Genomic DNA, 115,343 nt, shown 5'->3' on the forward strand with positions numbered 1-115,343 from the left:
TGGATCAGGGTAACAACCATTTTGATGTTGTCACCAGGCATTACCATCTCTACGCCTTCCGGCAGTTCGATGGTTCCGGTCACGTCAGTTGTACGGAAGTAGAACTGTGGACGGTAGCCTTTGAAGAACGGAGTATGACGGCCGCCTTCGTCTTTAGACAGAATATAAACTTCTGACTCGAACTGGGTGTGTGGTTTGATTGAACCTGGTTTAGCCAGAACCTGACCACGTTCGATCTCTTCACGCTTGATACCACGCAGCAGAACACCAACGTTCTCACCCGCCTGACCCTGGTCCAGCAGTTTACGGAACATTTCAACACCGGTACAGGTTGATTTCGCAGTATCTTTGATACCAACGATCTCAACTTCTTCACCGACTTTGATGATCCCGCGCTCTACACGACCGGTAACAACTGTACCACGACCGGAGATTGAGAATACGTCTTCGATTGGCAGCAGGAACGGCTGATCGATAGCACGCTCTGGCTCAGGGATGTAAGAATCCAGGAAGCCAGCCAGCTCCAGAATCTTCTCTTCCCACTCGCCTTCACCTTCCAGTGCTTTCAGCGCTGAACCGCGAACGATTGGCGTGTCGTCACCTGGGAAGTCGTACTGTGACAGCAGGTCACGGACTTCCATTTCTACCAGTTCCAGCAGCTCTTCATCATCAACCATGTCACATTTGTTCAGGAACACGATGATGTAAGGAACGCCTACCTGGCGGCCCAGCAGGATGTGCTCACGGGTCTGAGGCATAGGGCCGTCAGTTGCAGCAACAACCAGGATAGCGCCGTCCATCTGTGCAGCACCGGTGATCATGTTTTTAACGTAGTCGGCGTGGCCCGGGCAGTCAACGTGTGCATAGTGACGGGTCGGGGTTTCGTATTCTACGTGTGAAGTATTGATGGTAATACCACGTGCTTTTTCTTCTGGCGCGTTATCGATCTGCGCGAAGTCACGTGCAGCACCGCCGTAGTGTTTAGCCAGTACGGTAGTGATTGCTGCAGTCAGAGTGGTTTTACCNCCAGCAGGATGTGCTCACGGGTCTGAGGCATAGGGCCGTCAGTTGCAGCAACAACCAGGATAGCGCCGTCCATCTGTGCAGCACCGGTGATCATGTTTTTAACGTAGTCGGCGTGGCCCGGGCAGTCAACGTGTGCATAGTGACGGGTCGGGGTTTCGTATTCTACGTGTGAAGTATTGATGGTAATACCACGTGCTTTTTCTTCTGGCGCGTTATCGATCTGCGCGAAGTCACGTGCAGCACCGCCGTAGTGTTTAGCCAGTACGGTAGTGATTGCTGCAGTCAGAGTGGTTTTACCATGGTCAACGTGGCCGATAGTACCGACGTTAACGTGTGGTTTGTTACGTTGAAATTGCTCTTTCGCCATGGCGATATTCCTTACGTTATGCCTTCATCATCCGATGAAGGCATCTGTTCAAAATTAAACCGTGGTATTATTTACCACGAGCTTCAATAACGGCCTGCGCAACGTTGTTTGGCGCATCGTCATACTTCAGGAACTCCATGGAGTAAGAAGCACGACCTTTGGTCAGTGAACGCAGCTGAGTTGCATATCCGAACATTTCAGACAGCGGAACTTCTGCGTGAATCTCAACGCCAGTTGCGTTGGATTCCTGCCCTTTAAGCATACCACGACGTCTGCTCAGGTCACCGATGACATCACCGGTGTTTTCTTCCGGAGTTTCAACTTCAACCTTCATGATTGGCTCAAGCAGAACCGGAGTTGCTTTCTTAAAGCCATCTTTAAAGGCGAGAGAAGCCGCCAGTTTAAACGCCAGCTCAGAGGAGTCAACGTCATGGTAAGAACCAAAGTGCAGACGAACACCCAGATCAACTACCGGGTAACCCGCCAGTGGACCTGATTTCAGCTGCTCCTGGATACCTTTATCAACCGCAGGGATGTATTCCGTAGGGATTACACCACCTTTGATGTCGTTGATAAATTCGTAACCATCCGGGTTCTTACCTGGCTCCAGCGGGTACATGTCGATAACAACATGACCATACTGACCACGACCACCAGACTGCTTGGCGTGTTTACCTTCGATATCGGTGACTTTAGCGCGGATAGCTTCACGGTAAGCTACCTGTGGTTTACCCACGTTCGCTTCAACGTTAAATTCACGCTTCATACGGTCAACGATGATATCCAGGTGCAACTCACCCATACCAGCGATGATAGTCTGGTTAGATTCTTCATCAGTCCATACGCGGAAAGATGGATCTTCTTTAGCCAGACGACCCAGAGCCAGACCCATTTTTTCCTGGTCAGCTTTGGTTTTTGGTTCAACGGCGATAGAGATTACCGGCTCTGGGAATTCCATACGCTCCAGGATGATTGGCGCGCTTGGATCACACAGGGTATCACCAGTAATAACATCTTTCAGACCGATAGCTGCGGCGATATCGCCCGCACGAACTTCGCTGATTTCTTCACGCTTGTTAGCGTGCATCTGAACGATACGGCCGAAACGCTCACGTGCAGATTTCACTGAGTTCAGTACGGTGTCACCGGAGTTAACAATACCGGAATAGACACGGAAGAACGTCAGGTTACCTACGAACGGGTCGTTAGCAATTTTAAATGCCAGTGCTGAGAACGGTTCGTTATCATCAGCGTGACGCTCTGCAGGAGTATCTTTACCGTCATCCAGCATACCTTTAATCGCAGGTACGTCAGTCGGAGATGGCAGGTACTCGATAACAGCATCCAGCATCGCCTGAACACCTTTGTTCTTAAATGCAGAACCACAGGTAACCAGGATGATTTCGTTGTTCAGAACGCGCTGACGCAGAGCTTGTTTAATCTCTTCTTCAGTCAGTTCTTCACCGCCGAGGTATTTCTCCATCAGCTCTTCAGAAGCTTCTGCGGCGGCTTCAACCAGGTTCTGGTGCCACTCGTCAGCCAGTTCGACCAGATCAGCAGGGATTTCTTCGTATTCGAAGGTCACACCCGCGTCTGCTTCGTTCCAGTTGATGGCTTTCATTTTCACCAGGTCAACAACACCGGTGAAGCCTTCTTCTGCACCGATTGCCAGCTGCAATGGAACAGGGTTAGCACCCAGACGGCTTTTGATCTGGCCAACAACTTTCAGGAAGTTCGCACCCATACGGTCCATTTTGTTAACGAACGCGATACGTGGAACTTTATATTTGTTCGCCTGACGCCATACAGTCTCAGACTGAGGCTGAACGCCGCCGACCGCGCAGTAAACCATTACTGCACCATCCAGAACACGCATTGAACGCTCTACTTCGATAGTAAAGTCAACGTGTCCCGGGGTATCAATGATATTGACGCGGTGTGGTTCAAATTGTTTTGCCATACCAGACCAGAAAGCGGTGGTAGCAGCGGAGGTGATAGTAATACCACGTTCCTGCTCCTGAGCCATCCAGTCCATGGTTGCAGCACCATCATGTACTTCACCGATTTTATGGTTTACACCGGTGTAGAACAGGATACGCTCGGTAGTTGTAGTTTTACCGGCGTCGATGTGTGCACTGATACCAATGTTACGGTAGCGGGCAATGGGTGTTGTACGAGCCATTTGATTCCTCTGATTCTCGGACGTTCATTGTAAGTAAACCACGGCGGGTTTGCTTCAGAAGCGTCCGCCGGGTTAACAACTACACCGTGGTGATTACCAGCGGTAGTGAGCGAACGCCTTGTTGGCTTCAGCCATACGGTGAACGTCTTCACGTTTCTTAACTGCAGTACCTTTGTTTTCTGCAGCATCAGAAAGTTCGTTCGCCAGGCGTAAAGCCATAGATTTATCACCGCGTTTACGAGCAGCTTCTACGATCCAACGCATTGCCAGAGCATTACGACGAACCGGACGGACTTCAACCGGAACCTGATAAGTAGAACCACCGACACGGCGGGATTTAACTTCTACTGTAGGACGCACGTTTTCGAGAGCTACATCGAATGCTTCCAGTTCAGATTTACCAGAGCGCTGAGCCAGGGTCTCAAGCGCAGTATAAACGATAGATTCTGCAGTAGATTTTTTACCGTCTACCATCAGAATGTTTACAAATTTGGCCAGTAATTCAGATCCGAACTTAGGATCTGGCAGGATTTTACGTTGACCAATAACACGACGACGTGGCATGGAAATTCTCCGTTGATAATTCAGGATTGTCCAAAACTCTACGAGTTTATTCTGACATTTATATTAAAACGTTTGGCCTTACTTAACGGAGTTCCATTAAGCCTTTGGCTTCTTCACACCGTACTTAGAACGCGCTTGCTTACGGTCTTTAACACCTGAACAGTCAAGTGCACCGCGAACAGTGTGGTAACGCACACCTGGCAAGTCTTTTACACGACCGCCACGGATCAGGATCACGGAGTGTTCCTGCAGGTTATGACCTTCACCACCGATGTACGAAGTCACTTCGAAACCGTTGGTCAGGCGAACACGACATACTTTACGCAGTGCGGAGTTCGGTTTTTTAGGAGTGGTAGTATATACACGAGTACAAACACCACGTTTCTGCGGGCAGGCTTCCAGCGCAGGCACGTTGCTTTTTGCAACTTTGCGTACGCGTGGTTTGCGAACCAGCTGGTTAACTGTTGCCATTAAATAGCTCCTGGATTTAGCTTTTGCTTCGTAAACACGTAATAAATCGCCTCGTATTTCTACGAGGACGCAGAATTTTAGGGCCACGTCTAAAAGGTGTCAAGAAATAACCAATACTTCTGTGCTACCAGACGAGCTGTTGTGGGTGACGAATCGTCAATTCAACGAATCCATTATAGCCTACTTTGCACATGTTGGCTGAAATTTGTTCAGTCAGCCCGCGCGCCAGAAGGTCTTCCTCTAACACATAAATTGTTGCCGGTGACTGCAGTAGCATTTTCGCGAAAGGGTTACCTTCAAGGGCCGCCAGCACGCCATCCTGCAATAATAGCACGTCATCATCTTCGCTCAGCAATGAGATACGTCCCGCAATATCACTCTGCCAGGGCGAATGCATTAATGTATGTAACATCAGTCGTTTTATCTCAGAAGGTGACGATTCTGTCATAGTCATTCAGACAACGTCGTAATGCCATAGGTTCCAGGATTTCCGCATCCAGTATCCATGGGGTATCCACAGGGATCCCACGGATATCCAGTGAGGCTTTACACAAATAGCATTGCTCAATGTCGTAAAGTGATAATACGCCAAATGTTGCCGCGTAATGTCGTGACAGAATATTTTCAGGCTGCTGGCCCGGGAATAACTGCAGAACACCGTCTCCCAGAAAAAAAACTCCGCACTGATCATTCAGAGCGGCGGTGGCCAGCAAGGCATCAAGACCTTCCCGCCCTGCACTGCTCCCATGAGGAGCAGAGGTAAAAATAAAGGCAACACGATTCATCAGAACTGTACCAGCCGATCACAGGTTAATGCGGCTTCAGCAAAAGCGCCAAGGCCTGCCAGCAAAAATCCCTGTTGCAGATTCGCAACAGGTAACTGTAACCGGGCCGCTTCTGCGGAATCAACGACGCCGCGCCGAAGCGCTGCAGCAACGCAGATATGTAACCCGATACCATGTTGCTCCTGTAACTTCTGCCATTCCCGCACAATATCCAGCTCATCACTGGCAGGCGCGGTCAGCAGGTTGGCATTCTGAACACCCTCACGATAGAAGAAAACACTGTCCAGATGCTGGCCGGCCGCCAGGAGCGCGCGGGCAAACAGGAGTGCACTGGTCGATTGCTGCGTCCCGTAAGGCGCACCGGTCACCAGCAATGCATAATGCATCAGCGATCGCCTCCCTGATACTCACCGTTTTTAAACTGCCGGATATAGAGATAAACCGTATGCTTGGAGATATCCAGACGGTCAGCGACCTGATTAATGGCATCTTTGATATCGAAAATACCTTTTTCGTACAGGTTCAACACGATCTGTCTGTTCTTCGCATTATTTGCGACATTTCGATCGTTAGTGACTTCTTCTATCGTGAACTCCAATGTCTGAGCCACCAGATCATCTACTGAACTGGCGAAATTCACGCTTGAATCTACCTGATGTAGCTCCGGAGGCATAAACGTTGACATTATCTGAGAGAACGGCACATCCAGATTCATGTTAATACACAATAAACCGATGACCCGCTGCTCCCGATTTCGGATAGCAATGGTCACCGATTTCATCAATACCCCGCTTTTCGCACGGGTAAAGTAGGCGCGGGAAACATTACTGTCCTCACCCTGCAGGTCATGCAACATCCGCAGAGCCAAATCAGTAATGGGTGAACCGACCTGTCTGCCGGTATGCTCGCCATTTGCAATACGAATGGCAGAGCACGTCAGGTTATCCAGAGAATGCAGCACAATCTCACAGTGTGAACCAATCAACATTGCCAGACCATCGACGACGGATTCGTAGGATTTCAGGATCTCGTAGTCTGACGGTTCAAAAGATGGATGCTCCGGGATTTCATAAACGGAAGCATCGCCAGGATTAAAAGGATTAGACATCACAGATATTACCCTACATAGCAGGAGCCTGTCATAAGCACTGCCGGGCAGACTCAAATAGTAAAAACATCAGAAGGGTCAGTCTGGCAAATGTCGATGACATAAACCAGCGTTTTTATTCTACGCGGGGAGAAGACACCGCCGCAGAGCGCGGCGGTGCAAGGTATTACTGGGCTGCTTTAGTCTGGCTGTCTGCTGTCGGTGCTTTGGCCGCATCGTCAGTTTTTGGTGCCTGTTTCACATCCAGTAATTCAACCTGGAATACTAAGGTTGAATTTGGCGGGATACCCGGAACACCATTCTGGCCGTAAGCTAAGTCTGGCGGGATAACCAGCTCAATTTTACCGCCTTTCTTCACGTGTTTCAGACCTTCGGTCCAGCCCGGGATCACACCGTCAAGACGGAATGTCAGAGGCTCACCACGCTTGTAAGAGTTATCAAACTCAGTACCGTTGACCAGAGTCCCTTTGTAGTTAACGACAACAGTATCACTGTCGACCGGGGCCGGACCCGTACCTTCTTTCTCTACTTTGTACAGCAGGCCGCTGGCGGTTTTCTTCACGCCGCTTTCTTTTGCAAATTTCGCTGCGAATGCATCACCTTTCTCTGCATTCTCTTTCGCGTCTTGTTCCATTTTAGCCTGAGCTGCCGCTTTTACTTTAGTTTCAAACCCTTTCAGGGTTTGTTCAATTTCAGCATCGGATAATTTGCTCTTACCTGCAAATGCGTCCTGTACACCGGCAATCAGGAGTTTTTTGTCAAGCTTGATACCAAGCTTCTCTTGTTCCTTCAGAGAGTTGTCCATGTAACGACCCAGAGAGGCTCCCAGTGCATAGGCCGATTGCTGAGACTGATCTTTAAATGCAGCATTGGTCGGAGTCTGTTCTGTGGTGGTGGTTGCTGAGGTTGCAGCCATAACTGCAGGTGCATTCAGCGCAACAGCCAGGGTGGTCGCTAACAATGAGACTTTAAACAATGATTTCATCCATATCTCCCAACCGAAGTCTCTGACCCCGGTGATTGTTGTGTTTTAATTGCTCACACTATAACGGTATATGACAGGGTTACCACTGCCATCACAATGATTCTCTGTTAACTTCCGACCTTTTTTGCATCAGGAAGTTTCATTGATTATTGGGATATAAGAGTAAATTTCAAGGTTACCGCGTGGCTGACCTGCAAAATTCAGGCGATTTCCCTCCACCGGGACTCGAATAAAATGCCGAGATCGCGCATCATGGCGCGCAAAGAGACAGTGAGGAAAACTAATGCAGATAACCGAATGGGAAAAACATCTGGAAGCGCTTGAAAGCAAAATTGCTTTTCAGGAGCTGACTATTGAAGAACTGAACCAGACTGTGGTCAGGCATGAACTTGAAATGGCAAGATTACGTGAACAGTTCCGTTTATTAGCGGATAAGCTTAAAACAGCGGCACCGTCACTGCTGGCTTCACAATCTGAAGAGACACCGCCTCCTCACTATTGAGAGGCTCAACATAAAGCCGCTCGTCAGCGGCTTTATGTCTCAGGACAGCTTAGTGGTGGCAGCCACAGCCGCCAGTCCCGCAACCTTCCTGACCATGTTCATGGTCGTGGCCATGATCATGGCCATTTTCGCCGTGGACATGCCCGTGAGCCAGTTCTTCCGCCGTCGCTTCGCGAATAGCAATGACTTCGACATTAAAGCTCAGGTTCTGGCCTGCCAGCATATGGTTACCATCAACCACAACATAATCATCACCGACTTCGGTGATTTCTACCGGTACCGGACCCTGATCGGTCTCAGCCAGGAAGCGCATGCCTACCTGCAGTTCATCAACACCGACAAAAACATCTTTCGGTACGCGCTGAACCAGATTGTCATCATACTGACCATAAGCATCGTTGGCCGGGATGTTAACGTCAAACTTATCACCTGCTTCATGGTTTTCCAGTGCTTTTTCCAGACCAGAAATCAGGGAACCATGACCGTGCAGGTAATCCAGCGGTGCATTTGCAGGGGATTCATCAACTAATACCCCATCTTCTGTACGTACCTGATAAGCAAGGCTGACAACCAGGTCTTTTGCTACTTTCATGATATCTCCTAACCGTTGAGAGCTATATTCCCGTCTCATTGGTCTATTTTTGCCTGCAATAACACCAACCAGAAAGGTCCTGACCGGGAAAAACATAAACTGATTTCCTCTCCGGTCTTAGTGGTGGCAATTGTAACGAAATTCAATCCCCCTGTAAGTTACCGGGGAAAAAAAACCTGATACCCGCCTATTCAGGAGTAAACACCCCTATAATTTTACCAGGTCCCGCGTGTTTATCCGGCAACCGTTTATCCGCTTCACGCATCTGATGACCACATTTGACACATTCCACGACATCTACATTATTTTCACGCCACATCGCCAGCGTATCGGTTTGCTGACAGTGCGGGCAAACGGCCCCGGCTATAAATCGTTTCGCCATCCTGCACTCCTGTCTTTTGAAAGCCCCTCGATAGCACTCTCACAGGGGAGGGTTATTCAAACTCATCCCAGCCATCCAGCTGTTGCTTTTCCTGCTGCATTTCACGGTTGAAGATGTCTTCCAGCTCACGACGGGCTTCCCGGACACGGGAGATTTGTCCGCTATCATCATGATTTGGCATCAGTTCTCGTAACATACGCATATCCAGACGACGGAAATGCAGCTGCGCCCGCATTGCCTGATGAGGATGCATCCCCACTGAGACCAGCGTTTTACGGCCAAGCTCCAGCGCACTGGAGAAGGTTTCGCGGCTGAACTGCGTCACCCCTGCCTGCAGGAATTCGTGTGCTTCTACACGTCCGCGGGCGCGGGCAAGAATTTTCAGGTGCGGGAAATGGTGCTGGCACAGCTGAACAATCGCCATCGCATCTTCCGGATCATTACAGGTGATGACGATGGACTCGGCCCCCTCTGCACCGGCTGCCCGCAACAGTTCCAGTTCCGTCGCATCGCCATAATAGACTTTATAACCGTACTTACGCATCAGACTGACGGCGCTGATATCCTGTTCCAGGACCGTTATCCGTGTATTATTTGCCATCAGCAGACGGCCAACAACCTGGCCGAAACGACCAAAGCCCACCACGATCACTTGCGGCTGATCATCCTCAACATAGTGCTTTTCACCGTGGTCATCCTTTGAGTTATTGAAGCGACGAATCAATATCTTATCGATACCCTGCATCAGTAACGGTGTCGTCATCATCGATAACGTCACGGTCACGAGTAACATAGGCAGTTGTTCGCCGGTAAAAAGATGCACCGAGGATGCCGCCGAAAAGAGGACAAACGCAAATTCTCCGCCCTGACTCAATACCCCCGCAAACTGCAAACGCTCCGAACTGCGTAAGCCATACACGCGGGCCAGGATGTACAGAACCAGCGTTTTGACAGCAACCAGCACCAGTACGGCGATAATCACCTCAACAATGTGGGTGTAGAGCACGCCAAGATTGAGTGCCATACCGACCGAGATAAAGAATAGCCCCAGCAACAGTCCTTTAAAGGGATCAATCGCGACCTCAAGCTCATGCCGGTATTCACTTTCGGCCAGCAGGATACCTGCGATAAAGGTCCCGAGCGCCATCGACAGTCCCAGCGCATCCATAAACAACGCCGAACCGATCACCAATAATAATGCCGCCGCCGTAAAAACCTCACGCACTGCCGAACCGGCAATAAAGCGGAAAATCGGACGCAGCAGGAAGCGGCCGCCAATCAGCATGCCCGCAAATGCCAGCACCTTCATGCCTACTTTTATCCAGTCCGTCGCCTGTCCGCCATCACTGCCACCGGCCAGAAGCGGCACCAGAGCCAAAGCCGGGATCACCGCCAAATCCTGGAACAGCAGGACAGAAAATCCCAGCTGACCGGACTCACTACGGTTCATTCCTTTATCGCGCATCAGCTGAATAGCCATCGCGGTAGAGGACATCGCCAATCCGATACCGCCGATGACCGCGCTCTGCCATGAAAAGTTTGTCAGCCAGAGCAGCCCGCCCAGAATTGCCGCCGAAAAGATGACCTGGGCCGCACCGACCCCAAAAATAGAGCGCCGGAGTTGCCAGAGTTTGGCCGGGTTCAGTTCCAGACCGATGATAAACATCAGAAAAACTACACCCAGTTCCGAGAAATGCAGTATTTCGTCGACATCACTGATAAGCCCGACACCCCAGGGGCCTATAGCAATCCCCGCGAGCAGATAGCCCAGTACCGCGCCAATACCCAATCGGGCAGCAATAGGGACAGCAATGACCGCTGCCCCAAGATAAATTACACCCGCAGTTAACAGGCCAGGTCCCTGCATTAAATTACCCCCTGTGGTAATGGCTGGGCTAACCAGTCGCTGTAAGCACTGGCATACGTTGTCATCGCCTTGCCCGTCTGGCGCCTGGCGGAATAAATAATCATCGGTGTTAACCAATGCATACGACAGGCCTGTGCTGTCAGTTCAAAGGGCCGCATAATATCGCTCATCGGATACCTGTTCAGGCCGTGCTGGTGATACGCGGTTTCCGGCTCACCGGTCGTGATCACACTTCGCCAGTACTTGCCAGCTAATGCCTGCTCACCGTGACCGATCGCAAATCCACGGGTCAGCACCCGATCGAACCACTCTTTCAGTAACGCAGGACAGCTATAAGTATAGAGTGGATGCTGGAAAATGATGATGTCATGTTCCCGTAACAGTTGCTGCTCGTAATGAATATCTATAAAAAAATCAGGATAAAATGCGTAAAGGTCATGCACAGTGACGTTTTCCTGACGTTGTGCAGTTTTCAGCAGGATCCGGTTAGCGACTGATTCCTGTGATTCAGGATGGGCATAAAGCAGCAGGATTTTGGGCTGTGTCGACATTGTTCCCCTCCAAATCATCGTCACGGATAACTATTTCAGCTACCATGCAGCACATAACGAAATTTTCTGTTTAATCATTAGTTCACTTTAGCTGATAATTTAACATATTCTGACGAAACGGCGCTTATGATTGTCTTTTCTTCGCTACAAATACGACGCGGTACCCGCGTGCTACTGGACAATGCTTCCGCCACCATCAATCCCGGGCAAAAAGTTGGCCTGGTCGGGAAGAATGGCTGCGGAAAATCCACACTTTTATCCCTTCTGAAAGGGGAAACTACCAGTGATGCCGGAAATGTCAGTTTTCCTGCAAACTGGGCTCTGGCCTGGGTAAATCAGGAAACTCCGGCCCTGGATCAGCCAGCGATCGAGTATGTCATCGACGGTGACCGGGAATTCCGCCATCTGGAATCGCAGCTGGCTCAGGCCAATGCAGAAAATGACGGAAACCGTATTGCGCTGCTGCATGCACAGCTTGATACCGTTCAGGCCTGGACAATTCAGGCCCGTGCTGCCAGTCTGCTAAATGGGCTGGGATTTACCCAACAGCAATTACAGGCTCCGGTAAAAGATTTTTCGGGGGGCTGGCGTATGCGTCTGAATCTGGCCCAGGCACTGATCTGTCGTTCAGACTTACTGCTTCTTGACGAACCGACAAACCACCTGGATCTCGATGCAGTGATCTGGCTCGAACGCTGGCTGAAAAGTTATACCGGCACGCTGATACTGATCTCTCACGATCGCGATTTTCTGGACCCGACTGTCAATAAAATCCTGCATATCGAGCAGGAAAACCTGTTTGAATACACCGGTAATTACAGTGACTTTGAACGGCAGCGAGCCACCAAACTGGCACAGCAACAGTCGCTTTATCAAAGCCAGCAGGCGAAAGTCGCCCATCTGCAACATTATATCGACCGTTTTCGTGCAAAGGCGACAAAAGCCCGTCAGGCCCAAAGCCGGATTAAAATGCTGGAACGCATGGAACTCATTGCCCCGGCACATGTGGATAATCCTTTCAGCTTCAGTTTCTTACCACCGGAGAGCCTGCCCAACCCGTTACTGAAAATGGAAAAAGTCACCGCCGGCTATGATGACCGGGTGATCCTGAATTCCGTAAAACTTAATCTGGTTCCCGGTTCACGCATCGGGTTACTGGGCCGTAACGGCGCAGGGAAATCTACGCTGATTAAGTTGTTAGCCGGTGAGTTATCCCCTCAGCAGGGCGAGGTTGCTCTGGCGAAAGGCATTAAAGCGGGCTATTTCGCACAGCACCAGCTGGAGTACCTGCGTGCAGAGGATTCACCATTACAACACCTGCAGCGTCAGGCCTCTCCTCAGGTCAGCGAACAACAGTTACGGGATTACCTGGGCGGCTTCGGTTTTCAGGGAGATAAAGTTACAGAGATGACACAACGCTTCTCGGGGGGAGAAAAAGCCCGACTGGTGCTGGCGTTGATCGTCTGGGAACGTCCTAACCTGCTATTGCTGGATGAACCGACCAACCATCTCGACCTGGATATGCGTCAGGCACTGACAGAAGCATTAATTGATTATGAAGGGGCTCTGGTCGTCGTTTCGCATGACCGGCATCTTATCCGTGCAACCACTGATGACCTGTATCTGGTCGATGCCGGTAATGTGGATGTATTCGATGGCGATCTCGAAGACTACCAGCAGTGGCTGACAGAACAGCAGAAAAACAGCGTGGTCAAAGAGGCCCCTGCCGCAGCTCAGGGTAATTCCGCCCAGGCACGCAAAGACCAGAAACGTCGTGATGCTGAACTCCGGGCCCTGACACAACCGGTCAGGAAAAAGATAGATAAAATCGAAAAGCAAATGGCGTTATTACAGAATACCCTCAGCGAGAATGAAGCGTTGCTTGGTCAGCAGGAACTGTATGATGCTGCACGCAAAGATGACCTGACCGCTGCCCTGAAAGTACAGGCGGAAAGCCAGTCAGCTCTGGAAACCTGTGAAATGGAGTGGCTGGAACTTCAGGAGCAACTGGAACAGATGCAGTCAGCAGAATAAGGCTGACCCCTTAATTTTTCATGCGTTATAGCCGGTATAGTACCGGCAACATGAGGTTCGCGGTGAGTCAAACGCGATAACCAGGACAGTCACCGGCCACTCACTGCGTAGCCGGTGCTGTTAACAATTCAGCCGATTCGATGAATAAAGACTTGCCTGTCTGCCGGGAAAACAATAAATTTGTCGCCGGGTTTTCAGGGAATATTCTGCATTATCAGCATACGATCCCCTGATATAATGGTTCAGTCAATTGTCTCCGCTGAACCCGGGTCATGACTGCCTGCCGGGCCGATGAGTGTCTAAAGCCAGATCAGAATGACACAGGATGCGGTGAGCAGCCCCATAAAGATATTAAAGATTTTCCATGCCTGCGGGCTTTTAAGCCAGCGGCCAATCATCGTCCCAAAGCCCAGCCAAATGATACCGGCCACAAGGTTGACCAGAAACATCGCGAAACTGATGGCAAGTACAGACGAACGATATTCTGCTCCGGCAAGGCTGAAACTGGCAACTGCGCCTAATGACATCAACCAGGCTTTAGGGTTGATCAACTGCAGCAGACCTCCCTGCCAGAATGGCATGGCTTTCCCTCTGTCCGGAGAAAGGTCTACCTCAAGCACTTCATAAGGGGCACTGCCGATTTTCCATGACAGCCAGAGTAAATAGAGGCTGCCCGCAATTTTGAGCAATAAGTGAAGCGCCGGATAAATCAGAATGAGGCCGCCGATACCAAAAGCGACCAACAGCAGCATGAGTTGCATACCCAGCATGATGCCAAGCATGAGCGGAATACTGCGAAAAAAACCAACGTTGGCGCCGGATGCAGTAAGTAACATATTATTAGGGCCAGGTGTGATCGCGGCAACCCATAGGAAGCCAAGTAGTGAAAGAAATAACCCCATTTCCATGCGTGGCACCTTTCCTGTCTTAGGATGAAATTAAACCGTTTAAATATACAGTGAGTTATGGATCAGACAAGTCCCGACAACATGAATAATTGTCGTATCACAGATGAGCATTTCACACCGATTGCTCAACTGAAAAACCCTCACCTTCAGACGCTCCTGCCCAGGATCCTGAGACGTATTGTCCGGATCAAACCCTGCTGGCAGAGACTGGAATTGCCTGATGGTGATTTTGTCGATCTTGCCTGGAGCGAAGACCCGGAACACGCACGCCACAAGCCCCGAGCCGTGATTTTTCACGGCCTGGAAGGCAGTATTAACAGCCCTTATGCCCATGGCCTGCTTTCTGCGATTAAAAAGCAGGGATGGCTGGGTGTTGTGATGCATTTTCGCGGCTGCGGCAAAGCACCTAATCGCATGACGCAAAGCTATCATTCCGGTGAAATTGGCGATGCCAGCTACTTTTTGCAGTGGTTGCAGGAAACCTACGGAAAAGTGCCCACTGCAGCGATTGGGTTCTCCCTCGGGGGTAATATGCTGGCTTGTCTGATGGGTTCTCAGGGAAGTGACTGTCTGCTGGATGCGGGAGTCATCGTCTCTGCCCCGCTGATGCTTGAGCCCTGCAGTTCTAAACTGGAACAGGGCTTCTCACGCTTTTATCAGTTTTACCTGTTGTCACAGCTGAAGAAGAGTGCCCGCCGGAAAATGAAAGCTTACCCGGAATTACTGTCGGTTTCTCCTGAGCGATTGAAGCAGATCCACCGGTTACGAGACTTTGATGACGAAGTTACCTCGAAAATACACGGTTTTGCCGACGCGACCGACTACTACCGGCGAGCCAGCGGTATGCCGATGCTTTCAGGTGTTGAAAAACCGCTGCTGATTATCCATGCTCAGGATGATCCCTTTATGGTACCGGACGTTATCCCGAACCCGGAGCATCTTTCGCCCAGCATTACCTATCAGCTCAGCCAATATGGCGGGCATGTCGGTTTTGTCAGCGGAACATTAACCCGTCCGGTCATGTGGCTGGAGAAACGGATCCCCCAATGGCTTTCAACCTGGCTGGATAAAAAAGCATGATTATTCCCTGGCAACAACTCAATCCTGAGACGCTGAATAACCTGATCGAATCGTTTGTCCTCCGTGAAGGTACCGATTACGGTGAAGAAGAACGAACGCTGGAGGAAAAAACACAGGATATTCATCGTCAGCTTACGGCCGGTGAAATCGTGGTGGTCTGGTCTGAACTGAACGAATCAGTGTCGTTAATGCAGGCCAGTACCTTCAGACAGAACAGATAAATTCTGCTCACCTGAGTGATGACAGGTCCCGGCAGACATGCTAACAATGCAGTCAGCCGAACGAATTCAGGGAGCACAGCCTAATGTCCGCCAGACATCCAATCATTGCCGTCACAGGCTCTAGCGGGGCCGGAACCACCACCACCAGTCTGGCATTCAGAAAAATCTTCCAGCAGCTGAATATCCGGGCCGCCGAAATTGAGGGGGACAGCTTTCACCGTTATAGTCGCCCGGAAATGGATGTTGCCATACGCAAAGCCAGAGATTCCGGCCGGCATATCAGCTACTTTGGCCCTGAAGCCAACGATTTCGCAATGCTGGAACAGACCTTTGTTGAGTACGGAACTCAGGGAACCGGCCGCTCCCGCAAGTATCTCCATACTTATGATGAAGCTGTGCCCTGGAAGCAGGTACCGGGCACGTTTACGCCCTGGCAACCTCTGCCTGATGATACCGATGTTTTATTTTACGAAGGGTTACATGGCGGAATTGTCACGGATCAGTACAACGTCGCAGATAAAGTGGATCTGATGGTCGGTGTCGTCCCGATTGTCAACCTGGAGTGGATTCAAAAACTGGTCCGGGATACCCGCGAACGTAGCCATTCCCGGGAAGCGGTGATGGACTCAGTGGTTCGCTCCATGGATGATTATGTTAACTACATAACACCGCAATTCTCCCGTACCCATATCAATTTTCAGCGGGTTCCGACCGTCGATACCTCTAACCCATTTGCTGCCAAAACCATCCCTTCATTAGATGAAAGTTTTGTGGTAATTCATTTCCGGGGACTGGAAGCCATTAACTTCCCCTACCTGCTGGCGATGATTCAGGGGTCTTTTATTTCGCACATTAATACACTGGTCGTGCCGGGCGGAAAAATGGGGCTGGCAATGGAGTTAATCATGACACCACTGGTGAAGCGGTTAATGGAAGAAAAGCAGTTTCAGTAGACCGTATTGAGTGCCATGATGGCACTCAATAGGCTTTCAAAGGCTTATCACCTCAAAGCTATGCGTAATTTCCACACCTTTCCCCAGCATCAGTGCCACTGAGCAATACTTATCAGCAGACAATGTGACAGCTCGTTCAACCACAGCATCCGTCAGACTGCGCCCCGTGACGACAAAATGCAGATTAATATGCGTAAACAAACGAGGTGCCTCTTCCCGGCGCTCAGAGGTCAGTTTAACTTCACAGTCCACCACATCCTGACGCCCCTTTTGCAGGATTGAAACCACATCGATGGCGCTGCAACTTCCGGTGGCCATCAGCACCATTTCCATCGGGCTTGGCGCTTTATCGCCCGAGTTTCCATCCATTAATACCTGATGTCCGGAAGCCGATTCTCCGATAAAGCTGAGTCCCTCAACCCATTTTACGCGTGCCTGCATTATGCTTACTCTCTGCTCTGAAAAAACAGGTTTCAGATTACTCCTTCAAAGGATAAACAGCAATCTGCTGGCATTCGTTACAGTCTGAACATACAACAGGAGACAGTTGCGCCAGTGTGTGCTACAAACAAAGAGTGAGACATTTTTTTATCAGATTACAATTATGGTGAAACGGTAGAAAGCTCCGGAACAAAATCTGCTTTTCTGCGGTAATTGCCAATAAAAATACCCTATGACTTCCTTGCCTGGCAGGAGCTTACCCCTGTATTTCCGGCACGATTACAACAGAGGATAAAAGAGAATGGTTCTCGGTAAACCACAAACAGACCCTACACTCGAATGGTTCCTGTCCCATTGTCATATTCATAAGTATCCTTCCAAAAGTACCCTTATCCACCAGGGTGAGAAAGCAGAAACCCTGTACTATATTGTGAAAGGCTCCGTGGCTGTTTTAATTAAAGATGAAGAAGGAAAAGAGATGATCCTTTCTTATCTTAACCAGGGAGATTTCATCGGTGAACTGGGACTTTTTGAAGAAGATCAGGAACGCAGCGCCTGGGTACGTGCCAAAGTGGCATGTGAGGTTGCTGAAATCTCTTATAAAAAATTCCGACAACTCATTCAGGTGAACCCCGAAATTCTGATGCGTTTATCTTCACAGATGGCGCGCCGGTTACAGGTAACGTCCGAAAAAGTCGGTAATCTGGCATTCCTTGATGTCACAGGCCGTATTGCCCAGACATTGCTGAATTTAGCACGTCAGCCTGATGCTATGACCCATCCGGACGGGATGCAGATTAAAATTACCCGCCAGGAAATAGGACAAATTGTCGGCTGTTCACGGGAGACCGTCGGACGAATTCTTAAAATGCTGGAAGATCAGAATCTGATTTCTGCTCACGGCAAGACGATCGTCGTCTACGGGACCCGTTAACTTCCCATCCACACGGTAGCCTGCCGCTACCGTGTTCTGTTTTACTTTTTATCAGCGATTGTATTCGATGTGGCGCCGACTGATTTATCACCCCGAAGTTAACTATGCATTGCGCCAGACACTGGTCGTTTTCCTGCCTGTTCTGATTGGCGGGCTAACAGGCAACCTGCAGAAAGGTTTGCTGTTTTCCCTTATCCCTGCCTGCTGTAATATCGCCGGACTGGATACCCCACACCGCCGTTTCTTTGAGCGAATCGTCCTCGGAGGAATGCTGTTTGCCTTCAGCAGTTTCCTGTTGCAGTGGTTATTACTGCGACATGTTCCGCTACCCTTTATCGTTTTTACCCTGCCCTTATTGATTGGCGTGTGCGGAGAGATAAGCCCCCTGTATGGCCGGCTGTTACCCGGTGCGCTTATCGCCATGACCTTCACACTCAGCCTGACAGGGCGGATGCCTCTCTGGGGGCCACCGTTACTGTATGGCGGCGGAACCCTTTGGTACGGGCTTTTTAACTGGTTCTGGTTCAGATTGTCGAAAGATCAGCCCCTGCGCGAAACGCTCAGTCTGCTCTATCGGGCGCTGGCCAGCTATTGCGAAGATAAATATCACCTGCTGACCACAACAGACCCGACAGACACGGAAAAATCGTTGCCTGCGCTGTTAAACCGGCAGCAAAAAATCGTCGACCTGATCACTACCGCCTACCAGCAGATCCATATGTTGTCTGCCGACAAAAACAGCCGCGAGAAATATCTGATCCGCACCTTTATCATGGCTGAAGATTTACAGGAACATATTTCCGTCACGCTGGGTGAAACGGACGATGTGCGCACATTGATCCAAAAAAGTGGTTCTGCCGCGATCATTAAACAAAACGCCGATGAAATTTGTACGCAGCTGAGGAGTACCGCAGATAATATTCTTTATCATCAAATTCCCGGACATTTTTCAATGGCAGGATCACTGGCAGACTTGCAAAATATTGCCCGTGAACACCCGGATAATCCGGTGGGGTCTTTCTTCGGATATCACTTCTCTAAAATTGCAAAAGTACTGCAGTCACGGGCTCCGCTTTACCGCCGTGATGTAATGGCTGACAGTAAACGCCGGTTACCTTTCCTGAGTGCATTACGCAGTTATCTGTCATTAAAATCGACGGCATTACGCACAGCCGGTCGCTTTTCGGTAATGCTTCTGGTGGCCAGTACCCTTGCGCTGTCGCTGAACATGCCCAAGCCTTATTGGGTACTGATGACCATTATTCTGGTCAGCCAGAACAGTTATAACGCTACCCGTGTGAGGATACAGCACCGGGCCTTAGGGACGTTTGCCGGGCTGATTATTGCCGCGCTTTCCTTACAGCTCGCCACACCGGAACCCGCCATTTTACTGACTATGCTGCTGCTTACCCTGTTCAGCAACCTGTTCTCACGGCAATACTACGGCTGGGCCACTATCGGTACTACCGTGACCGCAGTGTATAGCCTGCAATTGCTCGCACTGAACGGTGCACACTTTCTGGTACCGCGCCTGCTGGATACCCTGCTCGGTTGCCTGATTTCTTTCGCCGGCATGCTGTGGTTATGGCCACAATGGCAGAGTGCCTTACTGAGGCAAAATGCTCAGGATGTCCTGTCCACCTATCAGAAAGCGCTGCAAGTCCTTCTCGGGCCGTCCCCCGGGGCAGAAGAGGCCGAAGCTATCAGGATAAAAGCTAACCAGCAACACAATGCACTGTTCAGCTCCCTGAACCAGGCTATGCAGGAACCGGGCTTTGATACCGAATACCTTAGCGAAATGCACCTCTGGGTGACACACAGTCAGTTTATTGTCGAGCATATCAATGTGCTGACGACGCTTTCACGTGAGCATACGATGCTGACGCCTGATCTGGCGGAAAAGTATTTGCAATCCTGCGAAGTGGCCTTACAGCAATGTCAGCAACGACTCGATTTTCACAGCGAGGAGGATCACAGCAGGAATGTGATGGATGAAGAGATTAAAATTCCTCTGGGGCCGGTTACTATTGTGGAACGACAACTGAACCAGATATTAAGCCATCTGAAGGTGATGCGGACGATTTCCTCCCTGGTCTGGCGTCAGCGCCCTCATCACGGTCAATGGCTGCTCAGCAAAAAAAGCAGCCCTAAGTAAGCCAGGTGACAGCAATACCGCTGTCACCTGACAGCTTCCCGTCTCAGCCAAAAAGTTTTTCTGCGGCGGTGGCTAACCGGGCCATTCCTTCACGAATATCCTGCTCTGAAATGACCAGTGAAGGTGCAAACCGGATCACGCCGTTACCGGCCGTCAGGATCATCACACCTGCATCGGCTGCAGCGTGTAGAAGATCCCGTGCTTTCGGTTTGTACTCATCTTTCAGTTCTGCGCCAATCAGTAACCCTTTACCACGGATTTCGGTAAACAGGGAGAAGCGCTGGTTAATCTTCTCCAGTTCTTCATAAAACCATTGGCGGCGTTGTTCTACGCCCGCAAGGACTTCCGGTGTATTGATGATATCCAGTGCGGTTTCTGCAATCGCACAGGCCAGCGGGTTCCCGCCATAGGTTGTCCCGTGTGTCCCCGGAGTCATTGCAGAAGCGATTTCCTGTGTGGTTAGCATCGCACTGACAGGGAAACCGCCACCCAATGCTTTGGCGGTTGTCAGAATATCCGGTTTCACGCTATAGTGCTCATAAGCGAAAAGTTTACCGCTACGTCCCATCCCGCTCTGAACTTCATCCATCACCAGCAAAGCCTGATGCTGATCGCACAGCTCTCGTAATCCCTGCATAAATTCAGGCGTGGCCGGCGTAATACCCCCTTCGCCCTGAATAGGTTCCAGAACAATCGCACAGGTATGATCATCAATAACAGCTTTTACCGCATCGAGGTCATTAAAAGGGACATGGATAATATCGGCCGGTTTAGGGCCAAAACCGTCGGAATATTTAGGTTGCCCTCCGACCGTGACCGTGAACAACGTCCGGCCATGAAAGGCATGATGGAAGGCAATAATTTTAGTTTTATACGGACTATGGCGGACGGAAGCATAGTAACGGGCTAATTTAAAGGCAGCTTCGTTTGCTTCTGCTCCGGAGTTAGCGAAGAAAACCCGCTCCGCAAAGGTCGCTGAGATAAGTTTGCTGGCTAAACGGAGTGCCGGTTCGTTAGTGAATACATTACTGGTATGCCATAACGTTTCACCCTGCACTTTTAGTGTATTCACCAGCGCCGGGTGACAGTGGCCCAATGCCGTTACTGCAATACCGCCGGAAAAGTCGACATATTCTTTATTCTGTTGATCCCAGACCCGGCTTCCTTTTCCCCTGACCGGAACAAACTGCGCCGGTGCATAAACCGGTAAAATAACCTGATCAAAGGTTTCCCGGGTTACTGCCATATTCTCTTGTGCCATATCCTGCCCCGCCTGATTAATTCACTGACTGATTAAATAATAATCCATAAAATATGCATAAAAAATCACTTAAAGGCAATCTTTAGCCGGCCTGAGTCACAAAATTTTTTAATAATTCCACTCCCTGCTCACTCAGAATACTTTCCGGGTGGAACTGTACCCCTTCCACAGGCAGTGTTTTATGTCTGATAGCCATAATTTCGTCGGGCTCACCGTTCACCTCAGTCCAGGCCGTGATTTCCAGACATTCCGGCAGTGAGGCTTGCTCGGCGATCAGTGAGTGATAACGTGTTACCGTCAGTGGATTATTCAACCGACGGAACACGCCGATACCGCGATGGATAATCGCTGATGTTTTACCATGTATCGGCTGGCGTGCACGGACTACCTTACCACCAAAGACACTGACTATCGCCTGGTGCCCCAGGCAGACCCCGAGAATAGGAATTTTACCAGCAAAATGGCGAATGGCCGCCATAGAAATACCGGACTGATCCGGTGTACATGGTCCGGGAGAAATCACCAGGTGAGTCAGAGGTAATCGGCACATCTCCTCAAGGGTGATCGCATCATTCCGAACAACGCGGACATCCACTCCGGTCAGGCTGAAATACTGAAATAAATTCCAGGTAAAGGAGTCGTAGTTATCGATGAGGAGCAGCATGAAAGTAATCTCTGTCTGGCAGTTACCGGGGAGGTAGCGGATCGCATCAATGCAAATGCACCACTCTCTGCTGACTGTGGCAGAGAATGGTATCGGAGTAAAGTCAGTGCAATAACCCTGTACTCCACTGACCGCATCAGATTATGGTAAGACTTTTGCTGAAGTGATCACAATCGGTTTAGCAGGAACATTTTCGTAAGGACCACTCGACGTGGTAGCCACCTGCGAAATCTTATCCACCACATCCATGCCTTTGACAACGCGACCAAAGACCGCGTACCCGAAATCACGCTGACCGTGATTCAGGAATGCATTATCCGCCACATTAATAAAGAACTGACTGGTTGCACTATCTTTATCCGCAGTACGGGCCATGGCAATGGTGCCACGGACGTTCTGCAAACCATTGTCAGCTTCATTACGGATAGGCGCACCTGCGGTTTTCTGCTGCATATCTGCAGTAAACCCGCCGCCCTGGATCATGAACCCCGGGATCACCCGATGGAAAATAGTATTGTTATAAAAGCCGCTGTTGACGTAGCTGACAAAATTCTTAACGCTCACCGGTGCTTTCTGATCATTAAGATCCAGCTCAATATTACCTGCCGTCGTAGTCAGTAATACATGGGTATCGGCCAGTGCCGATACAGAGACAGAAGAGAGAGCTAACAAAGTGAAAGCTGTCGCCAAAGTACGTTTCAACATAAAAACTCCCTGATTAGATAGATAGTGCAAAAAATCCGACTAATTGTAGTGATATAAACAGGTAAGAACCAGACGTTTACCGGGTGATGGCACGGTTAACCACAGGAAAAAATCACTCTGCCGGGACAAACATTTGAAGAACATCACACATTTAATGCAATAAAGGTATGATTTTGCATTGATTATTTTTGCAGATCACGGTTCACTCTTTACCTGTGCCGTTATAACCAGTATTTCTCTTCTTATTAGGGTGTCGACAATGACAAAGACCAACAGAATTGGCCTGACCTGGATTAGTTTTTTTTCTTATGCACTAACGGGTGCATTAGTTATCGTGACAGGGATGGTCATGGATAATATTGCCCGGTACTTTAATGTGCCGGTGTCCAGTATGAGTAATACGTTCACTTTTCTTAATGCGGGGATCCTGGCCGCTATTTTCCTGAATGCCTGGCTGATGGAAATTATCCCTCTGAAACGCCAGCTGATTTTTGGCTTTATCCTGATGTTGCTGGCAATTGCGGGGCTGATTACCGGGCACAGTATTGCAATATTCTCCGTCTGTATGTTTGTCCTGGGTGTGGTTAGCGGTATTACCATGTCGATTGGTACTTTCCTGATCACCCATCTTTATGAAGGCCGTCAGCGCGGTTCGCGCCTGCTGTTCACTGACTCCTTCTTCAGCATGGCCGGAACTCTGTTCCCTATCATCGCGGGTATTCTTCTGGCCCGTCACCTGCCCTGGTACTGGGTATATTGCTGTATCGGACTCATCTACGTGGTTATCTTTGTACTCACACTGATGATGGAATTCCCGGTACTGACCAAAAACAGCGACAAAGAACAGACCGGAAAAGAAAAATGGGGAAGCGGAGTATTCCTGCTGGCACTGGCTGCCCTATGCTACATTCTGGGACAACTGGGCTTTATTTCCTGGGTACCGGAATATGCGACTAAAAACCTAGGTATGCAGATTTCTGATGCCGGCCAACTGGTAGGTAATTTCTGGACGGCTTATATGGTAGGAATGTGGGTGTTCAGTGTCGTACTGCGCTTCTTTGACCTGCAGAAAATTCTGGTGGTGCTCACCGCTCTGGCAACACTGCTGATGTACTGGTTTACTCATGACCAGGCAATCCCGATGCTCCACCTGATTATTATGGCATTAGGTTTCTTCTCAAGTGCCATTTATACCACCATTATTACTTTGGGTTCACAGCAAACCAAAGTGTCATCACCGAAGCTGGTTAACTTTATCCTGACCTGCGGCACTATCGGTACAATGCTGACCTTTGTTGTAACCAGTCCTATCGTAGAACACAGCGGGCCACATGCTGCGCTGCTGACTGCAAATGGTCTGTATGCGGTCGTGTTTATCCTTTGTATCGGCCTGGGATTTGTGACCAGACACCGGCTGCATAGCACATCTGCATCCCGCTAATCATCACTGCGGTTCACTCCGGCGCCGGGATACCGGCGTTATCTGACTAAAAAGCCACCTGACGGTGGCTTTTTAGTCTTTTATGACTGCGGGTATACTTTACTGAGGACGGCCAACAAATCCTACAGCCTGATACACCTTATCCAGCGTTTCACGGGCTCTGCTGCTGGCCTTTTCCGCGCCTTCTTTCATAATCTTATTCAGTAAAGCTTCATCATTACGATAGTGTTCAAACCGCTGTTGCAATTCGCCGACCATTCCGGCAACAGCTTCTGCTACCGCGCCTTTAAGATGACCATACATTTTACCGCTGAATTCCTGTTCCAGCTCAGGGATAGACTGACCGGTAACTCCGGAAAGAATATCCAGCAGGTTAGAAACGCCGGCTTTATTTTTCACATCATAACGAACTACCGGTGGCTCATCAGAGTCGGTCACTGCACGTTTAATCTTCTTCACGACCGATTTCGGGTCTTCCAGCAGGCCGATCACATTATTGCGGTTATCATCCGACTTCGACATTTTACGGGTCGGTTCCAGCAATGACATCACGCGCGCACCTGATTTCGGAATGAAAGGCTCCGGAATACGGAAGATATCGCCGTAAATGGCATTAAAGCGCTGAGCAATATCCCGGCTTAGCTCCAGGTGTTGTTTCTGATCTTCGCCTACCGGCACCTGGTTGGTCTGGTAAAGCAGGATGTCTGCGGCCATTAACACCGGATAGTCGAACAGACCGGCGTTAATATTTTCAGCATAACGGGAAGATTTATCTTTGAACTGTGTCATGCGGCTCAGCTCACCAAAATAGGTGTAGCAATTAAGCAACCAGGAAAGCTGCGCATGTTCCGGCACATGAGACTGGACAAAAATGGTCGATTTTTCAGGATCAATACCACAGGCCAGGTACAGTGCCAGGGTGTCCAGTGTTGCTTTGTGCAGCGCTTGCGGATCCTGACGGACAGTAATCGCGTGCTGGTCAACAATACAGTAGATGCAGTGGTAATCATCCTGCATCTGTACCCATTGACGAAGAGCCCCCATGTAATTACCAATGGTTAGTTCACCTGAAGGCTGTGCGCCACTAAAAACAATGGGTTTACTCATAAATTTCTTCCTGATTCCTTACAGCCCAAGTACGGGCAAAAGTTGGTCAAACGTATTCAATACCCGATCCGGCTTACTGTCCGCGATGGGCTCTCCGTAGTTATATCCATAGGTCAGACCGGCACAGGGGACACCTGCAGACTTCGCTGCCTGAATATCATTTCGTGAATCACCAACAAACAATAATTCATGCGGATGAAGCCCGAATTTACCTAAAACCAGGTAAATTGCCGCCGGATGTGGTTTTTTCACTACCACATCGTCCCCGCCGATAACCAGTGAGAACATATCGGCAATCCCCAGTGATTCCAGCAAGGGGGCAACAAATGGCGTCGGCTTGTTGGTCACAATGGCCATCGGCAGCTGTTGTTGATGTAATGTCCGCAGGGTTTCCTGTACGGCCGGGAACAATTCACTGCCGTGTTCAGCCGTTTGTGCATAATAACTATTAAATAACTGCCGGGCTTGTTCAAACTCAGTGGTGGCAGGCGTGTGACCAAGAGCATCCGTCAGGGCACGCTCCACCAGAACATCTGCCCCGTTTCCTACCCAGGTCGCGATCCGGCCCACACCGGCGGCAGGAAAACTCAGTGTTTTCAACGTGAGATTGATAGCCTCTGCCAGGCCGGGAATGCTGTCAGTCAGCGTGCCGTCGAGATCGAATGCAACAGCCCGTATATCAGTGAAATGATCCATTAGCACTCTCCAGTTCCCGACGCATTTCTTCGATCACTTTTTTATAGTCAGGCTGACCAAAAATCGCTGAACCGGCGACAAACATATCGGCTCCGGCCGCGGCAATCTGAGCAATATTGTCAGTTTTTACCCCGCCATCCACTTCAAGGCGGATATCAAAACCACTGTGGTCGATACGTTTACGCACATCACGGAGTTTATTCAGTGTCGACGGAAGAAAACTTTGCCCCCCAAAACCAGGGTTCACCGACATTAACAGAACCACATCAATCTTATCCATGACGTAATCAAGATAGTTCAGCGGTGTTGCCGGGTTGAATACCAGACCTGCTTTGCAGCCATGTTCTTTAATCAGCTGTAAGGTACGATCGATATGCTCTGAAGCTTCCGGGTGGAAAGTAATGATGCTGGCACCCGCTTTCGCAAATTCAGGGACCAGACTATCAACAGGTTTCACCATCAGATGGACATCTATGGGAGCCGTGATACCGTAATCACGCAGAGCTTTAAGCACCATCGGCCCCATGGTCAGGTTAGGCACGTAATGGTTATCCATTACGTCGAAATGAACAACATCTCCCCCGGCAGCCAGTGCTTTTGCGGTGTCCTCTCCCAGCCTGGCGAAGTCAGCCGACAAAATCGAGGGGGCTATCAAATAGTCTTTCATTCTGTTCTCCCGAGGGTTGTGCCCGGTTAAATTACCTGAGAAATAGACCTGACTATGCTCAGCTTAGCGGTAAAGCGCCAGTAATTCGTTAACCTTAGTGCGCCCGTTTATATTGCGGCTGATAGAACGGCGAGCCTTCACTACATACTTTACTGCTTCACCGTACCACTGCTGAGTTAACTCAGTATCATGATTAGAGATTAACACAGGGACTGCATTTTCCCTTGCCAGTTTTGCCGCCAGTTCAGCCAGATGTACCTGTTCAGCAAGATTGAAACTGTTCGTGTGATAGGCGGTAAAGTTTGCCGTCGCCGAAAGTGGTGCGTAAGGAGGATCACAATACACGACTGATCCGGAGCGCGCCTGACTCATTGTTGTGCTGTAAGACTGACAAACAAAAGTCGCCTGCTGTGCACGCTCAGCAAACCATAACAGTTCGGCTTCGGGGAAATAAGGCTTACGGTAACGGCCAAAAGGCACGTTAAACTCTCCGCTCAGGTTATAGCGGCATAGGCCGTTATAACCGTGGCGGTTCAGATAGAGGAACAACAGTGCCCGTTCATAAGGGTCTCTGCTTTGATTGAAAATTATCCGCTGGGCATAGTAGACATCAGGGTCATTAAACTCCGCGGTAAACAACCGACGGGAGTCTGCAATAAACGCCGTACTATTGGTCTTGATAATGTTGTAGAGATTAATCAAGTCACTATTAATATCAGCCAGCTGATAACTTTTGTAATCTGTATTCAGAAATACTGAACCGGCACCTACAAAGGGCTCGATTAAACAATCGCCCTCAGGTAAGTATTGCCGAATATCATCCAGCAGGTGGTATTTACCCCCTGCCCACTTCAGGAAAGCGCGGTGTTTTTTCATGCTGTCGTAGTAAAAATTATTTCATTAATGGCTGCGGATAGACCGACAGCAGATCTGCGCTTATCAGTGGGGCTGCCTGTTGCAGCCCCGATAATTATCACTTAGCAGCCTCTTTCCTGACCTGACTTAAAGGTTTAACCCATGGACTTTTCGCCCGTACAGCTTCAGGAAGGGTACTGATAGCCTGCTTAGCTTCAGCAGAGGTTGCATAAGAACCTCTCACTAACACATACCAGGGCTGCCCGTTACGCTGCGTTTCATAAACATGGTAACCGGTAAGGTTTTGTTGTCTGGCCCATGCATTCAGGGATCCTCTGTGTGTCGCACCACTCAGCTGTATTGTGTACTCACCCGAAGGTATCTGAGCTACCGCCTCAGAGGCATTTTTACGCGCCACGCTGACAGGTTTCGATTCATGCATGGCCGGTTCGGAAGCTGTGACCGTTTTGCGGGGCTCTTTCACCGTATGCTCAGTAACGCGACGCGGTTCCGCTACACGACGCTGCTCAGCGACCCGACGTTGTTCTGTGACACGGTGCTGTTCTTCCCTGCGGCGTTGTTCGGTAATGCGCGCCTCACGCTCACGACGTTCTGCCGCGACGTTATGCTCGCTGACATGGGGTTTCTGCATTGCATGGTGTGGAACAGAAGGTACCGACGCCGGTGAAGATGGCGAGGTATTGGCTGAACGATTACCCGATGCCATACCGTTATTTTTTCCGCTCAGTCCCAGTGTCGCTGGCGCGGTCGGCAACGTTGTCTGACTGGCGACCGGTGCCGTCATCCCGTCAGCACTGATACCGTTCTGTGCTGTGTCAGGCTGTGCCGGAGTAACCGGCGCGGAGGTCGGGGCAGAAGGCGATACAGATTGCCCATCAGACTGAGACGCAGGCTTCCCTTCCGTATCGCTACCCGCGACTGGCGGTGGTGGCGCATCGGTGGTTGATCCCGGTGTGTTATTCATCACAGAGGAACCGGAAAGATCAATAGACTTCCCTTCTCCTCCGGAAGATGTCGTGTTTCCTGATACCGGGGACTGAGAAGGGCCTTTCAGGGCAGCGCCAATACCGAGGATGAGGAGCAGGAGAACCAGAATACCGATAGCAATCATAATATGCTGCTTCGATACCGGTAACTGCGGGAGCTGCGGTAGTTTCGGTAACTTTGGCTTGGGTGATGATTTACGGGTTCGCGCAGCAGGACGATCACTGGCGTCAGGTTTTAACTCATCTTCCGGCTGGAACTCATCCATTAAACCACCTCGTGCTTAACCGTTAGTATCCCGCTACCTGTGTGCAGCAGAACAAGCTCTGTCGTATATCAGTCTGGCTGACAATCATTGATCGCCGCTAAAACAATATCATGTGCTACACCACTTCTCACCTCTGCCTGGCCTGTTTTACAAGGCAGTACCAGACGTAACTCTCCGCCCAGCACTTTTTTATCACGCAGCATGTGAGGCAAATATTGTTCTGCGCTCATTTCAGCCGGCCCACGGGTCGGAAGTCCGGCCCGCGCCAGCAGCGCAATAATGCGCTCTGTTTCGGCTGAGGTAAAACCATTACAACGTTCGGCTGTTTTCGCAGCCATCACGATTCCGGCGGCGACCGCTTCACCGTGTAACCAGTTGCCGTAGCCCATATGCGCTTCAATCGCGTGCCCGAAGGTGTGTCCCAGATTCAGCAAAGCCCTGACCCCGGACTCACGCTCATCCGCTGCAACAACTTCAGCTTTGAGTTCACAGCAACGGCGGATACAGCGGGCAATCGTCGGTTCATCCAGGGCCATCAGCTTATCCATATGCTGTTCAAGCCATACAAAAAAGTCATAATCCAGAATGATACCGTATTTAATGACTTCCGCCAGTCCGGACGACAACTCACGTAGCGGCAGCGTTTTCAGACAACGGGTATCAATAATGACCGATGCGGGCTGGTAGAAAGCCCCAATCATATTTTTACCTAACGGGTGGTTTACTGCAGTTTTTCCACCGACTGAAGAATCAACCTGTGAAAGTAAGGTGGTAGGGATCTGAATGAAGCGGACGCCCCGTTGATAACATGCCGCGGCAAAGCCGGTCATATCACCGATCACCCCGCCCCCGAGAGCCACCAGAGTGGTATCCCGGCCATGGGGTTTTTCCAGTAAAGCGGTAAATATCTTCTCCAGGACATCCAGCGTTTTATATTGCTCGCCATCCGGAAGAACCACCTGGTCAACCGCAATACCTGCATCAGATAATGTCTGTGTCACAGACGCCAGATAGAGTGGTGCCAGCGTTTCATTGGTCACCACCATCGCGGTATCACCGGCACTGAGAGGCCAGTAGGAGGCAGGGTCATCAAATAAACCTGCAGCTATGGTAATCGGATAACTACGTTCTTCAAGTGAGACCGAGATCTGCTCCATAATGATCGATACCCTGCGACTGAGTCTGTTTTACGCTAACAAATTAATTACTTTCCAGCATATGAATAATCTGGTTTGCGACCACTTTAGCACTCTGCTCATCGGTTCTGATGGTCACATCTGCAATTTCTTCATACAAAGGATTACGTTCATCGGCCAATTCTTCCAGAACTTCCCGCGGAGGAGAGTCAACCTGGAGTAACGGACGTCGTTTATCACGCTGTGTGCGTGCCAGTTGTTTTTCGATGGTTGTTTCCAGATACACAACAACACCACGAGCGGAAAGACGATTACGGGTATCCCGTGATTTTACTGAGCCACCACCCGTCGCCAGGACAATTCCCTGTTTTTCAGTGAGCTCGTTGATGATTTTTTCTTCACGATCACGAAAACCATCTTCGCCTTCTACATCAAATACCCAGCCAACATCAGCTCCGGTACGTCGCTCAATTTCCTGATCGGAATCGTAAAATTCCATATTGAGTTGCTGAGCTAACTGACGACCAATAGTGCTTTTGCCGGCACCCATAGGCCCAACCAGAAAGATATTTCGTTTCTCTGCCATTTTATCGGTATTACTAAGAATTCGTTGATGATACCCCGCGTTCAGCCTTGCTGACAGTCGGGACAGAAACTGAGACCTCATAAGCGTTAACAAGAGTCAGACGAAAAATTATCTCAACACTCTGGGCTGTTTGGCAACCAATTAAATGATCTCAGGGGTAGCTTTCTCTTCCGGAGCAAGATGAGATTGTATAGTCTGCCTGTTTTTCCGGCAATTATTCATGCAATCACAAAAATAACCTGACCATGCCTCTGTTTTTTTAGTATTTGGCCCCGGACTTAAGGAATCGCTCAATCTTTTATGCTAAATGCAGGGCCGCGTCAACGCGCATTCGGTCAGCGGCCACCTTCAGAGAGAGCGATCAGGGGAATATTAACCGCGGGGTAATAAATATCACAAGCTCACGTTTATTCTGCTGACGTGCATCATGACGAAACAATTGACCAAAAAAAGGAATTTCTCCCAACAATGGTACCTTATTCCTCTGGTTATTCTGATTTTGCTGAAAAATCCCCCCCAACGCCAAAGTCTGCCCATCACGTACCGTAACCCGGGTAGAAATTTCCTGCTTATCGATACTTATCGGTACGTTACTCCCTTTTTGTAAGGCTTTTCCCGGAACATTCTGGCTGAGCTGTATCGTCAGGCGAACATTTCCTTCTCCGAGCACTTCAGGTGTGATCTGCATTCCTAAGACGGCTTCTTTAAATTCCACGGTTGCCGTTTCGTTTTTGCCCTGGGTGGCGACATAAGGTATTTCCGTCCCCTGTTTAATGGACGCCATATTGCCATGCGAAGTAATCAGACGCGGGCTGGCAATAATTTCTGCCTGATGCTCCTGCTCAAGCGCACTCAGCTCCAGACTCAACAGTTGTCCATTAATTCGTGTCAGTGTCATACCGGCGGTGAAAGATGCGGGGGTCACTGACAGCGGAATATTCAGCACAGAGAGCGTTCCCGGGTCTGTCTGCAGGCGTTCTCCCTGATACCCCCAATCCACTCCTAGTTCACGTAAGCTTTCCTCACTGATGGTGATGATATGTGCCGTGATTTCTACCTGAGGGATCGCGACATCATAGCTGTCTAACCACTCAGAAATTTTCCGGACTGACTCCGCGGTATCCTGAACAATAAGCATGTTTGCCCGGCTGTTCGCACTGATGCGGCCTGAAGCACTCAATAAACCGGCACGATCACTCATCAGTAATGGTTTGATTGATGCGACATCGGTATTACGCAACGTAAAACGTCGGGTGATCACAGGCGAAGACGAACGATTGTTCCGGCGTCCGGCATCGTCTTCTCTCAGCCCTTCCGGGAAAACCCGTAAAATGTTTTCGTCCAGAACTGTCCTTACCCCTGCCATTTCCGATACCAGTGATATCGCCCGGGGCCAGGCGATATCGTGTAACCGCAAAGACAATGTCCCGGTCACCCCGGGGGCAATAACCAGATTGAGATCCCGAAACCCGGCAAGATAATAAAAAATCCGCGTGACCGGTGCTTCCTCAAAGTCCAGAGTCACAGGAGAGTCCGATACAGCCGCTCGCCCCGTTCCGGCAGTAAGAACAAGCATCAATAACAGGATATTACTCCTCATAAGTGCTCTCCCGGGTCAGTGATAACTGCCATAAAGGCTTTTCGCATGCCGAGGTATTACGGAACAACACCTTGCCGCGACCGATCCTTTCGGCTTTCCATTCGCTCCCCGGCAGGTACTCTCCCGCCTGCAGGAAATAATGCCCGCCGCCGGGCCCCGTAATATAGGCGGCCTGGTGAGTCTGATCAGATAAAGTCCCCTTTAATTGCCACTGACGCAGATCTGCTTTCTCCGGTAACTGGCATTGCGGGCGGATTACCGGAGGCTGAAAAGGGTCCCGGTCTTCTGCCTGTGCTGTACTGAGTAACAGGCTAAGGCACCACAGCCCACGTCTAGTCACCGGTATGCAGCCATAGTGTCATTTCCAGCACATCGTTCTGGCGACCAAGAGTAAAATCGCCAGCGGACCAGGCCGGATACAGCGAGGCAATACGTCCGAAAATATCTTTAACCTCAGGCCAGTTCAGCCATAACTGTATCTGTGCCGGAGAACCATTTTTCCAATGGCGGATCCTGACATTCTGTCGGGTCAGTAGCGCCACCGGTGTTATCCGGGGAGCTTCAGGCATTGTCGCCTCATGGCACCACTCCCGCAGTTGTGCCAGGGGAGGCAGAGATGCCAGTTTTTTCCGTTGCTGTTTCAGCGCTGTCGTTTGCTGCAGATAACGGACTTCACTCCGCTGCCAAAGTCGCCAGGCAGGGAAGTCCAGAACCGCAACCTCCGCAACCAGACTACCCATGCCAAGCAGAACAAACAGCAGCCATTGCTGACTCCGGGGGCGGTATAAAAAAGAAAGGATAAACTCAGGCATTTCCGCCCCCTGTCTCGTGAAGTTCGGGGGTCAGACGGGCCGTCAGCGTAAAGCGATATCCGCCTTCTGCTACCGTGACCAGTTCCTGCACAGCCGATGAGTATAAAAACGGATGCCCTTTAAGTTGCCGGTTAAAGCGTAACAGTTGCGAAACGCTGTCGCTCTGCCCGCGAAAAATGAGCACGCCTTCGTGGCGGCTGACAGAAAATAACCAGACCGATGCAGGCATCAGCTCCGGTAAGTCAGCCCAGAAGCGACGCCATTGTATCAGTTGCTCCTGTTGTAACCGGCGGGCTTCCCTTTTTTGCCTCAGGCCCTCCAGGCGCAGCGAAAGCTGTTGCTGCCCGGTAATGAGCCGGTTTATCCGTAAATGATCTTGCTGTTGCTGCTCATCCAGTAAAAGCATCTGCTGCACCTGATTGTGCAGCATGATACGACCACCCGCACAAAGAAGAGTAAGAACTATCAGCAACGTGCTGTAGCGAATGATCCAGTGGCGCGCCCGTTGTTTTATCGCGGTTTCCCGCCAGGGCAACAGATTCACCCGGGTCATACGCTATCTTCCGGCCGTAAAGCAAGGCCGGTCGCCAGTACATAGCCATTATCATTGGCCGGTAAAGGCGGGTACCGATGCGCAATCATCTGCAGAGGATGACATAACGTAAACCCGGGCAGTGGTTGCCGGAGATCTTCTCCGCAACAGAGACGGAATGCTGCCTCCGGACACTGCTGCCGGCAGAGGGTATCGGCATCAGTCATTTGCTGACGAAACTGCCAGCCGTAGCTGATTTTCCCGTGCCGGCGGGCAGCCCATAACCAGAAGGCATCACTGCAGTGAAGTAATATGCCATCCCTTTCCGGCTGCTGCGCTTCCATAATGATCGCCAGACTGGCCGGCGAGAGATCAAACACCTCAGGGCTCAGTCCTGCCTGTCGGAATAATGCCTGCCACTGATCAAGCACCTCCTGGTTTACAACCGTCACCGTCAGTCCTCCCGAAGAAAGCGGCTCAGAGGTGTAATCAAGCCCCAGAGGTCCGGTACCTTCAGGAAACCAGCGACGCGCCGCGGTCCGAATATAACGCCCGAGTTGCGGCTCGCACATAACGGTCGGTGGTAGTGTAAGTTCACGGCGGGAGACAAGATGCGGAGGTAAACCGACCCTCAGCGAAAACCGGGCAGGCAACAGCCGACGCCACTGGCGCAGAAGAGACAACAATACTGATCGCTGCCCTTCGATATCCACAGTGCCGGTACCTGCTGAAGGTAACCTGTGCTGCCACCAATGCCGTAATTGCCAACCTCTGCGCCGGGCCTGTACCCCCAGGGCAGTAATACAGCCCGGCTGAATATCAAGCCCGACATTCCAGCGCTGAAAATTCATAAATGACACCTCCGCTGTGTCTGTTGCGCAAAATGACGTATCAAACCAATCTTCTTGCCTTTATACTACGCGGAAATTGTTTATAAACTATGCAGTTGACCTTTGGTGGGATATTTCAGGTGAAGTTCTTAAAGTATTTATTTATTTCCGCAATTTTTTGCGTATTTCTGGGAGTCGGCTCTGTCTATGGCCTCTATAAGTATATTGAGCCACAGCTGCCCGATGTAAACACACTGAAAGATGTGCGGCTGCAAACGCCGATGCAAGTCTACAGTGCCGACGGAGAATTGATGGCTCAGTTTGGCGAAAAACGCCGTGTCCCCTTAACGCTGAATCAAATCCCGCCTGAAATGATAAAAGCGTTTGTCGCCACAGAAGACAGTCGATTCTACGAGCATCATGGCATTGACCCGGTCGGGATCTTCCGTGCTGCCAGTATCGCGCTGATGACCGGTCATGCCTCTCAGGGGGCCAGTACGATCACCCAGCAGTTAGCGCGTAATGTCTTCCTGAGTCCGGAAAAGACATTTATGAGGAAGGTTAAAGAAGCCTTCCTTGCGATACGTATTGAGCAGTTACTGAGTAAAAATGAAATTCTGGAACTGTATCTGAATAAAATCTATCTGGGCTATCGTGCATATGGTGTCGGTGCCGCCGCTCAGGTCTATTTCGGCAAAACGGTGGATCAGCTGACCCTGAGCGAAATAGCCATGATTGCCGGGCTACCGAAGGCCCCCTCAACCTTTAACCCGCTCTATTCACCGGATCGCGCCCTGGCCCGGAGAAATGTCGTTCTGTCGCGCATGCTGGACCAGCATTACATTACTCAGCAGCAGTATGATGACGCCAGGAAACAGACGATTGATGCCAGTTACCATGGTCCGGAAGTCGCCTTCACTGCACCGTATATCACCGAAATGGTGCGTCAGGAGATGGTGAAGCGTTATGGCGATAATGCTTATACCGACGGATTTAAGGTCTATACCACTATTACACGTCGCTTACAGACCGCCGCGCAGGCGGCAGTACAGAAAAATGTTATCGACTACGATATGCGTCACGGCTATCGCGGCGCACAGAAAGTGCTATGGAAATCCGGCGATAACGCCTGGGATGCAGCAAAAATTAGCCGGGAGCTGAATACACTCCCTGTGTATGGCCCGCTTATCCCGGCCATCGTCACCGCCACAAATGCCAGCTCTGCCAGTGTGACAATGAAAGGGGATAAAGTGCTGTCACTCGACCTTGCCTCTGTTCGTTGGGCAAGACCGTTTAAAACAGACACGCAGCAAGGTGCTACTCCGCAAGCGGTTAATCAGGTCCTGCAACCCGGGCAGCTTATTTGGGTACGGCAATCAGAGAACCAATGGTTACTGGCACAGGTGCCGGATGTGAATTCAGCGCTGGTTTCTCTGAATTCCAAAACCGGGGCCATCATTGCGCTGGTTGGCGGCTTTGATTTTAACCAGAGCATGTTTAACCGGGCCACCCAGGCCTTACGGCAGGTCGGGTCAAACATTAAACCGCTGCTGTACACCGCAGCCATGGATAAAGGTCTGACATTAGCCACTCTGCTGAATGATGTGCCCATCTCCCGCTGGGACGCCGGTGCCGGTACAGACTGGCGTCCGCATAATTCTCCGAATACTTATGACGGCCCTATCCGTTTACGTCAGGGATTGGGGTTATCTAAAAATGTGGTAATGGTCAGGGCGATGCGGGCCATGGGTGTGGATTATGCCGTGAAATATCTGCAGCGGCTGGGCTTCCCGGAACAGAATATTGTCCATACGGAATCACTGGCGCTGGGTGCGGCATCTTTTACGCCGTTACAGGTGGTCAGAGGCTATGCCACACTGACAAATGGCGGTTTTCTGGTGGACCCATGGTTTATTCAGAAAATTGTCAATGATGCCGGTGATACCGTCTTTGAAGAACAACCGAAAATTGCCTGCCCGCAATGCAATATTCCGGTGATCTATGGTGAGACCCCGAAATCCGCAGCACTGAACGAAGACAGTATTGAGAATGTTGCTCCATCCGGCCCGGACGCTGCGGCCAATACCTCAGCCCCGCAAACGGATCTGGAGCAACCTGAAGTCCCTCCGGCAGCGGATCAGGCATATGCACCTCATGTGATCAGCACCCAGCTCTCCTTCCTGATTAAGAGTGCCCTGAATTCGAATGTCTTCGGGGAACCCGGCTGGCAAGGGACAGGCTGGCGTGCCGGCAGAGATCTGAAACGGAATGATATCGGTGGTAAAACAGGCACAACCAATAGTTCGAAAGACGCATGGTTTTCCGGATTCGGCCCGGATATTGCCACCTCGGTCTGGGTCGGCTTTGATGATGCCCGCAGGGATTTAGGCCGCAGTACTTACTCCGGTGCCATTAAAGATCAGGCCGCCGGGTATGAAGGTGGCGCAAAAACCGCCCAGCCTGCCTGGGATGACTATATGAAAGTTGCGCTGGAAGGTGTGCCGCTGCAGCCGCTGGTACCCCCGGAGGGTATTACGACGGTGACGATTGACCGCACCACCGGAAAACTGTCTAAAGGCGGGCCTAACTCACGTCAGGAATACTTTATTACCGGGACGGAACCGACCGGGTATTCAGTGCAGGATACCAGCCCTGAAATCATCAATAACGGGCAGAGTCACGACCTGTTCTGACCCCTAAAGTAAAAGACCACCGCCAGGCGGCGGTGGTCTTTTAACAAGTCCTGGCGTCGGCGACGGACATCTTCTGCCCGCAGCGCTCATGGCATTCATCTGATGCCACTTATCACTTCCTGAGACGTTTTCATTCACCCTGATCCGGGGATAGCACTACCGGCTTTTTTATGACGGGTCCGGCAGTTTATTGTGCTTTATCAGCCATTCCCGTAGCAAAAACAGCGCACTGATATTCCGGGCCTCACTGAATTGTGGTTTTTCCAGCAAGCCGGTCAGATTATTGAGCGGCCAGCGGTGTACGATCAGCGGTTCAGGCTCATCACCCTCCAGTTTTTCCGGGTACAGATCCTGCGCGACAATAATGTTCATACGGCTGGAGAAATACGAAGGTGCCATGGTCAGACTGGCCAGTAACTCTGTGCTCCGCGCGCCAAATCCCGCTTCTTCTTTCAGCTCACGTTGTGCTGCTTCCGGGGGGGTTTCGCCCGGGTCTATCAGACCTTTAGGAAAACCCAGTTCATAACTCTCCAGCCCGACCGCATATTCTTCGATCAGCAACACCGAATCACCTTCCAGTGCGAGGATCATCACGGCTTCACGTGATGAGGGCTTCATACGCTCATATGCCCGACGTTCACCGTTACTGAATTCCAGGTCGACCTGCTGGATAGTAAATAGCCGGGAACGGGCAACCTCTTTGATATTCAGAATTTCTGGTTTTTTCAGGGAACCCATCGATAACCTCGAACAGTACGTTGTAATCAGCATTGGTAATAAACGTATAAACTCGCTGTTCGTATTGAACCACAGCTCACCCCGCAGCTCAAATCCCCGGTTCAGCCTTCACAGGAGCATCGGCGTCAGGCATTATCTTCACGCCGGGGATCATACAGAATATAAATATTAAGATTAGACCGATATCCTTATTGTGCTGCCCGCAGTAGAATAGTGATGAGCGAAATCTGAATTTAATCAATGACTCCTGAATAGTGACCTGACTGCAATAGGATCATAATTCGTTGCATTAGCAGCACACACCGGGCCGGTACCCGGAACCACTGAGAATCATCTTTTATTATATTTCCGGAGTAAATAACTGCTGCGGAGTTGTCTGTAGCCAGGCTGAACATTACATGGGTATGATGATCACGATTTTAGCATTAGCAATATTATTGTCTGGTGCTTCAATGATTTATTTCAGAAGGTACCGCTTCTTTCCGGAGAGGCTTTCTTTATTGATCCCGGCAACTAAACGCTCTCTTTCTTCTGAAGAAAAACAAGCCGCGGTTGCGTACTTATCTGCTGTATCATCATCACGTCACCCTTTTCTCGCGCTGTTTAATCGTTCCAATGTCAGTAAAGAACCGGTTTTTACGTTACGGAGCCATAAGGTTTACTCCCTCAACTATCCGATAACGCGCTACGGGCTTTCGACCAGTTCCCCCCAGCAATGGCGATATTATCTCGATACCATTGAAATCCATCTGCCACCGTTGTGGGAACAATTCATTACTGCTGAAAATACCATTGAACTGATCCCCGCCGGGAATATTTTACTGGTCATCGCACTCAACGGACATCAGCTGGCTGACTATTTTCAGGAGACATCAGAGAGCACCCGCCATCTGCCACTGAACTCCCCGGCTTCCATCCGTAAAGAGAAAAGCAGCAATATTGAGCTTCTGCAGATACGCAGAGAAACACCGGAAGAACACCAGCTTTCCAGGCCCGACGGCACCACGGAAGCCTTCATTATCTGTCTGGCATTACTGGTATTGTTCCTGAGTCAGCTTGTTCCTCCGGGGCTACTGTTATGGCTGGTCGTGCCGGCGCTATTGGTGATCACCGGATGTCTGTGGAGTATGTTCCGGCCTGCCAGACTCAGTGATTTTAAAGAAATCCACTGTATGCGTGGGTTACCGAAACGTTGGGGGCTTTTCGGCGAGTCGAATCAGGAACAAAGTAATATTTCGCTGGGCGTTATCGATCTGCACTATCCCGATTACTGGATGCCTTATATCCAGCACGACCTGGGAAAAGAAACTGAGATAGATATTGATACCGAACGTCGGGTGATCCGCCAGGGCAGATTTCTTTCATTACATGATGAGTGCCGCGAATTTCCGGTACAACGCTGGCGTAAAAATGCTGTGCTGGCTGGCGGTGCATTGCTGGTATTAATCATGATGGCGAGCTGGGTCCCGCTGGGAATGCCTTTTAAACTGAGTATGGCCTGGCTGCAGGGTACTCAGCGAATTGAAGTGACCTCACTGAAGCAGTTAACCGCCATGAGATTACAGGTGGGTGATTTACTGGACGTCAAAGGGAACGGAATGTGTTCGGTTCCGGGCAGTTATCAGGGGAACCGTATTTATGGCTATATGCCTTTCGACTGCTCTGCCATTTACTGGAATAACGCCTCTCCTCTTCCATTGCCACAGTCTGAAACCATTGATGAAACCACAGCACTACTGGATACGGTTCAGCGGCAGCTGCATCCTGACTCCATCGATGATTTAAAAATTAACCCCCAGCTGGCGTTAGCTATCCAGAAATCGGGGATGATCCTGCTGGATGACTTCGCCGATATCGTACTAAAGACCCATCAGCTCTGTGGCCAGGCGATGGATTGTGTCCGTCTGAAAAATGCCCTGGTCAATCTGGGGAATGCGAAAGACTGGCCATCTCTGGTGGCCCGGGCGAAGTCCGGTCAGCTGAATGGGGTTAATGTCCTGCTGCGTCCGGTCAGTGCCGGCATGCTGGAGAACCTCGTCAACAGTGCCGCAGCAATATTTTTTACCAGTGAGACCCGTAAAGCGATAGAAACCCTGAACAGCCCGCCGCCGGGAGGTTACCTGTTGATCAGTGACCAGGGCCGGCAGCTGGTCAGACAGCCACAGCCCGATGTCTCTTTATTTGATCTCAGTGCACCCGAGCAATGGAATGAGTTGCAGCGTATTTCCGCTATGTTGCTCCATACGCCATTTACCGCGTCCGGGATCATTACAGCGCTCTCCGTCGATGCAAATGGTACTACCCATGTATCATTACATGAAGAACCGGGAGGGATCTCACTCTGGCGCTATCTGGGAACATCTCTTTTCTTAGTCGCATTGGTGGCCTGCCTGCTGGTGAATGTTGTTCTCGCCCTCCGCGGAGTGCGTAAAGACCACCAGCGACAGATAGCCATTCAGCAATATTATGATAAATGTTTTAATCCGACCCTGGGGAGCGGACAAGAGCCACGCTCATTGTTTTGATCCGGATGACCGCTTCAGCCATCTGCCCGGAGTTGCCGGTCATGCTCCCGCTCCGGGGCCAGGCATGACCGCCACTACAGCATTTCATGGTACTGCCATCGCAATACATCCGGCCGGAATTACGTTATAATAGGACATCACTGATTGGTGCTGCACGGAAAATACTGTCACCTGTAACGTCCCCCTTCTGCCTTGAATTATTCGTATTCACCCATATTTACTCAATTCCGGCACAGGACGGTCACGCACATTAATGCCTCTCTGCCGGGGGCAGGTCACCGGTGATTCTGATAACAGGAGCCAGTATGAAAAAACAAACGTCTCCGCAGGATGTCAGGCTGGATAAATGGTTATGGGCTGCCCGCTTTTATAAAACCCGGGCCATCGCCAGAGAAATGATTGAAGGCGGAAAAGTCCATTACAACGGACAACGTACCAAACCCGGAAAACATGTAGAGCTCAATGCCGGGCTGGTGTTACGTCAGGGAAATGACCTGCGTACCATAGTGATCACCGGCATTGCCGGGCAGCGAGGCAGCGCGACGGATGCCAGTCTTCTCTATCGCGAAACGCCGGAAAGTATTGAAAAACGTGAGGCACAAGCCGTTGCACGGAAACTCCATGCATTAACGATGCCGCACCCAGACAGACGGCCGGACAAAAAAGAGCGCCGGCACCTGATAAAATTTAAATTAACGGGCGATGAATAATCTCCCGTCACCAAAGAGAGACACTTATGCCTGTACACGATCAGCTTCATCGCTTTATTTTTAACAACGCCGAGGTCCGCGGAGAACTCGTGAATGTTTCACAGACCCTGCAGGATATCCTGCGGGATCATGACTACCCGCAACCGGTGCAGGCATTACTGGGCGAGTTGCTGGTCGCGACCAGTCTGATGACCGCGACACTGAAATTTGAAGGTGATATTACGGTTCAGCTGCAGGGGGACGGTCCTCTGTCCATGGCCGTGGTCAATGGTAACAACCACCAGCAGCTTCGTGGTGTTGCCCGCATGCGTGGCGATATTACTGACGGCGCAACATTGAAAGAGATGGCAGGTAACGGGTATCTGATCATTACTATCACTCCGGCGAAAGGCGAGCGTTATCAGGGCGTGGTCGGGCTGGAAGGTGAGACGATTGCTGAGTGCCTGGAAGACTACTTTGCCCGTTCAGAGCAATTACCGACCCGACTCATTATCCGCCAGGACGCACAAGGTGCCGGGGGTATCCTGCTTCAGGTTCTGCCTTCCCACGGTGCCGGTAACGAGGAGTTTGAACATCTGGTAACGCTGGCTGACACCATCAAGGCCGAAGAACTGACCTCACTGTCGGCCACCGATGTGTTATGGCGTCTTTATCACCAGGAAGAGGTATCTGTCTTTGACCCGGTCACGGTTGAATTCAAATGTACCTGTTCACGTGAGCGCTGTGGCGACGTACTGAAAACCGTGGCGGCTAATGAGATAGATGAGATCCTGGCCGAAGATGGCAAGATTGATATGCATTGTGACTACTGTGGCGCTCATTACATTTATGATGCGGTCGATGTGGAAAATATTCGCAATAATGCTCTCGCAGGTAATAATTCCGTCCACTGATCCTGAACTCCGGCCTTCTCTGTTGAGGCCGGCGTACCCGGTATTGCTACAGGACTACCTTTTCTATTGAAAGAAAGGGTAGTCATTACAGTGAAGTATAACCCGCCTCACACTTTTCTCCGGACTCCCTTCCTGCCCTTATCATCCGCTGTGTACACTGCCCGTGACTATCAGGTTAATACCTCTTGGGGTCATTATCATTGCCTCTGGCCGCGGCATATCCACTTGCAGACTCAGGTTCGAAAGGAGCAGATATATGTCTTCCAGAAACAGGAAGTTGCCCGAACTCTCATCGTTAGGTATTCAACATACCCCCTGCATTATTTATAACCCGGACTACGATACCCTGTTTAACGAAGAGCTACGCCCGGAATTACAGGGCTTTGAGCGGGGAACACTGACCAGTAACGGTGCCGTGGCGGTGGATACCGGTATTTTTACCGGCCGCTCCCCGAAAGATAAATACATTGTCCGCGATGAAACCACCCGCGATAACCTCTGGTGGAGTGACAACGCGAAAGGCAGTCACGGAAATCAGCCACTCAGCACGGATACCTGGCAGGCATTGAAAGAGTGTGTGACAGATCAGCTCTCAGGTAAGCGTCTGTTCGTGATCGATGCCTTCTGCGGGGCCAATACAAACAGCCGGCTCAGTGTCCGCTTTGTGACTGAAGTGGCATGGCAGGCTCACTTCGTCAAAAACATGTTTATCCGGCCGGACGAGGAGGAGCTGGCACAGTTTACCCCGGATTTTGTGGTCCTGAATGCCTCAAAATGTACCAATCCGCATTGGCAGTCCCAGGGTCTCAACTCAGAAAATTTTGTGGCATTTAACCTGACCGAGCGTATTCAGCTGATCGGGGGGACCTGGTATGGCGGTGAGATGAAAAAAGGCTTGTTTGCCATCATGAATTATTTACTGCCATTGAAGAATATTGCATCCATGCACTGCTCCGCTAATGTCGGTAAACAAGGGGATGTGGCCGTATTTTTCGGCCTTTCCGGAACCGGGAAGACCACACTTTCTACCGATCCCGCCCGGCAGTTAATCGGCGATGATGAACATGGCTGGGATGATGGGGGCGTTTTCAACTTTGAAGGCGGGTGCTACGCAAAAACCATTAATCTCTGCGCCCGGGCGGAGCCGGAAATCTACCAGGCTATCCGTCGTGATGCTTTGCTGGAGAATGTGGTTGTGCTCCCTGATGGAAGCATAGACTTTACTGATGCCTCAAAAACCGAAAACACCCGTGTTTCTTATCCAATAAGCCATATTGAGAATATCGTGACTCCGGCCTCAAAAGCCGGACATGCACGTAAAGTCATTTTTCTCACTGCCGATGCCTTCGGGATTTTACCCCCTGTGTCACGATTGACGCCGGAGCAAACCCAGTATCATTTTTTGTCCGGCTTCACGGCCAAACTTGCCGGGACAGAGCGGGGTATTGTCAAACCGTTACCCACGTTTTCGGCCTGCTTTGGTGCGGCGTTTCTTACCCTGCACCCGACCCGTTACGCAGAAGTGCTTCTGAAGCGGATGCAGGCTGCTGGTGCAGAAGCCTATCTGGTTAATACCGGCTGGAATGGTAAAGGTGAGCGTATTTCGCTGAAAAATACACGGGCACTGATTAATGCCATTCTGAACAATGAATTACGGCAGGCTCCGGTACAAATACTGCCGGTCTTTAACCTGCAGATCCCTCTGATGCTGAAAGGTGTGGAGAGCCAGATACTCGACCCGAGGAATAGCTGGGCGTCAGAGAGCGAATGGCAAACACAGGCCGAAGTGCTGGCACAGAAGTTTATTGATAATTTCGGGCAATATACGGATACGGAAACCGGCAAAGCACTGGTGCTCGCCGGTCCTGAGCTACATTAATCCACAACCACAGACAGGGCTCTCACCCTGTCTGTTCCACACACTTAATGAGTCACGGTATTGACCACTGGCGGTTCTGTGGCCGGAACCGGTAACCAGGCCCGGATGCGTAACCCGCCCTGCTCACTTCTTCCGATTTCCAGCTCACCCCGATGCGCGTCAATAATTCGCTGGACGATAGCCAGCCCTAATCCGGTCCCACTGGTACTGCGGGCACTGTCTCCCCGGACAAAAGGCTGAAGCAGGTGCTCAATTTGCTCAGGTTCAATCCCGGGACCATTATCTTCCACCTGAAACCAGGCCCGGTTCAGCTCACGACCACTACTGACTTTGATCCAGCCATTACCATACCTGGCGGCATTCACCACCATGTTAGCGACGGCACGTTTGACAGAAAGCGGATTGATGTCCAGCAGCAATTCACTGTCCATCACAGCATTCTCTATCTCGCGCTCATAACCGCTTTCAGCCGCGACAACTTCCCCAAGTACCGTGTTAAGATCAACACGTTCGGTCTGCATTTCCTGCCCGGTGCGCAAATAATCGATAAACTGTTCGATGATGGCATTGCACTCTTCAATATCTTTGTTGATGGATTCGGAAAGATACTTTTCTTCTTCCCCCATCATCTCCGTGGCCAGGCGAATGCGTGTCAGCGGTGTCCTGAGGTCATGACTGACCCCTGCCATGAGCAACGTACGGTCATCTGCCAGCTGTTTAATTCCGGCAGCCATCTGATTAAACGCCCGTGTCACTGAGCGTACTTCCGATGCTCCATACTCCCTTAACGGTGGTGGTATAATCCCCTGCCCCACCTGCAGAGCGGCATGTTCCAGCTCCACCAGTGGCCGGTTCTGCATACGGATAAACAACCAGGCTCCGCAAATCGCCAGCAGCATAATAGCGAGGGTATAGCGGAACAGCGGGGAGAAATCTCCCTGATGAATTTCTGTCAGAGGGACACGCACCCAGATGTCGGGTGATAACCAGGTCTTTAGCCAGACCACCGGAGAGTTTTTGTTAACCTCCACCCGGACATCTGTCGGTCCTCCCAGTTGTTGCGCCATCTGATCGCTCAGAAATTCATAATGCTGTGCCCAGCGTAACCCGCTTTCCTCTGCCGCTGCATTGGTATACAGTGAAATACCTAATTCCCGATAGATTTCCCGACGGAAAGCTGGCGGAACTTCTAACTGTGTGCCGTCTTCCAGCTGCAGTTTATCGGTCATCAGCATTCTGACTTCATACGCCAGAACTTTATTAAACTGCTGAAGACTCGGTAAAATCGCAAAATTCAGCACCACCAGATAGGTCGTGACCAGGCTGACAAACAGCAGAGTCACAATCAATAGCAACGTACGGGCAAAGGAGCTCCGTGGCGAAAAGCGGAATCGCTTCATGCTTTACTGCCGTCCGGCACAAAAACATACCCCAGACCCCAGACTGTCTGGATATACCGGGGGTGTGCAGGGTCTTCTTCTACCATACGGCGCAGACGTGAAATCTGAACATCGATGGAACGTTCCATTGCACTGTATTCACGGCCACGGGCCAGATTCATCAGTTTGTCGCGGGATAAGGGTTCACGCGGGTGGCTGACCAGCGCTTTCAGTACCGCAAACTCACCGCTGGTTAATGGCATAGGTTCATCTTCACGGAACATCTCGCGGGTGCCGAGGTTCAGTTTAAACTTACCAAATGCGATAACCGCTTCTTCCTGCGAAGGTGCACCCGGCAATTCATTCGCCTGGCGACGTAATACCGCACGGATCCGGGCCAGTAATTCACGCGGGTTAAACGGTTTAGGAATATAATCATCAGCACCGATTTCCAGTCCGACAATACGATCGACTTCTTCGCCTTTGGCCGTCACCATAATAATCGGCATCGGATTACTTTGGCTGCGTAAACGGCGACAGATAGAAAGCCCATCTTCGCCCGGCAGCATCAAATCAAGGACCATCAGGTGGAAGGATTCACGGGTCAGTAAACGATCCATCTGTTCAGCATTCGCTACGCTGCGAACCTGGAAACCCTGCTCAGTCAGATATCTTTCCAGCAATGCCCGCAGTCGCATATCATCATCAACGACCAGAACTTTGTAATTTTCCTGCATTTCTTCACTCCCAAAGGCACAATTGCCTGATGCTGTATTGTTAAAAAAGATATATTACAGTGACAGTTTATAATGGTTTATATTCTAGCCGAAATTGTTACAAAGCATATTAAACAGCAAGTTAACTCTGTTTTTATCGCCCGATGCCCGCGGAGTCTGTTGAATTTCCTCAAACTTTCTATCCGGATTTCACCACAGGCGATAATGGCTGTTTTACGCACAGAAGGGGGAATTTCTGGCTATCCTCCGCAGAAAGCGGACTTTCACACCCGCATGAGCGACATACACTGACAATGACTGACATTTATTGACTGTTACGGGAAGCGGAATGAGAACGCCACTGATTACACGCGAAGGCTATAACAAATTAAAACAGGAACTTGACTATCTGTGGCGCGAGGAACGCCCGGAAGTCACCAAAAAGGTTACCTGGGCTGCCAGCCTGGGTGATCGCAGTGAAAATGCCGATTATCAGTATAACAAAAAGCGGCTCAGAGAGATTGATCGCAGGGTCCGGTATCTGAGAAAAAGCCTGGAAGCATTACGTATTGTCGATTACTCTCCGCAGCAACAGGGCAAAGTCTTCTTCGGCGCACAGGTCGAGGTCGAAAATGATGCCGGAGAAATTAAATCTTTCCGCATTGTGGGCTATGACGAGATTTTTGGCCGTAAAGACTATATTTCTATCGATTCTCCGATGGCCCGGGCCTTGCTTAAAAAAGAGGCCGGTGATGCCGCGCGGGTAGAAACACCGGCCGGGATTGCTACCTGGTATATCAACGAAATCCATTACCCGGATGCAGATTAGGAATATAGCCCAAAGGCAGCGGTGCTACTGGCATTTTAACGGCTCAGTCCGTATAACTGTCCGCTGGAAACCAACCTCGCAGAAATCTGATGCTAAAGATGAAAAATTCGCTAAGCCAAATTATTGCCGGTGAACTTCAGGTGCGTGCAGAGCAGGTCAATTCTGCAGTGCATCTGTTGGACGAAGGGAATACCGTGCCATTTATTGCACGCTATCGTAAAGAAGTTACAGGCGGGCTGGATGATACACAGCTACGCCAGTTAGAATCCAGGCTGGGTTATCTCCGTGAGCTCGAAGATCGCCGCCAGACCATCCTCCGGTCCATTGAAGAACAGGGCAAGCTGACACCGGAACTCTCCGATGCGCTGAACACAACCCTGAGCAAAACTGAACTCGAAGATCTCTATCTCCCTTATAAACCGAAGCGCCGCACCCGTGGACAGATAGCCATTGAAGCCGGTCTGGAACCCCTCGCGACCCTGTTATGGCAGCAGCCGGATCAGGATCCTGAGAGCGTGGCGCAGTCTTATGTGAATGCGGATAAAGGCATCGCAGATACCCGGGCAGCGCTGGACGGTGCACGTTACATACTGATGGAAAAGTTTGCGGAAGACGCCGTTCTGCTGGCGAAAGTCCGTAATTATCTGTCTAAAAATGCCCACCTGGTATCGAAAGTCGTGGCAGGAAAGGAAGAAGAAGGCGCGAAATTTCGCGACTACTTTGATCACCACGAACTGTTATCGTCAATCCCTTCTCACCGTGCGTTGGCCATGTTCCGCGGGCGTAACGAAGGTATCCTGCAGCTTTCTCTGAACCCGGATCCGCAAAGCGATGAGCCACCGCGGGAGAGTTATGGAGAGACACTGATAGCAGAACATTTACAGGTCATTTTCAATGATGCGCCAGCAGACCGCTGGAGAAAGGCTGTTATCAGCTGGACATGGCGGATAAAAATTCTGCTGCATCTGGAAACCGAACTGATGGGCACACTCAGAGAGCGGGCTGAAGATGAAGCGATCAATGTCTTTGCCCGTAACCTGAATGATCTGCTAATGGCGGCTCCGGCCGGTATGCGCCCGACTATGGGGCTCGATCCCGGCCTGCGTACCGGCGTAAAAGTCGCCGTTGTCGATGCTACCGGTAAACTGGTAGCCACCGACACGGTATATCCGCACACCGGACAGACGGCCAAAGCCGCTGCCAGTGTGGCGGCGTTATGTACCCGCTATCAGGTTGATCTGGTGGCTATTGGTAATGGTACCGCCTCCCGGGAGACAGAACGCTTCTTCCTCGAGCTGCAAAAACAGTATCCGCAGGTAACGGCTCAGAAGGTTATTGTCAGCGAAGCGGGTGCCTCAGTGTACTCAGCCTCTGAACTGGCCGCCCTTGAGTTCCCTGATCTTGATGTCTCACTGCGTGGCGCCGTTTCCATTGCCCGCCGCTTACAGGACCCGTTGGCGGAGCTGGTGAAAATTGAACCCAAATCTATCGGGGTCGGACAGTATCAGCATGATGTCAGTCAGAGTCAGCTGGCGAAAAAACTGGACGCCGTGGTGGAAGACTGTGTTAACGCCGTCGGCGTTGACCTGAATACGGCATCCGTTCCCCTGCTGACCCGCGTTGCCGGACTGAGCCGGATGATGGCACAGAATATTGTCGACTGGCGGGATGAAAATGGCCGTTTCAGAAACCGTAAGCAGTTACTGAAAGTCAGCCGTCTGGGGCCAAAAGCCTTTGAACAGTGTGCCGGCTTTCTGCGGATCAGCCAGGGTGAAAACCCGCTGGATGCGTCTACCGTTCACCCGGAAGCCTATCCGGTGGTTGAACGCATTTTGCAGGCAACCGCGCAGAGTCTGCAGGAATTAATGGGTAACAGTCAGGCCGTTCATGCCCTGAAGCCTTCAGAATTTACCGATGAACGCTTCGGGTTGCCGACCGTTAACGATATCTTAAAAGAGCTTGAAAAACCGGGCCGGGATCCCCGTCCTGAATTTAAAACAGCGACCTTTGCTGAAGGTATCGATACGATGGCTGACTTACTGCCGGGGATGGTACTGGAAGGCTCGGTCACCAATGTGACGAACTTCGGGGCTTTTGTGGATATCGGCGTCCACCAGGACGGTCTGGTGCATATCTCGTCCCTGTCGGATAAATTTGTCGAAGACCCGCACAAGGTCGTGAAAGCCGGGGATATCGTCAAGGTCAAGGTCATGGATATCGACCTGCAACGTAAACGTATCGCCCTGACAATGCGTCTGGATGAGCAACCCGGCGAAACACGCAAACCGGGAGGCGGTGCCGCACCTGCAGGTCAGCCACGCCCTGCAGCCCGTCAGAACAACGGGAAAACACGTCCTAAAGCCACAGGCAACAGCGCAATGGAAGATGCTCTGGCCGCTGCATTTGGCAAAAAACGTTAATCTGATAAGCTCCCGTTCAGGGAGCTTTTTTCCGCTATTCAGCCCGCACTGACTTCCTGCGAGAGAATAACGTCCAGCGAAGCACGGTTATTCAGTGCTGCAGCCAGCTTCTGAAATGCCGGTGCTTTCTCATGTTCATCCAGGTGCTGACGTGAACTCCAGCGCTCCAGCATAATAAATTGTTGCGGCTGGCTGATATTTCGATGTAAGACATAAGATTCACACCCAGGCTCACCCTGCACTTCTTTCTCAGCCGTTTTTAAGGCTTCAGCGACCACTTTTTCTTCGCCCGATTTTGCTGTAATTGATGCAATAACTGTTATTACCTGGCTCATATCTGACCTTCTGATGGTTAATACGGGACCCCGGCAAACTGGCCGGCAGACAATGAATCTGTCTGAAAGTATGCAACTGCAGGCAGAAAAAAGACACCCCGACCGCATCAGAAGATAAACGGTAAAGCACAGACGGCTGAAGGCCGCCTGTGTAAAAGACACTATTTATAAACTTCCGCCGTGGCACTGATACGGCCATGTTCACGTCCGGAAATGACTCTGAAATAACGCCCCCCTTTCTCATCGGCCTGCCTGGATAACTCTGCTTTGGCATCCAGCGGAGAAGTCGCTTTCGAGGTGGTCGTAATCGTTCCTATCTTCTCCAGATGCTGACTGTCCACTTCCGCTTTGGTCACCTCTTCTGCAGCCCATGCTGAAAAAGACATTGCACCCGCGACGAATGCAGTTAACGAAAATTTCAATATATTCATAGGGTAAGCCTCTTACTTTTGGTTTTATAAAATACGTAAGAACAGGCAGCCCCTGACACATCAACCATGTCAGGAGCAGTCAGACAGTATCAGACAACAGAGGTAAATGAGGTTGTCCGACCGGATTATGCGCAAACGTCTAAAAAACAGACTGTTCACCGGGTCAAACTTTTACAAATCAGATGAAAAATCGATCAACTGTTGGCAGAAGAGCTCAGGATGAGAAATAAAAGGCGCATGTCCGGCCTTAGGAATGATCAGTGACTGGCCGTGTCCGGTGTACTGGTCCACCTTAGGGACTATCGCTACCGGCACCAGCGCATCCAGCGCACCGTAGATACGCAGCACCGGAACCTTCAACGCGGAGAGTCCGGCCCGGAGGTCTGCGGATTGCAGAATAGAAAGCCCCCCGTTAAGTACATCGGCTGACGGTAAAGGTTGCGACAGGATAACTTCCCTGAGTTGCCGCGCATCCTGTCTGGCGGAGCCGGTTCCCAGGGTTTGTAACGCCATAAAACGTTCTACGGTTTTTTCAAAATGCAGACTCAGTTGTTGTCTGAACCCTTCCAGCACGGTCGGCTTTATCCCCGGCCACTGCTCCCGTTCACTGAAACAGGGGGAAGAAGAGATAGTGACCAATCCGCGTACTTTCTGTGGCGCGATCTGCACCACCCGGGTCGCGACCAGGCCGCCTAAAGACCAGCCGGCAATGAGCGCATTTTCCGGTAAATGTGGCAGTAATGTCCCGGTCATCTCCTCCAGCGTCATCGCAGAATAGCCCTGACTGCGGCCATAGCCAGGCAGATCGACGAGGTGTAACCGGAAATGCGGTCTTAATCTCTCCAGGACGCCAGACCATACTTCGGCATTCAAACCCCAGCCGTGCAATAGCACAAGATCCGTTTTTCCTTCTCCGCAACGGTGCCAGTAAAGCGACATAATGAAGTACTCCGGTTAAAAGTAAGAGGTTAGCATTTTCACTTTAAAAGGTAATTGCTGGCTGTGCCAGCTACCCGTGTCTTCACCGGGGCGCGGGATCTGTAGTGCCTGTCAGCGCCGCTTGCCCCCACTCCCGCCGTTATGCTATCGCTGTGGTTTACCTGCAGCACCGGGGACGGAGGCCTGTGGCCGCTGTTTACTCAACCCTCCGCCCTGGCACCGGCTGGTCTGCGTCAGTGATTATCTCCCGCCGCTCAGCCGGTTACTGCATAAGTTCAAGTTTTCAGGATGTACCGCACTGCAGGTGATGTTTGCCAGACTGATTTTGCTAAGCTGGTTACAGCAGCGCAGAGTCTGTGGCCTGAGAAAACCGGATATTCTGGTGTGTTCACCATTGTACAAGCAGCGGCGATGGCAGCGGGGATTTAATCAGTCCGCATTACTCGCGCAACCCTTAGCCTATTGGCTATCCTGTGAGTATGCGCCGGAAGCGCTGATACGTACCCGGAAAACGGCATTACAACACCGGCTGAGTATTCAGCAAAGAAAGCGTAATCTGCGTCATGCATTTGCCACGGAGTTCGACTTTTCCGAACGCCATGTGGCGCTGGTGGATGATGTTGTCACCAGCGGCAGCACAGCAGGCGAAATATCACTCTTGCTCACCCGTGCAGGGGCGGCCAGTGTCCAGGTCTGGTACCTGTGCCGCACCTTGTAGAGTCACGGTGATGGGCGTATTATTACCCACTGTTTCAGTCAACTATTGAGCCATACTATGATCCGTATTACTGACACTGCCCAGGAGCATTTTTCGAAACTGCTCGCTAAACAGGAAGAAGGCACCCAGATTCGTGTTTTCGTGATCAATCCGGGGACGCCCAGTGCAGAGTGTGGTGTTTCCTATTGCCCACCCGATGCGGTGGAAAGTACCGATACAGAGCTTAACTATGAGCGCCTGACCGCGTATGTCGATGAACTGAGTGCCCCTTACCTTGAAGATGCCGAAATCGACTTCGTGACAGATAACCTGGGCTCACAGCTCACGCTGAAAGCACCGAATGCCAAGATGCGTAAAGTGGCGGATGATGCCCCGTTGATTGATCGGGTGGAGTATCTGTTACAGGCACAGATTAACCCACAGCTTGCCAGCCACGGCGGTAAAGTCTCGTTGATGGAAATTACCGAAGACGGGTATGCGATTTTACAATTCGGCGGCGGATGCAACGGCTGTTCAATGGTTGATGTCACCCTGAAAGAAGGGATCGAAAAAGAGATGCTGGCTGCCTTCCCGGAACTGAAAGGGGTGCGTGACCTTACTGAGCACCAGCCGGGTGAACACTCTTACTACTGATTATCGTTATCCACCGTGTAAACACGGTGGATATTTGAATCAATCAGCACAGCACCAGCTGGACATCATGCTGCCGGATAACCCTGAGTAGTTCTTCCGGCGGTTTACGGTCAGTATACAGGCTGTCCAGCATACTGATATTCCCCAGATTCACCATCGCATTGCGTCCAAACTTTGAATGGTCGGTAACCAGGATCACATTACGTGAATTTTCAATGATCGCACGCTTCGTCCTGACTTCATGGTAATCAAACTCCAGTAACGTACCATCCATATCAATGCCACTGATCCCAAGAATGCCATAGTCCAGCCGGAACTGAGAGATAAAGTCCATCGTTGCTTCACCGATGATCCCTCCATCACGTGTCCGGACATCTCCGCCGGCAATAATGACTCTGAACTCCGGTTTTGCCATCAGCAACGTCGCCACATTCAGGTTATTGGTGACCACCTGCAGATGCTGATGGTTCAGTAAAGCATGGGCTACCGCTTCGGGTGTGGTGCCGATATCGATAAACAGCGTCGACCCTTCAGGGATCTGTGCGGCAACGCTGCGGGCAATACTGGCTTTTTCTTCGGAATACATCATCCGGCGATCATGCCATGCCGTATTCTCTGCGCTGGAGGGTAACGCCGCGCCACCGTGATGCCGCTGGATCTGGTTCTGCTCTGCAAGATCATTCAGATCCCGCCGGATTGTCTGCGGGCTGACCGAGAAATGTTCCACCAGCTCTTCAGTACTGACATATCCCTGCCGTTTAACCAGCTCAATAATGACGTCATGCCGCTGAGTCTGCTTCACTCTACCCTCCTCTGCAGGTTTTCCCTGACTTCTGTGTTCATCGTCAATGTTGTTTTCTGCGGGCCTGAGTATCGGCAAACGCCATCGCTAGCCCCACCAGTAAACCTGTAAAGTGCGCCATATTGGCGATATCCATCCCGAACAGACCGTAATACCCGACCACCAGCCATAAAATAGAGAACACAATTAATCCGCGTTCCAGATATACCCCGCTCTGCGGGTCTCTTTCACCCCGTAACCAGCAATATCCCATCAGTGCATAGACCACACCGGACAGGCCACCAAACCAGATCCCGCTGAATTTAGCCTGCATCCAGCCACTTAACAGGGCTGAAATGACAGTGATCACAAATAACTTTCCACTGCCCAGCCGTTTCTCAACCGCGCCGCCCAGATACCACCACCAGAGCAGGTTGAAGACGATATGCAGCAGAGAGAAATGAAGAAAAATATGGCTGACCCAGCGCCAGACCTGAAAATATTGTCCCGGTCCGTCAGGCCAGGATAACCAGCTTAAAACGGTTTCATCGCCGGCAATCTGCATCAGAATAAAAACGGCGATGCAGATCACCATCACACTCATCGTCAGCGGGCCAGCCCGTTCACGAAGATTGGTCAGAAACTGCCCCCGCGGATATTCCATACGTAACCGGGTCGTACCGCTTTGCCAGCTCGCGGCCTGATAACGGGGATGATTGGGATCGCGCATAAACTGACTGAGTTCACTTTCGGTTAATGTCAGCTGATCTTCATCGTCCAGCCAGAGCTCGTAACTGTGCTGCTGCTGTTCAATATGCAACCTGACGCCGCGGGTTGCCATATAATCCACGAAAGCCTGTGCCATTCGCGGGTTCGTAAACTGCGTAATACATTTCATGACCTATCCCCAGTGCCGGACATTACCCCTGACAGTTATCGGTACGGATTTGTGCAGGAAACGCCATCCGCCAGGCATCAAAACCTCCGTCGACGCTATAAACCTGATCAAACCCCTGATTAATAAGATATTGAGCTGCACCTTTACTGCTGTTTCCGTGGTAACAAAGGACTAATACCGGCTGGTCAAATTCCGCTTCTGCCATAAAATTGTTCAGAGTCCCGTTGGTCAGATGGAAAGCCTCCGCAACATGGGCCGCTTCAAAACTTTGCGGGTCGCGAATATCGACCAGAATAGCGCCCTGTTGTAACTTCTCCATTGCCTGCAGAACGTTAATGCACTCATAGGTTTCCATATCACTCTCTCTAATCAATCAGCTCACAGCCGCACATTGTAACCTGATCTTTGTTCTCCCGATAATCCGATAAATCACGAGCATCGGCGCTATTGCCCTCCGATTTTGTTATCTGCATCACGCTAAAATGTTTTCATCGGGTTAAATATTGGCATCAATGTTTGTTTTCGCCTATGCTAATGTTCGAAAACGAACATTGACTGATTATTCCGAACTCCGGAGGAAAGCGCGTGGAAACCAAAGATCTGATCGTCATCGGTGGTGGCATCAATGGTGCCGGAATTGCGGCAGATGCTGCGGGACGTGGCTTGTCAGTGCTGATACTGGAAGCCCGGGACTTTGCCTGTGCGACGTCCTCTGCAAGTTCGAAACTCATTCATGGTGGCTTACGCTATCTGGAACATTATGAATTCCGTCTGGTCAGCGAAGCGCTGGCCGAACGCGAAGTTTTGCTGAAAATGGCTCCCCATCTCGCCTTCCCTATGCGTTTCCGCCTGCCGCACCGGCCACACCTTCGTCCGGCCTGGATGATCCGTATGGGATTATTTCTGTATGACCATTTGGGAAAACGAACCAGTCTGCCCGCCAGTAAAGGGATCACTTTCGGGGCCGATTCTGTACTGGACCCGGCCATTAACCGCGGCTTTGAATACTCAGACTGCTGGGTGGATGATGCCCGTATGGTGATTGCGAACGCTCAGGCGGTCGTCAGCCACGGGGGTGAAGTCAGAACCCGCACCCGGGTCACCCGGGCATGGCGTGAAAACGGTTTATGGATCGTCGAAGCGGTGGACAGTGACAGCGGTGAACACTTCCGCTGGCAGGCGAAAGGCCTGGTCAACGCTGCCGGCCCATGGGTGAAAGAATTCTTCGATAACGGTCTGGCGCTTAAATCACCTTACGGGATCCGGTTAATTAAGGGCAGTCATATCGTGGTTCCCCGTGTCCACCAGGGGAAAGAAGCGTATATCCTGCAAAATGAAGATCACCGTATTGTGTTCGTGATCCCGTGGATGAATGAGTTTTCAATTATCGGCACGACCGATGTGGAATACCACGGTGATCCGAAAGATGTGGCGATAGATGATAACGAAACAGACTATCTGCTGAAGGTATTCAATGATCATTTCCGTCATCACCTGACGCGCGAGGATATTGTCTGGACCTATTCCGGTGTCCGCCCGTTATGTGACGATGAATCCGACTCCCCTCAGGCAATCACTCGTGACTACACGCTGGATGTGCATGATGAGCATGGCAAGGCACCCTTGCTATCGGTGTTTGGCGGCAAGCTGACGACGTACCGCAAACTGGCTGAGCATGCGATGGAGAAGCTGGCTAAATATTATCCGAAGGCCGGGCCGGCCTGGACCAAAGAAAGTGTGCTGCCCGGCGGCCATTTTTCCGGCAGCCGTGAGGACTTTGCCGCCAGCCTGCGTCGCCGCTATCCGTTTATCACCGCGAATATGGCTATGCACTACGCCCGGACCTATGGCAGCAATACGGAAAAGGTACTGGGTGATGCACAGCGACTGGAAGATTTGGGCGAAAACTTTGGTCATGAATTTTATGAGGCAGAACTGCGCTATCTCGCCGACCACGAATGGGTTCATGAGGCGCAGGATGCGCTCTGGCGCCGGACAAAACAGGGGATGTGGCTGACAGAAGAACAACAGACCCGGGTCGGTGAGTGGCTAAAGACCCGGTATCGCACTCCTTCTGTACTTCCCGCATCTTTACCGGTTGCCGGGCTGTAATTTTCAGACAGTATAAAAACAGGAAGGCGGCCTGGTGGCCGCCTTCGTTTTGCCTGCATTCTTTGTCAGGCAACCCTGTTATCTCAGCCTGCTAACTGACGTAACATTCTTCTGAGGGGTTCCGCGGCTCCCCACAGTAGCTGGTCACCCACGGTGAAGGCCGACAGATATTGCGGCCCCATATTCAGTTTACGTAACCGCCCGACCGGTGTAGTCAGCGTTCCGGTCACTGCTGCCGGTGTCAGTTCACGCATAGACAACTCCCGATCATTAGGGACAACCTTCACCCATTCATTATGGCTGGCCAGTAATGATTCGATCTCCGGCAGAGAAATATCTTGCTTCAGTTTCAGGGTGAATGCCTGGCTATGGCAACGCAGTGCACCGACACGTACACAGAGCCCGTCGACCGGGATCGTCGATGACGTCGACAGAATTTTATTAGTCTCTGCCTGCCCCTTCCACTCTTCACGGCTCTGACCGTTATCCAGTTGTTTATCAATCCATGGGATCAGGCTGCCTGCCAGAGGAACACCGAAGTTATCGCCCGGCAAGGTGCCTGAACGCGTCAGTTCGGTCACTTTACGCTCAATATCCAGGATAGCGGAAGCCGGATCTTGCAGTTCTTTGGCAACATGATCATGCAGCATGCCCATCTGAGTGAGTAATTCACGCATATGACGCGCGCCACCGCCGGAAGCGGCCTGATAAGTCGCCACAGAGGCCCACTCAACCAGATCATTGGCGAACAACCCGCCCAGCGACATCAGCATCAGGCTGACGGTACAGTTCCCGCCGACGAAGGTTTTGATACCTTTTTCTAATCCACGCTGGATAACACTCTGATTCACCGGGTCGAGAATAATGATGGCATCGTCTTCCATGCGCAATGTGGACGCTGCATCAATCCAGTACCCCTGCCAGCCTGACGCCCGCAGCTTCGGATAGATATCGCTGGTATAGTCACCGCCCTGGCAGGTAATAATAATATCCAGCGCGCGCAGTGCTTCAATATCACTGGCATCCTGAAGTACGCCATTCTGACGGCCACCGAAGGCCGGTGCCGGCTGCCCATGCTGAGAGGTAGAAAAAAAGACCGGATTGATCGCATCAAAATCGCGCTCTTCACTCATTCTGGACATCAGTACGGAACCCACCATGCCGCGCCAGCCAATAAAACCTACATTTTTCATGTTGTGCCTGCTTATCCTGTATTCTGAGTTCTTTTACGCCGCATTGTCAGGAACCTTGACAACCGATCGTGAGATTATACGATCTGCAGGAAAATAATATCCCGCTCCGGAACTGATCACTGATGAAATACATCTTTTCCATCACCTCAGCCGGCCTGCATGTAATAATCAGATTTACCTATGACCCCCAACTCTACAAAATGCACACGCGCTGGCAAGTAAATAAATTCGATACGCCAGGCTTTTTTAATCATTGAACTAATATCAGCGCTGACCAAAGGATAAGACTGCCCCATGACAGAGATGATTTCCGTTACCGTACTCCTTTTATTGATCATGGATCCGCTGGGTAATTTACCCATCTTCATGTCAGTACTCAGACATCTCGAGCCAAGGCGGCGGCGGATCGTGATGATCCGCGAGCTGTTAATCGCTTTGGTTATCATGCTGCTGTTTTTGTTCACCGGGGAAAAAATTCTGGCCTTCCTGAATCTGCGCACAGAAACCGTGTCGATTTCCGGGGGAATTATTTTATTCCTGATCGCGATAAAAATGATTTTCCCCGGACCAGAGCACAGTGGCTCCGGCAACGGATTACCTGCGGGTGAAGAACCTTTTCTGGTTCCTTTGGCTATCCCTCTCGTCGCCGGCCCCTCATTACTGGCCACATTGATGCTGATGTCTCATCAATATCCGGGGTCTTTGGGCATGCTGGTTCTGTCTCTGCTCCTCGCCTGGGCGATTACCTCGACCATTTTATTACTTTCCGGGGTGTTCCTGAGGTTGCTGGGTGACAAAGGAGTTAATGCGCTGGAACGGCTGATGGGGTTGATCCTGATTATGCTGGCCACACAGATGTTTCTTGATGGTGTGCGGGCCTATCTTAAACTCTAGAAACCGGGCGCAGCAGTCTGCACTGCTGCGCTTTTATCAGTCATACGTCTGATTAGCTTAACAACGTAAAGGCTATCATGCCGATAATTCCCCCGGTGGTACCCAGGATAGTTTCCATCAGCGTCCAGGTCTTCAGTGTTTCTGCCTCAGTTGCTCCGGTAAAGCGGCCAAACAGCCAGAATCCTGCATCATTCACATGACTACAGATAATTGAACCGCCACCGATACAGACGGACAGTGCAGCCAGTTGTGCACCGTTGTAATGTAAAGGGCCGATGACCGGCATAATCAACCCCACTGCGGTCAGACAGGCCACCGTTGCTGATCCCTGAATAATCCGCACCGCCCCCGCAAGAATAAAGCAGGCCAGAGCTACCGGCATGCCAGCCCCGGCAATGGCATGACCCAGTGCAGGGCCTACACCCGAATCCACCAGCACCTGCTTAAAGACCCCCCCGGCACCGATCACCAACAGAATAATGCCCGCCGGTTGCAGAGCTTCCCCGCAAATCTGCATCACACGGGACTTATCCATTCCCTGACGCCGCGCCAGACCATAAATAGTGATCAGACACGCCAGTAAAATCGCAATAAAGGGATGGCCTACGAACTCCAGGATGTTATAGAGACGGGAACCCTGTTCCACAAAATGGGCTCCGATAGTTTTCAGGCCAACCAGCACCAAAGGGAAGAGGATCAGGGACAGGCTGAAACCAAATGACGGCAGCGTCTGCTGATCAGTCGGTGGCCGGAAGCTCTCTTCCGGCAAAGTGAAATGCACATGACGGGCAATAAAACTGCCAAATAATGGCCCTGCAATCAGCATACCCGGGATCGCAGCGCACAGACCTAACAAGATCATCCAGCCGAAATCGGCATGCATCTGCGCTGCCAGTAGCATCGGGGCGGGACCGGGAAGAACAAAAGCCGCCGCCGCTGCAACGCCCGCAAACAACGGTATCACCAGTCTGACCAGGTTTCCGCCGGTACGTTTTGCCACGGCGAAGGCAATGCTTATCAGCAGTACGACGGCAACTTCGAAGAACAGTGGCAGTGCACAAATGAATCCGGCAATGCCCATAGCATAGTGTGCGCGCTGTTCACCAAAGGTTTTCAACATACGCATGGCTATCTGATCGACCGCACCGGTTTCATGCAGTATTTTGCCGAACATGGATCCCAGCGCCACGACAATGGCCAGAAAGCCTAGCGTGCCGCCCATTCCCTGCTGCATAGTTTCGGTAATTTTTTCCAGAGGCATCCCGGACAGGATCCCGGCACCGACCGATACCAGCATCAGGGCAACAAACGCATGTAAACGGGCCTTCATCACCAGCAGTAACAACAGAAGAACTGACCCCACCGCCGTAAGAACAAGTGTTGCGGTACTCATCATTGTCAGTCCTTAGTGAATTGCGTCTTTAATCGCTCCGACAGTCGCCGAAACCACCTCGTCAATGGACTGCCGGATATCCACCGCCACGACATCGGTCTCTTCCGCATCAGGCTCTTCCAGCGTCGAGAACTGGGTCACCAGCATTGAGGGTTTAAAGAAATGTCCCTTACGGGCTTTGAGGCGCGATTCGATAGTATCGAAGTCCCCTTTCAGGTAAATGAATTTCAGATTGCTGTTACCTTTACGAAGGATGTCCCGATAACTTTTTTTCAGCGAGGAACATACAATTAACGATACAGCCTGAGTCCTTTGCATGGCAAAAGCTGCATCATTAATGGCCTGCAACCAGGGCTGACGATCCTTGTCATCCAGCGGATGCCCGTCAGCCATTTTCAGAATATTTGCACGGGGATGCAGGAAATCACCATCCAGGAAGGCTGTCTGCAACTGCTGTGCAACCCTGTTGGCAACAACTGATTTCCCGCTACCTGAGACGCCCATCAGAATAAAGACATAATGTTTTGAAGAGGGTGTAGACATTGTTCGCTCCGACAAATGTTACCGATAACAATTAATCAAAACATTGTCATGAGTCGTTCATTTTCTGGCAACACATTAAGTGTGAAAAATATCAAACTGTGAACTGAATCATAAAAACAGGTTAAATACTGCTCCCGGTATCAATCTTAAAACCAAGATCACGGACAGGCTCTGTGACCTCTTCTCCTCTGAGTCGCTGCAATAACATGGCTGCAGCTTCTTCACCGATCTGCTTACGTGGAGTGACTACTGTTGCCAGTGCGGGGGAGACAACACGGGTAATGTCATGTCCATGAAAACCGCTAATCGCAATCTGTTCCGGTACACGCAGCCCCAGACGCTGGCATTCAAACATCGCCCCGACCGCCAGATCATCATTGGTACAGCACAGGCTGTCCATCTGCGGAAATCGCCGTAACGCTTCTTTCAGTAATATCGCCCCGGTGGTAAACGAGGAGGCAGTTGCACTCATGACTGAAAGGGGTTCAAGCCCGGCCTCTTCCATCGCCCGCTGATATCCCTGCTGTTTCCGGAGGGTTCGTTCATCGAGGCGAGCCCCCAGATAAACCGTTGAGCGGTATCCGCGGCGGATAAGTGTCTCTGCCATTTGCCGTGCGGCTTCAGTGTTATCAAAACCCACCGCCATATCCAGACAGGGCGAGACAGAGTCCATAATTTCTACCACCGGAATCCCCGCCGTTTCCAGCATTCGTAAAGTGGCTGGTGTATGGGTTCTCTCTGTCAGGATCACCCCATCGACATTCCAGCCCAGCAGGGAGCGCAACTGTCGCTCTTCTTTTTCGGCCTGATAGCCGAAATGAGCCACCAATGTCTGATAACCGGCGGCATCGTTGACGGTTTCTATGCCCTTCAGGACATCCGCAAATACATGATTGGTCAGTGAAGGAAGTAATACACCAATGGCCTTGCTGGTCGCATTCGACAGCATCTCCGGGACCCGGTTAGGGATATACCCTAACTCATCCAGCACAACAGCAATGCGCTGGCCTAATGCGTCGGAGACTTGTTCCGGATTACGCAGAAAACGGCTGACCGTCATTTTAGTGACACCCAGTTTGTCTGCAACATCCTGAAGTACCGGTCTTTTTTTCTTCATGGTCATAGGAACTCATTCCCGTCTGGAGTCGCCTGAGTTTACCATTAAACACCGGTACAAAAATGCCCTGTGAGCGATCCAGCTCACAGGGCATAACTTTTTATCGTGATTGATCAGACCGGCGGTAAATCGAAGATAAGGACTTCAGCGTCCTCTTCCGCCTGCAGTGTCAGAGAAGACTCTTCTGTCAGCGCAAGTGCATCACTGGCTTTCATCAACTGGTCATTGATGGCAAGCTTACCTTTCACCACCTGAACCCAGTAATTCCGCCCGCTATCCAGCGAAATATGCTGTGTCTCGCCGGCCGGCACGACCTGCCGGGACAGTGTCATATCCTGCCAGACTTTTAATGAGTCTTCCCGGCCATCAGGAGTTAAAACCCATTGCCGGCCCCGGGGGTCGTCAAAGCGTTTCTGCTCATAACGGGGCTCAACACCGGCCCGCTGAGGAATAATCCAGATCTGATACAGATGCAACGGCTCCGTCGCGCTCGGATTATATTCCGAATGGCGGACACCGGTGCCTGCGCTCATGATCTGGAATTCTCCTGCCGGGATCTGTTCTTTGTTCCCCATGCTGTCCTGGTGCTCTACCGTACCGGACAGCACATAAGTCAGGATTTCCATATCCTTATGGGGATGTGTCCCGAACCCCTGACCCGGGGCGATAATATCTTCGTTAATAACCCGTAAGGCCGAAAAACCCATAAAGTCAGGGTCATAATAGTTGGCGAAAGAAAAGGTATGCCAGCTCTTCAGCCAGCCATGCTGTGCGTGACCACGATCTTCTGCTTTGCGTAAATAAATCATCTCAGACTCCTTAATTTGTTACAGTCTGACGCTGATCACGCAGAAAAAATAGCTGAAAAAGTTCACGCCTCTGTTCAAAAAAAATGAATGATATTCCACGGCGGGGGCCCGGGTCGCGGTAAAAAAAAGCCAGCCCCGAAGGCTGGCAAATTAATACCGGAAGCAATGTGAGCAATGTCGTCTCTCCACCGGATGTCCGCAAAGGATGACCGGTGAAGATGTGGTAATAATAATCATTATCATTACTATTTGTAAAGCAGGATCTCTGCTTTTTTATCTTTATGCCTCATCAGACTATGCTGAAAACCACCGACGTCACACTCCCGCCCTTCCGGTTCGTTGCCCGATAGCGGAGGCAGACCTATACTTTACTGATGTGATATCTGAAGGGAGAACATCATGCTCAAACCGCTGCCAGTAATCACGGCCCTGGTCCTGGCTCTGCCGCTGCTTTGCTTCGCTGACGTCAGTAGTAACCCGTTAAACCCGACACAACCCGGGGCGGTATATAATCCGTCACAAAAACGGATGCAGGACCAGATGGAAATGCAGCAACAAACGGAGCAGATGAAGCTGCATAACGAACAGCAACAACAATCACAAAAGATCCAGCAAACGATCACCCGGCAGCAGGAGCAGGCGAGACAACGACTCAGCAGTACCCAACCCTGAGTGCTGCAGATGCCCGCCCGCTGGCGTCTTATGCAGTGAAACCGGGACCAATAACATCAATACAGTCGGTACAGATCATATCGACACCCCACTCCAGAAGCTCCCGGGCTCGCTGCGGGTCATTTACTGTATACACCAGAATACGTAATCCGGCGGCTTTGATCTGCCGGGTGCGCGCTGCATCCAGCAACCGGTGATTAAGATGGAGGGCAACGCAGCCGAGCTCATCCGTCAGAGCCTGCCAGTCATCCTGCCATTCATCCAGTAACAGGCCACGGGGCAGTTCCGGCACCGCATCACGGGCGGCCGCCAGCGCCTGAGGTGAAAATGACGACAGCAAGGGAGCAACCTGCCCCAGCCATAACGTTCTGGCTGCCAGGGCAACTTCACGACCGGTCAGTTCGTCCTGCCCGGTGGTGGGCTTAATTTCAATATTGGCTTTCATCCCGTACTGCCGGCAACGTTCAGCCACCTGTGTCAGCAGCGCCGGGGGTTCATTGATGAAGGTATCGCTGAACCAGCGACCGGCATCCAGTGTCGATAAGGCTTGCCAGTTCTGTTGTCCGGCAATGCCCTGGCCATTGGTTGTTCGTTCCAGGGTGTCATCGTGCAACAAAAAGATCTGATGATCTTTTGAGAGCTTTGCATCAAACTCGATCATGGTGTGCCCGTAATGGTGCCCGACGTCGATAGCCGCCAGGGTATTTTCCGGTGCCAGTTTTCCGCCGCCGCGATGAGCCACAATGTGCGGGTAAGGCCAGGGCTGAGTTTTCATACCAGGCGTTGTCCTGTAGTGGTGTCAAAATAATGTCGTGCGGTCAGCGGAAACTCCAGCCACAGTAATGACCCGGGCTGCGGACGTTGCTCATGAGGCAAACGGACCACCAGACGATGTTCCCCGATTTTACCATGGACTAAGTTATCTGCGCCGAGGATTTCCAGTGTATCAACCTGCATCGGTACTCCACCTGCTTCCCGGGAACAAACCTTAATATGTTCCGGGCGGACCCCTAACGTTATCTGCCGGTTGGCCAGGCCGGGTTGCTGCTGACTTAGAGGAAGGTGACACTGCGGGTCAAGGATAATATCCCGTCCATCAGCACTGACTTTCCCCGGCAACAGATTCATGGCCGGCGAGCCGATAAATGCCGCAACAAAAGTGGTTGCCGGTTTCTCATACACTTCCACCGGTGTTCCGACCTGCTCAACAATGCCTTTATTCATCACCATAACGCGCTGAGCCAGCGTCATAGCTTCGACCTGGTCGTGGGTCACATAGAGACTGGTGGTTTTGAGCCGCTGATGAAGTTGCTGCAGCTCCAGACGCATCTGCACCCGCAATCGTGCATCCAGGTTAGAGAGGGGTTCATCAAACAGGAACACCGATGGCTCCCGTACAATGGCCCGTCCCATCGCAACGCGCTGACGTTGTCCTCCCGATAATTCACGCGGATGACGGGTCAGTAAGGCATCCAGTTCCAGGCTGCGAGCCGCTTGCAGGACCTTCTGGCGGATCTGCTCTTTACCCATCCCCCGGATGCGGAGTCCGTACCCCATATTCTGCTCAACCGTCATATGCGGGTATAACGCATAATTCTGGAACACCATCGCAATACCGCGATCTTTCGGTTCAAGCGTGGTGACACACTGATTATCAATATAAATATCACCGGAGCTCACCGTCTCCAGACCTGCCACCATTCTCAGTAAGGTCGACTTTCCGCAACCGGAAGGACCGACCATCACCATAAATTCGCCTTCTTCAATCGTAATATTCAGCGGCTGGATAATCCGGTTTTTACCATCATACGATTTTGTTACTGCCTGAAAATGTACACTTGCCATAACTTATTTCTCACTTTCTACCAGGCCTTTCACAAAGGCACGCTGCATAATAATCACGACGAGTAACGGTGGGATCAGGGTAAGAAGCATCGCTGCCATTACCAGGTTCCACTGTGTCACGCCATCCCCCAGCGATATCATTCCACGTATGCCCGCCACTGCGGTGCTCATCCGTGAATCACTGGTGATGAGCAGGGGCCAGAGATACTGGTTCCAGCCATAGATAAAGGTGATCACAAACAGGGCTGCCAGATTGGTTTTAGATAACGGCAATACAATGTCAAAGAAGAACCGCATCGGGCTGGCACCATCAATACGGGCAGCTTCAATCAGCTCATTCGGTAACGACAGGAAGAACTGCCGGAACAAAAAGGTGGCCGTGGCCGATGCCATCATCGGCAATATCAATCCGTTATAACTGTTGAGCATATGCAACTGTGACACTACTTCCACGGTCGGAAAGATACGGACTTCGACAGGTAACATCAGCGTGATGAAGATCATCCAGAAAAAGAACTGACGCAGCGGAAAACGAAACCAGACCAGCGCAAATGCAGAGATGATTGAAATGGAAATCTTACCTACCGTGATACCTAATGCCATAATCGTACTGTTCAGTAACATATGTCCGATAGGCGGGCTCCCGGGGCTGACACCTTGCGTCCAGATAGTATGAATGTTTTGCCAGAGATGGCTCCCGGGCAACAACGATATCGGGGATTGGAACACTTCATGGTTATCCATGCTCGCCGCAACCACCGCGACATAAATAGGGAACAAAATGGTCAGGATACCCAGCCATAGCATGATGTGACTGAAGATATCCAGGCCACGACGATTTTCTATCATTGGTAGCGCACCTTACGTTCGATATACCGGAACTGAACGACCGTCAGCAGAATGACAATCACCATTAACACCACTGACTGAGCTGCCGAGGCACTCAGGTCCAGCCCCGTGAACCCTTCACGATAAATTTTATAAATCAGGGTCGTCGTGGACTGTACCGGACCGCCCTGGGTCGCCGCATCAATGACAGGGAAGGTATCAAAGAAGGCATACACCAGATTGACGACCAGCAGGAAGAAACTCACCGGGGTGATCAATGGCAAAGAAAGATGGATAAACCGGCGCACGGGCCCGGCACCGTCCAGTGCGGCGGCTTCGACCAGAGAACGGGGGATTGCCTGTAATGCTGCGAAGAAAAACAGGAAGTTATAACTTAACTGCTGCCAGACGGATGCCAGGACAACCAGGACCATGGCCTGACCACTATTTTGTGCATGATTCCAGTTATAGCCCATTAATTGCAGCGCATGGCTTAACACCCCCATCCCCGGGTTAAACAGGAACATCCAGAGTACGGCGGCTATCGCCGGGGATACGGCATAGGGCAGCAACAGTAATGTCTGATAAAACTTCTTCAGGCGCAGAACATGATCCACCAGTGCCGCAAATAGCAGTGAAATTACCAGGCCTATCCCGGTCACCAGGCCACTGAAAATTATTGTCGTACGGAATGAGTCCAGGTAATACGGGTCCCGGAACAGTTCATAAAAGTTTTCAAGTCCGACAAAGCGGGAAGAGAATCCGAACGGGTCCAGATTCTCGAGTGAATACCATAGCGCTTCACTGGCCGGCCAGATGAAAAAAATAAGCGTGACCGCCAGCTGTGGCAACAGCAGCAGGTAAGGCAAAACACGCTGATGAAATACGGGGCGGGAAGATGACATTGTTCGAAGACCTCAGGCGGTAATACGATAAAAGCTACCCTCCCGGACCTGCCTGACGGTAAGGCCTGAGAGGGTATTGCGGATGCCGGGGTTACTGAACCTGCTGTTGGAAACGTTCCAGCAACAGATTTCCACGTTGAACCGCGTTATCCAGCGCGACTTTCGGGGTTTCTTTACCCGTCCAGACGCTTTCCAGTTCTTCATCAATAACCGTACGGATTTGCGGCATATTGCCAAGGCGTAAACCTTTGGTGAATGGCAGTGGCGGCTTGTTCAGCATCTGTTTCATCGCAATATCTTCGCCGGGGTGCTTTTTATAGAATCCCTGCTGGCGGGTCAGGTCATAAGCCGCCACTGTGGCAGGCAGATAGCCGGTTTTCTGATGCCACTCAGCCGCAATCGCAGGCCCGGCCAGGAACTTCATAAATTCGGCCACGCCTTTATACGTCTGAGCGTTCTGACCGCGCATCACCCACAGGCTGGCTCCGCCGATCATGGCATTCTGCGGTGCTTTTTTGTCCGTTGCATCGTAAGGCAGCATGCCGACACCAAAGTTAAATTTGGCATACTGGCGAATATCGGCCAGAGAGGCAGACGAAGCGGTCGTCATACCGCATTCACCACTATAGAATTTCGCGGTAGATTCATCCTTACGACCGTAATAGGTGAACGTCCCGGCTTTATTCATCTGTTCCAGCATTTCGATATGACGGATCTGTTCCGGCCCGTTAAACACCAGTTTCGCGTCAGTGCCATCAAAACCATTATTCTCTGTCGCGAAAGGCAGACCGTGCCAGGCGCTGAACTCTTCGAGCTGGATCCAACCCTGCCAGCCACTCGCATAGCCACAATTCATTCCGGACTTACGTAATGCAGCCGCATCTGTTGCCAGTTCCTGCCAGGTCACCGGCGGCTTTTCAGGATCCAGCCCTGCTTTTTTGAAGGCATCTTTGTTGTAATAAAGCACCGGGGTCGAACTGTTGAAAGGCTCAGAGAGGAGCTGTCCGGTTTTCGCATCGGAATAATAACTGGCAATGGTCGGAACAAACTGTTTTTCATCAAACGGGATACCGGCATCTTTGAATACCTGATAAACAGGTTTAATGGCGTGGGATGCCATCATGGTTGCTGTGCCGACTTCATAGACCTGTAATATTGCCGGCGCATTTCCGCCACGAACAGCAGCGATGCCCGCAGCAAGACTTTGTTCATAATTCCCTTTATAGACAGGGACAATTTTATAGTCAGGATGTTGCTGGTTAAAACGCTGAGCCAGAGAGTTAACTTCTGTCCCCAACGCACCATCCATGGAGTGCCAGAAAGGTATTTCAGTAACTGCAAACGCATTACTACTCAGGCCGGAGGCCAGTAACAACCCTGCTGCATAGTGACGTATTTTTATTGCTGACATAGTTTTATCCTGTGGCATTAACTGTCCGCTAAGAGATTCGCGAGCTAAAATGACACGGAAAAATGACAGAAAAATTAATTGAAGATGTCAGTTATATGACCAAAGAATGACAGGGTGACCGGTTGGCCGGGGAAGAAGTTAAACATCAGGCATGATAAATGGCGCTGGCGCGGCTTTCAGCCCATAAAAAAGGGCGGCTACCAAGGCCACCCTTCTGAAAAATATCCGGATCAGGCTTCGATAGCCACCCGGAGTTTTTTCATGGCATTTTTTTCCAGCTGGCGAACACGTTCTGCAGAAACACCGTACTGATCGGCCAGTTCCTGCAGCGTTGTTTTACTGTCTTCATCCAGCCAGCGGGCACGGATAATGTTCTGACTGCGTTCATCCAGCCCCTGCATAGCATCACTTAACTTATCCGCCGCATGGGCTTCCCAGTTATCTTCTTCGATACCATCAGCGAAGTCAGACGCTTTATCCTGCAGGTACAGCATAGGAGCCATCGATTTCCCTTCGCTGCTTTCATCTTCCGGCGTCGGGTCAAATGTCATATCCTGAGCAGCCATCCGTGATTCCATTTCACGCACATCTTTGCTGCTGACGCCCAGTTCGCGGGCAACCATTTCGACTTCATCCTGATTAAACCAGCCGAGGCGTTGTTTAGTTTTACGCAGGTTAAAGAACAGCTTACGCTGAGCTTTCGTCGTGGCCACTTTCACGATGCGCCAGTTACGCAGTACATATTCGTGGATTTCTGCTTTGATCCAGTGGACAGCAAAGGAGACCAGGCGCACACCCACTTCCGGATTAAAACGACGTACCGCTTTCATCAGGCCGATATTACCTTCCTGAATAAGATCCGCCTGGGGCAGGCCATAACCTGCATAATTACGAGCAATATGAACCACAAAGCGCAGATGTGACAGGATCAGCTTTTTAGCTGCATCCAGATCGCCCTGGTAATGCAGCCGTTCAGCCAGCGCTTTTTCCTCGTCGGCTGTCAGCATCGGGCAGCCATTAGCGGCCCGGATATATGCATCCAGATTACCCAGAGGAGCAATAGCTAAAGCATGCATTTCTTTGGTCATTCAAACCCTCTCAGAATTATTAAAAAATATTGCCTGATCCTTACCACAACCGGCACCTACATTATGTCAGCCGTGCCCAAAGATCGAAAGCAATGCGTGCTATTAATCAGTAAGACACTAAAGTTATCCACAGGTTCATTCTTTGTTGTGAATAATTCCGACGGAGATACCGGAGGTACTGCGGGGAAATTATCCTCTGCTCCCCGACACATGGCAACAGAGGATAATTATAGCAAAAAAACATTACTCCGGATTACTGGGGTGTAAAACGGCGTAAATGTTGTGCAGTCGCAAGCCAGGCGGCAATCCAGCCAACAATGGCAGAGACCAGCAGCAGCAGCAGGGCTTCGTCGAACGAAAATCCTTTTAAATCAAAGGAGGTACTGAAGACACTTGCCACATGTGACACAACCGACTCAAGGCGAAACACCAAAAACTCGGAGAGGATCAGCGAAACAAAAGCCCCTGATAAGCCCAGCATGGCACCGCCATAGACAAATGGCCGTAAGATAAACCCATCCGTTGCACCAAGAAGTTTCTGTACATTGATGGTATCTCTGCGGGCAAAGATACTGAGCCTTACGCTGTTGCCGATAACGAGGAACACCGCCACCACCATCAGCAACCCAATCATCAGAGCCACCTGGCCGACCAGCCCCGTTAAGGCAGACAAGCGGGCAAACCAACTGTCATCCATACGTACCTGGTCAATACCACTGACCTTCGCCACCCGATCACGCAATGTATTCATGGTGTCTGAGTTCTGGAAGTTAAGTTTCGGTGTAATAATCGCCACCGCAGGTAATGGGTTCTGCTCAAGCATATCCATCGCGCCACCGAAACCGGACCAGTTGCGGAACTCGTTCAAGGCTTCTTCGCGACTCAGATAATCGACATGTTCCACACCCTCGGTCTGTTTCAGCTGATTAATCACATTTTGCGCAGCATCATCATCGAGTGTCTTCGACAAATAGACCGTCAGCTGAGGCGCCGGATACCATTCGTTCGCCGCCTGGTCGACGTTCTTCCAGACGATATAACACACACTTGGCAGCGTCAGTGAGATAGCGATGACCGTGACCGTCAGTAGTGTAGCCAGTGGCTGACGTAACATATCAGACAACATCCCGCGCCAGGCATAGTGCCATTGCTCCTGCCAGCCACCGCGCAGTGCTTTCTCTTTCGAAACCCGCTTTGGTTTTGGCTTCGTCCGGGGCCTGGCGGCCGCGGCCGGTGCCTTTTTAACCCGGCGGTTTACCTGATTACCCTTGCCAAACTTCATGCCACTCCCCCATGTAATCGTCCCTGACTGAGGGTCATAACACGATAATTCCTACGGGAAATAAGAGACATATCATGAGTTGCCATCAGGACAGTGACACCAACGCGATTAAATTCTTCAAATAAACGCAGTATATCTTCTGATAATGCGTGATCGAGGTTACCGGTCGGTTCATCGGCCAGCAATAATGCTGGTTTATTAACAACGGCTCTGGCAATACCGACACGTTGTTGTTCACCGCCGGAGAGCTGAATCGGGAAACTCTTCGCTTTATCGAGCAGGCCCACTTTATCCAGGGCAGCGGAAACCCTGCGGCGAATATCTTCACCGCTGGCGCCGGAGATAATTAACGGGATAGCAATGTTGTCATACACGGTTCTGTCCATCAGCAGATGGTGATCCTGGAAGATCATACCAATCTGACGGCGCAGGAACGGCACCTCGCTATTGCGTAAACGCGTAATATTATGTCCGCTAAACCAGATTTGTCCGGCACTGGGGCGTTCGATCCCGCAGATAAGTTTGAGTAAGGTACTCTTACCTGCCCCGGAATGACCGGTCAGAAACGCCATTTCTCCCTGACGCAGATGAAAATCTACGCCCTGAAGCGCCTGGCGTCCTCCCAGATATGCTTTACTGACCTCTTCAAAGCGAATCATCCAAATTAGTCCTCTCGGGCAAACAATGCCTCTATAAAATCGCCGGCCTTAAATGGCCGTAAATCATCGATGCTTTCTCCGACACCGATGTATCGGATAGGAATACCGAACTGGTCTGCCACAGAGAAAATCACTCCCCCTTTCGCCGTACCGTCCAGCTTAGTCAGTGTAATACCGGTCAGACCAACCGCTTCATGGAACAACTTTGTCTGGCTGACGGCATTCTGCCCTGTGCTGGCATCAATGGTCAGCATCACTTCATGCGGCGCACTGTCATCCAGTTTACCCATCACGCGGGTGATTTTTTTCAGCTCTTCCATCAGGTGCGATTTATTCTGCAACCGGCCTGCGGTGTCCGCAATCAACACATCAACTCCACGGGATTTAGCGGCCTGAATCGCATCAAAAATCACCGAGGCTGAATCCGCACCGGTATGCTGGGAAACGACCGGGATATTATTGCGCTGTCCCCAGACTTCCAGTTGCTCTACCGCGGCTGCACGGAAAGTATCCCCGGCGGCCAGCATTACCGATTTTCCTTCCGACTGATACTGACGCGCCAGCTTACCGATAGTGGTTGTTTTACCCACACCATTAACACCGACCATCAGGATAACAAACGGTGTTTTTCCTTCAATATCCAGCGGTTGCTCAACCTTATCCAGAATAGCAGACATTTCCTGCTTCAGAATGCCATACAGCGCTTCAGCATCACGCAGCTGTTTGCGGCTTGCCTGAGCAGTGAGGTTACTGATGATTTTACGGGTGGTATCGACGCCAACATCTGCGATAAGTAGTTGTTCTTCAAGCTCTTCGAACAGTTCATCGTCGATTTTTTTTCCGCGAAATAACCCGATAAAACCGGTACCGAGGTTCTGTCGTGTTTTGACCAGACTGCGTTTTAAACGGGCGAAGAATCCTTCGCGGACAGGTCGTTCCTGCTCGGTAATAATCCCCGTTTCTGCAACCGTTTCTTCGCTCTCTTCCGGACTAATCTTAGGCGTTTCCGCCGGGGTTTCCGGCACGTCTTCGATCAGTTCCGGCTGTTCCGCCAGTTGCTCTGCTTCAGTTTCAGTCGCAGGAGGAATTTCCGGGGCTGGCTCCGGGGTTGGCTGTTCAGCTTCCACGCGTTCAATCGCCGGCGCGGTAATACTCTGAGTGACCGGGGCTACCGACTGCGGTTGTTCAATAATAGTCCCCGGTAACTCCGGTTCTACCGGCTCAGACAGTGCCGCTTTATCGGCGTCAGAGACCAGCGGTTTGCTTTCCGGCACCTCTGCTTTTTCAGGTTCGGTCTTGTGAACCGTCTCAGCCACATCAGGCACTGGCGCCGCGTCGTGCACCCGGTGCTCGCCATCGGTCTCAGTGAGTCCGGATGTCTCCTCCACAGGCGTTTCTGACCCGGCTGCCGTCTTCAGTACGCTTTCATCTTCCCCGGCAGTCTCTTCCTTTGTCGGGAGATCCGCTACATGTTCAGGTTCTGCGGGGACGCCTGGTTCAGCGGTAACGTCCGCTGTTTCCTTTTGTTGTTCTTCAGGCTCTGCATTTTTCTCTTCATCACGGCCAAAGCCCAGCCAGGAGAAAAAGCCCCGTTTTTTTTCTTTTGCCATTATGCAGCAACGCTCCTTTCGGCCCGAACCAGGAAGATAATCCCTTCCGTACAGAGATATTCGGGACTTCTGTTTAATTTATCAGATACCTGCCGGTCTTATACGGCCGCCAGGTATCGCGAATGCATGGTCAGATAGTCTACCATTTTCCAGGCATTGCATTACAGCACCCTTTTTTACCGTTTCTTATCACGTCAGTGCCCGCTAAACTAGGCAACAAATTATGAAGAGTTATGATGAATATGAATAAACATTCCCGGGGGCCGGCAGGCGCCGGACAAGTACGCATTATTGGCGGGCAATGGCGCGGCAGAAAACTGCCTGTACCGGTGAGTGCCGGGCTTCGCCCGACGACCGATCGGGTGCGGGAAACGCTATTTAACTGGCTGGCCCCGGAGATGGCACAGGCTCGTTGTCTGGATTGTTTTGCAGGTAGTGGTGCTCTGGGTATTGAAGCCCTTTCCCGCTATGCTGGCCACGTCACATTGCTGGAACTGGATCCTGCTGTCGCCCGGCAGCTTTCCGCAAATCTGCAGACCCTTAAAACGACACAAGGTCATGTGGTTCAGGGCAATACATTACAGTGGCTGAACACCCCCGGAGAACCTTACGATATCGTCTTTGTGGACCCGCCTTTCCGTAAGGGGTTACTAAGTGAAACGCTCACGCTGCTGGAAAACAAAGGCTGGCTGTCCGGAGAGGCCCTGATTTATATCGAATGTGAGACCGAACATGCGCCCCCTGAGGTGCCTGCCAGCTGGCGACTTTATCGTGAAAAAGTCGCCGGTCAGGTAGCTTACCGGCTGTATCACCGTAGCGTCTCAGACAGGCAAGGAGAATAAATATGTGGGTTATTGGCGGACGTATCCTGATGGTTTTCGTGTGGCTTTTTTTGCTGATGAATATTGTTCATCCGGCACCTAAGCCGCTGAAATATTTTATTGATGTGGCATTATTTTTTATGGTGGTCATGCATGGCCTGCAACTGGTACTGCTGCGAGCCACGCAGTCTAAAGATGCCCCGGCCCTCAGCGGATATACCCAGTTAAAGATCTTCTTTTTCGGGGTCTTCGAACTGCTTTCCTGGCAGAAGAAAAACTACCCCGGCAAGTAAGTTCACCCGGGGCCCGTCGGGGGTTAATGCGTCCCCGGCGTAAAGCTGATAAAGCGCGTTCCCTGCATACGTAAAGCGCCGGTTGTGCCGGGAATGCAGTCGTTATATTGCCCTTCGCTCACCGGCACGGTAAACGTTTCGCCGACCGGTTCGCGACGGAAGGTAATCTCATAACGAAGAGTTTCTCCGGCGATCACCTCACGTTGCCGGGAATGACGGTCCGGATAGGGATATTCGCGCTTACTGACGATCACCGCCTGCTGAGTGACGATCGGGGAAGCATCATTGTTAGCGGTGTCATCCCGTTGTTTGAAGAACTGATGGCCGGCCAGTAGCACAATGGCGACAATGACAATAATAAAAATCAGCGGCGGTCTGGTCATCCGGTGATCCTCACAAAATCGTTTTCTGAAAAATCCGCATCATTTGCCTGCATTTTTTGCCGATCACAGTAATAATCGTTGAGCAATGTCAGTGGCGAAACGGGGCCGTAGTCATCACAGTATTCCTCGCTCCTGGCCAGATTTAAAGAAGATTAAGGAAGAAAATATGCTTTGGTCATTTCTTGCAGTGCTGTTTTCCGGCTGGCTCTATATAGATGCATCCTACCGGGGGCCCCGCTGGCAACGCTGGTTATTTAAGCCTGTGACATTCTTACTGATGCTGGCCTGGGCCTGGCAGGCACCGACCCGTTCAGTTGTCGATTATTTTATTCCCGCAGGGTTGATGGCAGCGATGGCCGGGAGCCTGCTGGCGATGCTTTCCCGCCGGCAACTGTTATATGCCTTCGGCGCGATGTTCCTTTCTTCTTTGCTGTATACCCTTAACCTGACCCGCGGGATTTCTTTTGGTGTCTGCTGGCCGGTACCGCTGACGTTGCTGGTTATCGGCCTCGTCGTATTAGGGATTATCCGGAGCCGGCTGGAAGAATTGCGCTGGCCGGTATGTACCATGCTGACAATGACACTGGTGATGTGCTGGGCTGCGTCATTGCAATACTTCAGCCATCAGACCGACGAAACGTTATCTCTGATGGCGGGAACGGATTTACTGTTACTGGCACATATTTGCGGGCTGGTAAGCCTTTTCCGTCGCCGTTTTGCCGGAGACAGAGCTATCTGCGAGGCATTATTTATTATCGGACATTTTATGATAGTCCGCTCACTGTGGGTCTTTTAACTCCCGGCCAGCAAAGAGAACCCTCAGGCAGAGGATGACACGCCCTTGCGGAGCAGATAGCGAAACGGTGACTGTGCGGTATCCTGCGCCAGTAAAGTATGTTCCATAAACCGGCAGAATCCCGGGATGTCGCGTGTGGTCGCCGGATCGTCAGCAACGATGAGCAGGGTTTCACCTTCCTGCATATGACGGATAGTTTTGCGTACCATCATCACCGGCTCGGGGCAGCGTAAACCCAGCGTATCCAGGGTATGGTTGGCCTGACTGAAAAGCTCACTCATGGGGTTCTCTGTTTAATGTCATGAAGGGTTATTCTACCTCCGGTCACGAGGACAGACAATTCCCGCAGCCCCGACCCCTTGCATTACCCGGTTAAGCAGGTAATATGCGCCGCCTTGTGGCTCCGCCACTATTCCATGAGCGTCCGTTCATCGGTACACTCATCTTTGTATTAATGGGTTCCCTCACCCCCACCTAAAAAGGCCTGAAATGATTACGTTTAACTCCCGCCAGCGTCTGCGTGCGCGTATTGTATTATCGGTTTTTCATTTACTTATTATCACTTCCAGTAATTATCTGGTGCAGCTGCCTATTAATATCTTCGGACTGCATACCACCTGGGGAGCTTTCAGCTTTCCGTTTATCTTTCTTGCCACCGATCTGACGGTAAGGATCTTCGGCGCACCACTGGCCAGACGCATTATTTTTCTGGCAATGCTGCCCTCCTTGCTGATTTCCTACCTGATCTCGTGCCTGTTTTATCAGGGAAGCTGGCAAGGGTGGGATTCACTACAACATCTGAATGTCGTCGTTGCACGGATAGCCCTGGCCAGTTTTATGGCCTATGTCCTGGGTCAGTTGCTGGATATTCATGTGTTCGACCGTCTGCGCCGTCTGTCTCGCTGGTGGCTCGCCCCGGCGGCAGCCATGTTTTTCGGCAATATCAGCGATACCTTTGCGTTTTTCTCCATCGCGTTTTATCACAGCAGCGATCTGTTCATGGCACAACACTGGGTCGAAATAGCACTGGCGGACTATAGCTACAAGATATTGATTTGCCTTGTTTTTTTCCTTCCTGCTTATGGTATCTTACTGAATGCCTTGCTAAAAAAGCTTTCCGGAAAAATACAAGACCAGACGGCAGGATTCAGCCAATGCTGAATGCCTCTGCCCGTCAGAGCAGCTAAGATTTGGTGACAAACAACAGATTGATTTTCTTTTCTGTTTTCGTTGTGATCACTGATGTGAACTATTAAAAGGAATTCAGATGCGTAAATTTATCAGATATCTCAGTGTCGGATTGCTGGTCATCGGCCTGGCCGCCTGTGACCAGAAGAAAGACAATACCTCTGACACTCATAGTGCAGCGGCTTCTCAGCAGGCAGCGCAAACCATTACTCTGCCCGGAGGTAAACTCAGCTTTACCCTGCCGTCAGGTATGTCTGATCAAACAGGCAAACTGGGGACAACAACCAACAATATGCACGTATATGCCAACAGTAATGGTCAGCAGGCGGTCATCGTTATTGTCGGCTCCGCGACCAATGACGGACTGGACGTGCTGACACAGCGCCTTGAAGATCAGCAACGCAACCGCGACCCACAGTTACAGGTTGTTTCTGATAAAGCGATTACTCTGAGCGGTCAGCCGGCACAACAGCTCGACACCGTGATTTCTGCGAAAAATCAAACTAACTGGTCAACCGTCGTTATGACCAAAGTGGATGGTAAGCTGGTGACCCTGCAGATTTCATTACCGGCCGATAATCAGGCACAGTCACAAACTATTGCTGAGGATATTGTTAAGACCATCACCCTTAACTAACCCTTACCGTGTTTATCACGCTTTCTTATGATGAAGCGTGATAAACATGCTCTGCCTCTCCGCTCCGGGCGGTATCCCCCCGTTTCAGCCTGCCCCCTGCCAATAAATAAAACCCAAATAATCAATTAAATATATAAAAACAGCGTGTTTACGAAATGCCGGAACACCCTCTGCCACAATGACCTGCTTTCAGGCCCCCTATGACTTTAGCCATAAATTAAAGTTATACTTACGCCTTCATGACAATAAAAGAGCTGTCAATTTATTGTCCAGTCAGGATGTGCTGAAACGCCGATTAGCATCTATGCTTATTGTCTGGTGTAACATTTTATTACATTTAGACCCGGACGTTCCTCCTGACAATTTATGAACAAAATACAGGTATGCATATGAAATTACGTAGGAAGCGTATAAAACCTATTGAGATTGATGACGTCACCATTATTGATGACACCCGGCTACGTAAAGCAATTACGGCTGCATCGCTGGGGAATGCTATGGAGTGGTTCGATTTCGGGGTTTACGGATTCGTCGCCTATGCCTTAGGGAAAGTCTTTTTCCCTTCCGCATCACCCGGCATTCAGATGATTGCGGCCCTCGCCACGTTCTCCGTACCATTCCTTATCCGCCCGTTAGGGGGATTATTTTTCGGCATGCTTGGTGATAAGTTTGGCAGGCAAAAAATTCTGTCAGTGACCATTGTTATCATGTCTGTCAGTACCTTCTGTATCGGTCTGATCCCCTCTTATGCCTCGATAGGGATCTGGGCCCCCATCCTGCTGCTGCTGGCAAAAATGGCGCAGGGCTTCTCTGTCGGGGGTGAATACACAGGTGCCTCTATCTTTGTTGCAGAATACTCCCCTGATCGTAAGCGTGGCTTTATGGGGAGCTGGCTGGATTTCGGTTCTATCATCGGATTTATCCTCGGGGCCGGTGTCGTGGTATTAATTTCTGCCATTATCGGTGACGAGCGATTCACAGAATGGGGCTGGCGTTTGCCTTTCTTTCTGGCGCTACCGCTGGGGGTTATCGGATTATATCTGCGCCATGCCCTGGAAGAGACGCCGGCATTCCGCCAGCATGTGGAAAAACTGGAGGAAGGAGACCGTGAAGGCCTGCGTGATGGACCTAAGGTTTCCTTTAAGTCTATTGCGGTACGGCACTGGAAAAGTCTGCTGGCCTGCGTAGGGCTGGTAATATCAACAAATGTGACCTATTACATGTTGCTGACCTACATGCCGAGCTACCTGTCACATAACCTGCACTATTCCGAAGACCACGGTGTGCTGATTATTATTGCGATTATGATCGGTATGCTGTTTGTCCAGCCCGTGATGGGTATGCTCAGTGACCGTTTCGGACGTCGTCCGTTCGTGATTATTGGCAGTATTGCGCTGTTCATCTGCGCCATCCCGGCATTTATGCTGATCACCAGTAATGTTCTGGGCCTGATTTTTGCGGGTTTACTGATACTGGCGGTGATCCTCAACGCCTTTACCGGGGTAATGGCCTCCACCCTGCCGGCGATGTTCCCGACCCAAATCCGTTACAGTGCTCTGGCAAGCGCTTTTAATATTTCTATATTAATTGCCGGTCTGACGCCCACCCTCGCCGCCTGGCTGGTCGAGGCGAGTAATAACCTGATGATGCCTGCTTACTATCTGATGGTGATTGCCGTGATCGGATTATTCACCGGGGTCTTTATGAAAGAAACGGCTAACAAGCCCTTAAGCGGTGCCACCCCGGCAGCTTCGGACCTGGAAGAAGCCCGGGAAATTCTTCAGGAACACCACGATAATATCGAGCATAAAATCGAAGATATCGACGAAGAAATCGCACGTCTGGAGGCCAAACGTAAAAATCTGGTTCAGCAGCATCCGGATATTAACGAATAATGTATGTTTCCTCCCCCCGGCAGTGTGCTGAGGGGAGGTTTGCCAGGCAATTGGCACACAGAGCATCGTCCCGCCGTGATAAAAGGAGTACACTGAATCAACATTTCTAATCAGTGCAGAGTGAAAAATGTCCGACTTTTCTATTGTACAGCGTCCAAGAAGACTGCGTAAAAACGCCTCCGTCCGTGAACTATTCAAAGAAACTTCCCTGAGCCTGAATGATCTTGTCCTGCCTATCTTCGTTGAAGAAGGGCTGGATGACTATCAGGCAATCAACGCGATGCCTGGTGTGGTACGTATCCCTGAAAAACGACTGGCTTACGAAATTGAACGCATCGCTAACGCGGGTATCCGTTCAGTGATGACTTTCGGTATCTCACACCATCTGGATGATACCGGAAGCGATAGCTGGGCCGAAAACGGGCTGGTCTCACGGATGTCCCGTATCTGTAAAGAGACGGTGCCGGAAATGGTCGTGATGTCAGATACCTGTTTTTGTGAGTACACTTCGCATGGTCACTGCGGTGTGATCTGTGACGGAGCGGTTCATAATGATCAGACGCTTTATAATCTTGGCAAGCAAGCCGTGGCCGCCGCACGTGCCGGGGCTGATTTTATTGCCCCCTCCGCGGCAATGGACGGGCAGGTTAAAGCCATTCGGCAGGCACTGGATGCGGCCGGGTTTACGGACACCGCCATTATGTCTTACTCGACAAAATTTGCGTCCTCCTTCTATGGCCCGTTCCGTGAAGCCGCCGGTACCGCGCTGAAAGGGGACCGTAAAACCTATCAGATGAACCCGATGAACCGTCGCGAAGCTATCCGTGAGTCCTTACTGGATGAGGCGGAAGGTGCTGACGCATTAATGGTAAAACCGGCAGGCCCTTATCTGGACATCATCCGGGATATCCGTGAACGCACAGACCTGCCTCTGGCGGCTTACCAGGTCAGTGGTGAATATGCGATGATCAAATTCGCGGCTCAGGCGGGCGCCATTGATGAACAGAATGTGGTACTGGAGAGTCTCGGGGCCATCAAACGTGCCGGTGCAGATATTATCCTGAGCTATTTTGCGCTGGATTTGGCCGAGAAAAAAATTCTGACCCGCTAACGTCACATATCCGGGGAGGCTGGCTACGCTCCATAGGTAAAAAGGCGTCCAAAGGACGCCTTTTTTGCAGGGATAACCCGTGATTATTTATTATTTTCGGGTTCGTAATACTGCACTCCAATCGTAATACGTTCACGGCCTGTCGCGACGCGGTGACGGTTGGTATCACGTAACGAATAGATACAGCCGCAGTATTCCTGCTGGTAAAAGCGCTCACGCTTGCTTATCTCAATCATTCGCGCGGAACCGCCGCCTTTACGCCAGTTGAATTCCCAGTACATCATTTCCGGGTAATTCGCGGCAGCACGAACGCCACAATCATTAATCTGTTTCATGTCTTTCCAGCGGGAAATCCCCAGTGACGAGGTGATCACCGGAAAGCCATTTTCATGGGCATAAAGCGCCGTACGTTCAAAGCGCATATCAAAGCACATGGTGCAACGTTCTCCGCGTTCCGGAGACCATTCCATGCCTTTTGCACGCTCAAACCAGTTGTCGCGATCATAGTCAGCATCGACAAACGGTACGCCGAACTTCTCTGCAAAACGAATATTCTCTTCTTTACGCAGTTCATACTCTTTCAGCGGATGAATATTCGGATTATAGAAAAAGATAGTGTACTCAATTCCCGAAGCCAGCATGGCTTCCATCACTTCTCCTGAACATGGCGCGCAGCAGGAGTGCAGTAAAACTTTATTATGACCACCCGGCAGCGGTAGTGGTTTTCTTTCGAAAGCGTCAGACATACTCAGATTTCCAAAACGTAGCAACAGCGAAAATGCATCATCCGGGACGTGCCCGGATGCAAAGTGTACAGCATATTGTTATCGGATTCTGTTCAATACGCCAGTCCGCTGTTTCTGAATCTCAATTTTTACACAAACGAATGAAAAAACTGGCCATCACTTCAGGCGACACCCGGGCGGGAAACGGAAATAACAGAATGCCAGACGGTATTTTATCATCGTCCGGCAGAATGATCAGCCGGTCAGTGCGGCCGGTAACGGAACCTTCAGCCGACGGATAGCCTGCAGGAAAGTATCAAGTTCCTTATTCAGTCGTCCGGTGATCATGTCATCTATCCGGGCCTGAGCCCCGACCTGGGTAATTTGGCTGTCATCGGCGAAGACACCCTGTAAGACATCCCGTGCTTTCAGTGTACTCAGTACCGGTTTCAGGGCGTAATCAATTGCCAGCATATGCGCCTGGCTGCCTGCGGTAGCCAGAGGGAGTACCACTTTATTTTCCAGGGCTCGTTCCGGTAACAAATCCAGTACGGTCTTCAGAACACCGGAATAGGACGCCTTATACACTGGCGTTGCGATAACAATACCACTGGCACTGGCCAGATCTTCTTTAAACAAAGAGATCGCCGGCGCATCAAACCGGGCCTGAATCAGATCATCCGGTTCGAAATGCTGAATATTCCACGGGATGACCTCAATACCGTGTGATTCCAGAATATGCTGGCTGTATGTCAGTAAGGACGTGGAACGTGACGGGAACCGGGGGCTCCCGGCCAGAGTGATCACCCGCATCTTTTTCCCCTTTTCAATATGCTATTACCCGCAGGAAAACTTAAGCGAATAATGGCAGAGAGAAACGGGCAGGAAAAATAATATATCCGGCAAAGCTATTGCCGGTTTTTGCTAACCCTATGGATTACCGAAGGTATCCGGAAAGGCGGGAGCCTGCCGGCAATATCAGAGCTGGTAGTCCGGAGCTTTAATCAGTTCTGCCATTTCGGGGGCAATTTGAGTTTCCCAGACCGACGATTTCCACTCCTCCCGGGGAACATATTTCAGCGCAATACTGACAGCACCTTCCCGGCATTCCAGATACTGTTGCATAAGTTGTGTCATCGCCTCTGCGAATTCTTTTGTCTGCTCCGGCGTCAGTTCACGGGGAAATGATTTAATTTCAATATGTGGCATCGGTTATCCTTCTGTCAGAAAAGCCCCTGCTGGATTGCTGTTCTGATAATGACACCGGAAATTTTGAGAAGAAAGAGAAATTACAACGCCTGCCGCGGCGGGCAGGCGAAAGCGGGAGAGGAATTAATATTCATCACCACGAACACGGTCACGGTAGCTGTCCCAATCAAAACGTACCCACATACTGTTTCCCAGTCGCATCCTGTCCATCACCCTGTCGCCTAATAACGCGTTCATACCTTCATGGTTCAGGTTAGATAGCATCCCTGTCGGCCGTTTGGATGACGAGCGGCGGTCAACAATCTGGTTAATGATGACTTTTTCGTAGCGGGATTCGGTCTGCATACCGATTTCATCAATCACCAGCAGATCCACACTGCTCAGGTCATGGATTAAGCGTTCTTCCGTCAGCGTACTGCCCCCGCTGAATGTCCCTTTCATATTAGACATCAGGTCAGCGACCGTCACAATAAGAACACTTTTGCCGCGCAGGATCAGATCATTACCGATTGCTGCCGCCAGATGGTTTTTCCCGGTGCCGGGACGGCCGGAAAAAACAAAACTGGCAATACTGTGTTCAAATTCCGCGGCGTACTGACGTGCCATCGCCAGGGCTTTACGCTGCCCTTCACTTTCCACACGGTAATTGTCAAAGGAACAGTTCATATGCAATTCACGGATCCCCGAACGCCCCATGATACGCTGCATTTTCATCGCCCGGTTTTCACGAAATACGGCTTCTGAACGCAGGCGACCTTGCTCCTGGTTCCAGGCCAGTAAATCTTTACCACTGGTGAACTTGGGTTTTACCCCTTCAGGCATTAAACGTTGTAATCGGCTAAAAAGATTTTCCGGTGTTTTCATTATTCACCCCTGAAACCACTTGGCGTCTGACGATCAGGTTCGGCCACTTCCGTCAAATCACGGCGGGTCTGACCATATTTATTCACTCTGCCGGTCTGCAGGGAACGCGCCAGCTTTTGCTGCCACTGAATATGATGGAAAACCCGGCCTTCGGCCTGCCAGTAAGCAGTAAAGGCAGCAAGCTCTTCCTCACTGACCGGTTCGTTCAGCGCGATACCCCAGACCGCCGCCTGACGCAGAAAATCCGCATCGGGCTGCCAGCCGTTATACATAGGAAATTTTCCAGCCGGTGCACGAAATACCGGCGGCATCGCCGCCGCTGAAGGCTCAAAGAACTGGTCATCCAGTGCGACATCTGTGGGATGCTTTAAAGCAGCCTCAGCCGCCAACAGCTCCGCCAGACGCCCGGCCGTGAGTGCATACATGACCGGGGCATTATTATTGAAAACCGCAAGCGTTCCCCGTTCGGCGCCTTGCAGTGCAGAAAGCGGATCCTGGCTGAATTCATTCAACCCGATGATCGTTGAGGATAAAAGTTTAACCGGCATGATGAAACCTGACTCTGTAGAATTATCCGGCCCCGAACCCCCGGGTGCCTCGGGGCGACTATACCTATAGTGTACCAAGTTTGTCGTCATGGATCGCAAAAACATCATGTCATTGTTCTTCTCCCGGTGACTTCTGCCGGTCAGGATGACATCTCTGTCAGGAAACGCAGGATCCTTATTATGAAAATTCAACGCTGTCGTTGGGTCACTGCCGACCCGCTCTATATTAACTATCATGATCATGAATGGGGGATCCCTCAAAAAGATCCGCAGATATTATTTGAAATGCTCTGTCTCGAAGGCCAGCAGGCAGGTCTTTCATGGATCACGGTACTGAAGAAACGGGAGGCCTATCGGCAGCTTTTTAGCCAGTTCTCGGCCCCGGCCATGGCCGCCCTTACCACTGCCGATATCGATTTGTTACAACAGAATCCGGCAATCATTCGTCACCGCGGTAAAATAGAAGCGCTGGTCAGTAATGCCAATGCCTTGCTGGCCATGGAACAACAGGGTGAGTGTTTTTCTGATTTTGTATGGGGCTTTGTTAACCACCAGCCTGTCATCACCCGTTATCTCCGGAATGAGGATGCGCCAACATTGACTCCTGCATCAATAAAACTCGCTAAGGAGTTGAAAAGAAGAGGGTTCAGATTTACAGGCCCGACTACCTGCCATGCTTTTATGCAGGCAGCAGGCATGGTTATTGACCATCAGACTGATTGCTTCTGTCACCCGGATAACCGTAACAAACAGCCACAGGGCGCCGGTTCAGATAACGGATAAGCCACCGGCAGGGTCGAATATATACCGACAGACAGGCATAATCAGCGCTTCATGCCTGTGAGAGGCAGCATAAACAGGAGACGTAATGACTAGCAGGCCGCCACGCGCCACGATAAGCGATGTCGCCAAAGCCGCGGGAACCGGAAAAACCAGTGTCTCCCGCTACCTGAATGGCGAACAACAGCTGTTATCACCGGCCCTTAAAGCCCGGATAGAACAGGCCATTTCAGAGCTGAATTACCGGCCAAGTCAGATGGCCCGCAGCCTGAAACGCGGCCGTACACGGTTAATCGGGCTTATCATTGCTGATATTACCAATGCTTACTCAGTGGAAGTCATGTGCGGTATCGAAGCTGCATGCCGCGATTACGGGTTCACATTGTTAATGTGTAATACCAATAATGAGGTGGCACTGGAGCAATATTATATTCAGTTACTGAGCAGCTATCAGGTCGAAGGACTGATTATCAACGCAGTAGGGATGCGTGAGGAAGAGCTAAATCAGTTGCTGCAATCCAGGCTGCCGATGACATTGATAGACCGTAAAATTGATGACTTCGGGTGTAATGTCATTGGTCTGAAAAATCATGAAGCTTCACAGCAGGTCACCCGACATCTGGCTGGCAACGGTTTTAAATCGTTACTGTTCCTCAGTGAGCCAGTTGCCAGTGTCAATACTCGCCGGGAGAGGCTGGAAGCCTTCCGTCAGACAGTGGCGGAATATCCTGACATTTCCGGCGAAAACGCTGAAATTTGCCTGAATCAGACGGATAAGTTACGCGAATGTCTGCGAGATTTTACCCGCAGACATGCATCTCAACACTGTGCCATCATTGCTGCGAACGGTTCCATGACGCTTCAGGTCGTGAAAGCCCTGCGTGACGAAGGACTGGAGTGCGGTAAAGATATCGGCCTGGCCGGGTTTGATGAGATGAGCTGGTCTGCACTGGCGGGTCCCGGTATTACGACGCTAAGACAGCCAACCCATCAGATAGGCTACAGTGCACTACAGAGTGTTATCAGCATGATAAAACAGACCGATACCACACCGAGTGATCAGTTTTTCAGCGGTGAATTAGTGGTACGTGGTTCCAGTCATCCCTTGTGATACCGCTGCTCTGATGCCCGGATAATCATTTTTTGTTACGGAGATGAAAAAATTATCCCTTTACCGGCCGGTTATGGAACCAGTACCATCCTAATCAGATAAGCGCTGAAACTGCCCGACCCCGATATCAGGAGGGAGTGATGAGTACTGAGATCATCGTAGTAACCGGAGCCTATGGCAGACAACAGGTTGCGGCTGCGGGTGGACAACAGGCACTGCTACCGGTGATTGAACGGGCAGGTGCCAGCGGTGTTGAAATCCGCCGGGAACTGTTTTCAGCACAGGAGTTGTCACAATTACCCGCATTGTCGGCCGCGATAAAACAGCACGGACTAACGGCTTATTACTCGGTTCCTGAGCCTCTGTTCACTGCCTCCGGCACAATTAACCCGGATCTGCAGACATTTTTTGCGGAGGCCGGCACCCTGAATGCACGCTTGCTGAAATTTTCGTCCGGCTACCCGGTCAGCAATGTCGCGGCGGAGAAGCTGGCTGAACAACTGGCGGCAAGCCCTGTCCCCGTCACGGTCGAGAATGATCAGACAGACGGCGGGAAAATTGCCGTAATGGCTGAATTTTTTTCCCGTTTCGGACAGATTCCGGCGATAGCCGGAATGACATTTGATACCGGAAACTGGTACTGGACCGGAGAGTCACCACTCCGGGCCTGCCGGGAACTTTCAGCCTATGTCAGCTATATCCATCTCAAAGCTGTCAGGAAGGATAAAGACGGTTTCCGCGCTGTCCCCCCGGCCCCGGACGATGAACACTGGCAAACGCTGCTGGCCGCACTCCCCGGGAACGTCCCGCGGGGTATTGAATTCCCGCTGACCGGAGAAGACCTGGTAGCTGTCACCCGGCAGTATGTGGATCTGTTTCGTCAGGTCTGACCCTGTTCAAGGTTATTTGTCTGACTGGAATTTCGTCCCGTCAGACAGATTACCTGTTGTGTGATACCGGCCCGGCATGGCTGAATGCCGGAACCGGAGTATGCAGTCATACCCTACAACTTCACCATGGAGATAAACCGGAATGAAACCCTCTGTCATACTTTATGAGTCATTACCCGCAGACCTGCTCTCCCGCCTGAGCGAACAGTATGATGTTACTGAAATCAGCGGCCTGAATGCTGAAACTGTGGCAGAACACGCAGATGCATTTCGTCAGGCGGTCGGACTACTCGGTTCCGGCGGAAAAGTTGATCAAACCCTGCTCGACAGCATGCCCGCACTGAAAGCCTGTTCGACTATTTCAGTAGGTTATGATCTGTTTGATGTTGATGCATTAAGTGCACGCAATATCGCGCTGATGCACACCCCGACAGTGCTGACAGACACCGTAGCAGACACGATTATGGCTCTGGTACTGGCCAGCGCGCGCCGCGTTACTGAACTCGACCGTTGGGTAAAAGCCGGAAAATGGACCAAAAATATTGGTCCGGAAGAGTTCAGTATCGATGTACACCATAAAACCCTCGGCATCGTCGGTATGGGCCGCATTGGTAAAGCTGTCGCACAACGTGCCCGTTTCGGCTTTGATATGGAAATACTCTATACCGCTCGTTCGGCGCATAAGGATGCGGAAGAGCGCTTCGCGGCCACCCGCTGCGAGCTTGATGAGTTACTGAAAAAGAGTGACTTTGTCTGCATTATTCTGCCACTCACCGATCAGACACGGCATATGATTGGCGCCGGACAACTGGCGTTAATGAAATCCAGCGCGATCCTGATCAACGCTGGCCGTGGCCCGGTAGTGGATGAACAAGCCCTCACGCGCGCACTCAAAGAGAAAACTATTTACGGTGCCGGTCTGGATGTATTTGAACAGGAACCTATCCCGGCCCGGTCGGAGCTGCTGACTCTGCCTAATGTGGTGACGCTGCCGCATGTGGGCTCAGCCACCCATGAAACACGTTATGCCATGAAAAAGGATGGCGTGGAAAACCTGCTTGCCGCCCTGTCCGGTCATACGGATAAAAATTGCGTTAATGCCTCCGCACTTAAAAAGTGAGGGGTTAAGCCAGGAAGAGTACAACACATTACCATTGCGCCTGCGGATAGCGGGCGTTATGGTGGAGAGACCTTCGGTTAACTTTATACTTCAGCGATGAATTTTTCTCAGTTCGGTCACAAATTTACCCGTCAGAATGGCATCACCCGTTTAATGGAAGATATGGGGACAGGGTTACGTACGCCCGGTACAGTCATGCTGGGGGGCGGGAATCCTGCCAAAATCCCGGAAATGGAACACTATATTGAAGATTTGCTGGCTGATATGCAGCAAAGCGGCCAGCTGACGGAAGCTTTATGCAACTACGATGGTCCGAGGGGTAAGAGTGTATTGCTGGAAAGCCTGGCAGCAGAACTGAAAGAACATCATGGCTGGGATATCACAGCAAAAAACATCGCCCTGACCAATGGCAGCCAGAGCGCTTTTTTCTACCTGTTTAATCTGTTTGCCGGCAAACGAGAAGACGGTCAGAGACGTAAAGTTCTCTTTCCTCTGACACCGGAATACCTGGGATATGCGGATGCCGGTCTTGAAGAAGACCTGTTTGTTTCTGCCAGGCCTACGCTGACCCTGCTGCCCGAAGGACAGTTTAAATACCATATTGATATGGAAAATCTGGCTATCGGGGAAGATATTGGTCTGATTTGTGTTTCCCGGCCGACGAACCCGACCGGGAATGTGATTACCGACGAAGAATTAGCCAGCCTGGATACGCTGGCCAGACAGCACGATATTCCGCTGCTGATCGATAACGCCTACGGTTTACCTTTCCCCGGGATCATATTCACCGAAGCCAGCGCCCTGTGGAATCCGAACATTATTCTGTGTATGAGTCTGTCCAAGCTCGGTCTGCCCGGTGCACGCTGCGGTATTATTATTGCCGGCGAAGACACCATCAATGCGCTGGGAAATATGAACGGTATTATCAGTCTGGCCCCCGGAAGTATCGGGCCGGCTATCGCCAACGAAATGCTCTGTCGTAAGGATCTCCTGCGCCTGTCCGAACAGGTGATCAGGCCTTATTATCATCATAAAGTGACAGAAACGATTGCGATTATTCGCCGCTATCTTCCGGAAGACCGCTGCCTGATCCATAAACCGGAAGGGGCGATTTTCCTTTGGCTATGGTTCCGTGACCTTCCGGTAACCACGGAAGAACTTTACCACCGTCTGAAAGCGCGTGGTGTATTGATGGTGCCCGGGCATTTCTTCTTCCCGGGGTTACAGGAAGAGTGGCCTCATGGAAATCAGTGTATGCGGATGAACTATGTTCCTGAAAATAAAGAAATTGAACGTGCAATGATTATTCTGGCCGATGAACTGGAACAGATCTGTCGTTGATTCTTATCGACTAACTGACTATTTAAGAGTCAACTATGCGCCTTAAAGACCTGCTTCTGGCATTGTGTGTTGTGATCATCTGGGGTGTAAACTTCGTCGTCATCAAAGTGGGGCTGGAAGGTATTCCCCCTTTTTTACTGGCAGCACTGCGCTTCCTGCTGGTCGCTTTTCCCGCTTGTTTGTTTATCAGGCGGCCCGCAGTGCCCTTTAGGTGGCTACTGGCGTATGGCATGACCATCAGTTTCGGGCAATTTGCCTTATTATTTCTGGCCATCAAGCTGGGTATGCCTGCCGGGCTGGCTTCACTCATACTGCAGGCACAAGTCTTCTTTACCTTACTGTTCGGTGCCTTTTTTCTGCGTGAAAAACTGCGCTGGTATAATGTTACCGGCTTACTGGTGGCCATTATCGGGATGGTCTTCCTGGCAGAACAGAGTCTGACACCGGGTGTCAGCGATGCGATGTCACTGACCAGCCTGTTATTAACGCTGGCAGCCGCGCTCTGCTGGGGGCTCGGTAACATCACCAGCAAAATCATCATGCGCGATCATCCGGTACCGGCAATGTCACTGGTGGTCTGGAGTGCATTTATTCCTGTTGTGCCATTTATACTGTGCAGCCTCGTCTTTGATGGTGCCGGGAACGTTCATCACAGCCTGACGCATTTTTCAGTTACCGGCGTATTCTCCGTCGTTTACCTGTCACTGCTCTCGACCATCGTCGGTTATGGACTCTGGGGAGCGTTACTGGGCCGTTATGAAACGTCACGGGTGGCACCGATGGCTTTGCTGGTACCGGTGGCCGGGATCCTCAGCGCCTCTTTTTTCCTGCATGAAACCATCAGTTCCTGCCAGATGCTCGGGATTAGTGTGATTATTGCAGGATTACTGATCACCACCTTCGCAGGCAGGTTACAAAAACTTCGTCAGCGTAGCTGACCGGATTACCTCATGTAAAAACGCCGCGCACCCGCGGCATTTTTGTATTCATCGACCCGCAACGAAACATCATCCCGCAGGATCGCAAATTTCACCTGGGCATGCCCTGACGTCTCTTCCGGGATAACCCGTCCGGGCACGCCAGGCAGGTCAGTCCCCTGTACCGGCGATATCCGTCGTACGATGAAACAGGATCGGGGAACTGCACTTTTTTCAAGCAGAAAATAGATTTTTTGCGCGAATTCAGACGAATTGACATACACTCAGAAAGAGGGATTATCATATGACTGTAGTAACAGACTGTCATATTTTCGGTTACCAATCGCTGACGACCTGAAAAAAGATGAAACAGAAGGTAAGGAAGGAACGATAATGATGAAAATGAAAAACAGGATCCCGACTGCCGGCGTTATTGTCTGGTGTGCTTTCTCTTCCACAGGATGTTCCAGTGTGATGTCTCATACCGGTCCGGAACAAGGCTATTATCCGGGGACCCGTGCCAATACGGAGATCCTGAGCGACAGTCATACCCGATGGCCGGTGAAGACCCTGGCGGCTCTGGATTATCCTTTTTCAGCCGTCATGGATACACTGTTGCTCCCCTGGGATTATTATCGCCGTGATCATGGTGGCGGGCTTTCATTACGTGACAGAGTCGAACAGAACGACGACCTGGCAAAAACAACTACCCCGCAAACGGCGACACTGGCAACAACTCCCCCGTCACAATAAACAATTGTCGCCAGCCACCGACGATACGTGAATAGGCGATACTCAAGCCATCAGGTGACCAGACGACAGCCTCTCCGTCAGGAGAGTGATCGGTACGGGGTGTCACCCGGCGGCAATTACCGGTCTGTACATCACAGGTTATAACGCTATTGTCACAAATAAACGCAAGGTAATCGCCAGCCGGATGCCAGTTAACCACGGAGGTGATACTGTGTTTAAGCGCCGTTATTTGAACCGGTTCCCCACCCTGCGGTGACACAGTCCATAACTGAATGATCCCTTCATCATCTGCCATCAGAAAACTGATCCTGCTACCATCCGGGGATGTACGTAACCAGTGCCTCGGTTGCAGGGCAATGCCGCGGGAAAACGTCAGTCTGCGCTGAACAATGCCTGCCGGCGGTGAGGGCATCCGCTCAGCGGTTCCCTGCAGCGGATAAGCTCCGGGCAGCGCATAGTCTGCGGCGGTTTCCGGCAAATCCGCAATGAAGATTTCCGGAACCTTTTCACCTTCTGTCGGGACGGTATCACCAATAAACACCAGCGCCCGGCGCTGCCACTCACCATTTTGTTTACGGTAGCCCCGTAGACCTACCCAACTCTCTTCATAGGCGCGGCTGATTTCATCGCTGCCGGGCACAGGTTCGGGAGTCGTAGTGCTGATGAGAACGCAAAAATGGCTTCCGTTATATTCCCGCGGATGTTGCTTAGCAATATTTACCGGGTGGAGAGGCACTGCCACGCCAACATTTCGCAAATCTTCGGCCAGGGAGCGTTCATGCATCACATGATCGTTATAGGTAAAGCTCAGGTAATCCCCATCTGCATCATACATATGGACATGACTGCCGCCACGTAATGCCCCCGGGGTAAAGGGCGGCGTAATATCGCAGGCATCCAGAGTCACCGCCTGGCCTTGTTGAATAATAACGCCCCGTCGGTGATGGAGGTCGTACTGCCACTTCTCATCGGGGTTTTCAGGGCCGTGGATGCAGACGTATCGTTCCGGGAGCTGAGGACTGCAGGTGATGACACCCACACAAGCGCCTTCAGTTGCCCGGTAAATAATCTCGGTGATACCCGTGTGAATATTCACCCGTTCAACTGTCTGGCTATTGAAAGTGGCTTCCGGGGGACGTAAGTCAAAGACCAGCCACTGGCTGTCCGGCGTCCATACCTGAGCATTAGTTAACTGATGATGACGTTTGTCGAAGGTAAGTTGTATTTCCTGCATTCACCCGGGTCCACTGCATTCAGTAAGTGGAGGGAATATGCAATATTCTGCCAGCCTGTACCAGTGATAATGCCCGCTTTCTGTCGTTAAAAACGGAAAAACTGCCTATGGCAGTTTTCCGACGATTGCATGAGCTTTGCGACAGTACTTATTTGTTTAATTCCGCAGTCATATAAACGCCGTTATCAGTACGGGCACTGGTGATGGTGTATGACGATGCACCATCAGCTTTCGCCTGAGCAGCAATGTGAGCCTGTGCACTATCCAGGGTGCTGCCGGTAGCAGAGATCATCTCAGCTGAAGCGCCAAAAGAGAGTGCGGAAAAAACAGCGGCGGTGGCTATAGTGGTTAATATTTTCATTATCAAATTCCTTCTCTGGTTATCTGTTATGTATGATGCCCGTTCCTGCCGGTGCACCTGATACCGTTCATACAGCCTCTGTTCACAGACAGAGCCGTCCCGGGGTCATTACTTGTTGTTAATTTCTGCTGTCATATAAACACCGTTATGCGTACGTGCACTGGTGATGGTGTATGACGATGCACCATCAGCTTTCGCCTGAGCAGCAATCTGAGACTGTGCACTATCAAGGGTACTGCCGGTGGCAGAAATCATTTCTGCTGAAGCCCCAAAAGATAAGGCGGATAAAGCAGCGACGGTGAATAAGGTAGCGATCGTTTTCATTGTTAACTCCTGAATAAGTAAAACCTGATATGTAATGCGTTGATGTAATAATACCTATAGTTATTATTAGGTGGTTAACAGAAAATGCGATCTTGATCACGCAAAAACCTTTTGTGTCGCGATTTTATGTTAATTAATTGCAACGTATTAATTACATTAGGGTTCCTGAAAGTCACAATAACGAAAAAAAACGACATATCCGATGAGTACCGGATAAAGCAAACGGAGAGCGGAGAAAAACAGCCGATCGCGGGCAAAAAAAAAGCACCCCGTAGGGTGCCTGCCTGAGCTCAGGATTTATTCAGAAAGGGCCCATTTTTCAATGGCCAGGGCAACACCGTCTTCAGCATTAGACAGTGTCTGGTAACGGGCATGTTTTTTGACGATATCAATCGCATTCCCCATGGCTACCCCGCTGCCGGCGTAAGTCACCATCGCCAGATCATTCTCATGATCACCAATGGCCATGACTTCATCGGCTGAAATCCCGAGTAACTCTGCCAGCTTACGAACCCCCTCACCCTTATTGACCTGTTTGTTGAGAATTTCGAGGTAGAACGGGGAGCTTTTCAGGACGGTATAGTTTTCTACGATCTCTGCCGGTAACCGGGCAATCGCTTCATCAAGGATTTCCGGTTCATCCACCATCATCAGTTTCGGAAAACGTAATTCAGGATCCATCTCTTCAACGGCACGGTAACGTAACGGTATTCCCGTCAGAGAAACCTCATGTACCGTATATTTGCTGATATCTTTGTCGGGAGTATAAAGATGTGTTTTATCCAGCGCCTGGAAGTGGACTCCCAGTTCTCCGGAAAGCTGCGCAAACCGGAGATAATCGTCATGTTCCAGAGTCACCTCGGCAACACAGCTGCCATCTTCGGCACGCTGTACCAGTGCCCCGTTGTAACTGATACAAAACTGCCCAGGTTTATCCAATCCCAGCTCTGCAACATACCGCTGAATACCAATATAGGGCCTGCCCGAAGCCAGTACGACAGTGATCCCCCGAGCCTGAGCCTTGTGGATAGCCGATTTTACGGCGGGGCTTATCTGATGGTCCGGAGTCAGCAGAGTGCCATCCATATCAATTGCTATCAGTCTGATTGCCATAACGTCTCCGGAAATAATGAATAGTCCGCTGATGCTACCCTTTTTTACTGAATACTGACTACTGTTTCTATATCAACTGTGATCTGTGCCATTTATTCAGTATCGGTGCAGAGCAGAAGGTTCGTCTTTTATTTCTCTCAGTGGACAAGGGAACACGGCCCCGTAGCCTGAGATGCTTGTGTTGCCTGCTTATCCTTAAGTGCGGGGTTTATTGAAGTATTCTGTGCTAACCGTACTGTGCCCACCTAAATAACAGGCCAGATATAAATTCTGACCACCCCAAACGCGCAGGAGACCTTCTGAATCAGGTGTTCTTACTGTCAGCCGTAAACAAGCAGCGTCGCATGATATGAAAAACACCGGGCTGCCCTGCTTCGTCAGGAGCTACCGCAAACAGCCAACGCACTGAGTAAGTGACGACGCTTATTGAGTCCGTGGTGTGATCTTTGGTCATTGGCGATGACTGCAGGTGATACCCGGTATCGCTCGTCGCTCTCTGCTTACATATCTGGCGGATAAACGGCAACAGACGGCCATCCCCCCTTTATAACGAGGGGTTTCCTGATGCTGGCGTACTCCCTGTAACCGTTAATAAAGATCCACACGAAGCACTCTGGTGATCCGTATGCAGGGAGTGCCTACCGGTGCAGTGCCCGGTGTTAACGGGAATGACTCCGCGGGGAATACCCTCATTTCTGACGCACCAGATATTAAAGTATCGTTAATTTATGGTAAAATTTCTGAATTTAACTTAAACGCTTAATAAACAGCCACAGCAAATCAAATGTTTTTTTTCGTGGTAAATTATCTTTCCTAATGTGTTCAGAGCCTGCTTTTATCTGCCCCCTCATTTTGTGATCAATTGTTTCCACATGATTAGTAATGTTTTTTTGGATACTCTTTGACCTCATTGATCGGATATAACGATAGATGTGTAATTATCCTATAGTCACGACCTATTTAATAGCATTGATTGATCGGTATTGACGAACGCAGGAATATAGCGATAATCAGCACCCATCAGTTTTCAGGAAAGAAACCGCTTTCCAATCATTAGTAATTTTTAAACGCATAATAAGTCAGAAAGTCACTAAATAACGTCAGTTATAAGGATTTTTAACAGTGGCCGGGGTCCGTACAGGATATGGATATTCAGAGGTAAAACATCTGACTTTTTGTATTTTAAAAAACGAATGCTGATCCTGAAAAATATTTAATTCTGTCAGCGGCATCTGTTTATGACTCCGGTTTCTTTTTTATTTCTTTAAATACTCTGATGATGAGGGAATGAATGTTTCATTATTTTTCATCATCAGTAACTGACTCATTAGCCGGGTTTATATCCCGGAAAACGCGGGTGACTTTTTATGAAACTATTTAATTACCTTTCAGCTTTTACCGGCATTTGTTTTCTTTCTCTCGGCATGGTGTCTTCTGCCTCCGCCACACCGGTTATCGGTATCGGCAGCATGTACGATGTCCTGATGCCCGGCACACAAAGCATGACCAAACGCATTTATAACACCGGGGACTCCACAGCCTTTGTCCGTGTCGGCATACTGGAAATCCACCCGGGTAATAATACGGACCCGGATGAGAAACCCCAGAAAGAAGTGTCCGGCAAAACGCTCGAGCAGGACCGGCTGATTGTCACGCCACAGCGCCTGATTATCCCGCCCGGTGGATTCCAGGCGGTACGGATCCTCTGGCCCGGCAGCCGTGACACCGAGCGCTATTTCCGGGTCAGGTTTACCCCCGTGATGCCGGAAGCCGATGACAGTTTCGGACTGAATAAGGAAGCGGCCAGTGAGTACCGTAAAAATACACTGCATGCCGGACTGAATGTCCTGACCGGTTACGGAACCATTGTGATTGTTCAGCCTGACAAACCGGTGTTTAACTCCGAAATAAATAATTTACCTTCCGGTAACATTATTGTCAGCAATAAAGGGAATGCCACCGTATCGCTGGATAATATCCGTCAGTGTAAATCCGCAAATACAGACTGCGGTGCCGTCACCCGGGAATTTGTTCTGCCCGGAAAGACGAAGACGCTGAAAAAGAAAACCGGCTATAAAACTAATTTCACTCTTATCGAGGGAAATAACAAACGGGCGTTAAGTTATTAACCCCCGGAAAAAGTTAAGTCTCCCTTTACTTAACATTTCAGATATTACGTGTATTAACTTTAACCTTAAGGAATCATGACTATGAAATTCAACTTTTCTGCCCTGAATAAGTCCCTGGCCACCGCACTGGTTTCCTGCGCAATCCTGGGCGGCGCTGCGGCTCATGCCGCTGACTCACAGAGCTACACCATCAACCTGTCTGCCACTGTGCCGGCCGACAGCTTCCAGGTGATCCCGGTCGACTCAGGCTGGATTGACCAGACCCAGACCATGGGCTACGACATTGCAACCAGCAAACTTCAGTCTTTCGAAAAACAGTTCCAGTACAAAAACACCTCGGGCGCTATCCAGGCCTCACTGACCGGCAACCTGAATACCGACGGTAAACCGCAGCTGTCTAACGGTACTGACGTCATTCCTCTGGCGGTGAAGTTTAATAATGTCGCGCTCAGCCAGACGGCCACCACCGTGGTCAACGCGAGTGATGCCAAAGCGGGCGGACGTACAGCACTGAACATCGCGCAGGCCGATGATAAGGCCCTGACAGTGAACGGTTCTTTCACCGGCAGTGTTGCCATGATTTTTGAGCCGGTTGTTGATGTTGCCGAATAAGGCTGTCTCTCTGCCCTAACCTGACGGAGGCTGCCATAATATTGTGGCAGCTTTTTTTATGAAAAAACATTTTCTCGTCCTGACTCTGTTGCCCCTGATGTATCCCCTGACGGCACCGGCTGAAGATATGATGCTGGCCGTCAATATGCGCGGCCTGCCCGAAGACTTCAGGCAGTATTTTTATGATGCTGAGCTGGTTGTGCAGGTTTACCTGAACGATACCCGCTTATTTGATGCTGCAGTCTCGCTGAGAAAAAACGGAGACATCCGCCTGCTTCGCACGTTTGACGATGCCGAAGATACTGACCCGGAGACCCGGGCACTCTGGACCGGCGTACTGAAACAGGGTGTCCCGACGGGAAAATGCCGGAAAGACTGCCCGTCCGGTCTGATGGAAGTCCAGTACCGGCTGGATAACTCGGTCCTGAAACTTTACACCGCAGACTATGAAACCTCCCGGGCAGGAAGTGCCTATATCGGCATGCCGGAAGATACCCCCGGCGGCATGATTATGTACAACGACATGTCATTAAGCAGTTCCGGATCGTTACGCAGCTGGGGAATAAACTCCTCCCTGACCGCGTCTTTTGCCGGCTGGAGCCAGAGAGCCTCTTTTCAGTCTTCGGGCACCGACGGCAGTTACCGGTACAGCAGTTCCGGTCTGTATGAGCTGTTTACCCAGAAAGAACTTCAGGGCAGCTTTGTCCGGCTGGGCCTGTTTTCCCCGGACAGTGATAACGGCAATGTGCAGACCTCCGGTTTCGGCTATGACACCGTGGCGGGAGCAATGTGGGGAACCTCTGACACCCTGCTGGTCAGTACGGACAGCGTCAGCGCCTGGCCGGTCTATGTCACCGGACGCAACCAGTCAGTCGCGGAAGTCTGGCGCGACGGCCGGCTGATCCACACCCAGCAGTTACAGGCCGGCGTGCAGGCGCTCGACACCCGCCAGCTGCCGGGCGGTATCTATGATATCACCATCAAAATTATCGAAAACGGTCAGACGACCGACACGCAGCAGGCCCAGATCTACAAGCCCCAGGGGTGGAGTGACCCGAACCGCCGCTGGCGCATGACGTTGTGGGGCGGCCAGCGCAGAACGCTGGCGACCGGGGATACCGGCACCGGCCGGGAGACCCCCTTTGCCGCCGGCGGCGGTATCGACGTACTGGCACACCCCCGCGCGATCCTCGGCGTCAGCACGGCGGTCACAGAGAAAGAACAGCAGGTCAGAACCCGGGCGAATATTACCCTTTCGCCGGATGACACCCTGTTCGCCCAGTACACCCTGGGGAATATGGAATATCAGGCAAACCGGAATACCGATATCCGCTATTACCGCAATATTCCCGGCGGCGGCTCGGCCAGCCTGTTCTGGCGTTCAACCACGACAGATATTTATGGTCACAGAACCGCATCTCGCCAGCAGGGCGATACCTGGGGCAGCAGCCTGTCGCTGCGGATGCCCTGGTCAACCTCCCTCATCGTGAACGGACAATATATGAATACCGCCTGGCGCCGCGGGGTGGGGACCGATGTCTCTGTGACCACCCTGGCCACTGTGGCCGGGCATGATATGAATTTCAGGGTAAGCGCCTACGACACGCCGGGCTTTAACAGCCAGCGCCGCGACCATGGTGTGTCATTCGGTGTCAGCCTCTCGCTGGCCCCTGCGGCCCGTCATACCGTGTCGGCGGAAACCGGCATGAGCGGGAACCAGGGCTATTCCAGCCTGAACTATCAGTGGCAGCCGGGGAACAACAGCAGTCTCCGCTCACTGGGCGGCGGGGTGTCATACAGTCCGCAGAATACCGTCTTCAGCGGTAACGCCACTGTCGATACCCCGTTCGTCAGCGGGGATGCCTACGTGCAGCATAACACGCAGGGAAGTTCCAATACCGCCGGCGGCAACCTGAGCCAGGTACTGGTGATGGGGGGAGGCAAAGTAGCCTCCGCGAACGGCAATGCCAGCCGCAGCATGGAATCCGCACTGATCGTGGATGTGGATTCAGAGGATGACACCACCGGTATCCTCGCCTCCGGGACCTCTGCCGAAACGCGGCTGAAGCCGGGCCGTAACATCGTGCCGGCCGAGCTGTGGAAAAAGGATACGGTGCAGTTTTCGGCCAGCGGCGGGGAAAGCGTGCAGGTCTTCCCGTCGCAGGAAAGCATGCAGATGAGACGCGGCAGTGTGAAATATATCAGTGTGAAAGCCGTGAAAACCTTCACCGTGGTCGGGATGTTACTGGACACGCAGGGAGAAGTCCTGAAAAACCGCTATGTGAGCAGTGATGTCTCCGGCGGCATTATCAATGCCGAAGGGGTGCTGACACTGGACTCCGGGGTGACCAACCGGATGCTGAGCATCAGAGCGGAAAAAGGGCAGCCGGCCCTGCAGTGCGAACTTCCGGCGGGAATGGACAAAACGAAGAAGGTGCAGTTTATCAGCACCGTCACCTGCCGGGCAGCCGGCAGCGGAGAACATAAATGAAGAAGATACTGATACGCCTGCTGGCAGGCAGCATGCTGGCGGCCGGGAGCCTGGCGGCGGGGGCAGCGACCATGGATATTACCGCGTCGTTCACCCCGTCGGTGAGCAATCCGGAAAATAATACCTTTACAAATACCACGCCACTGAGTGGGTTTTGTGCTGATTGGCCAACATCTTGCACAAACAACAATACAAGTATTTCATTTGCAGGTATCACTCTTCTGGGGAATGGAGTTCTCCTCTCTGATGATTCAAACCCGAAAAATCATTTTTACCTTGGTCTGCCGGGGGCTACGAAAGTAGATGTGGTTAATTCGGAGACCCAGGAAAAAGCACAAATCACTTTTACTATAACCGGGTTTGGTGGACGCTGGACCAACCTAGGGAGCGGGGCCCGTATAGGCTGGGAAAGGGGGGAGTTTGCTTATCCCACGAATCTCCCATGCGGGAGCGCTACTAATGGCGCAAGCATAGGCACAGGGAGTGGTTCAGATTCTACATGGTATGGATGGGCCTGGAATGTATCAGGGGCTTGTTATAAACGTAGCACTTATACAGGCCGGACAATCACATCATCAAATCTGTATCAGACTTCCATTCGTTACAAACTCGTTACTCCTAATCCGTTACAGCTTACTTCCGGTATATACAAAGGATATGTCGACTGGAGCATTGGGCCAGGTGGTGATATTGATTTTGGCAACAAATGGGATGCGTCAGACTCGACGCTTAGGGTTAATTTCACCCTCAGTGTCAATCACGAACTAAAACTCTCCACCACAGCAGATGACCAGCAGGTTTCCCTGCAGCCCTGCGCATCCGGAAAGGTGTGCACGGCAGAGGAAGGTGCCGCTAACTGGGAGCGCTGGATGATTACCCGCGCCACCCCGGAGCTGACAGGCAGAAGTAACTTCAACCTCTCCAGCTCGGGGGCGTTCACGGTATATATGGAGTGTGAGCAGCAGAGCGGTTCAGATTGTGCCCTGAAAAGCGATAACACCCCGTCACAGACCGTTCCCGTGCAAAGCCTTTTAACATTGCCGCGGGGGATCGTGGACTCATCAACCGGCTCAACGGTAACCAAAAGACGGCTGGCGGTGGGCCGGGATTTAACGAAAAACGTTTTTGTGACCAAGTCATTCGCGGAGAACCAGGCCGGAAGTATTGATTTTCTGGTCAGTCAGAAAGACGTGGATACCATGCTGAAGACCCGGCCGGATACTTACCGGGGCGCTGTGACGGTGATTTTCGATCCTAAAATTTATTGAGATATACAAGGCTATTCTCCACCGGAGGAAGGGCCTATATTAATGGGTCGCAGTGAAAAACAGGGGCGGGGTGTACGTCTGTTAAAAACGACACTGACGGACAGGCAGGATCAGTAATACGCCCGAGGGTGCCGGCATAAAATAATCACCGGAGCAGGATAACGACATTCACGTGCAGATAAGCCTGAGATTAAAGAGCCCGGGTTCGGCTGAATACCGAACCCGGGCTCTTATAACCACTTCACATGAACTGTCTGACTTTATGGCTACAGTTCATGACCCGTTTTTGCTCAGCGCAAACGATCAGATATCGATATTCGCGGCTTTCAGGGCATTTTCTTCGATAAAGGCGCGACGAGGTTCAACCGCATCCCCCATCAGCGTGGTAAACAGCTGATCGGCGGCAATGGCATCTTTAATCGTCACACGCATCATGCGGCGGCTTTCCGGATCCATTGTCGTTTCCCAGAGCTGTTCCGGGTTCATCTCACCCAGACCTTTATAGCGCTGTACTGACAGGCCACGTCTGGATTCTTTCACCAGCCACTCTACGGCCTGCTCAAAGCTGGCCACCGGCTGACGACGCTCCCCGCGTTCAATGAAGGCATCTTCTTCGATAAGACCACGAAGTTGCTCACCCAGTGTATTAATTCTCTGGTATTCCGGTCCGTAAATAAATTCTGAATCCAGAGGATAATCCGTATCCACACCATGTGTACGAATACGAAGTACCGGCTCAAAACGCTGATGTTCACGGTCTTCACGGACAATACCGGTATAGCTGCTACCGTGCTGTTCGCGTTCTTCCAGTTTGGCCACCAGAGCATCCATCCACGCCTGTACGGCCGCCTGGTCAGATAAATCACTCAGCGTCGGGTGATACACCAGCCCTCTCAGCAACGCCGCCGGATAACGACGGGTCATGCGCCTAATCATCTTCTCTGTACTGTTGTACATTGATACCAGATTTTCCAGCGAGGCTCCGCTCAGCGCCGGAGCACTGGCATTGGTATGCAGAGTCGCGCCATCCAGCGCAATCGCTATCTGGTACTGATCCATCGCATCATCATCTTTGATGTACTGTTCCTGCTTACCTTTTTTCACTTTGTACAACGGTGGCTGTGCGATAAACACATGGCCGCGTTCAATGATTTCAGGCATCTGACGATAGAAGAAAGTCAGCAGCAGCGTACGGATATGCGAACCATCGACGTCCGCATCCGTCATGATGATAATGCTGTGATAACGCAATTTATCCGGGTTGTACTCATCGCGGCCGATACCACAACCCAACGCGGTGATCAGTGTTGCCACTTCCTGGGAAGAGAGCATCTTGTCAAAACGGGCTTTTTCGACGTTCAGGATCTTACCTTTCAGAGGTAAAATGGCCTGATTCTTGCGGTTACGCCCCTGCTTCGCAGAGCCGCCCGCAGAGTCCCCTTCCACCAGATAAACTTCTGAAAGCGCAGGGTCGCGTTCCTGGCAATCCGCCAGTTTGCCCGGTAATCCGGCCAGGTCCAGCGCGCCTTTACGACGGGTCATTTCACGGGCACGGCGCGCCGCTTCACGCGCACGGGCAGCATCGATAATTTTACCGACGACAATCTTGGCATCGGACGGATTTTCCAGCAGATATTCAGAGAGCAGTTCATTCATCTGCGATTCCACTGCCGATTTCACTTCCGAAGAGACCAGCTTATCCTTGGTCTGGGAAGAGAATTTCGGGTCCGGCACTTTCACCGACACAACCGCGATCAGACCTTCACGGGCATCATCACCGGTGGCACTGACCTTCGCCTTTTTACTGTAGCCTTCTTTATCCATATACGCATTCAGTGTACGGGTCATTGAGGCACGGAAACCGGCAAGGTGCGTCCCGCCATCCCTCTGCGGAATGTTGTTGGTAAAGCAGTAGATATTTTCCTGGAAGCTATCGTTCCACTGCAACGCAACCTCCACGCCGATACCGTCTTTTTCCGTACTGAAATAGAAGACGTTCGGATGGATAGGCGTTTTATTTTTATTCAGATACTCCACAAACGCGCGGATACCACCTTCGTAGTGGTAGTGATCACTCTTATCTGTACGCTTGTCGATCAGGCGGATAGACACGCCGGAATTCAGGAAAGAGAGTTCGCGCAGGCGTTTTGCCAGAATGTCGTATTCGAAATCGGTCACATTCGTAAATGTCTGATGACTGGCCCAGAAACGTACCGCAGTCCCGCTCACATCTGTTTCGCCGATCACCGCCAGCGGTGCTGTCGGTACACCGTGCTGATAAATTTGCTGATGAACTTTACCGTCACGACGGATAGTCAGTTCCAACTTTTCAGACAATGCGTTGACGACAGAGACACCCACGCCATGTAAACCACCGGACACTTTATAAGAGTTATCGTCAAACTTACCCCCGGCATGCAGCACAGTCATAATCACTTCTGCTGCCGATACGCCCTCTTCCGGGTGAATTCCGGTCGGAATACCACGACCATCATCCTGAACTGAGACGGAGTTATCGGAGTGGATAGTGACGGTGATTTCTTTACAGTGGCCTGCGAGTGCTTCGTCGATGGCGTTGTCCACTACCTCGAATACCATGTGATGCAGACCGGTACCGTCATCCGTGTCACCGATGTACATACCGGGGCGTTTGCGTACCGCATCAAGTCCTTTCAGGACTTTGATACTGGAGGAGTCATAAGAATTCGACATCAACGTTTCTCGCTCATTTAATCTTCGGGTTGAACTGCTATTTTACCTTTTTCTACGCTGAACATCTTGCCCTTTTCGTCATTCATGTCGAGAACATGATCAACACTGATGGCACTCACAAAAACCTGCGCTTTTGTCGCTTTCAGGCGGTTGGCCAGGATCTGCCGGCGCGTGTTATCCAGTTCAGAGGCAAAATCATCGATCAGGTAAATACAACGTCTGCCGCTTTGACGTGTCAGGTATTCCCCCTGCGCCAGGCGCAGGGCACACATTAATAATTTCAGTTGTCCGCGCGATAACAAATCCTCGACCGGGGTACCGTCAGCACGAATACGAAAATCGGCTTTGTGCGGTCCGCTGGCGGTATAAGTCAGGGCGCGATCTCGTTCAAAATTACGCTCCAGTAACTCCGCGTAATCACTTTCTTTATCCCACCCGCGCTGACAGGAAAACGTCAGGTCATATTCCGGCAGGAATTGCTGGCAGGTTGCCTTAATTTCCAGCGTAATATCATCGCTGTAAGCCTGCCGCCATTCACTGATTTTATGAGCCAGCGGTGCCAGTTCCTGATCCCAGGGTCGTATCTGTCGATAACTGCTGACCTGACGCAACGCCGCATTACGCTGTTTCATCAGGCGGCGAAGATCATTCCAGGCACTAAAAAACCCGGGAAAGTTATGGAAACACCCCCAGTCAATATAGGCTCTGCGGAATTTCGGCCCGCCGGTCAGCAGGGTAAAACCTTCCGGGGTGATCAGTTGCATCGGCAGAAGTTGTGCCAAAGCGGCAATCTTATGTCCGTCGCTCCCGTCAATACGGACTTTGCTTTCGCCGGCACGATCTTTACTCAGCCCGATACTGTGTTGCTGACTGGTATCCGTAAGCCTGCCATGCAGAACAAACGCGGGTTGATCATGTCTGATCACCCGCCCGGTTTGCAGACTGCGGAATGCCCGCCCGTGTCCCAGGGTATAAATCGCCTCCAGTACACTCGTTTTACCACTACCGTTTGGACCAATAAGAAAATTCACACCTTCAGACAGCGATAAGTCTGCCTGGGGAATATTACGAAAGTCTTTAATGATAAGACGGGTCAGGGCCATAGATCAGTCCGGAGGCGAGAAAAACGCATGACATAGAAACGATCCCCTGCAGATATCCTGCAGGGAATGGGGGCCGGGTACAGAACTACAGACGCATCGGCATCACGACATAGGCAGCATGCTGACTGGCAACGTCTTCAATCTGCACACTGGAAACGGAATCAGTCAGCAGTAAGCGAACGTTTTCACATTTCAGAGCATTCAGAACATCCAGTACATAGCTGACGTTGAAACCGATTTCGAGATCACTGCCCTGATAGTCCACGTCCAGGATCTCTTCAGCTTCTTCCTGCTCCGGGTTATTCGCGGTGATACGTAACTGATTTTCGGTGATAAACAGCCGTACTCCCCTGAATTTTTCATTAGAGAGGATCGCCGCACGGGCAAAAGCCTGCCGCAGGAGGTCACAACCGGCTTCCAGCGTCTTATCCGGATTTTTAGGGAGAACACGGCGGTAGTCAGGGAAACGTCCGTCCACCAGTTTGGAGGTAAAGATAAAATCTCCCACATGTGCACGAATATTACTGCTACCGATCTGCACCCGCAGAGGTGTATCTCCGCCGTCCAGCAACCGCACCAGTTCAACCACACCTTTACGCGGAACAATGACTGAATGGTCAGGTAAAGACTGACCAACCGGCATCGAACATACCGCCAGGCGGTGTCCGTCGGTGGAGACCGTACGCAGTTCTTCCCCTTCGGTTTCAAACAACATTCCGTTCAGGTAATAGCGAACATCCTGATGGGCCATGGAAAACTGCGTGGCCTCAATCAGACGTTTCAGCGTTGCCTGAGGCAGAGTGAATTCAACTTCACTTTGCCAGTCATCAAGATTCGGAAAGTCACTGGCCGGCAGGGTAGATAACGAGAAACGGCTGCGTCCTGAACGCACCAGTATTCTGTCACCTTCCAGGATGACGTGAATTTCAGCACCATCAGGTAATCCCCGGCAGATATCCAGGAATTTACGCGCAGGCACGGTCGTCGCTCCGGGTTCATGGGGCTGACTGAGCGATACCCGGGCGACCATCTCCATTTCGAGATCAGTCCCGGTCAGCGATAAGGCACCTTCGCTCACCTGCAATAACAGGTTGCCGAGGATGGGAAGTGTCGGACGTCCCCCCAGGGGGCCGCTCACTTGCTGTAAGGGTTTGAGCAATTGCTCTCTTTCAACAATAAATTTCATAGCGTCAGGAAGATAATGTTCTGATTAAATTGGAGAAATCTTCTTTGATGTCGTGACTTTCTTCACGTAACTGCTCTATTTTCCGGCAGGCGTGGAGGACTGTGGTATGGTCCCGTCCGCCAAAAGCATCACCGATTTCCGGCAGACTATGGTTCGTCAGTTCTTTTGCCATCGCCATCGCCATCTGACGCGGTCTGGCCACCGAGCGCGAACGTCGTTTTGATAACAGATCCGCCACCTTAATTTTATAATATTCTGCGACGGTTTTCTGGATATTATCGATAGTGACCAGTTTTTCCTGCAATGCCAGCAAATCCCTCAGCGCTTCACGGACAAAGTCGATGGTTATCGCCCTGCCGGTAAAGTTTGCATTGGCAATGACACGATTCAGTGCCCCTTCCAGTTCACGGACATTAGAGCGCAGACGTTTAGCAATAAAGAAGGCGACTTCGCCAGGCAAACGAATTTTATTTTCGTCCGCTTTTTTCATAAGAATGGCGACACGGGTCTCAAGCTCTGGCGGTTCAATGGCCACCGTCAGACCCCAGCCAAAGCGTGACTTCAGGCGATCTTCTACCCCATTGATCTCTTTCGGATACCGATCAGAGGTCAGGATAATTTGCTGATTACCTTCCAGCAACGCATTGAAGGTATGAAAAAACTCTTCCTGCGAACGCTCTTTATTCGCAAAAAACTGAATATCATCGATAAGCAGCGCATCCACAGAACGGTAATAGCGTTTAAATTCTTCAATGGCATTGTTCTGCAACGCTTTTACCATATCCTGTACAAAGCGTTCCGAGTGCATATAAACAATTTTAGCATTCGGTTTTCTGGCAATAATACCGTTACCGACAGCATGTAACAGGTGAGTTTTCCCCAGGCCTGTACCGCCATACAGAAATAACGGATTATAAGCGCCACCCGGGTTCTCAGCGACCTGTCGTGCGGCCGCACGGGCCAGCTGGTTCGACTTACCTTCGACAAAGTTATCAAAGTTATGCCGGCTATTCACATTTGAGCGATAAGCCGCTTGCACAGGAGCAGGGACGTTATCCCAGCTGGGACGACCCTCATGGCTGGGTGCTGATGGCTGACGTACCGGAGGGATCGGTTGCGAAATATTCTGAACGGCAACCGTATTCGCTGCAGGGGCCACCGGCGCTGCCGCGGCGGGCCGTGCACCCACTTCAAAACGCAATACCGGAATATCCGAGCCGCAAAACTCATTCAGCAGGCCATTAATACTATTAATGTATTTATCCCGCACCCAGTCGAGTACAAAGCGGTTTGGTGCATACAGAGCCAGAGTGTTGTCGTTCAATTCAGCCTGTAAAGGACGGATCCACATACTGAATTCAGTGGCAGGTAATTCATCCTGCAAACGGGTAAGGCACTGTTGCCAAAGCGTTAGTGACACGGCGGACTCCACTGGTACAAAAATAAGACAAGAAATGGTGCTAATCTTTTGAAAAAACGGGTTATTGATGCAGACGGAGAAATCGTCTGCTGCAACGATCTGCAATTCATTCCCGCCGTGCGTCCCGAAAGGATCGCCAACGGAACGACGGATCATAACGCAAAGCGGGCAAGAGATCTTCCTTTTCTACACCGATTTCTCCCATTTTATCCACAGGATTTCAGAATGACACCGGGCAAGTCACGCTCTGCGATAAAAGAAAAAACCGGTCATATTGCAGATTTCTCCCGCTTCCCCGTCAGATAACGGTCATTTCAGAGCCTGTGATCGACAGATGATCCTGAAGGATCCTTGCTCTTTATAAGGAAGCCCGTATAATTCTCATCCTGTTTGCATCCCGAAGTAGCGCCCGGCGTCACTGAAATGGTTGCAGACAGACTTTTATCGGGGCATAAAGGTGTCATTATTAGCGGAAGTAAATTGACTCAGGACTGTACAGTTATTACAATCCCGCCTCTTTAAATAAAATACACTGAGGCGTCGGTCGGTTTACTGACTCTGCTACGCGTCACCAAGTGAACATTCTCAAGTTTAGGTAGAAATCGCCATGAAACGCACTTTTCAACCGTCTGTACTGAAGCGCAACCGTTCTCACGGCTTCCGTGCTCGTATGGCTACTAAAAATGGTCGTCAGGTTCTGGCACGTCGTCGTGCTAAAGGCCGTGCTCGTCTGACCGTTTCTAAGTAATAAAGCTAACCCTGGTGGGTAAGCTCGCATTTCCCAGGGAGTTACGTTTGTTAACTCCCAATCATTTCACTTTCGTCTTCCAGCAGCCACAACGAGCTGGCACGCCGCAATTGACTATTCTCGGCCGCCAGAATTCGCTGGGGCATCCCCGCATCGGTCTCACCGTCGCCAAGAAACACGTGAAACGGGCACACGAACGTAACCGGATTAAACGTTTAACCCGGGAAAGTTTTCGTTTGCGCCAGCACGAGCTTCCGGCTATGGATTTTGTCATCGTTGCCAAAAAAGGGATAGCTGAACTGGATAACCACACACTGACGGAAGTGTTGGAGAAACTATGGCGTCGTCATTGTCGCCTGGCGCGCGGCTCCTGATTGTTCTTATCCGCGTTTACCAACGGGCAATAAGTCCTCTTCTGGGGCCTCATTGCCGTTTCAATCCAACCTGTTCCCATTACGGGATAGAAGCCTTACGTCGTTTCGGGGTGGTAAAAGGCAGTTGGTTGACGGTGAAACGCGTATTAAAATGCCATCCTTTACATGCGGGTGGTGACGATCCTGTGCCGCCAAAAAACACTGATACCAGAGAAAACTAACGATGGATTCGCAACGCAATCTTTTTTTCATCGCTTTTCTGTTTGTGTCTTTTATGATCTGGCAAGCCTGGCAGACGGACCACAATCCACAGCCACAGCAAACTCAGACCACTCAGAATACGAACAGCACCGCAGGTGATGCTGCAAACCAGGGCGTCCCCGCCAGTGGTGAAGGCAAAACGATTACAGTTAAGACAGACGTCTTGTCTGTTGAGATTAATACCCGTGGCGGTGATGTAGAGCAGGCACAATTACTGGCCTACTCTGACAAACTGGGCTCTTCCAAGCCTTTCCAGTTGCTGGAAACGTCTCCTGACTTCCTGTATCAGGCACAAAGTGGTTTAACCGGCCGTAATGGTCCGGATAATCCTGCCAATGGTGCCCGTCCTTTATACACCGCGACTCAGCAAAGCTACCAGCTAGCCGATGGCCAGACCGAACTGCGCGTTCCGCTGACCTGGACCGGTGAAAATGGCGTGGTTTATACCAAAACCTTCGTCTTCAAGCGTGGTGGTTACTCGGTCGATGTTGATTACCACATCGATAATGCTTCAGCACAGCCTCTGGAAGTTTCCATGTTTGGCCAGCTGAAACAAACTATCGCGCTGCCAAAAGATCGCCAGACCGGGAGCAACAACTTCGCGTTGCATACCTTCCGTGGCGCGGCGTACTCCACCAGCAATGAAAAGTATGAGAAATATAAGTTCGATACCATTGCTGATAACGAGAACCTGAACGTCAGTACTGATAACGGCTGGGTAGCCATGTTACAACAGTACTTCGCGACAGCATGGGTTCCGCGTACTGCCGGCAGTAACACTCTGTATACCAGCGCTCCGGGCACCGGCCTGGCTGCGGTAGGGTACAAATCTGCGCCAGTGACTATCGCTGCAGGTGCACAGCAGGATCTGAACGCGACCCTGTGGGTCGGACCGGAACTGCAGGATCAGATGGCAGCCATCTCTCCTCACCTGGACTTAACCGTAGATTACGGGTGGTTATGGTTTATTTCTCAGCCGCTGTTCAAACTGCTGAAATTTATCCACAGCTTTATCGGTAACTGGGGCTTCTCCATTATCGTTATCACCTTTATTGTCCGTGGTATCATGTACCCGCTGACGCGTGCGCAATACACCTCAATGGCGAAAATGCGCATGCTGCAACCCAAAATTCAGGCCATGCGTGAGCGCCTGGGTGATGATAAGCAGCGTATCAGTCAGGAAATGATGGCACTGTACAAAGAAGAGAAAGTGAACCCTCTGGGAGGGTGTCTGCCTCTGGTTATCCAGATGCCTATCTTCCTGGCGCTGTACTATATGCTGATGGGCTCAATTGAGCTGCGTCACGCGCCGTTCATTCTGTGGATCCACGACCTGTCCGCTCAGGACCCGTACTATATCCTGCCGGTATTAATGGGTCTGACCATGTTCTTCATTCAGAAGATGTCGCCGACGACGGTCACTGACCCGATGCAGCAGAAGATCATGACCTTTATGCCGGTCATCTTTACGGTCTTCTTCCTGTGGTTCCCGTCAGGTCTGGTGCTGTATTACATCGTGAGTAACCTGGTGACGATACTTCAGCAGCAGCTGATTTACCGTGGTCTGGAAAAACGCGGTCTGCACAGCCGTAAGAAAAAAGCCTGACGGCTATCACGTAGCCTGGCTGCGTGATAATCCCGATAACTCAGGATATGATAAGGCGGTCATCTGACCGCCTTTTTTATTGGTAAAGAGAGAACAGTTATGAGCCACAGCGATACTATCGTCGCCCAGGCAACGCCCCCGGGTCGCGGAGGAGTCGGTATATTAAGAATTTCCGGCCCGCATGCCGCCGGCATCGCACAACAGATCCTGGGGAAACTCCCGAAACCCCGTTATGCAGATTACCTCCCCTTCCTGGATGCAGAGGGTTCGGTTCTGGATCAGGGCATTGCGTTGTGGTTTCCCGGGCCAAACTCCTTCACCGGCGAAGATGTGCTGGAACTGCAGGGGCACGGCGGACCGGTCATCCTGGATCTGTTACTGAAACGCATTGTCGGACTGCCGGGTGTACGTATTGCAAGACCGGGTGAGTTCTCTGAACGTGCGTTTCTGAACGATAAACTGGATCTTGCCCAGGCAGAAGCTATCGCCGATTTAATCGATGCCAGTTCGGAACAGGCAGCCCGTTCGGCGGTGAACTCCTTACAGGGCGTATTTTCTACCCGGGTGAACCTGCTGGTGGAAGCCCTGACCCATCTGCGTATTTACGTGGAAGCCGCTATCGACTTCCCGGATGAAGAAATCGACTTCCTCTCTGACGGCAAAATTGAAGTACAGTTAGCACAGGTGATTAATGATCTGGAGGCGGTGCGGAGTGAAGCACGCCAGGGAAGCCTGCTGCGCGAAGGTATGAAGGTGGTGATCGCCGGACGTCCGAATGCCGGTAAATCCAGCCTGCTCAACGCACTGGCGGGGCGCGAAGCGGCGATTGTGACCGATATTGCCGGCACCACCCGCGATGTGTTGCGTGAACATATTCATATTGATGGTATGCCGCTGCATATCATTGATACGGCCGGGTTGCGTGAAGCCAGCGACGAGGTCGAACGCATCGGTATTGAGCGCGCATGGCAGGAGATTGAACAGGCCGATCACGTCCTGTTTATGGTTGACGGCACCACCACCACCGATACCGATCCCCGGCATATCTGGCCGGACTTTATCTCTCGTCTGCCGGAAGCATTGCCGGTGACCGTCATCCGCAACAAAGCCGATATCACCGGGGAGTCTCCCGGAGCAGAATCAGAGGCCGGCCATACCTTAATCCGTTTATCGGCCCGTACCGGGGGGGGCATCGATACGCTGCGTGAGCATCTGAAACAGAGTATGGGCTTTTCCGGGAATATCGAAGGCGGCTTTATTGCCAGACGCCGTCACCTCGAGGCTCTGGAGCTGGCAGGAACACACCTTCTGCAGGGCAGAGGACAGTTACTGGATGCCCGGGCCGGAGAGCTGCTGGCCGAAGAATTGCGCCTGGCACAACTGGCGCTGAGTGAAATTACCGGAGAGTTCACTGCGGATGACCTGCTGGGACGGATTTTCTCCAGCTTCTGTATTGGTAAATAAACCGGATACCGGCCCTTCAGGGCCGGTATATTTTCAGGAAGACCGTTTGTTTCCGGACGGAGAATCTGTCGCCGCTTCAGCACCCACGGACATCAGGGCTCCGGCATTCAGTAATCCCCCCACTGCCTGTGCCAGATCCGCCGGCATGGCGATAACCTTCGTATTATTACTTTTGGAAAGATCCCCGAGCGTCGCCACATAATTGTTCGCCAACTGGAATGACATCGCCTCATGCCCTCCGGCGCTGTTCAGAGCGTATGCCAGCTGTTCCGTCGCTTTTTTCTGTCCGGCGGCCAGTGTTTCAATCGCCTCAGCTTCCCGTCGGGAGGCTTCAAGCTTCGCTTCGGCATCCAGGATCATCGCCTGCTTTTTCCCTTCAGCTTCACGTATCGCCGCATTCTTATTCCCTTCGGCCCGGGTTTCCGTCGCTTTACGCTCCCGCTCTGCGGCAGCCTGTTGTTCCATCGATTTACGCATCGAATCTGACGGTGTAATGTCCTGAATATCAACGGTCCTCAGGATCAGCCCCCAGTCATTCATCTGCTCTTCCATATTCGCCCGCAAGGTAATAGCCAGCTGATCACGGTTAGATAACGTATCGTCCAGATTCATTCCCCCGACCGCATTACGGATGGTGGTCATTACCAGGTTCTGCACCGCAGCACTGTAACTGTCGACGCCGTAGGCGGCTTTATTCGGGTCTGCAATACGGATAAAGCAAATGGCATTAACCCCGACCGTGGCATTATCTTTAGTGATCCCTTCGATACCTTTCACTTCAAACATCTGATCTTTCGCCGACATTTTATAGGCGACGACATCCAGAAACGGGATCAGGATATTCAGCCCCGGATTAAGAGTACTGTGGTATTTCCCCAGACGCTCCACAATCCACTGATCTGCCTGCGGCACAATGCGTACGCATTTAAATAACGTAATCGCCAGTAAAAGAATGATTAAACCTGATGCAATCAGTCCCGGTGACATAGCGCCCCCTCTCTCATGTAGTAAATTAGATAGCTGTAACCTTTACCTGTTCTTCGCCAATCATCGCGACCACCTGCACACGTGCCTGACGGGGTAAAGCGTCATCACTGATACAGGGCCACTCCTGACATCCCTGAACCGGTTTACTCAGTAGCAGTTTTCCGGTTTCTCCCGGCACCAATGCCGACGCCAGAATCCCCTGCTGCCCCACCAGCGGTTCCGCGAGATATTTTTCGGGCGGACTACGGATCCAGCGAACCCAGACCCAGGCACAAAGCAATGACGCCACCACCCAGATAAGTAACTGCCCCGCCAGGGATAATGCCGGCACGATCAGCACGACCAGCGCCGGTACCATGGCAGCAATCGCCATCCAGAGGCCAAAAAAGGTGACTGTCATCAGTTCTGCCAGCGCAAAAAGCGCAGCAATGGCTATCCAGAACCAGAATATTGTGGTTATTTCCATACTCCCCCCTGCTGAAAATACCGGATCCCGTGATGTCCGCTTCACGTTTCAAGGCAGCAATGGGCCGGTAACTGCTGGCGCTATCTTGCCTGAAAAAACCACAAAACTCCTAATTCAGGATCAATTATGAGAGATAAGGCCGTTTACAGGCCCCGGGGGGATACAGGAAAAACCGGCGGGGAGACCCCACCGGTGGGTTCAGGAGACGACACGGGACAACTCAATCACCCGGTCTGCACTGGCAATGGTTGAAGGGCGATGAGCAATAAAGATACGGGTGATTTTTAATTCACGAATAGAGGCGTTGACCCTGGCTTCATTGTCGAGATCGAGATGGCTGGTCGCTTCATCGAGGAACAGTATGGCCGGGCGGCGGTAGAGAGCCCTGGCAATCAGTAAACGCTGTTTCTGGCCTCCGGACAGGCTACCCCCCAGTTCACTGACCAGGGTTTCGTATCCCATCGGCATTTGCATTATTTCATCATGGATATGACTGCTTTGCGCACAAGAAATTATCCGGTCCGGGTCTCTCTGCTCACTAAAGCTGGAAATATTTTCGGCAATAGATCCGGCGAATAACTTATCCTCCTGCAACACACAGGCAATACAGTCACGATAATTATTCAGTCCGGCGCCGCTGATATCAATACCGTTAAAAAGTACATTCCCGGTATCAGATGACAGTAATCCGCTCATCACTTTCATGAGTGTGGTTTTACCCGACCCCGAAGGCCCCGTGATCGCGACACTTTCTCCGGCGGCGACCAGGAAGCTGACACCTGAAAAAACAGGCCGGCTCAGTTTGTCATACTGATACCCCAAGTCCCGCACCTGCAGGCTGGCCGCTTCGTCTGGCGGGCAAAGTCTTCTTGCAGGCTGGTATACCTCGGTTTCCTGCAGGACAATATCGGCAATCCTGTCGTTATGTAATGCCAGCATTCTTAACTGCAACACCATATCTATCAGTGCCGAAGCGCGCTCAGAAAACTGCCCGCGGTAGGCATTAAAGGCCACAAACATCCCCAGCGTCATCTGCCCGTCAATGACCATTGATGCACCCAGCCACAGGATGATCACCTGATCGAGGGTGGAGATCAGCGCGTTAACGCCGCCAAATAACATATCAAGACGCGTCATCCGGATACCGGCGTTAGTCGTATCAATATTCAGGTTAAGCCAGAATCTGGAACGTATTTCTGTTAATCCCAGCACCTTTAGTGTACTGATCCCGTAAAGCGTCTCCATAAAATGGGACCCGGCACGGGCCTCTTTGACAATGTGCTCTTCCTGGGCCTGGCGGTAGCGCTGATAAGTCGACAGACGTAATACCATATAGATCAACGTAAATCCCAGTACGACTGCAATTAACCAGCCACCGTATAACAGCATCATCACGAATACGCCGACAGAAACAATAACATCGATAGTCCCGCTCACCAGACTACTGGTCAGGGTGGAACGGATAGTATCCAGCGACGAAAAACGGGACTGGATATCGCCGAGCTTACGTTTTTCAAAGTAGGCCAGCGGCAGCCGGAGTAAGTGATCCATCAGCCCGGTCTTCCATTGAATATCGATCAGTGACTGCATGACCAGCGACGTCCAGGCCCGCAGCATACTGATAAAGGTGCGGAACAGGATAAATGTCAGCAGTCCGAGGCAGATCAGGCCCAGCAGATCATGATCCCGGGCAATGATGACATGATCCATCACCAACTGGGTGCCCATCGGGATCAGGAGATTGACCGCTTCTACCAGTAACGATAAACAGAAGATCCGGATCAGAAAGCCCGGTAATCCGCTGATATTTTTCATCAGCGATCGCAGGTTCAGTTTTGAACGGGCTTTAACCGGAATAAACTCACTATCCGGCCAGACTTCCAGCGCCACACCGGAGAAATGGCGGGAGATTTCAGTAAGACCAACCACTCTGCGACCAAATGCCGGGTCATGGATAATAAAACGCCCCCGCTTCACCGCCACCAGCACCACAAAGTGACTCATATCCCAGTGCAGCAGACAGGGTCTTTTGAGCTGGCAGATTTCATCAATATCCAGCGACAGAGGACGTGTTTTTAAGGACAGTTGCCCGGCGATATGAATGATAGTGGCCAGGGTCGCGCCGTGCGACGAGATACCAAAGCGACGACGCATATTGAGCAGGTCGATGTCCATCCCGAAGTAACGACACACCATGACCAGACACGCCAGACCGCATTCAGAAGCCTCCGTTTGCAGAATGCGGGGAACCCGTCGCCAGGGCGACAGCTGGATCCGTCGGATGATGTCATTAAAGAATTCATTATTCATGTAAAGGCCCGCTCAGACTCCGCCTGATGTCATAATAAGGTGCCAGGATCCATTGATATAATGGCCGGCTTTCCAGGAACAACGTGGTCTCTGCTTTCATCCCGTTAGACCAGCTCATAGGTTTGCCCTGAAACCGGAAGTCTCCGCTTTCCAGTGCGACTATCGTCTTATAATAGGATTGGGTTACCCCCTGGCTGATACCGGTCGCACTACTGCTATACATTGCCAGCTCTTTCTGGCCTGCCGGTATCTGTGAGACTGACCTGATTTTTCCCGGGAACTGCCCGAATTTTTCAAAAGGATAGGCTTCAAACCGAAGATTCACGCTATCGCCCGGAGAGACATACGGCAGGCTGCTGTCCGTTAGCCAGAGGATCAATGAAAAGTCCGGGTCTCCGGCCGGCATCACCTGCGCCAGACTGTCACCGGTTGAAACCATCTGCCCCACGGTATACACCATGTTTTCGATAGTCCCGTCTTCCGGGGCATTAATAATTAAGGTGCCACTGGCGTTAACTTCGGCCAGCTGGCGTTCAAGCTCGCTGCGCTTTAAGGCATACTCCGCTGACTGATTATCGAAATCAGCAGATTTTGTAGCGATTTCCGTTTCCAGATTAATTATCTGCAGGCTCTCCTGGATTGCCTGAGTATTCAGGCTCTGCCATGCCGATTGCTGCTGGTAGAATAAATAGCGCTGGTTATTGAACTGTTCTTTATTAATTAATCCCCGCTTAAGATAATCATCATAATTACCCATGCTTTTTTTCATATCCTGCAGTCCACGGGTCGAACTGTCCATTAATGCCAGTGAGTCTTTATGCGCTTTTTTATATTTTTCCAGTTGTTGTTGCAGGTTTTCCCTGGCGGAGATTTTATTACGATTTATTTTTTTTATAATTTCATCAATCAGTACCAGTTGCTGCCTGATAGCTTCCACACCACGCAGACTTACGTTGCCGTTCAGCGTTGTTTTACTGACATCAATCTCATATAACGGCTCCCCTTTCTTTACCTGTTGCCCGGTATCAAAATATTTCCCGGAAATAACACCCTGCCAGGGCGAGTAAATGGTTATTGCCTGCTCCCGGGAGATAATTTCTCCCCCGACATTAACCCTGCGGGTATATTCACCAAATAAAAGCCCGCCGATAATGACAGAAAAAAAGAAGGCAGAAAAAAGCACCACCAGCCAGGCCGGACATGCTGAAATAAGCAGTGCCTTACCGAGCCACTGTGTTCTCAGATGACGGAGAGCCTCCTCCCTGAAAATCGAATTTCCTTCCATGGGTTCCACTATCACTTTTAAGCACTGACGGAGCCATCCCTTAAGAATGACCGATCCTGATAACCTGATCTGAAAAAAGGTGCCAGATCTCTGGCACCTTGGAGGGATAGTCAGTGACTATTTATCGCGTAATAATTTAATCGCGGAGGTCACAAAGCTGAAGGCAGATTCGAGAGTCAGCCCCAGGTTAGTTCCAACGGCAGAAGCGTTTGCTACCGAGTTTTTCAGGCCCAGCACTTTCATTGCACCACCAAGAGTGCTACCGATATTACCCAGAGAATCTGCCAGTGCGCCCGCACCAGAAACGCATTCCACTTCAACGTGAGTTAATTCTTTCATAGATTATTCCTTTTTTA

118 protein-coding genes and 1 pseudogene are annotated in these 115,343 nt (G+C 51.1%); 44 read left to right on the top strand and 75 right to left on the bottom strand.

Features of this window, described 5'->3' with window-relative positions; translation table 11 throughout:
• From tuf to fkpA, 10 genes and pseudogenes are all read right to left on the bottom strand, one after another.
• Positions 1–1,037 (bottom strand): annotated as a pseudogene (tuf, locus tag CG67_RS02760) (elongation factor Tu); the annotation flags it as partial.
• Positions 1,010–1,393 (bottom strand): GTP-binding protein, encoded by a 384-nt coding sequence (locus CG67_RS17295; RefSeq protein WP_025901457.1) that lies wholly within the window; start codon positions 1,391–1,393, stop codon positions 1,010–1,012. The gene CG67_RS17295 and the pseudogene tuf, both read right to left, overlap by 28 nt.
• Before the next feature lie 67 nt (positions 1,394–1,460).
• On the bottom strand, positions 1,461–3,575 hold the full coding sequence (fusA, locus tag CG67_RS02765) for an elongation factor G (RefSeq protein ID WP_025901458.1): 2,115 nt from the start codon (positions 3,573–3,575) through the stop codon (positions 1,461–1,463).
• A gap of 93 nt (positions 3,576–3,668) precedes the next feature.
• A complete protein-coding gene (gene rpsG, locus CG67_RS02770; protein WP_025901459.1) occupies positions 3,669–4,139 on the bottom strand; it encodes a 30S ribosomal protein S7 in 471 nt (156 codons plus the stop codon).
• Between the two features lie 96 nt (positions 4,140–4,235).
• Positions 4,236–4,610, bottom strand: coding sequence for a 30S ribosomal protein S12 (rpsL, locus tag CG67_RS02775; protein WP_003852912.1), 375 nt, complete (start codon positions 4,608–4,610; stop codon positions 4,236–4,238).
• A 124-nt stretch (positions 4,611–4,734) separates the two neighbouring features.
• Positions 4,735–5,022: a sulfurtransferase complex subunit TusB gene (gene tusB / locus CG67_RS02780; protein ID WP_025901460.1), complete on the bottom strand. Its 288-nt coding sequence runs from the start codon at positions 5,020–5,022 to the stop codon at positions 4,735–4,737.
• Positions 5,023–5,035: 13 nt separating this feature from the next.
• Positions 5,036–5,395 (bottom strand): sulfurtransferase complex subunit TusC, encoded by a 360-nt coding sequence (tusC, locus tag CG67_RS02785; RefSeq protein ID WP_025901461.1) that lies wholly within the window; start codon positions 5,393–5,395, stop codon positions 5,036–5,038.
• The gene (gene tusD, locus CG67_RS02790) at positions 5,395–5,781 is read right to left on the bottom strand and encodes a sulfurtransferase complex subunit TusD (protein WP_025901462.1); all 387 of its coding nucleotides are present in this window, start codon (positions 5,779–5,781) and stop codon (positions 5,395–5,397) included. The genes tusC and tusD overlap by 1 nt, the downstream gene beginning before the upstream one ends.
• Entirely contained in the window at positions 5,781–6,503 is a 723-nt protein-coding gene (locus CG67_RS02795; protein WP_025901463.1) for a transcriptional regulator, read from the bottom strand. The genes tusD and CG67_RS02795 overlap by 1 nt, the downstream gene beginning before the upstream one ends.
• 166 nt (positions 6,504–6,669) lie before the next feature.
• Complete coding sequence (gene fkpA, locus CG67_RS02800) at positions 6,670–7,488, bottom strand: FKBP-type peptidyl-prolyl cis-trans isomerase (RefSeq protein ID WP_025901464.1); 819 nt, start codon at positions 7,486–7,488, stop codon at positions 6,670–6,672.
• A gap of 283 nt (positions 7,489–7,771) precedes the next feature.
• On the opposite strand from fkpA, the gene CG67_RS02805 reads away from it, so the two are divergent.
• Complete coding sequence (locus tag CG67_RS02805; RefSeq protein ID WP_025901465.1) at positions 7,772–7,990, top strand: SlyX family protein; 219 nt, start codon at positions 7,772–7,774, stop codon at positions 7,988–7,990.
• A 49-nt stretch (positions 7,991–8,039) separates the two neighbouring features.
• Here the strand turns inward: CG67_RS02805 and slyD are convergent, their stop codons facing one another.
• From slyD to kefG, 4 genes are all read right to left on the bottom strand, one after another.
• Positions 8,040–8,582 (bottom strand): peptidylprolyl isomerase, encoded by a 543-nt coding sequence (gene slyD, locus CG67_RS02810; protein WP_025901466.1) that lies wholly within the window; start codon positions 8,580–8,582, stop codon positions 8,040–8,042.
• Between the two features lie 187 nt (positions 8,583–8,769).
• Positions 8,770–8,964, bottom strand: a complete 195-nt coding sequence (locus CG67_RS02815; protein WP_025901467.1) for a YheV family putative zinc ribbon protein — start codon at positions 8,962–8,964, stop codon at positions 8,770–8,772.
• 52 nt (positions 8,965–9,016) lie between these two features.
• Positions 9,017–10,831, bottom strand: coding sequence for a glutathione-regulated potassium-efflux system protein KefB (gene kefB, locus CG67_RS02820; protein WP_025901468.1), 1,815 nt, complete (start codon positions 10,829–10,831; stop codon positions 9,017–9,019).
• A complete protein-coding gene (kefG, locus tag CG67_RS02825; protein WP_025901469.1) occupies positions 10,831–11,382 on the bottom strand; it encodes a glutathione-regulated potassium-efflux system ancillary protein KefG in 552 nt (183 codons plus the stop codon). Before kefG ends, kefB begins: the two co-directional genes overlap by 1 nt.
• 126 nt (positions 11,383–11,508) lie before the next feature.
• On the opposite strand from kefG, the gene CG67_RS02830 reads away from it, so the two are divergent.
• A complete protein-coding gene (locus tag CG67_RS02830) occupies positions 11,509–13,416 on the top strand; it encodes an ABC transporter ATP-binding protein (protein ID WP_025901470.1) in 1,908 nt (635 codons plus the stop codon).
• A 299-nt stretch (positions 13,417–13,715) separates the two neighbouring features.
• Here CG67_RS02830 and CG67_RS02835 read toward each other — a convergent pair whose 3' ends face one another.
• Positions 13,716–14,324, bottom strand: a complete 609-nt coding sequence (locus tag CG67_RS02835) for a LysE family translocator (protein ID WP_025901471.1) — start codon at positions 14,322–14,324, stop codon at positions 13,716–13,718.
• Positions 14,325–14,381: 57 nt separating this feature from the next.
• On the opposite strand from CG67_RS02835, the gene CG67_RS02840 reads away from it, so the two are divergent.
• The 3 genes from CG67_RS02840 (at position 14,382) to CG67_RS02850 (ending at position 16,578) form a co-directional block, all read left to right on the top strand.
• Positions 14,382–15,404: a hydrolase gene (locus CG67_RS02840; RefSeq protein ID WP_025901472.1), complete on the top strand. Its 1,023-nt coding sequence runs from the start codon at positions 14,382–14,384 to the stop codon at positions 15,402–15,404.
• A complete protein-coding gene (locus CG67_RS02845) occupies positions 15,401–15,625 on the top strand; it encodes a YheU family protein (protein ID WP_025901473.1) in 225 nt (74 codons plus the stop codon). The genes CG67_RS02840 and CG67_RS02845 overlap by 4 nt, the downstream gene beginning before the upstream one ends.
• A gap of 83 nt (positions 15,626–15,708) precedes the next feature.
• Positions 15,709–16,578, top strand: a complete 870-nt coding sequence (locus tag CG67_RS02850) for a phosphoribulokinase (protein ID WP_025901474.1) — start codon at positions 15,709–15,711, stop codon at positions 16,576–16,578.
• A 36-nt stretch (positions 16,579–16,614) separates the two neighbouring features.
• Here CG67_RS02850 and CG67_RS02855 read toward each other — a convergent pair whose 3' ends face one another.
• Positions 16,615–17,019, bottom strand: a complete 405-nt coding sequence (locus tag CG67_RS02855; RefSeq protein ID WP_025901475.1) for an OsmC family protein — start codon at positions 17,017–17,019, stop codon at positions 16,615–16,617.
• Positions 17,020–17,320: 301 nt separating this feature from the next.
• Here CG67_RS02855 and crp point away from each other — a divergent pair, with 301 nt between their 5' ends.
• The gene (crp, locus tag CG67_RS02860) at positions 17,321–17,953 is read left to right on the top strand and encodes a cAMP-activated global transcriptional regulator CRP (protein ID WP_025901476.1); all 633 of its coding nucleotides are present in this window, start codon (positions 17,321–17,323) and stop codon (positions 17,951–17,953) included.
• A gap of 67 nt (positions 17,954–18,020) precedes the next feature.
• A complete protein-coding gene (locus CG67_RS02865; RefSeq protein WP_025901477.1) occupies positions 18,021–20,108 on the top strand; it encodes a YccS/YhfK family putative transporter in 2,088 nt (695 codons plus the stop codon).
• Positions 20,109–20,151: 43 nt separating this feature from the next.
• Here the strand turns inward: CG67_RS02865 and CG67_RS02870 are convergent, their stop codons facing one another.
• The 3 genes from CG67_RS02870 to ppiA form a co-directional block, all read right to left on the bottom strand.
• Entirely contained in the window at positions 20,152–21,369 is a 1,218-nt protein-coding gene (locus CG67_RS02870) for an aspartate aminotransferase family protein (RefSeq protein WP_025901478.1), read from the bottom strand.
• An 82-nt stretch (positions 21,370–21,451) separates the two neighbouring features.
• Positions 21,452–22,033, bottom strand: a complete 582-nt coding sequence (locus CG67_RS02875; protein WP_025901479.1) for an aminodeoxychorismate/anthranilate synthase component II — start codon at positions 22,031–22,033, stop codon at positions 21,452–21,454.
• 141 nt (positions 22,034–22,174) lie between these two features.
• Positions 22,175–22,738: a peptidylprolyl isomerase A gene (ppiA, locus tag CG67_RS02880; RefSeq protein WP_025901480.1), complete on the bottom strand. Its 564-nt coding sequence runs from the start codon at positions 22,736–22,738 to the stop codon at positions 22,175–22,177.
• Between the two features lie 259 nt (positions 22,739–22,997).
• On the opposite strand from ppiA, the gene tsgA reads away from it, so the two are divergent.
• Positions 22,998–24,179 carry an MFS transporter TsgA gene (gene tsgA, locus CG67_RS02885; RefSeq protein ID WP_025901481.1) on the top strand — a complete coding sequence of 394 codons (1,182 nt, stop codon included), beginning with the start codon at positions 22,998–23,000 and terminating at the stop codon, positions 24,177–24,179.
• Positions 24,180–24,278: 99 nt separating this feature from the next.
• Here tsgA and trpS read toward each other — a convergent pair whose 3' ends face one another.
• The 12 genes from trpS to CG67_RS02945 all read right to left on the bottom strand — a co-directional run bounded on the left by trpS (position 24,279) and on the right by CG67_RS02945 (position 34,294).
• Positions 24,279–25,286 carry a tryptophan--tRNA ligase gene (trpS, locus tag CG67_RS02890; RefSeq protein ID WP_025901482.1) on the bottom strand — a complete coding sequence of 336 codons (1,008 nt, stop codon included), beginning with the start codon at positions 25,284–25,286 and terminating at the stop codon, positions 24,279–24,281.
• A gap of 18 nt (positions 25,287–25,304) precedes the next feature.
• On the bottom strand, positions 25,305–25,982 hold the full coding sequence (locus tag CG67_RS02895; RefSeq protein ID WP_025901483.1) for a phosphoglycolate phosphatase: 678 nt from the start codon (positions 25,980–25,982) through the stop codon (positions 25,305–25,307).
• On the bottom strand, positions 25,966–26,649 hold the full coding sequence (gene rpe / locus CG67_RS02900; RefSeq protein ID WP_025901484.1) for a ribulose-phosphate 3-epimerase: 684 nt from the start codon (positions 26,647–26,649) through the stop codon (positions 25,966–25,968). The genes CG67_RS02895 and rpe overlap by 17 nt, the downstream gene beginning before the upstream one ends.
• Positions 26,650–26,712: 63 nt before the next feature.
• On the bottom strand, positions 26,713–27,525 hold the full coding sequence (dam, locus tag CG67_RS02905; RefSeq protein WP_025901485.1) for an adenine-specific DNA-methyltransferase: 813 nt from the start codon (positions 27,523–27,525) through the stop codon (positions 26,713–26,715).
• Positions 27,526–27,622: 97 nt separating this feature from the next.
• Positions 27,623–28,777, bottom strand: a complete 1,155-nt coding sequence (locus CG67_RS02910; RefSeq protein ID WP_025901486.1) for an SPOR domain-containing protein — start codon at positions 28,775–28,777, stop codon at positions 27,623–27,625.
• Positions 28,778–28,845: 68 nt separating this feature from the next.
• A complete protein-coding gene (gene aroB / locus CG67_RS02915) occupies positions 28,846–29,934 on the bottom strand; it encodes a 3-dehydroquinate synthase (protein ID WP_025901487.1) in 1,089 nt (362 codons plus the stop codon).
• Positions 29,935–29,977: 43 nt separating this feature from the next.
• Positions 29,978–30,499: a shikimate kinase AroK gene (gene aroK / locus CG67_RS02920; RefSeq protein ID WP_025901488.1), complete on the bottom strand. Its 522-nt coding sequence runs from the start codon at positions 30,497–30,499 to the stop codon at positions 29,978–29,980.
• Positions 30,500–30,860: 361 nt separating this feature from the next.
• Positions 30,861–32,099: a type IV pilus secretin PilQ gene (gene pilQ, locus CG67_RS02925; protein ID WP_025901489.1), complete on the bottom strand. Its 1,239-nt coding sequence runs from the start codon at positions 32,097–32,099 to the stop codon at positions 30,861–30,863.
• On the bottom strand, positions 32,089–32,439 hold the full coding sequence (locus CG67_RS02930) for a hypothetical protein (protein ID WP_025901490.1): 351 nt from the start codon (positions 32,437–32,439) through the stop codon (positions 32,089–32,091). The genes pilQ and CG67_RS02930 overlap by 11 nt, the downstream gene beginning before the upstream one ends.
• Positions 32,432–32,911: a hypothetical protein gene (locus CG67_RS02935; RefSeq protein WP_025901491.1), complete on the bottom strand. Its 480-nt coding sequence runs from the start codon at positions 32,909–32,911 to the stop codon at positions 32,432–32,434. Before CG67_RS02935 ends, CG67_RS02930 begins: the two co-directional genes overlap by 8 nt.
• On the bottom strand, positions 32,904–33,464 hold the full coding sequence (locus CG67_RS02940) for a PilN domain-containing protein (protein WP_025901492.1): 561 nt from the start codon (positions 33,462–33,464) through the stop codon (positions 32,904–32,906). Before CG67_RS02940 ends, CG67_RS02935 begins: the two co-directional genes overlap by 8 nt.
• Positions 33,461–34,294 carry a hypothetical protein gene (locus CG67_RS02945; protein ID WP_025901493.1) on the bottom strand — a complete coding sequence of 278 codons (834 nt, stop codon included), beginning with the start codon at positions 34,292–34,294 and terminating at the stop codon, positions 33,461–33,463. The genes CG67_RS02940 and CG67_RS02945 overlap by 4 nt, the downstream gene beginning before the upstream one ends.
• A 119-nt stretch (positions 34,295–34,413) precedes the next feature.
• Here CG67_RS02945 and mrcA point away from each other — a divergent pair, with 119 nt between their 5' ends.
• Positions 34,414–36,966, top strand: a complete 2,553-nt coding sequence (gene mrcA / locus CG67_RS02950) for a peptidoglycan glycosyltransferase/peptidoglycan DD-transpeptidase MrcA (protein ID WP_025901494.1) — start codon at positions 34,414–34,416, stop codon at positions 36,964–36,966.
• Between the two features lie 168 nt (positions 36,967–37,134).
• Here mrcA and nudE read toward each other — a convergent pair whose 3' ends face one another.
• Positions 37,135–37,704 carry an ADP compounds hydrolase NudE gene (nudE, locus tag CG67_RS02955; protein ID WP_025901495.1) on the bottom strand — a complete coding sequence of 190 codons (570 nt, stop codon included), beginning with the start codon at positions 37,702–37,704 and terminating at the stop codon, positions 37,135–37,137.
• 398 nt (positions 37,705–38,102) lie between these two features.
• Between nudE and CG67_RS02960 the strand changes: the two genes are divergently transcribed.
• From CG67_RS02960 to pckA, 4 genes are all read left to right on the top strand, one after another.
• Positions 38,103–40,229 (top strand): IgaA/UmoB family intracellular growth attenuator, encoded by a 2,127-nt coding sequence (locus CG67_RS02960; RefSeq protein ID WP_025901496.1) that lies wholly within the window; start codon positions 38,103–38,105, stop codon positions 40,227–40,229.
• A gap of 305 nt (positions 40,230–40,534) precedes the next feature.
• Positions 40,535–40,939 (top strand): ribosome-associated heat shock protein Hsp15, encoded by a 405-nt coding sequence (gene hslR / locus CG67_RS02965; protein WP_025901497.1) that lies wholly within the window; start codon positions 40,535–40,537, stop codon positions 40,937–40,939.
• Between the two features lie 26 nt (positions 40,940–40,965).
• Complete coding sequence (gene hslO, locus CG67_RS02970; protein ID WP_025901498.1) at positions 40,966–41,832, top strand: Hsp33 family molecular chaperone HslO; 867 nt, start codon at positions 40,966–40,968, stop codon at positions 41,830–41,832.
• Between the two features lie 256 nt (positions 41,833–42,088).
• Positions 42,089–43,711 carry a phosphoenolpyruvate carboxykinase (ATP) gene (pckA, locus tag CG67_RS02975; RefSeq protein WP_025901499.1) on the top strand — a complete coding sequence of 541 codons (1,623 nt, stop codon included), beginning with the start codon at positions 42,089–42,091 and terminating at the stop codon, positions 43,709–43,711.
• 44 nt (positions 43,712–43,755) lie between these two features.
• On the opposite strand, the gene envZ is transcribed toward pckA, so the two are convergent.
• Together envZ and ompR are read right to left on the bottom strand one after the other, a co-directional pair.
• Positions 43,756–45,111 carry a two-component system sensor histidine kinase EnvZ gene (gene envZ, locus CG67_RS02980; RefSeq protein ID WP_025901500.1) on the bottom strand — a complete coding sequence of 452 codons (1,356 nt, stop codon included), beginning with the start codon at positions 45,109–45,111 and terminating at the stop codon, positions 43,756–43,758.
• Positions 45,108–45,827, bottom strand: a complete 720-nt coding sequence (ompR, locus tag CG67_RS02985; protein WP_025901501.1) for a two-component system response regulator OmpR — start codon at positions 45,825–45,827, stop codon at positions 45,108–45,110. Before ompR ends, envZ begins: the two co-directional genes overlap by 4 nt.
• A gap of 328 nt (positions 45,828–46,155) precedes the next feature.
• Between ompR and greB the strand changes: the two genes are divergently transcribed.
• Entirely contained in the window at positions 46,156–46,635 is a 480-nt protein-coding gene (gene greB, locus CG67_RS02990; protein ID WP_025901502.1) for a transcription elongation factor GreB, read from the top strand.
• Between the two features lie 98 nt (positions 46,636–46,733).
• Positions 46,734–49,055 carry a Tex family protein gene (locus tag CG67_RS02995; RefSeq protein WP_025901503.1) on the top strand — a complete coding sequence of 774 codons (2,322 nt, stop codon included), beginning with the start codon at positions 46,734–46,736 and terminating at the stop codon, positions 49,053–49,055.
• Between the two features lie 38 nt (positions 49,056–49,093).
• Here the strand turns inward: CG67_RS02995 and CG67_RS03000 are convergent, their stop codons facing one another.
• From CG67_RS03000 to bioH, 3 genes are all read right to left on the bottom strand, one after another.
• Positions 49,094–49,390, bottom strand: coding sequence for a putative quinol monooxygenase (locus CG67_RS03000; protein ID WP_025901504.1), 297 nt, complete (start codon positions 49,388–49,390; stop codon positions 49,094–49,096).
• Positions 49,391–49,551: 161 nt separating this feature from the next.
• Positions 49,552–49,821, bottom strand: a complete 270-nt coding sequence (locus CG67_RS03005) for a YdgH/BhsA/McbA-like domain containing protein (RefSeq protein WP_025901505.1) — start codon at positions 49,819–49,821, stop codon at positions 49,552–49,554.
• A gap of 171 nt (positions 49,822–49,992) precedes the next feature.
• Positions 49,993–50,763 carry a pimeloyl-ACP methyl ester esterase BioH gene (bioH, locus tag CG67_RS03010; protein ID WP_025901506.1) on the bottom strand — a complete coding sequence of 257 codons (771 nt, stop codon included), beginning with the start codon at positions 50,761–50,763 and terminating at the stop codon, positions 49,993–49,995.
• Between the two features lie 31 nt (positions 50,764–50,794).
• Between bioH and gntX the strand changes: the two genes are divergently transcribed.
• Together gntX and nfuA are read left to right on the top strand one after the other, a co-directional pair.
• Positions 50,795–51,478: a DNA utilization protein GntX gene (gene gntX, locus CG67_RS03015; RefSeq protein ID WP_025901507.1), complete on the top strand. Its 684-nt coding sequence runs from the start codon at positions 50,795–50,797 to the stop codon at positions 51,476–51,478.
• Between the two features lie 57 nt (positions 51,479–51,535).
• The gene (nfuA, locus tag CG67_RS03020) at positions 51,536–52,111 is read left to right on the top strand and encodes a Fe-S biogenesis protein NfuA (RefSeq protein WP_025901508.1); all 576 of its coding nucleotides are present in this window, start codon (positions 51,536–51,538) and stop codon (positions 52,109–52,111) included.
• Positions 52,112–52,154: 43 nt separating this feature from the next.
• Here nfuA and CG67_RS03025 read toward each other — a convergent pair whose 3' ends face one another.
• Genes CG67_RS03025 through glpE form a run of 3 tightly spaced genes read right to left on the bottom strand, consistent with a single transcriptional unit; the run spans position 52,155 to position 54,145 of the window.
• Positions 52,155–52,913: a DeoR/GlpR family transcriptional regulator gene (locus CG67_RS03025; RefSeq protein WP_025901509.1), complete on the bottom strand. Its 759-nt coding sequence runs from the start codon at positions 52,911–52,913 to the stop codon at positions 52,155–52,157.
• A 43-nt stretch (positions 52,914–52,956) separates the two neighbouring features.
• Positions 52,957–53,790 (bottom strand): rhomboid family intramembrane serine protease GlpG, encoded by an 834-nt coding sequence (gene glpG, locus CG67_RS03030; RefSeq protein ID WP_025901510.1) that lies wholly within the window; start codon positions 53,788–53,790, stop codon positions 52,957–52,959.
• 22 nt (positions 53,791–53,812) lie between these two features.
• The gene (gene glpE, locus CG67_RS03035) at positions 53,813–54,145 is read right to left on the bottom strand and encodes a thiosulfate sulfurtransferase GlpE (RefSeq protein ID WP_029991042.1); all 333 of its coding nucleotides are present in this window, start codon (positions 54,143–54,145) and stop codon (positions 53,813–53,815) included.
• 230 nt (positions 54,146–54,375) lie between these two features.
• On the opposite strand from glpE, the gene glpD reads away from it, so the two are divergent.
• The gene (gene glpD, locus CG67_RS03040) at positions 54,376–55,902 is read left to right on the top strand and encodes a glycerol-3-phosphate dehydrogenase (RefSeq protein ID WP_025901512.1); all 1,527 of its coding nucleotides are present in this window, start codon (positions 54,376–54,378) and stop codon (positions 55,900–55,902) included.
• A gap of 83 nt (positions 55,903–55,985) precedes the next feature.
• On the opposite strand, the gene asd is transcribed toward glpD, so the two are convergent.
• The gene (gene asd, locus CG67_RS03045) at positions 55,986–57,095 is read right to left on the bottom strand and encodes an aspartate-semialdehyde dehydrogenase (protein WP_025901513.1); all 1,110 of its coding nucleotides are present in this window, start codon (positions 57,093–57,095) and stop codon (positions 55,986–55,988) included.
• Between the two features lie 146 nt (positions 57,096–57,241).
• A complete protein-coding gene (locus tag CG67_RS18410) occupies positions 57,242–57,457 on the bottom strand; it encodes a hypothetical protein (protein ID WP_162139947.1) in 216 nt (71 codons plus the stop codon).
• Between CG67_RS18410 and CG67_RS03050 the strand changes: the two genes are divergently transcribed.
• Entirely contained in the window at positions 57,390–57,989 is a 600-nt protein-coding gene (locus tag CG67_RS03050) for a YhgN family NAAT transporter (protein ID WP_025901514.1), read from the top strand. The two genes, CG67_RS18410 and CG67_RS03050, sit on opposite strands and share 68 nt — an antisense overlap.
• Positions 57,990–58,041: 52 nt before the next feature.
• Here the strand turns inward: CG67_RS03050 and gntU are convergent, their stop codons facing one another.
• The 4 genes from gntU to CG67_RS03070 form a co-directional block, all read right to left on the bottom strand.
• Positions 58,042–59,382, bottom strand: a complete 1,341-nt coding sequence (gene gntU / locus CG67_RS03055) for a gluconate transporter (RefSeq protein ID WP_025901515.1) — start codon at positions 59,380–59,382, stop codon at positions 58,042–58,044.
• Positions 59,383–59,394: 12 nt separating this feature from the next.
• Positions 59,395–59,925 carry a gluconokinase gene (gene gntK / locus CG67_RS03060; RefSeq protein WP_025901516.1) on the bottom strand — a complete coding sequence of 177 codons (531 nt, stop codon included), beginning with the start codon at positions 59,923–59,925 and terminating at the stop codon, positions 59,395–59,397.
• Positions 59,926–60,046: 121 nt separating this feature from the next.
• A complete protein-coding gene (gene gntR / locus CG67_RS03065) occupies positions 60,047–61,042 on the bottom strand; it encodes a gluconate operon transcriptional repressor GntR (RefSeq protein ID WP_025901517.1) in 996 nt (331 codons plus the stop codon).
• A gap of 113 nt (positions 61,043–61,155) precedes the next feature.
• Positions 61,156–61,851, bottom strand: a complete 696-nt coding sequence (locus CG67_RS03070) for a pirin family protein (protein ID WP_025901518.1) — start codon at positions 61,849–61,851, stop codon at positions 61,156–61,158.
• 399 nt (positions 61,852–62,250) lie between these two features.
• Here CG67_RS03070 and CG67_RS03075 point away from each other — a divergent pair, with 399 nt between their 5' ends.
• Entirely contained in the window at positions 62,251–62,523 is a 273-nt protein-coding gene (locus CG67_RS03075; protein ID WP_025901519.1) for a DUF2756 domain-containing protein, read from the top strand.
• 28 nt (positions 62,524–62,551) lie between these two features.
• Here CG67_RS03075 and ugpQ read toward each other — a convergent pair whose 3' ends face one another.
• From ugpQ to ftsY, 9 genes are all read right to left on the bottom strand, one after another.
• Positions 62,552–63,298, bottom strand: coding sequence for a glycerophosphodiester phosphodiesterase (gene ugpQ / locus CG67_RS03080; protein ID WP_025901520.1), 747 nt, complete (start codon positions 63,296–63,298; stop codon positions 62,552–62,554).
• Positions 63,295–64,368: a sn-glycerol-3-phosphate import ATP-binding protein UgpC gene (locus CG67_RS03085; protein WP_025901521.1), complete on the bottom strand. Its 1,074-nt coding sequence runs from the start codon at positions 64,366–64,368 to the stop codon at positions 63,295–63,297. The genes ugpQ and CG67_RS03085 overlap by 4 nt, the downstream gene beginning before the upstream one ends.
• Positions 64,369–64,371: 3 nt before the next feature.
• The gene (gene ugpE, locus CG67_RS03090) at positions 64,372–65,217 is read right to left on the bottom strand and encodes a sn-glycerol-3-phosphate ABC transporter permease UgpE (protein ID WP_025901522.1); all 846 of its coding nucleotides are present in this window, start codon (positions 65,215–65,217) and stop codon (positions 64,372–64,374) included.
• Positions 65,214–66,101 carry a sn-glycerol-3-phosphate ABC transporter permease UgpA gene (ugpA, locus tag CG67_RS03095; RefSeq protein WP_025901523.1) on the bottom strand — a complete coding sequence of 296 codons (888 nt, stop codon included), beginning with the start codon at positions 66,099–66,101 and terminating at the stop codon, positions 65,214–65,216. The genes ugpE and ugpA overlap by 4 nt, the downstream gene beginning before the upstream one ends.
• 91 nt (positions 66,102–66,192) lie before the next feature.
• A complete protein-coding gene (ugpB, locus tag CG67_RS03100) occupies positions 66,193–67,512 on the bottom strand; it encodes a sn-glycerol-3-phosphate ABC transporter substrate-binding protein UgpB (protein ID WP_025901524.1) in 1,320 nt (439 codons plus the stop codon).
• A gap of 230 nt (positions 67,513–67,742) precedes the next feature.
• Positions 67,743–68,600: an RNA polymerase sigma factor RpoH gene (gene rpoH / locus CG67_RS03105; RefSeq protein WP_025901525.1), complete on the bottom strand. Its 858-nt coding sequence runs from the start codon at positions 68,598–68,600 to the stop codon at positions 67,743–67,745.
• Between the two features lie 253 nt (positions 68,601–68,853).
• Entirely contained in the window at positions 68,854–69,882 is a 1,029-nt protein-coding gene (ftsX, locus tag CG67_RS03110; protein ID WP_025901526.1) for a permease-like cell division protein FtsX, read from the bottom strand.
• Positions 69,879–70,541, bottom strand: a complete 663-nt coding sequence (gene ftsE, locus CG67_RS03115; RefSeq protein WP_025901527.1) for a cell division ATP-binding protein FtsE — start codon at positions 70,539–70,541, stop codon at positions 69,879–69,881. Before ftsE ends, ftsX begins: the two co-directional genes overlap by 4 nt.
• 5 nt (positions 70,542–70,546) lie before the next feature.
• On the bottom strand, positions 70,547–72,151 hold the full coding sequence (gene ftsY / locus CG67_RS03120; protein WP_025901528.1) for a signal recognition particle-docking protein FtsY: 1,605 nt from the start codon (positions 72,149–72,151) through the stop codon (positions 70,547–70,549).
• Positions 72,152–72,393: 242 nt separating this feature from the next.
• Here ftsY and rsmD point away from each other — a divergent pair, with 242 nt between their 5' ends.
• Both rsmD and CG67_RS03130 read left to right on the top strand, forming a co-directional pair.
• Positions 72,394–72,993, top strand: coding sequence for a 16S rRNA (guanine(966)-N(2))-methyltransferase (gene rsmD / locus CG67_RS03125; protein WP_025901529.1), 600 nt, complete (start codon positions 72,394–72,396; stop codon positions 72,991–72,993).
• A 2-nt stretch (positions 72,994–72,995) separates the two neighbouring features.
• Positions 72,996–73,265, top strand: a complete 270-nt coding sequence (locus tag CG67_RS03130) for a DUF1145 family protein (RefSeq protein WP_025901530.1) — start codon at positions 72,996–72,998, stop codon at positions 73,263–73,265.
• 23 nt (positions 73,266–73,288) lie between these two features.
• Here CG67_RS03130 and CG67_RS03135 read toward each other — a convergent pair whose 3' ends face one another.
• Positions 73,289–73,648: a DUF2500 domain-containing protein gene (locus tag CG67_RS03135; protein ID WP_025901531.1), complete on the bottom strand. Its 360-nt coding sequence runs from the start codon at positions 73,646–73,648 to the stop codon at positions 73,289–73,291.
• Between the two features lie 166 nt (positions 73,649–73,814).
• Between CG67_RS03135 and CG67_RS03140 the strand changes: the two genes are divergently transcribed.
• Entirely contained in the window at positions 73,815–74,444 is a 630-nt protein-coding gene (locus CG67_RS03140; protein ID WP_025901532.1) for a lysoplasmalogenase, read from the top strand.
• Positions 74,445–74,467: 23 nt separating this feature from the next.
• On the opposite strand, the gene tusA is transcribed toward CG67_RS03140, so the two are convergent.
• Complete coding sequence (tusA, locus tag CG67_RS03145; protein WP_025901533.1) at positions 74,468–74,725, bottom strand: sulfurtransferase TusA; 258 nt, start codon at positions 74,723–74,725, stop codon at positions 74,468–74,470.
• 208 nt (positions 74,726–74,933) lie between these two features.
• Between tusA and CG67_RS03150 the strand changes: the two genes are divergently transcribed.
• The 4 genes from CG67_RS03150 (at position 74,934) to hemB (ending at position 79,275) form a co-directional block, all read left to right on the top strand.
• Positions 74,934–75,605 carry a 7-cyano-7-deazaguanine/7-aminomethyl-7-deazaguanine transporter gene (locus CG67_RS03150; protein WP_025901534.1) on the top strand — a complete coding sequence of 224 codons (672 nt, stop codon included), beginning with the start codon at positions 74,934–74,936 and terminating at the stop codon, positions 75,603–75,605.
• 106 nt (positions 75,606–75,711) lie between these two features.
• Positions 75,712–76,269, top strand: a complete 558-nt coding sequence (locus tag CG67_RS03155; protein ID WP_025901535.1) for a DcrB family lipoprotein — start codon at positions 75,712–75,714, stop codon at positions 76,267–76,269.
• 389 nt (positions 76,270–76,658) lie between these two features.
• Positions 76,659–78,164: a glycine betaine/L-proline transporter ProP gene (gene proP / locus CG67_RS03160; protein ID WP_025901536.1), complete on the top strand. Its 1,506-nt coding sequence runs from the start codon at positions 76,659–76,661 to the stop codon at positions 78,162–78,164.
• A 127-nt stretch (positions 78,165–78,291) separates the two neighbouring features.
• Positions 78,292–79,275 carry a porphobilinogen synthase gene (hemB, locus tag CG67_RS03165; RefSeq protein ID WP_025901537.1) on the top strand — a complete coding sequence of 328 codons (984 nt, stop codon included), beginning with the start codon at positions 78,292–78,294 and terminating at the stop codon, positions 79,273–79,275.
• A gap of 83 nt (positions 79,276–79,358) precedes the next feature.
• Here hemB and CG67_RS03170 read toward each other — a convergent pair whose 3' ends face one another.
• The 5 genes from CG67_RS03170 to dnaT all read right to left on the bottom strand — a co-directional run bounded on the left by CG67_RS03170 (position 79,359) and on the right by dnaT (position 82,621).
• Positions 79,359–80,021 (bottom strand): epoxyqueuosine reductase QueH, encoded by a 663-nt coding sequence (locus CG67_RS03170; RefSeq protein WP_025901538.1) that lies wholly within the window; start codon positions 80,019–80,021, stop codon positions 79,359–79,361.
• A 234-nt stretch (positions 80,022–80,255) separates the two neighbouring features.
• Positions 80,256–80,813, bottom strand: coding sequence for an NADPH-dependent FMN reductase (gene ssuE, locus CG67_RS03175; RefSeq protein WP_025901539.1), 558 nt, complete (start codon positions 80,811–80,813; stop codon positions 80,256–80,258).
• 165 nt (positions 80,814–80,978) lie between these two features.
• On the bottom strand, positions 80,979–81,209 hold the full coding sequence (gene pptA / locus CG67_RS03180) for a tautomerase PptA (protein WP_025901540.1): 231 nt from the start codon (positions 81,207–81,209) through the stop codon (positions 80,979–80,981).
• A 123-nt stretch (positions 81,210–81,332) separates the two neighbouring features.
• Complete coding sequence (gene dnaC / locus CG67_RS03185) at positions 81,333–82,073, bottom strand: DNA replication protein DnaC (RefSeq protein ID WP_025901541.1); 741 nt, start codon at positions 82,071–82,073, stop codon at positions 81,333–81,335.
• Entirely contained in the window at positions 82,073–82,621 is a 549-nt protein-coding gene (dnaT, locus tag CG67_RS03190) for a primosomal protein DnaT (protein WP_025901542.1), read from the bottom strand. The genes dnaC and dnaT overlap by 1 nt, the downstream gene beginning before the upstream one ends.
• 186 nt (positions 82,622–82,807) lie before the next feature.
• Here dnaT and CG67_RS03195 point away from each other — a divergent pair, with 186 nt between their 5' ends.
• The 7 genes from CG67_RS03195 (at position 82,808) to CG67_RS03225 (ending at position 89,533) form a co-directional block, all read left to right on the top strand.
• Complete coding sequence (locus tag CG67_RS03195) at positions 82,808–83,404, top strand: DNA-3-methyladenine glycosylase I (protein ID WP_025901543.1); 597 nt, start codon at positions 82,808–82,810, stop codon at positions 83,402–83,404.
• Positions 83,405–83,489: 85 nt separating this feature from the next.
• A complete protein-coding gene (locus CG67_RS03200; RefSeq protein WP_025901544.1) occupies positions 83,490–84,512 on the top strand; it encodes a LacI family DNA-binding transcriptional regulator in 1,023 nt (340 codons plus the stop codon).
• Between the two features lie 140 nt (positions 84,513–84,652).
• The gene (locus tag CG67_RS03205) at positions 84,653–85,402 is read left to right on the top strand and encodes a sugar phosphate isomerase/epimerase (RefSeq protein WP_025901545.1); all 750 of its coding nucleotides are present in this window, start codon (positions 84,653–84,655) and stop codon (positions 85,400–85,402) included.
• 142 nt (positions 85,403–85,544) lie between these two features.
• Complete coding sequence (gene ghrB / locus CG67_RS03210) at positions 85,545–86,522, top strand: glyoxylate/hydroxypyruvate reductase GhrB (protein ID WP_025901546.1); 978 nt, start codon at positions 85,545–85,547, stop codon at positions 86,520–86,522.
• A 96-nt stretch (positions 86,523–86,618) separates the two neighbouring features.
• Positions 86,619–87,863: a valine--pyruvate transaminase gene (locus tag CG67_RS03215; protein WP_025901547.1), complete on the top strand. Its 1,245-nt coding sequence runs from the start codon at positions 86,619–86,621 to the stop codon at positions 87,861–87,863.
• Between the two features lie 35 nt (positions 87,864–87,898).
• Positions 87,899–88,801 (top strand): EamA family transporter, encoded by a 903-nt coding sequence (locus tag CG67_RS03220; RefSeq protein WP_025901548.1) that lies wholly within the window; start codon positions 87,899–87,901, stop codon positions 88,799–88,801.
• A 375-nt stretch (positions 88,802–89,176) separates the two neighbouring features.
• Positions 89,177–89,533 (top strand): YceK/YidQ family lipoprotein, encoded by a 357-nt coding sequence (locus CG67_RS03225; protein WP_025901549.1) that lies wholly within the window; start codon positions 89,177–89,179, stop codon positions 89,531–89,533.
• On the opposite strand, the gene CG67_RS03230 is transcribed toward CG67_RS03225, so the two are convergent.
• From CG67_RS03230 to yidA, 4 genes are all read right to left on the bottom strand, one after another.
• Positions 89,487–90,767: a DUF3748 domain-containing protein gene (locus tag CG67_RS03230; protein WP_025901550.1), complete on the bottom strand. Its 1,281-nt coding sequence runs from the start codon at positions 90,765–90,767 to the stop codon at positions 89,487–89,489. The genes CG67_RS03225 and CG67_RS03230 overlap by 47 nt on opposite strands.
• Positions 90,768–90,915: 148 nt before the next feature.
• Positions 90,916–91,128: a YdgH/BhsA/McbA-like domain containing protein gene (locus tag CG67_RS03235; RefSeq protein WP_025901551.1), complete on the bottom strand. Its 213-nt coding sequence runs from the start codon at positions 91,126–91,128 to the stop codon at positions 90,916–90,918.
• Between the two features lie 108 nt (positions 91,129–91,236).
• Positions 91,237–91,452 carry a DUF1471 domain-containing protein gene (locus CG67_RS03240; protein ID WP_025901552.1) on the bottom strand — a complete coding sequence of 72 codons (216 nt, stop codon included), beginning with the start codon at positions 91,450–91,452 and terminating at the stop codon, positions 91,237–91,239.
• A gap of 297 nt (positions 91,453–91,749) precedes the next feature.
• Positions 91,750–92,565: a sugar-phosphatase gene (yidA, locus tag CG67_RS03245; protein ID WP_025901553.1), complete on the bottom strand. Its 816-nt coding sequence runs from the start codon at positions 92,563–92,565 to the stop codon at positions 91,750–91,752.
• Between the two features lie 1,367 nt (positions 92,566–93,932).
• On the opposite strand from yidA, the gene CG67_RS03250 reads away from it, so the two are divergent.
• From CG67_RS03250 to CG67_RS03265, 4 genes are all read left to right on the top strand, one after another.
• Positions 93,933–94,694, top strand: a complete 762-nt coding sequence (locus CG67_RS03250) for a hypothetical protein (RefSeq protein WP_025901554.1) — start codon at positions 93,933–93,935, stop codon at positions 94,692–94,694.
• An 81-nt stretch (positions 94,695–94,775) separates the two neighbouring features.
• Positions 94,776–95,306: a CS1 type fimbrial major subunit gene (locus CG67_RS03255; protein ID WP_025901555.1), complete on the top strand. Its 531-nt coding sequence runs from the start codon at positions 94,776–94,778 to the stop codon at positions 95,304–95,306.
• Positions 95,307–95,364: 58 nt separating this feature from the next.
• Positions 95,365–97,797, top strand: coding sequence for a TcfC E-set like domain-containing protein (locus CG67_RS03260; protein ID WP_051546309.1), 2,433 nt, complete (start codon positions 95,365–95,367; stop codon positions 97,795–97,797).
• Positions 97,794–99,065, top strand: coding sequence for a hypothetical protein (locus CG67_RS03265; protein WP_025901557.1), 1,272 nt, complete (start codon positions 97,794–97,796; stop codon positions 99,063–99,065). The genes CG67_RS03260 and CG67_RS03265 overlap by 4 nt, the downstream gene beginning before the upstream one ends.
• A 303-nt stretch (positions 99,066–99,368) precedes the next feature.
• Here the strand turns inward: CG67_RS03265 and gyrB are convergent, their stop codons facing one another.
• The 4 genes from gyrB to dnaA form a co-directional block, all read right to left on the bottom strand.
• Positions 99,369–101,777: a DNA topoisomerase (ATP-hydrolyzing) subunit B gene (gyrB, locus tag CG67_RS03270; protein ID WP_025901558.1), complete on the bottom strand. Its 2,409-nt coding sequence runs from the start codon at positions 101,775–101,777 to the stop codon at positions 99,369–99,371.
• 17 nt (positions 101,778–101,794) lie between these two features.
• Positions 101,795–102,880, bottom strand: coding sequence for a DNA replication/repair protein RecF (gene recF / locus CG67_RS03275; RefSeq protein ID WP_025901559.1), 1,086 nt, complete (start codon positions 102,878–102,880; stop codon positions 101,795–101,797).
• A gap of 85 nt (positions 102,881–102,965) precedes the next feature.
• A complete protein-coding gene (gene dnaN / locus CG67_RS03280; RefSeq protein ID WP_025901560.1) occupies positions 102,966–104,066 on the bottom strand; it encodes a DNA polymerase III subunit beta in 1,101 nt (366 codons plus the stop codon).
• 4 nt (positions 104,067–104,070) lie between these two features.
• Positions 104,071–105,486 carry a chromosomal replication initiator protein DnaA gene (dnaA, locus tag CG67_RS03285; RefSeq protein WP_025901561.1) on the bottom strand — a complete coding sequence of 472 codons (1,416 nt, stop codon included), beginning with the start codon at positions 105,484–105,486 and terminating at the stop codon, positions 104,071–104,073.
• Positions 105,487–105,534: 48 nt separating this feature from the next.
• Between dnaA and CG67_RS18000 the strand changes: the two genes are divergently transcribed.
• The 6 genes from CG67_RS18000 to mnmE all read left to right on the top strand — a co-directional run bounded on the left by CG67_RS18000 (position 105,535) and on the right by mnmE (position 109,939).
• Positions 105,535–105,792 carry a hypothetical protein gene (locus tag CG67_RS18000; protein WP_152975028.1) on the top strand — a complete coding sequence of 86 codons (258 nt, stop codon included), beginning with the start codon at positions 105,535–105,537 and terminating at the stop codon, positions 105,790–105,792.
• 301 nt (positions 105,793–106,093) lie between these two features.
• Positions 106,094–106,234, top strand: a complete 141-nt coding sequence (rpmH, locus tag CG67_RS17300; protein WP_000831330.1) for a 50S ribosomal protein L34 — start codon at positions 106,094–106,096, stop codon at positions 106,232–106,234.
• A 14-nt stretch (positions 106,235–106,248) separates the two neighbouring features.
• Positions 106,249–106,608 carry a ribonuclease P protein component gene (gene rnpA, locus CG67_RS03290; RefSeq protein ID WP_038010759.1) on the top strand — a complete coding sequence of 120 codons (360 nt, stop codon included), beginning with the start codon at positions 106,249–106,251 and terminating at the stop codon, positions 106,606–106,608.
• Positions 106,572–106,829, top strand: coding sequence for a membrane protein insertion efficiency factor YidD (gene yidD, locus CG67_RS17305; RefSeq protein ID WP_071780144.1), 258 nt, complete (start codon positions 106,572–106,574; stop codon positions 106,827–106,829). Before rnpA ends, yidD begins: the two co-directional genes overlap by 37 nt.
• Positions 106,830–106,831: 2 nt before the next feature.
• Positions 106,832–108,475 carry a membrane protein insertase YidC gene (gene yidC, locus CG67_RS03295; RefSeq protein ID WP_025901563.1) on the top strand — a complete coding sequence of 548 codons (1,644 nt, stop codon included), beginning with the start codon at positions 106,832–106,834 and terminating at the stop codon, positions 108,473–108,475.
• A gap of 99 nt (positions 108,476–108,574) precedes the next feature.
• A complete protein-coding gene (gene mnmE, locus CG67_RS03300) occupies positions 108,575–109,939 on the top strand; it encodes a tRNA uridine-5-carboxymethylaminomethyl(34) synthesis GTPase MnmE (protein ID WP_025901564.1) in 1,365 nt (454 codons plus the stop codon).
• A gap of 33 nt (positions 109,940–109,972) precedes the next feature.
• Here mnmE and CG67_RS03305 read toward each other — a convergent pair whose 3' ends face one another.
• The 5 genes from CG67_RS03305 to CG67_RS03325 form a co-directional block, all read right to left on the bottom strand.
• The gene (locus CG67_RS03305; protein WP_025901565.1) at positions 109,973–110,926 is read right to left on the bottom strand and encodes an SPFH domain-containing protein; all 954 of its coding nucleotides are present in this window, start codon (positions 110,924–110,926) and stop codon (positions 109,973–109,975) included.
• Between the two features lie 25 nt (positions 110,927–110,951).
• A complete protein-coding gene (locus CG67_RS03310) occupies positions 110,952–111,392 on the bottom strand; it encodes an NfeD family protein (protein WP_025901566.1) in 441 nt (146 codons plus the stop codon).
• Positions 111,393–111,590: 198 nt separating this feature from the next.
• Positions 111,591–113,702, bottom strand: a complete 2,112-nt coding sequence (locus CG67_RS03315) for a peptidase domain-containing ABC transporter (protein ID WP_025901567.1) — start codon at positions 113,700–113,702, stop codon at positions 111,591–111,593.
• On the bottom strand, positions 113,695–114,987 hold the full coding sequence (locus tag CG67_RS03320) for an HlyD family secretion protein (protein WP_025901568.1): 1,293 nt from the start codon (positions 114,985–114,987) through the stop codon (positions 113,695–113,697). Before CG67_RS03320 ends, CG67_RS03315 begins: the two co-directional genes overlap by 8 nt.
• Before the next feature lie 117 nt (positions 114,988–115,104).
• Positions 115,105–115,326, bottom strand: coding sequence for a hypothetical protein (locus CG67_RS03325; RefSeq protein ID WP_025901569.1), 222 nt, complete (start codon positions 115,324–115,326; stop codon positions 115,105–115,107).
• Between the last annotated feature and the right edge of the window lie 17 nt (positions 115,327–115,343).

It is taken from the genome of Tatumella sp. UCD-D_suzukii (assembly GCF_000611875.2).
Lineage (GTDB): Bacteria > Pseudomonadota > Gammaproteobacteria > Enterobacterales > Enterobacteriaceae > Tatumella > Tatumella ptyseos.

Coding starts and splice junctions, on each gene's coding strand:
- fusA (WP_025901458.1), bottom strand. CDS start 3,575: ATGGCTCGTACAACACCCATTGCCCGCTACCGTAACATTGGTATCAGT.
- rpsG (WP_025901459.1), bottom strand. CDS start 4,139: ATGCCACGTCGTCGTGTTATTGGTCAACGTAAAATCCTGCCAGATCCT.
- rpsL (WP_003852912.1), bottom strand. CDS start 4,610: ATGGCAACAGTTAACCAGCTGGTTCGCAAACCACGCGTACGCAAAGTT.
- tusB (WP_025901460.1), bottom strand. CDS start 5,022: ATGTTACATACATTAATGCATTCGCCCTGGCAGAGTGATATTGCGGGA.
- tusC (WP_025901461.1), bottom strand. CDS start 5,395: ATGAATCGTGTTGCCTTTATTTTTACCTCTGCTCCTCATGGGAGCAGT.
- tusD (WP_025901462.1), bottom strand. CDS start 5,781: ATGCATTATGCATTGCTGGTGACCGGTGCGCCTTACGGGACGCAGCAA.
- CG67_RS02795 (WP_025901463.1), bottom strand. CDS start 6,503: ATGTCTAATCCTTTTAATCCTGGCGATGCTTCCGTTTATGAAATCCCG.
- fkpA (WP_025901464.1), bottom strand. CDS start 7,488: ATGAAATCATTGTTTAAAGTCTCATTGTTAGCGACCACCCTGGCTGTT.
- CG67_RS02805 (WP_025901465.1), top strand. CDS start 7,772: ATGCAGATAACCGAATGGGAAAAACATCTGGAAGCGCTTGAAAGCAAA.
- slyD (WP_025901466.1), bottom strand. CDS start 8,582: ATGAAAGTAGCAAAAGACCTGGTTGTCAGCCTTGCTTATCAGGTACGT.
- CG67_RS02815 (WP_025901467.1), bottom strand. CDS start 8,964: ATGGCGAAACGATTTATAGCCGGGGCCGTTTGCCCGCACTGTCAGCAA.
- kefB (WP_025901468.1), bottom strand. CDS start 10,831: ATGCAGGGACCTGGCCTGTTAACTGCGGGTGTAATTTATCTTGGGGCA.
- kefG (WP_025901469.1), bottom strand. CDS start 11,382: ATGTCGACACAGCCCAAAATCCTGCTGCTTTATGCCCATCCTGAATCA.
- CG67_RS02830 (WP_025901470.1), top strand. CDS start 11,509: ATGATTGTCTTTTCTTCGCTACAAATACGACGCGGTACCCGCGTGCTA.
- CG67_RS02835 (WP_025901471.1), bottom strand. CDS start 14,324: ATGGAAATGGGGTTATTTCTTTCACTACTTGGCTTCCTATGGGTTGCC.
- CG67_RS02840 (WP_025901472.1), top strand. CDS start 14,382: ATGGATCAGACAAGTCCCGACAACATGAATAATTGTCGTATCACAGAT.
- CG67_RS02845 (WP_025901473.1), top strand. CDS start 15,401: ATGATTATTCCCTGGCAACAACTCAATCCTGAGACGCTGAATAACCTG.
- CG67_RS02850 (WP_025901474.1), top strand. CDS start 15,709: ATGTCCGCCAGACATCCAATCATTGCCGTCACAGGCTCTAGCGGGGCC.
- CG67_RS02855 (WP_025901475.1), bottom strand. CDS start 17,019: ATGCAGGCACGCGTAAAATGGGTTGAGGGACTCAGCTTTATCGGAGAA.
- crp (WP_025901476.1), top strand. CDS start 17,321: ATGGTTCTCGGTAAACCACAAACAGACCCTACACTCGAATGGTTCCTG.
- CG67_RS02865 (WP_025901477.1), top strand. CDS start 18,021: ATGTGGCGCCGACTGATTTATCACCCCGAAGTTAACTATGCATTGCGC.
- CG67_RS02870 (WP_025901478.1), bottom strand. CDS start 21,369: ATGGCACAAGAGAATATGGCAGTAACCCGGGAAACCTTTGATCAGGTT.
- CG67_RS02875 (WP_025901479.1), bottom strand. CDS start 22,033: ATGCTGCTCCTCATCGATAACTACGACTCCTTTACCTGGAATTTATTT.
- ppiA (WP_025901480.1), bottom strand. CDS start 22,738: ATGTTGAAACGTACTTTGGCGACAGCTTTCACTTTGTTAGCTCTCTCT.
- tsgA (WP_025901481.1), top strand. CDS start 22,998: ATGACAAAGACCAACAGAATTGGCCTGACCTGGATTAGTTTTTTTTCT.
- trpS (WP_025901482.1), bottom strand. CDS start 25,286: ATGAGTAAACCCATTGTTTTTAGTGGCGCACAGCCTTCAGGTGAACTA.
- CG67_RS02895 (WP_025901483.1), bottom strand. CDS start 25,982: ATGGATCATTTCACTGATATACGGGCTGTTGCATTCGATCTCGACGGC.
- rpe (WP_025901484.1), bottom strand. CDS start 26,649: ATGAAAGACTATTTGATAGCCCCCTCGATTTTGTCGGCTGACTTCGCC.
- dam (WP_025901485.1), bottom strand. CDS start 27,525: ATGAAAAAACACCGCGCTTTCCTGAAGTGGGCAGGGGGTAAATACCAC.
- CG67_RS02910 (WP_025901486.1), bottom strand. CDS start 28,777: ATGGATGAGTTCCAGCCGGAAGATGAGTTAAAACCTGACGCCAGTGAT.
- aroB (WP_025901487.1), bottom strand. CDS start 29,934: ATGGAGCAGATCTCGGTCTCACTTGAAGAACGTAGTTATCCGATTACC.
- aroK (WP_025901488.1), bottom strand. CDS start 30,499: ATGGCAGAGAAACGAAATATCTTTCTGGTTGGGCCTATGGGTGCCGGC.
- pilQ (WP_025901489.1), bottom strand. CDS start 32,099: ATGAGGAGTAATATCCTGTTATTGATGCTTGTTCTTACTGCCGGAACG.
- CG67_RS02935 (WP_025901491.1), bottom strand. CDS start 32,911: ATGCCTGAGTTTATCCTTTCTTTTTTATACCGCCCCCGGAGTCAGCAA.
- CG67_RS02940 (WP_025901492.1), bottom strand. CDS start 33,464: ATGACCCGGGTGAATCTGTTGCCCTGGCGGGAAACCGCGATAAAACAA.
- CG67_RS02945 (WP_025901493.1), bottom strand. CDS start 34,294: ATGAATTTTCAGCGCTGGAATGTCGGGCTTGATATTCAGCCGGGCTGT.
- nudE (WP_025901495.1), bottom strand. CDS start 37,704: ATGGGTTCCCTGAAAAAACCAGAAATTCTGAATATCAAAGAGGTTGCC.
- CG67_RS02960 (WP_025901496.1), top strand. CDS start 38,103: ATGGGTATGATGATCACGATTTTAGCATTAGCAATATTATTGTCTGGT.
- hslR (WP_025901497.1), top strand. CDS start 40,535: ATGAAAAAACAAACGTCTCCGCAGGATGTCAGGCTGGATAAATGGTTA.
- hslO (WP_025901498.1), top strand. CDS start 40,966: ATGCCTGTACACGATCAGCTTCATCGCTTTATTTTTAACAACGCCGAG.
- pckA (WP_025901499.1), top strand. CDS start 42,089: ATGTCTTCCAGAAACAGGAAGTTGCCCGAACTCTCATCGTTAGGTATT.
- envZ (WP_025901500.1), bottom strand. CDS start 45,111: ATGAAGCGATTCCGCTTTTCGCCACGGAGCTCCTTTGCCCGTACGTTG.
- ompR (WP_025901501.1), bottom strand. CDS start 45,827: ATGCAGGAAAATTACAAAGTTCTGGTCGTTGATGATGATATGCGACTG.
- greB (WP_025901502.1), top strand. CDS start 46,156: ATGAGAACGCCACTGATTACACGCGAAGGCTATAACAAATTAAAACAG.
- CG67_RS02995 (WP_025901503.1), top strand. CDS start 46,734: ATGAAAAATTCGCTAAGCCAAATTATTGCCGGTGAACTTCAGGTGCGT.
- CG67_RS03000 (WP_025901504.1), bottom strand. CDS start 49,390: ATGAGCCAGGTAATAACAGTTATTGCATCAATTACAGCAAAATCGGGC.
- CG67_RS03005 (WP_025901505.1), bottom strand. CDS start 49,821: ATGAATATATTGAAATTTTCGTTAACTGCATTCGTCGCGGGTGCAATG.
- nfuA (WP_025901508.1), top strand. CDS start 51,536: ATGATCCGTATTACTGACACTGCCCAGGAGCATTTTTCGAAACTGCTC.
- glpG (WP_025901510.1), bottom strand. CDS start 53,790: ATGAAATGTATTACGCAGTTTACGAACCCGCGAATGGCACAGGCTTTC.
- glpE (WP_029991042.1), bottom strand. CDS start 54,145: ATGGAAACCTATGAGTGCATTAACGTTCTGCAGGCAATGGAGAAGTTA.
- asd (WP_025901513.1), bottom strand. CDS start 57,095: ATGAAAAATGTAGGTTTTATTGGCTGGCGCGGCATGGTGGGTTCCGTA.
- CG67_RS03050 (WP_025901514.1), top strand. CDS start 57,390: ATGACAGAGATGATTTCCGTTACCGTACTCCTTTTATTGATCATGGAT.
- CG67_RS18410 (WP_162139947.1), bottom strand. CDS start 57,457: ATGGGTAAATTACCCAGCGGATCCATGATCAATAAAAGGAGTACGGTA.
- gntU (WP_025901515.1), bottom strand. CDS start 59,382: ATGAGTACCGCAACACTTGTTCTTACGGCGGTGGGGTCAGTTCTTCTG.
- gntK (WP_025901516.1), bottom strand. CDS start 59,925: ATGTCTACACCCTCTTCAAAACATTATGTCTTTATTCTGATGGGCGTC.
- gntR (WP_025901517.1), bottom strand. CDS start 61,042: ATGAAGAAAAAAAGACCGGTACTTCAGGATGTTGCAGACAAACTGGGT.
- CG67_RS03070 (WP_025901518.1), bottom strand. CDS start 61,851: ATGATTTATTTACGCAAAGCAGAAGATCGTGGTCACGCACAGCATGGC.
- CG67_RS03075 (WP_025901519.1), top strand. CDS start 62,251: ATGCTCAAACCGCTGCCAGTAATCACGGCCCTGGTCCTGGCTCTGCCG.
- ugpQ (WP_025901520.1), bottom strand. CDS start 63,298: ATGAAAACTCAGCCCTGGCCTTACCCGCACATTGTGGCTCATCGCGGC.
- CG67_RS03085 (WP_025901521.1), bottom strand. CDS start 64,368: ATGGCAAGTGTACATTTTCAGGCAGTAACAAAATCGTATGATGGTAAA.
- ugpE (WP_025901522.1), bottom strand. CDS start 65,217: ATGATAGAAAATCGTCGTGGCCTGGATATCTTCAGTCACATCATGCTA.
- ugpA (WP_025901523.1), bottom strand. CDS start 66,101: ATGTCATCTTCCCGCCCCGTATTTCATCAGCGTGTTTTGCCTTACCTG.
- ugpB (WP_025901524.1), bottom strand. CDS start 67,512: ATGTCAGCAATAAAAATACGTCACTATGCAGCAGGGTTGTTACTGGCC.
- rpoH (WP_025901525.1), bottom strand. CDS start 68,600: ATGACCAAAGAAATGCATGCTTTAGCTATTGCTCCTCTGGGTAATCTG.
- ftsX (WP_025901526.1), bottom strand. CDS start 69,882: ATGAAGTTTGGCAAGGGTAATCAGGTAAACCGCCGGGTTAAAAAGGCA.
- ftsE (WP_025901527.1), bottom strand. CDS start 70,541: ATGATTCGCTTTGAAGAGGTCAGTAAAGCATATCTGGGAGGACGCCAG.
- ftsY (WP_025901528.1), bottom strand. CDS start 72,151: ATGGCAAAAGAAAAAAAACGGGGCTTTTTCTCCTGGCTGGGCTTTGGC.
- rsmD (WP_025901529.1), top strand. CDS start 72,394: ATGAATAAACATTCCCGGGGGCCGGCAGGCGCCGGACAAGTACGCATT.
- CG67_RS03130 (WP_025901530.1), top strand. CDS start 72,996: ATGTGGGTTATTGGCGGACGTATCCTGATGGTTTTCGTGTGGCTTTTT.
- CG67_RS03135 (WP_025901531.1), bottom strand. CDS start 73,648: ATGACCAGACCGCCGCTGATTTTTATTATTGTCATTGTCGCCATTGTG.
- CG67_RS03140 (WP_025901532.1), top strand. CDS start 73,815: ATGCTTTGGTCATTTCTTGCAGTGCTGTTTTCCGGCTGGCTCTATATA.
- tusA (WP_025901533.1), bottom strand. CDS start 74,725: ATGAGTGAGCTTTTCAGTCAGGCCAACCATACCCTGGATACGCTGGGT.
- CG67_RS03150 (WP_025901534.1), top strand. CDS start 74,934: ATGATTACGTTTAACTCCCGCCAGCGTCTGCGTGCGCGTATTGTATTA.
- CG67_RS03155 (WP_025901535.1), top strand. CDS start 75,712: ATGCGTAAATTTATCAGATATCTCAGTGTCGGATTGCTGGTCATCGGC.
- proP (WP_025901536.1), top strand. CDS start 76,659: ATGAAATTACGTAGGAAGCGTATAAAACCTATTGAGATTGATGACGTC.
- hemB (WP_025901537.1), top strand. CDS start 78,292: ATGTCCGACTTTTCTATTGTACAGCGTCCAAGAAGACTGCGTAAAAAC.
- CG67_RS03170 (WP_025901538.1), bottom strand. CDS start 80,021: ATGTCTGACGCTTTCGAAAGAAAACCACTACCGCTGCCGGGTGGTCAT.
- ssuE (WP_025901539.1), bottom strand. CDS start 80,813: ATGCGGGTGATCACTCTGGCCGGGAGCCCCCGGTTCCCGTCACGTTCC.
- pptA (WP_025901540.1), bottom strand. CDS start 81,209: ATGCCACATATTGAAATTAAATCATTTCCCCGTGAACTGACGCCGGAG.
- dnaC (WP_025901541.1), bottom strand. CDS start 82,073: ATGAAAACACCGGAAAATCTTTTTAGCCGATTACAACGTTTAATGCCT.
- dnaT (WP_025901542.1), bottom strand. CDS start 82,621: ATGCCGGTTAAACTTTTATCCTCAACGATCATCGGGTTGAATGAATTC.
- CG67_RS03200 (WP_025901544.1), top strand. CDS start 83,490: ATGACTAGCAGGCCGCCACGCGCCACGATAAGCGATGTCGCCAAAGCC.
- CG67_RS03205 (WP_025901545.1), top strand. CDS start 84,653: ATGAGTACTGAGATCATCGTAGTAACCGGAGCCTATGGCAGACAACAG.
- ghrB (WP_025901546.1), top strand. CDS start 85,545: ATGAAACCCTCTGTCATACTTTATGAGTCATTACCCGCAGACCTGCTC.
- CG67_RS03215 (WP_025901547.1), top strand. CDS start 86,619: ATGAATTTTTCTCAGTTCGGTCACAAATTTACCCGTCAGAATGGCATC.
- CG67_RS03220 (WP_025901548.1), top strand. CDS start 87,899: ATGCGCCTTAAAGACCTGCTTCTGGCATTGTGTGTTGTGATCATCTGG.
- CG67_RS03225 (WP_025901549.1), top strand. CDS start 89,177: ATGAAAATGAAAAACAGGATCCCGACTGCCGGCGTTATTGTCTGGTGT.
- CG67_RS03230 (WP_025901550.1), bottom strand. CDS start 90,767: ATGCAGGAAATACAACTTACCTTCGACAAACGTCATCATCAGTTAACT.
- CG67_RS03235 (WP_025901551.1), bottom strand. CDS start 91,128: ATGAAAATATTAACCACTATAGCCACCGCCGCTGTTTTTTCCGCACTC.
- CG67_RS03240 (WP_025901552.1), bottom strand. CDS start 91,452: ATGAAAACGATCGCTACCTTATTCACCGTCGCTGCTTTATCCGCCTTA.
- yidA (WP_025901553.1), bottom strand. CDS start 92,565: ATGGCAATCAGACTGATAGCAATTGATATGGATGGCACTCTGCTGACT.
- CG67_RS03250 (WP_025901554.1), top strand. CDS start 93,933: ATGAAACTATTTAATTACCTTTCAGCTTTTACCGGCATTTGTTTTCTT.
- CG67_RS03255 (WP_025901555.1), top strand. CDS start 94,776: ATGAAATTCAACTTTTCTGCCCTGAATAAGTCCCTGGCCACCGCACTG.
- CG67_RS03260 (WP_051546309.1), top strand. CDS start 95,365: ATGAAAAAACATTTTCTCGTCCTGACTCTGTTGCCCCTGATGTATCCC.
- CG67_RS03265 (WP_025901557.1), top strand. CDS start 97,794: ATGAAGAAGATACTGATACGCCTGCTGGCAGGCAGCATGCTGGCGGCC.
- gyrB (WP_025901558.1), bottom strand. CDS start 101,777: ATGTCGAATTCTTATGACTCCTCCAGTATCAAAGTCCTGAAAGGACTT.
- recF (WP_025901559.1), bottom strand. CDS start 102,880: ATGGCCCTGACCCGTCTTATCATTAAAGACTTTCGTAATATTCCCCAG.
- dnaN (WP_025901560.1), bottom strand. CDS start 104,066: ATGAAATTTATTGTTGAAAGAGAGCAATTGCTCAAACCCTTACAGCAA.
- rpmH (WP_000831330.1), top strand. CDS start 106,094: ATGAAACGCACTTTTCAACCGTCTGTACTGAAGCGCAACCGTTCTCAC.
- yidD (WP_071780144.1), top strand. CDS start 106,572: ATGGCGTCGTCATTGTCGCCTGGCGCGCGGCTCCTGATTGTTCTTATC.
- yidC (WP_025901563.1), top strand. CDS start 106,832: ATGGATTCGCAACGCAATCTTTTTTTCATCGCTTTTCTGTTTGTGTCT.
- mnmE (WP_025901564.1), top strand. CDS start 108,575: ATGAGCCACAGCGATACTATCGTCGCCCAGGCAACGCCCCCGGGTCGC.
- CG67_RS03305 (WP_025901565.1), bottom strand. CDS start 110,926: ATGTCACCGGGACTGATTGCATCAGGTTTAATCATTCTTTTACTGGCG.
- CG67_RS03310 (WP_025901566.1), bottom strand. CDS start 111,392: ATGGAAATAACCACAATATTCTGGTTCTGGATAGCCATTGCTGCGCTT.
- CG67_RS03315 (WP_025901567.1), bottom strand. CDS start 113,702: ATGAATAATGAATTCTTTAATGACATCATCCGACGGATCCAGCTGTCG.
- CG67_RS03320 (WP_025901568.1), bottom strand. CDS start 114,987: ATGGAAGGAAATTCGATTTTCAGGGAGGAGGCTCTCCGTCATCTGAGA.
- CG67_RS03325 (WP_025901569.1), bottom strand. CDS start 115,326: ATGAAAGAATTAACTCACGTTGAAGTGGAATGCGTTTCTGGTGCGGGC.